The 115,343-nt window shown below is 48.4% G+C and carries 101 protein-coding genes (2 of these 101 running past the window's edge); 66 read left to right on the top strand and 35 right to left on the bottom strand.

The window, feature by feature from the left end:
* Positions 1-799, bottom strand: partial view of a [protein-PII] uridylyltransferase gene (glnD, locus tag LAT77_RS01005; protein WP_290562671.1) — the beginning only. The gene continues 1,859 nt to the left of window position 1, outside the view; the window shows 799 of its 2,658 coding nt (coding positions 1-799); the start codon lies at positions 797-799; its stop codon lies beyond the left edge, outside the window.
* On the bottom strand, positions 796-1,581 hold the full coding sequence (gene map, locus LAT77_RS01000; protein ID WP_290562670.1) for a type I methionyl aminopeptidase: 786 nt from the start codon (positions 1,579-1,581) through the stop codon (positions 796-798). Before map ends, glnD begins: the two co-directional genes overlap by 4 nt.
* Before the next feature lie 430 nt (positions 1,582-2,011).
* Here map and rpsB point away from each other — a divergent pair, with 430 nt between their 5' ends.
* The 20 genes from rpsB to lysS all read left to right on the top strand — a co-directional run bounded on the left by rpsB (position 2,012) and on the right by lysS (position 23,596).
* A complete protein-coding gene (rpsB, locus tag LAT77_RS00995) occupies positions 2,012-2,755 on the top strand; it encodes a 30S ribosomal protein S2 (protein WP_290562669.1) in 744 nt (247 codons plus the stop codon).
* Positions 2,756-2,868: 113 nt separating this feature from the next.
* Positions 2,869-3,747, top strand: coding sequence for a translation elongation factor Ts (gene tsf, locus LAT77_RS00990; RefSeq protein ID WP_290562668.1), 879 nt, complete (start codon positions 2,869-2,871; stop codon positions 3,745-3,747).
* A gap of 104 nt (positions 3,748-3,851) precedes the next feature.
* Positions 3,852-4,595: a UMP kinase gene (gene pyrH / locus LAT77_RS00985; RefSeq protein ID WP_290562667.1), complete on the top strand. Its 744-nt coding sequence runs from the start codon at positions 3,852-3,854 to the stop codon at positions 4,593-4,595.
* Between the two features lie 30 nt (positions 4,596-4,625).
* Positions 4,626-5,183 carry a ribosome recycling factor gene (frr, locus tag LAT77_RS00980; RefSeq protein ID WP_290562666.1) on the top strand — a complete coding sequence of 186 codons (558 nt, stop codon included), beginning with the start codon at positions 4,626-4,628 and terminating at the stop codon, positions 5,181-5,183.
* Between the two features lie 79 nt (positions 5,184-5,262).
* Positions 5,263-6,039, top strand: a complete 777-nt coding sequence (gene uppS / locus LAT77_RS00975) for a polyprenyl diphosphate synthase (protein ID WP_290562665.1) — start codon at positions 5,263-5,265, stop codon at positions 6,037-6,039.
* Between the two features lie 2 nt (positions 6,040-6,041).
* Positions 6,042-6,905, top strand: coding sequence for a phosphatidate cytidylyltransferase (locus LAT77_RS00970; RefSeq protein WP_290562664.1), 864 nt, complete (start codon positions 6,042-6,044; stop codon positions 6,903-6,905).
* A 23-nt stretch (positions 6,906-6,928) separates the two neighbouring features.
* On the top strand, positions 6,929-8,119 hold the full coding sequence (ispC, locus tag LAT77_RS00965; protein WP_290562833.1) for a 1-deoxy-D-xylulose-5-phosphate reductoisomerase: 1,191 nt from the start codon (positions 6,929-6,931) through the stop codon (positions 8,117-8,119).
* Entirely contained in the window at positions 8,119-9,465 is a 1,347-nt protein-coding gene (rseP, locus tag LAT77_RS00960) for a sigma E protease regulator RseP (RefSeq protein WP_290562663.1), read from the top strand. Before ispC ends, rseP begins: the two co-directional genes overlap by 1 nt.
* 29 nt (positions 9,466-9,494) lie before the next feature.
* Positions 9,495-11,972, top strand: a complete 2,478-nt coding sequence (bamA, locus tag LAT77_RS00955) for an outer membrane protein assembly factor BamA (RefSeq protein WP_290562662.1) — start codon at positions 9,495-9,497, stop codon at positions 11,970-11,972.
* Between the two features lie 115 nt (positions 11,973-12,087).
* Entirely contained in the window at positions 12,088-12,600 is a 513-nt protein-coding gene (locus tag LAT77_RS00950) for an OmpH family outer membrane protein (protein WP_290562661.1), read from the top strand.
* 45 nt (positions 12,601-12,645) lie between these two features.
* Positions 12,646-13,665 carry a UDP-3-O-(3-hydroxymyristoyl)glucosamine N-acyltransferase gene (lpxD, locus tag LAT77_RS00945; protein ID WP_290562660.1) on the top strand — a complete coding sequence of 340 codons (1,020 nt, stop codon included), beginning with the start codon at positions 12,646-12,648 and terminating at the stop codon, positions 13,663-13,665.
* A gap of 51 nt (positions 13,666-13,716) precedes the next feature.
* The gene (gene fabZ / locus LAT77_RS00940) at positions 13,717-14,157 is read left to right on the top strand and encodes a 3-hydroxyacyl-ACP dehydratase FabZ (RefSeq protein ID WP_290562832.1); all 441 of its coding nucleotides are present in this window, start codon (positions 13,717-13,719) and stop codon (positions 14,155-14,157) included.
* Positions 14,158-14,925, top strand: coding sequence for an acyl-ACP--UDP-N-acetylglucosamine O-acyltransferase (gene lpxA, locus LAT77_RS00935; protein WP_290562659.1), 768 nt, complete (start codon positions 14,158-14,160; stop codon positions 14,923-14,925).
* Positions 14,922-16,121, top strand: coding sequence for a lipid-A-disaccharide synthase (gene lpxB / locus LAT77_RS00930; protein ID WP_290562658.1), 1,200 nt, complete (start codon positions 14,922-14,924; stop codon positions 16,119-16,121). Before lpxA ends, lpxB begins: the two co-directional genes overlap by 4 nt.
* A 125-nt stretch (positions 16,122-16,246) precedes the next feature.
* Entirely contained in the window at positions 16,247-17,236 is a 990-nt protein-coding gene (locus LAT77_RS00925; RefSeq protein WP_290562657.1) for a glutathione S-transferase family protein, read from the top strand.
* Between the two features lie 10 nt (positions 17,237-17,246).
* Positions 17,247-18,077 carry a pirin family protein gene (locus tag LAT77_RS00920; protein ID WP_290562656.1) on the top strand — a complete coding sequence of 277 codons (831 nt, stop codon included), beginning with the start codon at positions 17,247-17,249 and terminating at the stop codon, positions 18,075-18,077.
* A gap of 81 nt (positions 18,078-18,158) precedes the next feature.
* Positions 18,159-19,037: a site-specific tyrosine recombinase XerD gene (gene xerD, locus LAT77_RS00915; RefSeq protein ID WP_290562655.1), complete on the top strand. Its 879-nt coding sequence runs from the start codon at positions 18,159-18,161 to the stop codon at positions 19,035-19,037.
* A gap of 24 nt (positions 19,038-19,061) precedes the next feature.
* A complete protein-coding gene (gene recJ / locus LAT77_RS00910; RefSeq protein ID WP_290562654.1) occupies positions 19,062-20,789 on the top strand; it encodes a single-stranded-DNA-specific exonuclease RecJ in 1,728 nt (575 codons plus the stop codon).
* 153 nt (positions 20,790-20,942) lie between these two features.
* A protein-coding gene (gene prfB, locus LAT77_RS00905) for a peptide chain release factor 2 (RefSeq protein ID WP_290562653.1) occupies positions 20,943-22,041 on the top strand; the annotation gives its coding sequence in 2 pieces (ribosomal slippage) (positions 20,943-21,017 and positions 21,019-22,041; 1,098 coding nt in all).
* A 37-nt stretch (positions 22,042-22,078) separates the two neighbouring features.
* Positions 22,079-23,596, top strand: coding sequence for a lysine--tRNA ligase (gene lysS, locus LAT77_RS00900; RefSeq protein ID WP_290562652.1), 1,518 nt, complete (start codon positions 22,079-22,081; stop codon positions 23,594-23,596).
* A 59-nt stretch (positions 23,597-23,655) separates the two neighbouring features.
* On the opposite strand, the gene LAT77_RS00895 is transcribed toward lysS, so the two are convergent.
* From LAT77_RS00895 to ygfZ, 3 genes are all read right to left on the bottom strand, one after another.
* Entirely contained in the window at positions 23,656-24,480 is an 825-nt protein-coding gene (locus LAT77_RS00895; RefSeq protein WP_290562651.1) for an EAL domain-containing protein, read from the bottom strand.
* A gap of 337 nt (positions 24,481-24,817) precedes the next feature.
* On the bottom strand, positions 24,818-25,303 hold the full coding sequence (locus tag LAT77_RS00890; RefSeq protein WP_290562650.1) for a peptidylprolyl isomerase: 486 nt from the start codon (positions 25,301-25,303) through the stop codon (positions 24,818-24,820).
* Positions 25,303-26,244: a tRNA-modifying protein YgfZ gene (ygfZ, locus tag LAT77_RS00885; protein ID WP_290562649.1), complete on the bottom strand. Its 942-nt coding sequence runs from the start codon at positions 26,242-26,244 to the stop codon at positions 25,303-25,305. The genes LAT77_RS00890 and ygfZ overlap by 1 nt, the downstream gene beginning before the upstream one ends.
* 143 nt (positions 26,245-26,387) lie before the next feature.
* Between ygfZ and LAT77_RS00880 the strand changes: the two genes are divergently transcribed.
* From LAT77_RS00880 to LAT77_RS00860, 5 genes are read left to right on the top strand one after another with little or no spacing between them, the layout of a single operon-like run.
* Positions 26,388-26,660 carry a succinate dehydrogenase assembly factor 2 gene (locus tag LAT77_RS00880; RefSeq protein WP_290562648.1) on the top strand — a complete coding sequence of 91 codons (273 nt, stop codon included), beginning with the start codon at positions 26,388-26,390 and terminating at the stop codon, positions 26,658-26,660.
* A 19-nt stretch (positions 26,661-26,679) separates the two neighbouring features.
* Positions 26,680-27,075, top strand: a complete 396-nt coding sequence (locus LAT77_RS00875) for a hypothetical protein (protein WP_290562647.1) — start codon at positions 26,680-26,682, stop codon at positions 27,073-27,075.
* 17 nt (positions 27,076-27,092) lie between these two features.
* Complete coding sequence (locus LAT77_RS00870; protein ID WP_290562646.1) at positions 27,093-27,287, top strand: hypothetical protein; 195 nt, start codon at positions 27,093-27,095, stop codon at positions 27,285-27,287.
* 30 nt (positions 27,288-27,317) lie between these two features.
* On the top strand, positions 27,318-27,815 hold the full coding sequence (locus LAT77_RS00865; RefSeq protein WP_290562645.1) for a DUF2569 domain-containing protein: 498 nt from the start codon (positions 27,318-27,320) through the stop codon (positions 27,813-27,815).
* A gap of 11 nt (positions 27,816-27,826) precedes the next feature.
* The gene (locus LAT77_RS00860) at positions 27,827-28,297 is read left to right on the top strand and encodes a VOC family protein (RefSeq protein WP_290562644.1); all 471 of its coding nucleotides are present in this window, start codon (positions 27,827-27,829) and stop codon (positions 28,295-28,297) included.
* Here LAT77_RS00860 and LAT77_RS00855 read toward each other — a convergent pair whose 3' ends face one another.
* From LAT77_RS00855 to LAT77_RS00845, 3 genes are read right to left on the bottom strand one after another with little or no spacing between them, the layout of a single operon-like run.
* Positions 28,298-30,754 carry an SbcC/MukB-like Walker B domain-containing protein gene (locus LAT77_RS00855; protein WP_290562643.1) on the bottom strand — a complete coding sequence of 819 codons (2,457 nt, stop codon included), beginning with the start codon at positions 30,752-30,754 and terminating at the stop codon, positions 28,298-28,300.
* Between the two features lie 12 nt (positions 30,755-30,766).
* Complete coding sequence (locus tag LAT77_RS00850; protein WP_290562642.1) at positions 30,767-31,372, bottom strand: SMC family ATPase; 606 nt, start codon at positions 31,370-31,372, stop codon at positions 30,767-30,769.
* Positions 31,369-32,538: an exonuclease SbcCD subunit D gene (locus tag LAT77_RS00845; protein WP_290562641.1), complete on the bottom strand. Its 1,170-nt coding sequence runs from the start codon at positions 32,536-32,538 to the stop codon at positions 31,369-31,371. Before LAT77_RS00845 ends, LAT77_RS00850 begins: the two co-directional genes overlap by 4 nt.
* 179 nt (positions 32,539-32,717) lie before the next feature.
* Here LAT77_RS00845 and LAT77_RS00840 point away from each other — a divergent pair, with 179 nt between their 5' ends.
* The 6 genes from LAT77_RS00840 to LAT77_RS00815 all read left to right on the top strand — a co-directional run bounded on the left by LAT77_RS00840 (position 32,718) and on the right by LAT77_RS00815 (position 42,307).
* Complete coding sequence (locus LAT77_RS00840; RefSeq protein WP_290562640.1) at positions 32,718-34,124, top strand: cytochrome ubiquinol oxidase subunit I; 1,407 nt, start codon at positions 32,718-32,720, stop codon at positions 34,122-34,124.
* Positions 34,121-35,128: a cytochrome d ubiquinol oxidase subunit II gene (gene cydB / locus LAT77_RS00835; RefSeq protein ID WP_290562639.1), complete on the top strand. Its 1,008-nt coding sequence runs from the start codon at positions 34,121-34,123 to the stop codon at positions 35,126-35,128. Before LAT77_RS00840 ends, cydB begins: the two co-directional genes overlap by 4 nt.
* Positions 35,129-35,148: 20 nt before the next feature.
* Complete coding sequence (locus LAT77_RS00830; protein WP_290562638.1) at positions 35,149-36,864, top strand: ABC transporter transmembrane domain-containing protein; 1,716 nt, start codon at positions 35,149-35,151, stop codon at positions 36,862-36,864.
* On the top strand, positions 36,855-38,456 hold the full coding sequence (locus tag LAT77_RS00825) for an amino acid ABC transporter ATP-binding/permease protein (protein WP_290562637.1): 1,602 nt from the start codon (positions 36,855-36,857) through the stop codon (positions 38,454-38,456). The genes LAT77_RS00830 and LAT77_RS00825 overlap by 10 nt, the downstream gene beginning before the upstream one ends.
* A gap of 170 nt (positions 38,457-38,626) precedes the next feature.
* Positions 38,627-41,632, top strand: coding sequence for a hypothetical protein (locus LAT77_RS00820; RefSeq protein WP_290562636.1), 3,006 nt, complete (start codon positions 38,627-38,629; stop codon positions 41,630-41,632).
* Positions 41,633-41,641: 9 nt separating this feature from the next.
* The gene (locus LAT77_RS00815) at positions 41,642-42,307 is read left to right on the top strand and encodes a hypothetical protein (protein WP_290562635.1); all 666 of its coding nucleotides are present in this window, start codon (positions 41,642-41,644) and stop codon (positions 42,305-42,307) included.
* Here LAT77_RS00815 and LAT77_RS00810 read toward each other — a convergent pair.
* Positions 42,241-42,408, bottom strand: a complete 168-nt coding sequence (locus tag LAT77_RS00810; RefSeq protein WP_290562634.1) for a DUF2256 domain-containing protein — start codon at positions 42,406-42,408, stop codon at positions 42,241-42,243. The genes LAT77_RS00815 and LAT77_RS00810 overlap by 67 nt on opposite strands.
* Positions 42,395-43,696: a DASH family cryptochrome gene (locus LAT77_RS00805; protein WP_290562633.1), complete on the bottom strand. Its 1,302-nt coding sequence runs from the start codon at positions 43,694-43,696 to the stop codon at positions 42,395-42,397. Before LAT77_RS00805 ends, LAT77_RS00810 begins: the two co-directional genes overlap by 14 nt.
* A gap of 334 nt (positions 43,697-44,030) precedes the next feature.
* Here LAT77_RS00805 and LAT77_RS00800 point away from each other — a divergent pair, with 334 nt between their 5' ends.
* Positions 44,031-46,121, top strand: coding sequence for a TonB-dependent receptor (locus tag LAT77_RS00800; RefSeq protein WP_290562632.1), 2,091 nt, complete (start codon positions 44,031-44,033; stop codon positions 46,119-46,121).
* Positions 46,122-46,192: 71 nt separating this feature from the next.
* Here the strand turns inward: LAT77_RS00800 and bcsG are convergent, their stop codons facing one another.
* Positions 46,193-47,800, bottom strand: a complete 1,608-nt coding sequence (bcsG, locus tag LAT77_RS00795; protein ID WP_290562631.1) for a cellulose biosynthesis protein BcsG — start codon at positions 47,798-47,800, stop codon at positions 46,193-46,195.
* 190 nt (positions 47,801-47,990) lie between these two features.
* Entirely contained in the window at positions 47,991-49,607 is a 1,617-nt protein-coding gene (locus LAT77_RS00790) for a BcsE family c-di-GMP-binding protein (RefSeq protein WP_290562630.1), read from the bottom strand.
* A gap of 118 nt (positions 49,608-49,725) precedes the next feature.
* On the opposite strand from LAT77_RS00790, the gene LAT77_RS00785 reads away from it, so the two are divergent.
* The 6 genes from LAT77_RS00785 to LAT77_RS00760 all read left to right on the top strand — a co-directional run bounded on the left by LAT77_RS00785 (position 49,726) and on the right by LAT77_RS00760 (position 59,950).
* Entirely contained in the window at positions 49,726-49,911 is a 186-nt protein-coding gene (locus tag LAT77_RS00785; protein ID WP_290562629.1) for a hypothetical protein, read from the top strand.
* Positions 49,912-49,965: 54 nt separating this feature from the next.
* A complete protein-coding gene (locus LAT77_RS00780) occupies positions 49,966-50,772 on the top strand; it encodes a cellulose synthase operon protein YhjQ/BcsQ (RefSeq protein ID WP_290562628.1) in 807 nt (268 codons plus the stop codon).
* A 3-nt stretch (positions 50,773-50,775) separates the two neighbouring features.
* Entirely contained in the window at positions 50,776-53,385 is a 2,610-nt protein-coding gene (gene bcsA, locus LAT77_RS00775) for a UDP-forming cellulose synthase catalytic subunit (RefSeq protein ID WP_290562627.1), read from the top strand.
* A 70-nt stretch (positions 53,386-53,455) separates the two neighbouring features.
* Entirely contained in the window at positions 53,456-55,621 is a 2,166-nt protein-coding gene (locus LAT77_RS00770) for a cellulose biosynthesis cyclic di-GMP-binding regulatory protein BcsB (RefSeq protein WP_290562626.1), read from the top strand.
* 1 nt (position 55,622) lies between these two features.
* On the top strand, positions 55,623-56,879 hold the full coding sequence (bcsZ, locus tag LAT77_RS00765) for a cellulose synthase complex periplasmic endoglucanase BcsZ (RefSeq protein WP_290562625.1): 1,257 nt from the start codon (positions 55,623-55,625) through the stop codon (positions 56,877-56,879).
* A 53-nt stretch (positions 56,880-56,932) separates the two neighbouring features.
* The gene (locus LAT77_RS00760) at positions 56,933-59,950 is read left to right on the top strand and encodes a cellulose synthase subunit BcsC-related outer membrane protein (protein WP_290562624.1); all 3,018 of its coding nucleotides are present in this window, start codon (positions 56,933-56,935) and stop codon (positions 59,948-59,950) included.
* Between the two features lie 241 nt (positions 59,951-60,191).
* Here LAT77_RS00760 and LAT77_RS00755 read toward each other — a convergent pair whose 3' ends face one another.
* The 3 genes from LAT77_RS00755 to LAT77_RS00745 all read right to left on the bottom strand — a co-directional run bounded on the left by LAT77_RS00755 (position 60,192) and on the right by LAT77_RS00745 (position 62,930).
* The gene (locus tag LAT77_RS00755; protein WP_290562623.1) at positions 60,192-60,509 is read right to left on the bottom strand and encodes a GreA/GreB family elongation factor; all 318 of its coding nucleotides are present in this window, start codon (positions 60,507-60,509) and stop codon (positions 60,192-60,194) included.
* A gap of 369 nt (positions 60,510-60,878) precedes the next feature.
* Complete coding sequence (locus tag LAT77_RS00750) at positions 60,879-62,336, bottom strand: NADPH cytochrome P450 oxidoreductase family protein (RefSeq protein WP_290562622.1); 1,458 nt, start codon at positions 62,334-62,336, stop codon at positions 60,879-60,881.
* Between the two features lie 15 nt (positions 62,337-62,351).
* Positions 62,352-62,930, bottom strand: a complete 579-nt coding sequence (locus LAT77_RS00745; protein WP_290562621.1) for a PepSY-associated TM helix domain-containing protein — start codon at positions 62,928-62,930, stop codon at positions 62,352-62,354.
* A 139-nt stretch (positions 62,931-63,069) separates the two neighbouring features.
* Here LAT77_RS00745 and LAT77_RS00740 point away from each other — a divergent pair, with 139 nt between their 5' ends.
* The gene (locus LAT77_RS00740; RefSeq protein WP_290562620.1) at positions 63,070-64,887 is read left to right on the top strand and encodes a long-chain-acyl-CoA synthetase; all 1,818 of its coding nucleotides are present in this window, start codon (positions 63,070-63,072) and stop codon (positions 64,885-64,887) included.
* Here LAT77_RS00740 and LAT77_RS00735 read toward each other — a convergent pair.
* On the bottom strand, positions 64,884-65,375 hold the full coding sequence (locus LAT77_RS00735) for a hypothetical protein (protein ID WP_290562619.1): 492 nt from the start codon (positions 65,373-65,375) through the stop codon (positions 64,884-64,886). The two genes, LAT77_RS00740 and LAT77_RS00735, sit on opposite strands and share 4 nt — an antisense overlap.
* A gap of 230 nt (positions 65,376-65,605) precedes the next feature.
* Here LAT77_RS00735 and LAT77_RS00730 point away from each other — a divergent pair, with 230 nt between their 5' ends.
* The 6 genes from LAT77_RS00730 to LAT77_RS00705 all read left to right on the top strand — a co-directional run bounded on the left by LAT77_RS00730 (position 65,606) and on the right by LAT77_RS00705 (position 70,716).
* Positions 65,606-65,965, top strand: a complete 360-nt coding sequence (locus LAT77_RS00730; RefSeq protein ID WP_290562618.1) for a DUF6627 family protein — start codon at positions 65,606-65,608, stop codon at positions 65,963-65,965.
* Positions 65,966-66,034: 69 nt separating this feature from the next.
* Positions 66,035-66,982 (top strand): PA2778 family cysteine peptidase, encoded by a 948-nt coding sequence (locus LAT77_RS00725; protein WP_290562617.1) that lies wholly within the window; start codon positions 66,035-66,037, stop codon positions 66,980-66,982.
* A 131-nt stretch (positions 66,983-67,113) separates the two neighbouring features.
* Positions 67,114-67,542: a hypothetical protein gene (locus tag LAT77_RS00720; RefSeq protein WP_290562616.1), complete on the top strand. Its 429-nt coding sequence runs from the start codon at positions 67,114-67,116 to the stop codon at positions 67,540-67,542.
* 110 nt (positions 67,543-67,652) lie between these two features.
* Positions 67,653-68,831 (top strand): murein transglycosylase domain-containing protein, encoded by a 1,179-nt coding sequence (locus LAT77_RS00715; protein WP_290562615.1) that lies wholly within the window; start codon positions 67,653-67,655, stop codon positions 68,829-68,831.
* A gap of 142 nt (positions 68,832-68,973) precedes the next feature.
* Entirely contained in the window at positions 68,974-70,281 is a 1,308-nt protein-coding gene (gene guaD, locus LAT77_RS00710; RefSeq protein ID WP_290562614.1) for a guanine deaminase, read from the top strand.
* A 9-nt stretch (positions 70,282-70,290) separates the two neighbouring features.
* Positions 70,291-70,716, top strand: coding sequence for a DUF3010 family protein (locus tag LAT77_RS00705; RefSeq protein ID WP_290562613.1), 426 nt, complete (start codon positions 70,291-70,293; stop codon positions 70,714-70,716).
* Here LAT77_RS00705 and LAT77_RS00700 read toward each other — a convergent pair.
* The 6 genes from LAT77_RS00700 to LAT77_RS00675 form a co-directional block, all read right to left on the bottom strand.
* On the bottom strand, positions 70,713-71,312 hold the full coding sequence (locus LAT77_RS00700) for an ABC-type transport auxiliary lipoprotein family protein (protein WP_290562612.1): 600 nt from the start codon (positions 71,310-71,312) through the stop codon (positions 70,713-70,715). The two genes, LAT77_RS00705 and LAT77_RS00700, sit on opposite strands and share 4 nt — an antisense overlap.
* On the bottom strand, positions 71,309-72,238 hold the full coding sequence (locus LAT77_RS00695) for an MlaD family protein (protein ID WP_290562611.1): 930 nt from the start codon (positions 72,236-72,238) through the stop codon (positions 71,309-71,311). Before LAT77_RS00695 ends, LAT77_RS00700 begins: the two co-directional genes overlap by 4 nt.
* 1 nt (position 72,239) lies before the next feature.
* The gene (locus LAT77_RS00690) at positions 72,240-73,016 is read right to left on the bottom strand and encodes an ABC transporter ATP-binding protein (RefSeq protein ID WP_290562610.1); all 777 of its coding nucleotides are present in this window, start codon (positions 73,014-73,016) and stop codon (positions 72,240-72,242) included.
* Between the two features lie 3 nt (positions 73,017-73,019).
* Positions 73,020-74,159, bottom strand: a complete 1,140-nt coding sequence (locus LAT77_RS00685) for an ABC transporter permease (RefSeq protein ID WP_290562609.1) — start codon at positions 74,157-74,159, stop codon at positions 73,020-73,022.
* A 2-nt stretch (positions 74,160-74,161) separates the two neighbouring features.
* Positions 74,162-75,106 (bottom strand): 1-phosphofructokinase family hexose kinase, encoded by a 945-nt coding sequence (locus LAT77_RS00680; protein WP_290562831.1) that lies wholly within the window; start codon positions 75,104-75,106, stop codon positions 74,162-74,164.
* 173 nt (positions 75,107-75,279) lie between these two features.
* Positions 75,280-77,310 (bottom strand): S9 family peptidase, encoded by a 2,031-nt coding sequence (locus LAT77_RS00675; RefSeq protein ID WP_290562608.1) that lies wholly within the window; start codon positions 77,308-77,310, stop codon positions 75,280-75,282.
* Positions 77,311-77,619: 309 nt separating this feature from the next.
* Between LAT77_RS00675 and LAT77_RS00670 the strand changes: the two genes are divergently transcribed.
* Complete coding sequence (locus LAT77_RS00670) at positions 77,620-77,829, top strand: cold-shock protein (protein ID WP_126775947.1); 210 nt, start codon at positions 77,620-77,622, stop codon at positions 77,827-77,829.
* 190 nt (positions 77,830-78,019) lie between these two features.
* Here the strand turns inward: LAT77_RS00670 and LAT77_RS00665 are convergent, their stop codons facing one another.
* On the bottom strand, positions 78,020-79,930 hold the full coding sequence (locus tag LAT77_RS00665) for a propionyl-CoA synthetase (RefSeq protein ID WP_290562607.1): 1,911 nt from the start codon (positions 79,928-79,930) through the stop codon (positions 78,020-78,022).
* A 168-nt stretch (positions 79,931-80,098) separates the two neighbouring features.
* Complete coding sequence (locus tag LAT77_RS00660; protein ID WP_290562606.1) at positions 80,099-82,324, bottom strand: NADP-dependent isocitrate dehydrogenase; 2,226 nt, start codon at positions 82,322-82,324, stop codon at positions 80,099-80,101.
* Between the two features lie 116 nt (positions 82,325-82,440).
* On the opposite strand from LAT77_RS00660, the gene LAT77_RS00655 reads away from it, so the two are divergent.
* Complete coding sequence (locus tag LAT77_RS00655; protein ID WP_290562605.1) at positions 82,441-83,619, top strand: cation diffusion facilitator family transporter; 1,179 nt, start codon at positions 82,441-82,443, stop codon at positions 83,617-83,619.
* A gap of 26 nt (positions 83,620-83,645) precedes the next feature.
* Here LAT77_RS00655 and LAT77_RS00650 read toward each other — a convergent pair whose 3' ends face one another.
* The 4 genes from LAT77_RS00650 to LAT77_RS00635 are packed head-to-tail and all read right to left on the bottom strand — an operon-like array spanning position 83,646 to position 90,139.
* Complete coding sequence (locus tag LAT77_RS00650; protein WP_290562604.1) at positions 83,646-85,082, bottom strand: efflux transporter outer membrane subunit; 1,437 nt, start codon at positions 85,080-85,082, stop codon at positions 83,646-83,648.
* A 15-nt stretch (positions 85,083-85,097) separates the two neighbouring features.
* The gene (locus LAT77_RS00645) at positions 85,098-88,244 is read right to left on the bottom strand and encodes an efflux RND transporter permease subunit (RefSeq protein ID WP_290562603.1); all 3,147 of its coding nucleotides are present in this window, start codon (positions 88,242-88,244) and stop codon (positions 85,098-85,100) included.
* Between the two features lie 18 nt (positions 88,245-88,262).
* Positions 88,263-89,423: an efflux RND transporter periplasmic adaptor subunit gene (locus tag LAT77_RS00640; protein WP_290562602.1), complete on the bottom strand. Its 1,161-nt coding sequence runs from the start codon at positions 89,421-89,423 to the stop codon at positions 88,263-88,265.
* Positions 89,423-90,139: a TetR/AcrR family transcriptional regulator gene (locus LAT77_RS00635; protein ID WP_290562601.1), complete on the bottom strand. Its 717-nt coding sequence runs from the start codon at positions 90,137-90,139 to the stop codon at positions 89,423-89,425. The genes LAT77_RS00640 and LAT77_RS00635 overlap by 1 nt, the downstream gene beginning before the upstream one ends.
* Before the next feature lie 286 nt (positions 90,140-90,425).
* Between LAT77_RS00635 and LAT77_RS00630 the strand changes: the two genes are divergently transcribed.
* From LAT77_RS00630 to LAT77_RS00610, 5 genes are all read left to right on the top strand, one after another.
* Positions 90,426-92,198, top strand: a complete 1,773-nt coding sequence (locus LAT77_RS00630) for a hypothetical protein (protein ID WP_290562600.1) — start codon at positions 90,426-90,428, stop codon at positions 92,196-92,198.
* The gene (locus LAT77_RS00625; protein WP_290562599.1) at positions 92,191-93,549 is read left to right on the top strand and encodes a DUF2868 domain-containing protein; all 1,359 of its coding nucleotides are present in this window, start codon (positions 92,191-92,193) and stop codon (positions 93,547-93,549) included. The genes LAT77_RS00630 and LAT77_RS00625 overlap by 8 nt, the downstream gene beginning before the upstream one ends.
* A complete protein-coding gene (locus LAT77_RS00620; protein ID WP_290562598.1) occupies positions 93,550-94,920 on the top strand; it encodes a GTPase/DUF3482 domain-containing protein in 1,371 nt (456 codons plus the stop codon).
* Positions 94,921-95,091: 171 nt separating this feature from the next.
* Positions 95,092-95,793 (top strand): hypothetical protein, encoded by a 702-nt coding sequence (locus LAT77_RS00615; RefSeq protein ID WP_290562597.1) that lies wholly within the window; start codon positions 95,092-95,094, stop codon positions 95,791-95,793.
* A gap of 13 nt (positions 95,794-95,806) precedes the next feature.
* A complete protein-coding gene (locus LAT77_RS00610; RefSeq protein WP_290562596.1) occupies positions 95,807-96,970 on the top strand; it encodes a hypothetical protein in 1,164 nt (387 codons plus the stop codon).
* 83 nt (positions 96,971-97,053) lie between these two features.
* On the opposite strand, the gene LAT77_RS00605 is transcribed toward LAT77_RS00610, so the two are convergent.
* Positions 97,054-97,614: an outer membrane beta-barrel protein gene (locus LAT77_RS00605; RefSeq protein WP_290562595.1), complete on the bottom strand. Its 561-nt coding sequence runs from the start codon at positions 97,612-97,614 to the stop codon at positions 97,054-97,056.
* 221 nt (positions 97,615-97,835) lie between these two features.
* Between LAT77_RS00605 and LAT77_RS00600 the strand changes: the two genes are divergently transcribed.
* The gene (locus tag LAT77_RS00600; protein WP_290562594.1) at positions 97,836-99,017 is read left to right on the top strand and encodes an amino acid ABC transporter substrate-binding protein; all 1,182 of its coding nucleotides are present in this window, start codon (positions 97,836-97,838) and stop codon (positions 99,015-99,017) included.
* Positions 99,018-99,049: 32 nt separating this feature from the next.
* On the opposite strand, the gene LAT77_RS00595 is transcribed toward LAT77_RS00600, so the two are convergent.
* Positions 99,050-100,402 carry an amidohydrolase gene (locus tag LAT77_RS00595; protein ID WP_290562593.1) on the bottom strand — a complete coding sequence of 451 codons (1,353 nt, stop codon included), beginning with the start codon at positions 100,400-100,402 and terminating at the stop codon, positions 99,050-99,052.
* A gap of 180 nt (positions 100,403-100,582) precedes the next feature.
* On the opposite strand from LAT77_RS00595, the gene LAT77_RS00590 reads away from it, so the two are divergent.
* The 3 genes from LAT77_RS00590 to LAT77_RS00580 are packed head-to-tail and all read left to right on the top strand — an operon-like array spanning position 100,583 to position 102,559.
* On the top strand, positions 100,583-101,092 hold the full coding sequence (locus LAT77_RS00590) for a M48 family metallopeptidase (protein ID WP_290562592.1): 510 nt from the start codon (positions 100,583-100,585) through the stop codon (positions 101,090-101,092).
* Between the two features lie 37 nt (positions 101,093-101,129).
* On the top strand, positions 101,130-101,606 hold the full coding sequence (locus LAT77_RS00585; RefSeq protein WP_290562591.1) for a hypothetical protein: 477 nt from the start codon (positions 101,130-101,132) through the stop codon (positions 101,604-101,606).
* Positions 101,607-101,638: 32 nt separating this feature from the next.
* Positions 101,639-102,559 carry a diacylglycerol kinase family protein gene (locus tag LAT77_RS00580; protein WP_290562590.1) on the top strand — a complete coding sequence of 307 codons (921 nt, stop codon included), beginning with the start codon at positions 101,639-101,641 and terminating at the stop codon, positions 102,557-102,559.
* On the opposite strand, the gene LAT77_RS00575 is transcribed toward LAT77_RS00580, so the two are convergent.
* Positions 102,526-103,629 (bottom strand): DUF3080 family protein, encoded by a 1,104-nt coding sequence (locus LAT77_RS00575; RefSeq protein WP_290562589.1) that lies wholly within the window; start codon positions 103,627-103,629, stop codon positions 102,526-102,528. The two genes, LAT77_RS00580 and LAT77_RS00575, sit on opposite strands and share 34 nt — an antisense overlap.
* A 27-nt stretch (positions 103,630-103,656) precedes the next feature.
* On the opposite strand from LAT77_RS00575, the gene LAT77_RS00570 reads away from it, so the two are divergent.
* Positions 103,657-104,289 carry a riboflavin synthase subunit alpha gene (locus LAT77_RS00570; protein WP_290562588.1) on the top strand — a complete coding sequence of 211 codons (633 nt, stop codon included), beginning with the start codon at positions 103,657-103,659 and terminating at the stop codon, positions 104,287-104,289.
* A 7-nt stretch (positions 104,290-104,296) separates the two neighbouring features.
* Here LAT77_RS00570 and LAT77_RS00565 read toward each other — a convergent pair whose 3' ends face one another.
* Complete coding sequence (locus LAT77_RS00565; RefSeq protein ID WP_290562587.1) at positions 104,297-104,509, bottom strand: CPXCG motif-containing cysteine-rich protein; 213 nt, start codon at positions 104,507-104,509, stop codon at positions 104,297-104,299.
* 138 nt (positions 104,510-104,647) lie between these two features.
* On the opposite strand from LAT77_RS00565, the gene LAT77_RS00560 reads away from it, so the two are divergent.
* From LAT77_RS00560 to ihfA, 8 genes are all read left to right on the top strand, one after another.
* Positions 104,648-105,538, top strand: a complete 891-nt coding sequence (locus LAT77_RS00560) for a DMT family transporter (protein WP_290562586.1) — start codon at positions 104,648-104,650, stop codon at positions 105,536-105,538.
* A 132-nt stretch (positions 105,539-105,670) separates the two neighbouring features.
* Positions 105,671-107,587, top strand: a complete 1,917-nt coding sequence (gene thrS / locus LAT77_RS00555; RefSeq protein WP_290562585.1) for a threonine--tRNA ligase — start codon at positions 105,671-105,673, stop codon at positions 107,585-107,587.
* A gap of 6 nt (positions 107,588-107,593) precedes the next feature.
* On the top strand, positions 107,594-108,151 hold the full coding sequence (infC, locus tag LAT77_RS00550; protein WP_290562584.1) for a translation initiation factor IF-3: 558 nt from the start codon (positions 107,594-107,596) through the stop codon (positions 108,149-108,151).
* 79 nt (positions 108,152-108,230) lie between these two features.
* The gene (rpmI, locus tag LAT77_RS00545; RefSeq protein WP_126790895.1) at positions 108,231-108,428 is read left to right on the top strand and encodes a 50S ribosomal protein L35; all 198 of its coding nucleotides are present in this window, start codon (positions 108,231-108,233) and stop codon (positions 108,426-108,428) included.
* Positions 108,429-108,444: 16 nt separating this feature from the next.
* Positions 108,445-108,804 carry a 50S ribosomal protein L20 gene (gene rplT / locus LAT77_RS00540; protein ID WP_126790893.1) on the top strand — a complete coding sequence of 120 codons (360 nt, stop codon included), beginning with the start codon at positions 108,445-108,447 and terminating at the stop codon, positions 108,802-108,804.
* A gap of 155 nt (positions 108,805-108,959) precedes the next feature.
* The gene (gene pheS / locus LAT77_RS00535; RefSeq protein ID WP_290562830.1) at positions 108,960-109,940 is read left to right on the top strand and encodes a phenylalanine--tRNA ligase subunit alpha; all 981 of its coding nucleotides are present in this window, start codon (positions 108,960-108,962) and stop codon (positions 109,938-109,940) included.
* Between the two features lie 22 nt (positions 109,941-109,962).
* Positions 109,963-112,353, top strand: a complete 2,391-nt coding sequence (gene pheT, locus LAT77_RS00530; RefSeq protein ID WP_290562583.1) for a phenylalanine--tRNA ligase subunit beta — start codon at positions 109,963-109,965, stop codon at positions 112,351-112,353.
* A 1-nt stretch (position 112,354) separates the two neighbouring features.
* Entirely contained in the window at positions 112,355-112,651 is a 297-nt protein-coding gene (gene ihfA / locus LAT77_RS00525; RefSeq protein WP_290562582.1) for an integration host factor subunit alpha, read from the top strand.
* Positions 112,652-112,756: 105 nt separating this feature from the next.
* Here ihfA and LAT77_RS00520 read toward each other — a convergent pair whose 3' ends face one another.
* The 3 genes from LAT77_RS00520 to LAT77_RS00510 form a co-directional block, all read right to left on the bottom strand.
* The gene (locus LAT77_RS00520; RefSeq protein ID WP_290562581.1) at positions 112,757-113,419 is read right to left on the bottom strand and encodes a ChrR family anti-sigma-E factor; all 663 of its coding nucleotides are present in this window, start codon (positions 113,417-113,419) and stop codon (positions 112,757-112,759) included.
* The gene (locus LAT77_RS00515; RefSeq protein WP_290562829.1) at positions 113,412-114,044 is read right to left on the bottom strand and encodes a sigma-70 family RNA polymerase sigma factor; all 633 of its coding nucleotides are present in this window, start codon (positions 114,042-114,044) and stop codon (positions 113,412-113,414) included. Before LAT77_RS00515 ends, LAT77_RS00520 begins: the two co-directional genes overlap by 8 nt.
* Before the next feature lie 71 nt (positions 114,045-114,115).
* On the bottom strand, positions 114,116-114,736 hold the full coding sequence (locus LAT77_RS00510; protein ID WP_290562580.1) for an LON peptidase substrate-binding domain-containing protein: 621 nt from the start codon (positions 114,734-114,736) through the stop codon (positions 114,116-114,118).
* A 128-nt stretch (positions 114,737-114,864) separates the two neighbouring features.
* Between LAT77_RS00510 and LAT77_RS00505 the strand changes: the two genes are divergently transcribed.
* Positions 114,865-115,343, top strand: partial view of a DUF523 and DUF1722 domain-containing protein gene (locus tag LAT77_RS00505; RefSeq protein ID WP_290562579.1) — the 5' portion only. Its footprint extends 466 nt past the window's final position; 479 of the gene's 945 nt are visible here — the first part of the coding sequence; its start codon is at positions 114,865-114,867; its stop codon lies off the right edge, out of view.

Below are 115,343 nucleotides of genomic sequence, written 5' to 3'. Positions count from 1 at the left end.
GCAGCCGATCTTCGCTTTTCCCAGCAACAAGATGCAAGGCAAACCGAATACGCCAGAGAAATTCAGTGCATTCTTTTAATTCGATAAATTCTTCGGCAGTGATGAAGTTAAACTCAACTAAGCTCTCGTCATTCTGCGTATTGAAATGCTGTTTGGCGATCCAGCTAATGGTTTGAATGTCACGCAATCCGCCCGGTGAAGCTTTGATATTGGGCTCAAGATTATAAGCGGTACCGTGGTAATGCAGGTGGCGCTCTACCTGTTCCGCTTTTTTTGCTTGATAAAAATCACGACTTGACCATGGAAAATCATGATGAAGTCGCAACTCGAGCTGTTCAGTTAAAACTGGGCTACCAGCGAGTAATCGATGTTCGATTAAACTTGTGGCAATGGTGATATCGTCGGCTGCATGTGAAAAGCACTCGTCGAGAGAGCGCACCGAATGACCAATTTGAATACGTAAGTCCCAAAGCAGGGTGATAAATCGAGAGATTTGCTCTTGCAGGTCGGGCTTGATGTCCTCATGAACAAGGAATAAAAGATCGATATCCGAGTGCGGATGCAGAACACCGCGGCCATAGCCTCCGACGGCGATCAACGCGCAGGCGTTAGCGTCAAATGAAAAACGTTGCCACAGCGCTTTGAGTAGTTGGTCAAAAAAGTCAGCACGAGCAGCAACGAGTGATTCGATATCAGCATGGAGAAATTGCTCTTTTGACCATTCGTCAAACGCATGAAGCTGCTGACGCCAGTCTGCAGCTTCATGGGCATGCACCGGCCACTGCGGAACGAAACTCATGAATGGCGAATGACCCTTGGTAATTCTTCATCAGCACGTAACGTGAGTACCTCAACGCCATCGTCAGTGACTAATAACGTGTGCTCCCACTGTGCGCTGAGACTGCGATCTTTAGTGAGCACAGTCCAACCGTCGCTTAAAATCTTGGTTTGTCGCTTGCCAGCGTTAATCATCGGCTCAATCGTCAAGCACATGCCTGCCTGCAAGGTTTCACCTGTGCCTTTGCGGCCGTAGTGAAGGACTTGTGGCTCTTCATGAAACTCGTCACCGATACCATGACCGCAAAACTCGCGGACAATGGAATAGCCAAAGCTTTCGCCGTATTGCTGTATTTCGGCACCGATATCACCGAGTCGCACACCGGGTTTGACCATTTTAATGGCTCGGTAGAGCGCTTCTTGTGTCACCTTGACTAATCGTTTGGCTAAAATTGACCCTTCACCAACGATAAACATCTTACTGGTGTCACCGTGATAACCGTCTTTGCGCACAGTCACGTCGATATTAATAATGTCACCGTCCTTTAACGGCTTGTCGTTCGGAATACCATGACAAACACAATGGTTGACCGACGTGCAGATGGATTTCGGGAAACCGTGATAATTTAGCGGGGCTGGGTAAGCATCATGAGCGACGATGTAATCGTGACAAATCGTATTCAGTTCGTCCGTGGTGATACCCGCTTTGACATGCGCTGTGATCATGTCGAGCACATCAGCTGCTAATTGGCCAGCAACGCGCATTTTTTCAATTTCTTCTGGGGTCTTTATCTTAATCGCCATTCAAATTCACCAAGCTTGTCGTTTTGTCTTGCATAGTCTACTGCAGGAAAGAGTCACTAGTTTACCAGAAACTTTTGCCTTGTTGTAAGTTGTTGAATTGACGTGGCTCTACCTTGAAAATATGTTTTTTTATTGATGCCAACGTGATAGCGACAGGAATGTCGCCAAGGTGGCGATAACCGACAGTGAAAGCCCCCGAAAACATTGCATCGGTGGCTGGTTCTGTGGCATAATTCGCGCCGCTAATGCTGCATGTAAGCTTGTAAACTCCAATGTTTCGTTGGTTTTAGTAAGCTAATATGCTGAAAATTAAGCGAAATTATCTTAAATAACACACACATATCGACACATGAGTGCGGGGTGCTTGGGTTTTGCCCGGGTCGCAACATGGGATATGTGGAGGCCTAACCCCTTATAAAGGAAATTTATCATGGCAAACGTGTCAATGCGTGACATGCTCAAAGCTGGTGTCCACTTCGGTCACCAAACTCGCTTCTGGAACCCTAAGATGAAGCCATTCATCTTCGGTGCTCGCAACAAGATTCATATCATTAACTTGGAAACCACAGTGCCAATGTTTAACAAAGCGTTGGACTTTTTGCAGCACACAGCTGCAAATGGCGGGAAAATCCTCTTTGTTGGTACGAAACGCGCTGCTTCTGAGCAAGTAAAAACCGCTGCTGTTGCTTCTAACCAATTCTACGTTAACCACCGTTGGTTAGGTGGTATGTTGACGAACTGGAAAACCGTACGTCAATCAATCAAGCGTCTGAAAGACTTAGAAGTACAAAGCCAAGACGGTACCTTCGAAAAGCTCACCAAGAAAGAAGCGCTCATGAACACGCGCGAAATGGAAAAGCTTGAGAAGAGCCTTGGCGGTATCAAGAACATGGGCGGCTTGCCTGACGCAATCTTCGTTATCGACGCTGATCACGAACACATTGCTATCAAAGAAGCGAACAACCTAGGAATTCCTGTTGTTGCTGTTGTTGATACAAACTCTTCACCTGACGGTGTTGATTATGTAATTCCAGGTAACGATGACGCCATCCGTGCGATTCAGTGCTACCTGAATGCAGCAGTAGCTGCAATCAACGAAGGCCGTCAAAAGGGTGGTGCAGAAATCACCCCAGCTGACGATTTTGTTGAAGCTGCGGAAGAAAGCGCAGAGTAAGACCCAACAAAAACGGCCTGACAACAGGCCGTTTTTGAAGAGCTTAATAAAAGTTTCGCGGGGTCCGGTAATGACCGGGCCAGACATGAATCCTGAACACAGAGGATAGTATCATGGCAATTACAGCCGCAATGGTTAAAGAACTGCGTGAGCGTACTGGCGCAGGTATGATGGATTGTAAAAAAGCACTTGAAGAAGCGAACGGTGACATTGAGTTAGCGATCGAGAACATGCGTAAAAGCGGTCAAGCGAAAGCAGCGAAAAAAGCTGGCCGTATCGCAGCTGAAGGTGTGATTTTAGTTAAAACTGAAGGTAACGTTGCAACTGCAGTTGAACTTAACTGTGAAACTGACTTCGTTGCTCGTGACGCAAGCTTCTTAGCGATGGGTGATCAGATCATCAATGCTGCGTTTGCAAACAAAGACAACAGCGTTGAAGCACTGAACGATCGTCAAATCGACGGTGGTACAGTTGAAGAAGTGCGCTCAACTTTAGTTGCTAAGATTGGTGAAAACATGACGGTTCGTCGTGTTGTGACCATCGAAGGTGGCGACGTTGCTGCTTCTTACGTTCACAGTGGCCGCATTGGTGTGTTAGTGCTGTTGAATGGCGGTAACGAAGAGCTAGGTAAAGACGTTGCGATGCACGTTGCAGCGAGTAACCCACAGTTCGTGAAGCCAGAAGACGTGGCTGAAGAAGTGATTGCAAAAGAGCGTGAGATTCAAATCGACATCGCTATGCAGTCTGGTAAGCCAAAAGAAATCGCTGAGAAAATGGTTGAAGGCCGGATGAAGAAATTCACTGGTGAAATCAGCTTAACGGGTCAACCATTTGTTAAAGATCCTTCAAAGTCAGTGGGCGAGCTTTTAAAAGAAGCTGGTGCTGACGTGATTACTTTTGTCCGTTTCGAAGTGGGTGAAGGTATTGAGAAGAAGTCTGAAGACTTTGCAGCAGAAGTGCAGGCTCAGGTAGCAGCGGCGAAGAAAGGTTAATTCGCTGTGGCTCTTATGCCTTTGCCTAGTGCATGCTAGAATCGACCGCGCTATGCTGTTGCAGCAGGCGCGGTTTTTTTTGACCTCAGAACGGAAGCCAAACAATGAGTACAAATCCTAAACCTAGTTATCGACGCATTCTATTGAAACTCAGCGGTGAAGCACTCATGGGTGATGAGCCTTTTGGGATTGACGCCAAAGTTCTTGATCGTATGGCCCAAGAAATTAAAGAAATTCTTGAACTTGGTGTGCAAGTAGGCCTTGTGATTGGTGGTGGTAATTTATTCCGCGGTGAGGGGTTAGCGAAAGCGGGCATGAACCGTGTGGTCGGCGATCATATGGGCATGTTAGCGACGGTGATGAATGGTTTGGCCATGCGTGACGCATTGCACCGTACTTATGTTAACGCCAGACTAATGTCAGCCATTGAGCTCGCTGGTGTTTGCGATAGTTATAACTGGGCAGAAGCAATTAGCTTGCTAAAATCTGGCCGGGTGGTTATTTTCTCAGCCGGTACAGGTAATCCGTTTTTTACTACGGACTCAGCTGCCTGCCTACGCGGTATCGAAATTGAAGCTGAAGTCGTTCTGAAAGCAACCAAGGTCGATGGTGTTTATAGTGATGATCCGGTCAAAAATCCGGAAGCGACTAAATATGACCAACTCGACTACTCCGACGTTTTAAGAAAAGAATTAAAGGTCATGGATTTAGCTGCATTTACCTTGGCTCGCGATCATGGATTGCCTATTCGCGTATTTAACATGAATAAGCCAGGTGCATTGAAAGCCGTGATTATGGGCGAAGATGAAGGTACACTGATTACCCATCTCGACAAAGTAAACGAATAAGCAAACGATTAATTGAATGAGGATCAGCACGTGATCAATGAAATTATTGCCGACGCGAAAGCACGAATGAACAAAAGTGTTGAAGCTTTAGCGACGCAAATGTCGAAAATTCGCACAGGTCGTGCACATCCAAGTATTTTAGACGGGATTATGGTGCCTTATTATGGCGCTGACACACCGCTCAAGCAGCTTGCTAACATTACGATTGAAGACTCACGCACGTTAGCGGTTACGGTTTTCGACAAAAGTTCGTCAGGCGCAGTTGAAAAAGCCATTTTAACCTCTGACTTAGGCTTAAACCCAGCTGGCGCTGGCTCAGTCATTCGCGTGCCATTGCCACCATTAACGGAAGAACGTCGCCGTGACCTCGTTAAAGTGGTTCGCCATGAAGCGGAGCAAGGACGTGTGGCGATTCGTAATATTCGTCGTGACGCCAATAGCGATATCAAAGAATTGTTGAAAGAAAAGGAAATCACCGAGGACGACGATCGTCGTGCGCAAGAAGGGATCCAGAAACTTACCGATGAATTTGTGAAGAAAGTTGATGAACTTTTAGCGGCAAAAGAAGCCGAATTGATGGAAGTTTAATCACTCATCGTTCACCCTCATTGGAGGATAACGCCGTGTTGGGTATACTTGCGCGGCGTTAATTTTTTCGGGACCTATCATGACAGGGAATGCTGCAGACATTCAATCGATTCAATTACCGCGCCATGTAGCCATTATCATGGATGGAAATGGCCGCTGGGCTACCCAACGAGGTAAACGGCGCACGTACGGTCATCGAGCCGGGGCTCAGGCTGTCCGCAGTGCAATTGCTTTTGCTCGCCGTAACGGCATAGAGGCATTGACGTTATTTGCTTTTAGCAGTGAGAATTGGGGCAGACCGGCTCATGAAGTATCTGTACTGATGGAACTCTTCATGGGCGTACTAAAACGCGAAGTGCCTGATTTGTTGGCGAATGATATTCGCTTACGAGTGATTGGGGACACGTCAAGATTCAGCAAGCGTTTGCAAAAGAATATCGAAATAGCTGAGCAACACACGGCAGAGTGTCGAACGTTATCGTTAAATATTGCCGCAAATTACGGTGGTCGGTGGGATATTACCCAAGCTGCAAAGCAGGTGTTTAAAGAGATGCAAGCAGGACGCTTGACACTCGATGAGGTTGCTGAAGATGATTTAGCGCGACATTTACAACTTGCCGATGGTCCTGCGCCGGACCTCTTGATTCGAACAGGCGGAGACCTCAGAATAAGTAACTTTCTGCTTTGGCAATTAGCCTACGCAGAATTATATTTTACCGAAGTATTGTGGCCTGATTTTACTGAGCTCACATTTGCTGACGCGATTAATTCTTTTGTTAAACGCGAACGACGCTTCGGACTGACCAGCGCACAAATACAACAATTAGCTGGTTCAGGGGATTTGCAAGAGGATTGATTTTGCTGAAACAACGTATTCTAACTGCGATAGTGCTGATTCCATTGGCACTTGGTGTTATTTTTTTATTGCCGTTGCATTGGTTTGGGCTCGCCGTTTTATTGGTTATGGCACTCGCTGCATGGGAGTGGTGTCCGTTAATGGGGGTTTGTACTAACCGCGGTAAGTTAACCTACACCGTATTCATTATGGCACTGATTGGCCTGTCTTATTGGCTGACTCCGCTTGAATCAATTTGGCAATCGGATAGTCTGCACCCCTTCATTTATAGTTTAATTGCGATTGGCACACTGTGGTGGCTGATTGCAATCGTGTTGATTTTGAACTTCCCACGGAGCAAAGCTGTTTGGCAACGAAGTCGAATTTTTGTCGGACTCATTGGTGTTTTGATGCTGTTACCGGCATGGGCTGGTTTAATGGCTTTACGTGCGAAAGGGTATGACAGCGAACCACTGACGGGAGCGTTTTGGGTACTCTTTGTCTTTTGTCTGGTCTGGGCAGCCGATGTTGGCGCATATTTTAGTGGCAAACAATTCGGTAAACATAAACTAATGCCTAATGTGTCACCCGGGAAAACGCTGGAAGGCTTGGTCGGTGGCCTACTATTGTCACTGGTGGTGATGTTTTTGGTGGCTGAATATACCGACTTTATTGCAGTACACAGCCTTCCGTACTATTTGGTAGGTACGGTGACCGTTTTGGTTTCAGTGTTCGGTGATCTTAACGAAAGCATGTTTAAACGTTGCGTTGGCGTTAAAGATAGTGGTTCACTGCTGCCTGGACATGGCGGTATTTTGGATCGCATCGATTCGTTAACCTCTGCGTTACCCGTATTCCTGCTCGGCTATCTTTGGTTCGTGCACTGATGAGTGGAGAAAGAGACGCCCCAATGCAAGTCTGTGTTCTGGGAGCGACCGGCTCAATCGGAAAAAATACCCTTGCGGTCATGGCCCTGCATCCTGAGCGCTTTCAATTGTTTGCCGTGTCGGCGTTTCAAAACATCGATGGGTTGGCGGAAATTTGTCGAGAGCACCAGCCGAATTATGCGGTTGTGCCGACGGATGCAGCAGCTGATGCGCTCAAGTCGCAGCTGCCGATTAGCGTTAAGACTGAGGTTTTGGTTGGCGAAGAGCATCTATCAACCGTAAGCTCGGCGCCGGAAGTGGATGTCGTCATGGCTGCGATCGTTGGCGCTGCTGGCTTATTGCCAACATTGGCGGCGGTACAGGCGGGTAAACGGGTTTTATTGGCGAACAAAGAAGCATTGGTCATGAGTGGCCAACTCTTTATTGACGCGGTGCGCAAGTCTGGTGCCGAATTATTGCCGGTTGATAGCGAGCATAATGCAATCTTCCAAGCCCTACCGAGTGCAGCGCAGCAGCACTGTCACAGTATGGATGCCGCTGAACATGGCATCGAGAAAATTTTATTGACGGGCTCCGGTGGACCGTTTCGCGATTTACCGTTAGCAACGTTAGCGACACAAAGCCCGGAAGCGGCTTGTCGCCATCCGAACTGGTCAATGGGCCGAAAGATATCGGTCGATTCAGCGACCATGCTGAACAAAGGTCTCGAATATATCGAAGCGCGCTGGTTATTTAATTGCAGTCGTGATCAGCTCGACGTCGTGGTGCACCCGCAAAGTGTGATTCATTCCATGGTTCAGTATGTCGATGGGTCGGTGATCGCACAACTTGGCCAGCCCGATATGCGCACGCCAATAGCCTACGCACTTGGCTATCCATTGCGTTTTGACAGTGGTGTTGCGAGCCTTGATTTTAGTCAAATGATGGATCTAACCTTTCGACCTGCGGAAGCGGAACGCTATCCCTGTTTGCAACTTGCGATTGATGCGTGTTGGTCAGGGCAGGCGGCGACAACAACATTGAACGCAGCCAATGAAATAGCGGTAGACGCGTTTTTGGATAAACGTATTACCTTTGCCATGATCAGTGAAGTCTGCGCAGCTACGCTCGATAATGCGCAACTTTCTGAATTAACAACACTCGAAGCCATATTAGCGTGCGATCACGCTGCGCGTGATTTCGCGTCCCGTTGGATCGAGAGGAGAGGACACTAGTGGAACAGTTGTTATGGTCGATTGGCGGCTTTATTGTTGCGCTTGGGTTGGTCGTTACATTCCATGAATTTGGACACTTTTGGGTTGCGCGTCGTTGCGGCGTTAAAGTACTCACTTTTTCCATTGGCTTCGGTAAACCGATTTATCAATGGCGCGGGAAAGACGGCACGGACTATCAAGTTGCTGCTATTCCGCTCGGTGGCTATGTGCGGATGTTGGATCACGACGTTGATCCGGTGAACACAGCTGATGAAATGCAACAGAGTTTTCGCGCGAAGTCGGTGGGGCAGCGATTTGCCATTGTTTTGGCAGGCCCTGTAGCAAACTTTATTTTTGCCATTGTCGCCTTGTGGTTCATGTTGATGATTGGCATGCCCGCGGTGAAACCTATTGTCGGCGCGGTCACTCCCGAGTCTATTGCGGGCGAGGCCGGCGTCCCCGTGGGAAGTGAGATTATTGCGGTGGATCAACGCCGTGTTCGCGACTGGCAAGATGTTAATTTGGCCCTTGTACGGCGCATTGGTGATGCAGAAACTGTACTGACTGTGCGCGACAGCGCTGGGATGACAAGCGATATTACGTTACCCTTAGGGCAGTGGCAGTTTAACCCCGACCGCGACTCGACTATTGCGAGTTTAGGAATGGATGTCTATCGCCCTGAAATTACAAATGAAATCGCATGGATCGAAGATTCTAGCCCCGCTGCAGAGGCTGATTTACGGCTCGGTGATAAAATTGTTGGAATCGACGGAACTCATGGGGCGAATTGGGAACAAATAAGAAGCTTTATTGCCGAGCGCCCGCAACAAGACCTGCAATTGACAGTGTTACGCGAAGGACGCGAACTAGAACTCTTAGTTCGAACAGGTACTCGGGATGGCATCGGTTATTTAGGTATTTCAACGTACCAAGAGCCGTATCCAGAAGAATATCGATTTACCTTACAGTATGGACCAATAGCGGCCTTCACTGGTGGTGTAGATCGAACGTGGCAGCTCATGGGTTTAACCATGAGTATGCTGAAAAAATTAGTGACCGGGGACGTCTCGGTAAGTAACTTAAGTGGCCCAGTTGGTATCGCACAAGGTGCCGGAGCGCACGCAAGCTATGGCCTTGTCTACTTTTTAAGCTTTATGGCTTTAATTAGTGTCAGTTTGGGCATTCTTAACTTGCTACCGATTCCGATGCTCGATGGCGGTCACTTATTATTTTATATTGTGGAGTGGGTGCGCGGTAAGCCTGTTCCAGAGCAAGTACAAGAATTAAGTTTTCGGGCAGGGCTACTCATTTTGATGACGTTGCTGGTGATTACGCTATTCAACGACATCGGCAGGCTCTTTGCTTAATGAAATTTTCTAACAATAAGACGTGTTGCATGACATTTAAAAAGCTGTTTTTCGGAGCTGTACTGGCAGGGACTGGTCTAACTGTTCAAGCCACAGAAACATTTGTTGTCGATGATATTCAAATTCGTGGGCTTCAGCGGGTTGGTCTAGGTGCCGCATTAACCTACGTTCCTTTGCGAGCCGGGGATGAAGCGAATCCTCAGCGAATTCGTCAAATAATTCACGAGTTATATTCTTCGGCTCATTTTGATGATATTCGTGTTTATCGTGATGGCGACTCTTTAGTGATTCGCGTGACTGAACGCCCAACTATTAGTGAAATTCGACTCGACGGCAATAAGGATCTAAAAGACGATCAACTGCTGGATAGTTTACGTACGAGCGGAATTGCGGTAGGTGAGTCGCTCGACCGTACGATGATCAAGCAACTTGAAAAGAATCTCGAAGATTTTTATCACAGTGTCGGTAAATACAATGCCCGCGTTCGTATTCGTGTCGTAAATTTGCCACGAAATCGAGTCGAGTTGCGTTTCAACTTTACGGAAGGTAGCGCTGCTCAGATTGAACAAATTAACGTGGTGGGTTCGGAAGCCTTTGGCCGCGAAGATATTGTTGATTTGATGGACTTGCGCGATTCATTGCCGTGGTGGAATCTATTTGGTAAACGTAATTACCAGCAACAACAGTTGCAAGGTGATCTCGAAAATATTGAGTCCTTCTACCGCAACCAAGGCTATCTGCGCTTTGACATCGAGTCAGTGCAAGTGGCGATTACACCTGAGTTGGAAGGTATTTATATTACCTTGAACTTCCAAGAAGGTGCGCAGTACAACATCGAAGACACCGGCGTTATTGCTGAAATACGCGATGACGAGGAATTTCTTGCTGAGTTCGTTCGAGCACTTGACGGACGTCGTTATAGCCAAGCGGAAATTACCAGCATCGAAGAAGGGATCAAACGTTACTATGCGCGTTTAGGTTATGCCTACACCGAAGTACGAACGATTCCGGAAATCAATGACGATGATTTGATGGTTAAACTGACTTTCGCCGTTGACCCAGGTCAGCGTGTCTATGTGCGTCGAGTCATGTTCGAAGGTAACGATGCAACCCGCGACGAAGTATTGCGTCGGGAGATGCGTCAGATCGAAGGTGCTTGGTTGAATGAACAAGCGGTGGAGAACTCGAAAGTTCGCTTAGAACGTTTAGGTTATTTTGAGACCGTCGACGTTGATACTGTGCGTGTGCCGGGACAAGAAGATCAAGTTGACCTGGTGTTCCGAGTGAAAGAACAACCGTCAGGACAAATTAGTGCGGGTATTGGTTACGGTGACTTTGCCGGACTGAGCTTGAACGCCTCAATTTCACAAGACAACTTCCTTGGTAGCGGTAACCGTGTTTCCTTTGGTGTCGATACCAACAAATATTCACGTAACGTTCAGCTGCAATATATCGACAATTACTTTACTGACGATGGTGTCAGTTTGGGTGGATCGGTTTTCTATCAAGATTTCGATGCTCGCCAAGCGAACTTGCAACAATACAACCAGCGTTCTTGGGGAGTTGCGGGAGATATCGGCTTCCCAGTCAACGAATATAACCGCTTAAACTTTGGTGGTGGCTATACGAGTACGGGTATCACGCAGTTGAATCCATACGAGCAGGTGCGCACCTTCTATGAAAAATATAGTGATCCGAATAACCCGGGTTCGGCACTGAATTTTGAAACCTATAATCTGTCAGCGGCATGGTCGCGAGTAACGCTCAACCGAGGCATGTTCCCGACTGCGGGCTCAACCAATCAGTTGTCAGGAAAAATTACTATTCCTGGAAGCGATTTACAGTACTTCCGTTTGGATTACCGGTTCCGTCACTATAAACCGTTAGATCGCGATCACAACTTCGTGTTTCTCACGCGTTTTAATGCGGGATACGGGAATGGTTATGGGAGTGACGACGGCGTTGATTACACTTTGCCGTTTTGGGAAAACTTCTATGGCGGTGGTGCAGATAACTTGCGTGGTTTTGAAACCAACCGTTCGGGACCACGCGGAATTATTCGTCGACCGACCGTCATTTCTGGTCCACCGGATGCAAGCGGTAACCCGACTCAAATCACACTAGGGCCAGAGTACGATCAAATCGAAGTGGCGCGTTTTGCCTCTGTAGGTGGTAACGCATCGATGACGGGCGGCATTGAATTGATTGTACCAACACCTTTGTTGGGTGAAGAAGCAACACGTTCGGTCCGTACCAGTCTGTTCGTCGATGTGGGTGTTGTGTGGGATACCGAGTTTAATTACAACGCCTATAGTCAGTTGACCAAAGTCGGTGATACACCGTTTTGGGATTACAGCAGTCCGAAGAACTATCAGGCGTCTTACGGTGTCTCAGTGCAGTGGTTATCGCCTATGGGTGTGTTAACCTTCAGCTTGGGTTTCCCATTGAAGTCGTTGGATAACTCGTTAGAAGACCGTTTTACCTTTAATATTGGTACATCTTTCTAAAATGCCGTTGCGCGGCATGGAGGGTGTAAAGTAGAGTAGTACCTGCATGTTTTGCAGTTGCAATTTATGCGTTAAACTGACCGGAAACCGGTTTTAAACAAGAGAGGAAAGTACTTTGAGAGCAGTAGCTATTAGTTTCGCAGCAGTGATTGCATTAGCCGCGAGTGTATTTTCAGTCAGTGCTGAAGCCAATTCTCCGAAGATTGCTGTGATCGACGTCCAGCGAGTCTTCCAAGCAATGCCTGAGCGTGAAGATGTATCTCAACGTTTAGAAGCTGAGTTTGCGGAGCCAATTCAAGAACTTGAGCAACTTGAAGCACAATTCGAAGAATTGCGTGAGCGTTTCCAACGTGACGAAGCGATCATGAGCGATGACGAGAAAATGCAAGCGCAGGAAGAGTTGCGTCAACGTGCAATGATCTTACAACGCGGTGGTGAGCAATTGAATCAATACATGCAGCAGCGTGAAAACGAAGAGCGTAATCAACTTCTGCAAAAGATGTTTGAAGTCGTTGACGCCTATGCTGCAGCGGAAGGCATTGACCTCATCATGGACAAGGGTCGGATGTTGTATGCAAGTGATGCATTAGATATTTCTGATGCGATCATCACTCGTTTAACACGTTAATTGGCGTGACGCTAGATATCGCGGAATAACAAAAAAGGACAGATGATGACGCTGAGTGAATTAGCGGAAAAAATCGGTGCCACCGTCCGCGGGGACGGTGCACTGGAAATCACAGGACTTGCGACTCTAGCAAATGCCGGCCTTCATCAGGTCGGCTTTCTTGCAAATGAGAAGTACCAATCGCAGTTGAAGACGACAAAAGCGGGAGCGGTTATACTCCGTGCAGAGCATGACGATGAGACCCTTTTGGCGAACGCTTTAATTAGCGAGAATCCTTATTTATCCTACGCCTATGCGGCGCAAGCGTTTGACAAAGCGCCGACCCAAGCAGCTGAAATCCATCCAAGTGCGGTTGTCGACCCAACTGCCGTGATCGGCGTTGGCGTAGCGATTGGACCACAAAGCGTGGTTGAAGCGGGGGCAATGATTGCAGACCATGCAGTGATTGGGGCGCAATGCTATGTCGGTCAAAACGCTCGTATTGGTCAGGGTACACGCCTATGGCCGGGCGTTAAAATCTACTATGATGTTGTTGTCGGAGAACGCTGTACCTTGCATGCAGGGGCCGTGATCGGTGCTGATGGCTTTGGTTGGGCCAGTGATCGCGGAAAATGGGTTAAAATCCCTCAGCTTGGTCGGGTAGTAATTGGCGATGATGTTGAAATCGGTGCCAATACCACGATCGACAGGGGAGCTCTCGACGACACGATAATTGGTTCGAACTGTATTATCGATAATCTATGTATGGTTGCACACAATGTCCAGATTGGTGATGGCACCGCGATTGCGGGCCAAACCGGCATCGCCGGCAGTGCTCACATTGGTAAACACTGTTTGATTGGCGGTGCAACCGGCATTAACGGCCATATTACGATTGCAGACGGTGTCCAAGTTCATGGCATGACCATGGTGACAAAGAACCTTGAGAAAGGGGTGTATGCGTCATCCTTACCGGTCGTTGACCAGACGACGTGGGCAAAGTCAGGTGCACGTGTGCGCCAATTACCGGAACTGTTTATGCGGGTCCGAGCTTTAGAAAAAAAATTAAATGACCCGAATGGGTGAAATGGAGGTTCCGGTTTGAACGAGCACAAAGAAAGTAATGCAGTTGAGGCTTTGCCAGGGTTTAATATCGACAAGATTCAAGAGATCCTGCCGCATCGTTATCCTTTTGCCTTAATTGACCGGGTGGTCGCCTATGTGCCAAATACGTCCCTGCATGCCTATAAAAATATCACCATGAATGAACCTGTTTTTATGGGACACTTCCCCGGTAATCCAATATTTCCAGGTGTGCTATTATTAGAAGCTATGGCGCAAGCGACAGGCCTGCTCGGTTTTAAAATGATGGAAAATGTCGCCGAAAATGAGATTTATTTGTTCGCTGGCATCGATAATGCACGTTTCAAACGTCAAGTCATACCCGGTGATCGAGTCGACTTCCATGTGAACTTCGTTAAAGAACGTCGTGGTATTTGGAAGTTTACTGGCGAGGCCTTAGTTGATGGCCAGCTGGCCTGTACAGCTGAAATTATGTGTGCAAGAAGGAACAGTTAATTGATTCACAAAACCGCGATTGTTGATCCAACGGCTCGTCTCGGTGCCAATGTTCGCATTGGCCCATATTCGGTCATTGGTGCAGATGTACAAATCGGCGATAACTGCGTCATCGAATCGCATGTGGTTATCAAAGGGCCTACCCGTATTGGTGAAGGGAATCGATTTTTTCAGTTTTGCTCTATCGGCGAAGAGTGTCAGGACAAGAAGTATCGAGGTGAACCCACTGAGTTACATATTGGTGACCGCAATGTCTTCCGTGAAGGTTGCACCATCCATCGTGGCACAATTCAAGATAACGGATTAACGCAGATCGGTAGCGATAATTTATTCATGGCTTATGTCCATGTCGCTCACGATTGTGTTCTTGGCAATCAGAATATTCTTGCCAACAATGCAACGTTAGCGGGCCACGTCCATGTCGGCGATTATGTGATTCTTGGTGGTTTCACTGGCGTGCATCAATTTTGTAAGATTGGTTCGCATGCGTTTGCAGCAGTTAACTCTGTCGTGGTTCAAGATATTCCGCCGTTTGTCATGGCGCAGGGCCATAATGCGGTGCCACGAACCATTAACAGTGAAGGACTGCGTCGGCGTGGGTTTACTGCTGATGAAATTACCAATATAAAGCGCGCGTATAAGTTATTGTACCGCTCGGGTAATACTGTTGCTGAAGCCGCGGCACAAATCGAAGCACTTAATGAACCTAAACTCGCGGATTTTGTTGAGTTTATCAGTCAATCTGAACGTGGCATTATTCGACCATGAATCGTCGTTCCAATTCAACAATAACCACAACGGGCGCTCACGAGCGCCCGTTACGTATTGGCATTGTCGCGGGTGAAGCCTCGGGTGACATTTTAGGTGCCAGTCTGATGGCCAGTTTGCGTGCCGAACATGAGACGGTCGAGTTTATTGGTGTGGGTGGTGCTTTGATGGCGGAGCAGGGCCTAAAATCACTTTTCCCGATGGAAACCTTATCGGTTATGGGGGTCTGGGACGTTCTCAAGAATCTTCCAACGTTACTGCGAGCAAGGAAAACGGTCGTGTCGACAATGTTGACCCTGCAACCCGATGTTTTTGTTGGTATTGACGCGCCGGATTTCAATTTACCGATTGAACGCAAGCTTAAAGAAAGCGGGATGAAGACGGTGCATTATGTCAGTCCGTCAGTTTGGGCTTGGCGCCCGAAGCGAATTTTCAGTATTGCCAAAGCCACCGATATGGTGTTGGGAATTTTACCATTTGAAGCCGAATTTTATGCACAATATCAAGTGCCGTACACCTTCGTAGGCCATCCGCTTGCCGATCGCTTTCCTTTGCAAACTGAGCATACACAGGCACGCGAGCAACTAGGTCTTGACCCAGAGGGACAGTACATCGGTTTATTGCCTGGTAGCCGAAGGAGTGAAGTCGGTTATCTGGCTGCACCATTCATCGATGCCGCGTATGCCTTAAAAAGTCGCCATCCGCATCTGCAGTTTCTCGTACCACTCTTCAATGCAGGTCGTCGCCAGCAGTTTGAACAAGCGTTGGCTGCCGCCAAAAAACGCCATCAACGCGCTTTGGCGGTTCATCTTTTTGACGGCCAGAGTCAAACGGTGATCGCAGCAAGTGATGCGACTATTTTAGCGTCTGGTACTGTCTCATTGGAAACCATGCTGATTAAGCGTCCGATGGTGGTCTGCTATCGTTTTGGCTGGTTTAACTACCATGTACTTCGTCACTTTGTGACTCTGCAGCACTTCTCGTTACCGAATTTGTTGCACGGTGGGGAATTGGTCAAAGAGTTGCTGCAAGACGATGTCAACGCTGCGCAAATCGCCGCTGAAATTGAGCGGTTGCTGGTTGCTGATAACCAATCATTGCAGCAACGGTACTGTGAGCTACATCAACAACTTCGCCAAAATGCCGGTGAAAAGTCTGCTCGTACAGTGCTCGCCGTCGCGCAGCAATCCGATTAATTATGCGCCTAGCGCATGATCTTTTATTTTGCTATTCACTTGGTGCATAGTTGCTTTTCGTCTGCTGATTTGTCCTTCCGACTGACCATCCTTATACTAGACCCACATTCAAATTGGAGAAGACGATGGGATTATTAGTTGACGGTGAGTGGCAAGATCAATGGTATGACACCAGTAAATCAGGTGGCCGTTTCGAGCGTTCTAAATCGCAATTCCGTAACTGGGTGACTGCGGACGGCTCGGCTGGAGCAACCGGGAAAGCGGGGTTCAAAGCCGAATCAGGTCGTTATCATCTCTATGTCTCATTTGCCTGCCCATGGGCGCACCGAACGCTTATCTTTCGGAAACTGAAAGGGCTCGAAGAGCATATTAGTGTGTCTGCTGTTGCACCGGAAATGTTAAGTAATGGCTGGGAATTCCGCCACGGTAGCGATCTTGCTGATCCTCTGTACGATAAGGACTTTCTACACCAGATTTATACCACAGCGGATGCGGAATATAGCGGCCGTGTGACGGTCCCTGTGTTGTGGGACAAGCAGCAACAAACGATCGTGTCAAATGAGTCAGCTGACATCATTCGGATGTTTAATGAAGCGTTTAACGACATCACTGGCGACAGCCAAGACTTTTACCCGCAGTCATTGCGAGAGACCATTGATGAAGTGAACGCATTTGTCTATGACAACGTGAATAACGGTGTCTACAAAGCTGGCTTTGCGACATCCCAGTCTGCTTATGAAGAAGCGTTTGACGCCTTATTCGATGCGCTCGCAACACTTGAACAAAAACTCGCGGGACAACGTTATCTTGCTGGCAGCGATTTAACCGAAGCTGACTGGCGCTTGTTCACGACCTTAGTTCGCTTTGACGCGGTTTATGTTGGACACTTTAAATGCAACCAAAAACGCATTGTTGACTACCCGAACTTATGGAATTTCGTTCGTGAGTTGTATCAAGTCGAGGGTGTGGCGGAGACGGTGCGCATGGATCATATCAAAACCCATTACTATGTTAGCCATGACATGATCAACCCGACCGGTGTTGTACCGAAAGGCCCTGAATTAGATTTTACCGCACCACACGACCGCCGTAAGCTGGCGGCGAGTCAAGCGTAGGAGGAAGTGTATGAGCCAAACTATTATTAAACATCGAGTTCGTGGTATGCCTGCGCAAGATGGTGCCGGCGTTAAATTGAGTCGGGTCATTAATCAACCCGCATCTCGTCACCGCGATCCAATCTTAATGCTCGATGAATTTAAGTCGGATAATCCGAACGATTATATTGCTGGTTTCCCACCGCATCCGCATCGCGGCTTTTGCACCTTAACCTATATGTTAGCGGGTAACATGGCGCATGAAGATTCGAAGGGAAATAAAGGCGAAATCACCAGTGGTGGTTTACAATGGATGAAGGCCGCACGCGGAATGATTCACTCAGAGATGCCAAAACAGAAGGACGGTCTGATGTGGGGCTTTCAACTTTGGTTGAATTTGCCTGCGGCCGAGAAGATGAGCGAACCGGAATATGCGGATATTCCTGCTGCGCAAGTACCGGAAGTGGCTGTCGATGGTGGCTACGTACGTGTGCTTTCCGGACAGTTTCAGGGTGAGACTGGGCCGGTGAATGCACCTGGTCGAGAGTTTTTGTATTTAGATTTTCGAATCGAGAATCCAGCTCAGTTTAACCTACCGCAGCAAGGTCAGCAGACGCGCTTGCTCTACGTGTACAAAGGTGCGGTCACAATCGCGGGAATTACTGCACAAGCAGGGGAGTTACTCGAGTTAGCCGACGATGCGGATGTTTCCGTTGAAGTGGCAAATGCCGGCGAGTTTTTATTAATTGCGGCGAAACCGATCGGTGAACCGATCGCACAGTACGGTCCGTTTGTAATGAACACCGAAGCCGAGTTACGGCAAGCGTTCATGGATTACCAAAACGGCACCTTGCATCAATAGTCAATTCCATAACTTTTCCCTACCAATCGGAAGCGTGTCTGGCATACTAATGGCCAGACACGTTTTTTTGGTGTGGCATTGATGACCGATATTGACCAGTTTCTTGACAAGTTGTGGCTGCAACAAGGGGTAAGCCAACATACGTTGTCGGCGTATCGCAGCGACCTCCAGCATTTTCAGAGCTGGCTTGAGAAACAGTCTCGTAGCTTAATGCAGGCGAGCAGCGAGGATATTGTGACCTACTTAGGCGTCCGCCGGGAACGAGGCTTAAAAGCGCGCTCACAGGCTCGTCTCTTAAGTAGCTTACGGAAGTATTACGGCTATTTGCTGCGCACTGAGCAGCGTACCGATGATCCAACGGCACATTTAAATAGCCCGAAACTTCCAGCGTCTTTACCCAAATCCATTAGTGAACAAGAAGTGAGTGACTTACTTCAAGCACCGACAACCAATGCTCCATTAGGTTTGCGTGACAAAGCAATGTTGGAGTTGTTGTATGCCACAGGCTTGCGTGTCAGTGAACTGGTAGCGTTAAAGTTAAGTGAAGTGAGCCTTCGTCAAGGTGTTGTTCGTGTTGTTGGTAAAGGCAATAAAGAGCGCTTAGTACCGATGGGCGAAGAAGCTTTGCATTGGCTGGAACAGTACTTGCGGTATGGCCGCCCTGAGTTGATGACGGCGAGTACGGATGTGGTTTTTTTGTCGCAACGCGGCCAACAAATGACGCGGCAGACATTTTGGCATCGCATTCGTCGTTATGCACTGCAAGCTGGGTTGCCAGAATCGATTTCACCACACCGACTCCGTCATGCGTTTGCGACGCATTTACTCAACCATGGCGCTGACTTACGCGCCTTGCAAATGCTGCTGGGGCATGCTGATATAGCGACCACACAAATCTATACGCAGGTGGCCAAAGCACGGTTGAAACAACTTCACGAAACCCACCATCCACGTGGTTGATCGTTTATAACGAGAAGCAGAAATATGTCGAGTTCTCCATTAACACCACAACTTCAACGCCGCAGCGGGTCAATCTCCGAACACTTAGACCCGTCCTTGCCTTCGATACTGCGCCGGATTTATGCCAATCGTGGTGTGACAACGATGCAAGAACTTGACCTGTCTGCGCGCGGTCTGGTTCATTTTCAGCAGTTAAAGGACTGTGAACGCGCTGCAGAAATTGTCGCGGCCGCCATCGAACAGCAGCGCAAGATTTGTATTTGTGGCGATTTTGATGCAGATGGAGCCACCAGTGTAGCATTACTCATGTCAGCATTACGCGCCATGGGTGCAACCCAGCTCATGTACTTGGTACCCAATCGATTCGCAGATGGTTATGGTTTGTCACCGGGGTTAGTCGACTATGCCCAACAACAAGGGGCTGAGCTGCTAATTACCGTCGACAATGGCATCAGCAGCTTCGCTGGCGTGGAGCGAGCGAATCAGTTAGGTTTGCAAGTGATCATTACCGATCACCATCTACAAGGTGCGCAGTTGCCGGCTGCTGCTGCAATCGTCAATCCCAACCGTTTGGATTGCGCATTTCCGAGTAAGAGTTTGGCCGGTGTTGGTGTCGCCTTTTACTTGCTTCTGGCCGTTCGAGCTTGGTTTCGGCAGCATCGACCTGAACATCCTGCTGCGAACATAAATATTGCTGATTTTCTTGACCTTGTTGCTGTCGGCTCGGTCGCTGATGTCGTGCCTCTGGACTACAATAACCGGATTCTGGTCCAGCAAGGACTCGGGCGTATTCGTGAAGGCCGCTGTCGCCCAGGGATTTTAGCCTTACTGGAAGTCGCGGGACGTGACTATCGACAAATCAGTGCAGCCGATTTGGGTTTCGCTGTCGGTCCTCGAATTAATGCTGCCGGCCGTTTAGATGATATTCAAATGGGCATTGAGTGTCTCTTGGCGCCTGATCTCCAGCAAGCACGGATGATTGCATTGCGACTGGATGAGTTGAATCGTCAGCGTCGCCAAATTGAGGTGGATATGCAGGCAGACGCAGAGCGGTGTTTGGCTCAGTTGCGCCTGCAAGATCAACTGCCACCGATTTTGACCGTGCAAGACGAAAGCTTTCATCAAGGGGTTATCGGCATCCTCGCGGGGCGACTGAAAGAGCAATACTATCGTCCTGTCATGGTTTTTGCCCCGACTGACGGCGACGAACTCAAAGGTTCCTGCCGTTCAGTTACTGGTGTTCATATTCGTGATCTATTAGCACAAGTCGCCAGCGAAGCTCCGGGTGTGATCTCACGCTTTGGCGGTCATGCCATGGCCGCTGGCTTGTCGGTTCCGCGCGCTGCGTGGACAGAATTTAATGCGGTGTTGCAACGGGTTGCTGCCGATTGGATTGACGCAAGTGACTTGTCGCGGGTGATTTGGTCCGATGGTGAACTCGACAGTCACGAGCTTTCGCTGCAATCCGCACAAGCTCTGCATAGAGCAGGGCCATTCGGGCAAGACTTTCCGGCGCCAGTGTTTGATGGTCAATTCCGTGTTGTCGATAGACGCTGGCTAAAAGATGTGCACTTAAAACTACAGATTCAGCCAATTGCTGGTGGGCCAACGCTTGACGCGATTGCGTTCAACGTTCCGCGGGCGGCGTGGGAATGGCGTGAACAACGAGAAATACATTTGGTTTACCGGCTTGATGTGAATGAGTTTCGCGGCAATCAATCAGTGCAACTAATGGTTGAACACATCTTTTGATTTTCCTCAGAACCTCTGTTGTTTAGGCGCGAAATCAGCTAGAATACGCGGCTATTTTCGCCTTTGTAGTGGTTCAAATTCGATGATTATGTCATTCATATATCGAATATAAAAAGCCGCTACGCCAAAGTCAGACATTCAGGACTAAATACGATGCTGGAAAGCAACGCAATTGCAAATCAAATTGAAGACCTCAAGCAGCGCATGGCGCAGCTTAGGGGGTATCTTTGACTTAGAGACGAAAACTGAACGTCTCGAAGAAGTTGAACGTGAGCTCGAAGACCCAAAGGTCTGGAACGAGCCAGAAAAAGCCCAAGCACTTGGTAAAGAGCGTGCGACCTTAGAACAAATCGTCCATACCTTCCGTGACCTCAGTCAAGGCTTGGAAGACGCTGCAGGCTTTCTCGAGTTAGCAAGCGAAGAAGACGATGAAGACATGTTGGTTGAAGCAGACCAAGAAGTGGCTAAGTGGCGCAAAGCGTTAGAGCTCCTTGAGTTTCGTCGGATGTTTTCAGGGCCGAATGACGCCAATGACTGTTATCTCGACTTACAAGCAGGCTCTGGGGGCACAGAAGCGCAGGACTGGTGCAGCATGTTATTGCGCATGTATTTGCGTTGGGGTGAAGCCCATGGCATGAAAACCGAAATCACCGAGTTGTCCGAAGGCGAAGTCGCTGGCATCAAATCCGCAACCATCCGCTTTGCGGGTGATCACGCATTCGGTTGGTTACGCACGGAAACGGGTGTTCACCGTTTAGTTCGCAAGTCACCATTTGACTCCGGCAACCGTCGACATACATCGTTTGCTTCGGCATTTGCCTATCCAGAAATCGATGACGATATCGAAATCGACATCAATCCAGCAGATTTACGTATTGATACGTATCGTGCATCGGGAGCTGGTGGACAGCACGTTAACCGGACCGACTCCGCCGTACGGATTACGCATGAGCCATCTGGCATTGTTGTTCAATGCCAAAGCGATCGTTCACAGCATAAGAACAAAGATGCAGCCATGAAACAACTTCGTGCCAAGTTGTATGAAATGGAAATTCAAAAGCAAAATGAAGCGAAGCAAGCACTCGAAGACACGAAGTCTGACATTGGTTGGGGCAGTCAGATTCGCTCCTACGTGCTCGATGATTCGCGCATTAAAGATTTACGCACAGGGGTAGAAACACGTAATACCCAAGCGGTTCTCGACGGTGATTTAGACCGTTTTATTCAAGCTAGTTTAAAATCTGGCTTGTAAACATACGCCACGAAGCAAAGACGATTGAGGAATATCTATGACGGATAAACAGCAGCCAGAAGCCCAAGATTTAAATCAACAAATCCGTGAGCGTAAACAAAAATTAAAACAGTTGCGGGAAGCAGGAAATCCGTTTCCTAACGATTTTCGCCGTGATAGTTTAGCCGCAGACCTGCACGAAGCACATGGTGACAAAGACGGTGAAGTCATTATTGCTGAAGGAATTCGCGTGCACATCGCTGGTCGCATGATGCTCCGTCGCATCATGGGTAAAGCAAGTTTTGCCACCCTGCAAGACATGAGTGGCCAGATTCAAGTGTATGTGGCTCGTGATAATCTGCCTGAAGGTGTTTACAACGAGGGCTTTAAAAAGTGGGACTTGGGCGACATTATTGCCGCGAGCGGAACCCTATTTAAAACGAAAACAGGCGAACTTACCGTACAAGTTGACGACATACGTCTACTGACGAAAGCCTTACGACCGTTACCGGATAAGTTTCACGGTTTGGCCGATCAAGAAATCCGATATCGCCAGCGTTATCTCGACTTGATTGTGAACCAGCAATCACGTGATACCTTTGTGATGCGCAGTAAAGCAATTGATTATATTCGTCGCTTTTTGACTGAACGTGAATTCTTAGAAGTTGAAACGCCGATGATGCAGACGATTCCTGGCGGCGCGTCAGCACGTCCATTCGTTACCCATCATAATGCCTTAGATATGGACTTATATTTGCGTATCGCTCCAGAGCTATATTTGAAGCGGTTAGTGGTCGGTGGTTTTGAGAAAGTCTTTGAAATCAATCGTAACTTCCGCAATGAAGGGTTGTCGACTCGCCACAACCCTGAGTTCACCATGCTGGAGTTCTACTGGGGTTATGCTGATTATCATGACCTGATGGATCTGACTGAAACCATGGTACGTGGCTTGTGCATGGCACTGCTTGGTACAACGGATGTTCAGTATCAAGGTGAAACGTTCCACTTCGGCGAAGCGTTTGCTCGGTTAACCGTGGTTGATGCTATTCTGCAGTACAACCCTGAGCTCAGTCGCGAAGCATTGCAAGATATTCAGCAAGCGACAGCATACGCTGAAAAATTAGGCATTAAAGTTCAGAAGAGTTGGGGATTGGGTAAGATTCAAATTGAAATCTTCGAAGAAACGGCTGAGCATCAATTATCGCAGCCAACCTTCATTACTGCCTACCCAGCCGAAGTGTCGCCACTCGCACGTCGTAATGATGACGACCCGTTCGTGACGGACCGCTTTGAATTTTTTGTCGGTGGTCGCGAGATTGCCAATGGTTTTTCAGAGTTAAATGATGCTGAAGATCAGGCACAACGATTCAAAGATCAGGTAGAACAAAAAGAGGCCGGTGATGCAGAAGCCATGTTCTATGATGCCGACTATGTCACCGCTTTAGAGCACGGCTTACCGCCGACGGCGGGTGAGGGTATTGGTATTGACCGACTGGTGATGTTGTTGACCGATTCGCCTTCGATTCGGGACGTCTTGTTATTTCCACACATGCGACCAAGCGGTAAACAGGACTAGTGATTTAGGTAAGTTTTGTTAGAGCAAGCCCTTACAGTGCTTACTGTAGGGGCTTTTTCTTAATAATTACACAGGGTTTTTTGATACGCTTGCCACCAATTCGCTAATTCCTCTTTGAACATCGGCTTACCAATAAAGTACCCTTGAACGATATCAACACCGAGACGCGTGGCGAGATCGAGCGTGTCTTGATCTTCGATACATTCTGCAGTGATTAAAACATTGCTGTGACGGGCAACGGTTATCGCTGATTGCGCGAGAAAGCGAGATTCCTTGTCTTTTACCATGTTCTTCGTAATGGTGTAATCGAGTTTTAATTCATGTAAGTGCATGCGATCGATATTCAACGCAGTTGCATCAGAGGTGCCAAAATCGTCCAGCGCAACTAAGAACCCAGCCTCACGAAATTGATCCAGCAACAAAGAAAATGTCTGAAAATCGTCGGTGACAACCGATTCGGGGAAGTCGAGGATTAACTGTTTAGGTTTTAAGCCAGACTGCTCGCAGATACGCAACAACTCGTCGAGGAAATCCGGGTGATAAAACGATAATGGACTAATATTGATTGAAAGCTTCAGAGCATGATTTTGATTGTACTGTTTGAAAATCGGTGCAGCTTGCTCTATGACGAAAAAAGTCAGTTGATCGATGAGCTCCTGACTTTCAGCTATGTGGATAAACTGAGCTGGTGCGATATAACCACGCTGTGGATGCTGCCAACGGGCGAAAACCTCGAAACCGTGTAGCAGTTGAGTATGCACGTTCACACGCGGCTGCAATGCAACCGAGAATTGCTCATGGAGTAAATGCTCAGACAACCGAGAAATGGGTTGTGGCATCGACAGGACATTCATCTCGAGTTCCTGTTTAAATGCTTTACTCATACGACACTACCCCTAAAATCCTTATCCTTGGGACGAACGATTGTAAGATATGAAAAACTTTTGATGGTGGATATTTATACGCAGTGTAGTTTGAAATGGCCTATAAGTGCAATCTGAAGTGGAAAAAACAAGTATTAATTCATAAAAGTCTGGCTGAGAAGCCCAGTCTGATGGCAGTTGGTCTATCGGTAAGCGTCTGGTAAAGGTGAGGTTTTGTTAACTTTAAGATAATAAAATTTAAATAAAGAAGGGTTATGTGCGGCAAATTGTCACAGCCAAAGAAAATAGCCGGCAATGTCAGTCGATTACCGGCCGTTTTTACTTGAACTGCACAAGATTAATGCTCGACGCCACCTGGGCCGTGAACATGACCATGAGACAGTTCTTCTGCCGTCGCTTCACGAACGTCGACGACCGTCACTTCAAAGCTCAAATCAACACCGGCTAGTGGATGATTACCATCGACAGTAACTTCAGTGTCGGTGACTTCAATAATCATCACTGACTGCTCGCCATTGTCCGTACTCGCGCGGAACTGCATACCTGGGTTAACTTCTTGGTCACCAAATAGGTTACGCGGAACCGTTTGTACCAAACCGTCGTGACGCTCGCCATAAGCGTCGGCAGCAGGAATTTCTGCGCTCAACTCTTCGCCTGCAGTTTTACCTTCCAAGGCTTTTTCTAACCCAGGAATTAACATACCGCGGCCGAAAATAAACGCTAGTGGACGCTCTTCAGCAGACTGATCTAAGGTTACGCCGTCACCATTTTTAACAACGTAATGGATCGTGACTGCTTTATCTTGACTAATGGTATCACTCATTATTTAGTTCCGTTTTCAACTGTAGATGGGCAGGGGGTGAATGAACTGGAATCCTGCCCTTTAATTCGCAATCGAGCGCCTGCTTCGAGATCGTCAGGAAGCACAGCTTGGATTGCTACGACTTCGTTATCATAACGCACTGCGCTGATAACTGCACCCGCGCGACGCCAATTGTCACCAACCTGCATTTCAAGTTGGTCGTTTGGCGTCGGCAACGAATCTGCTTGCCCCTCAAGTGCTGTGAGGCGGCGTTTGTTTTGACCTTTATAGTGCATACGCGCAACAGTTTCCTGACCAATGTAGCAGCCTTTTTTGAAGCTGATACCACCGATACGGTCAAGATTGACCATTTGCGGAATAAACTCACTAGCATGTTCATGACTTAACCAGGGCCAGCCTTTTTCAATGTGAAGCGCATGCCACCACTCAGGACCGACTAAATTTACGTGAATTTTAAAACTTGCAGGGAGCACGAGTAAGTATACATTGTCGGTCATTGTGAGTACGTGCAAGTCATTGACGTGGTCATGACGTTGTTGTGATTCAATGCCGGTTAATTCGGTTACGCGTGTTGCAGCATCGGCACCAACGACGAGAATGCAACGATGTGTATCACTTGCATCAGTAATTTCAACTTTGCTAAAGACACCAAATTTCTTGAGCTGCGCTAAACTAGCAGCGATCGTTGCTTTCGGCTGGAGTAAGTAAATACCTTGCTCACTACGAATGGCACGGAAAATACTCCATAACTTACCTTTTGCATCGCAATGTCCACCAAAGAGCCAGTTAGAATCAGAGAGTTCATTGACGTCGCAGGTCAGCTGACCCTGAAGAAATTTGTCGGCATCGGGGCCTGCGACATGGATCAAGCCGTAGTCATTCAGATCGGCGACGACGCTAGGTTCGGCTTGTTCAAGAACTTGGGACTGGAATATTGACACAAAAGACCTCTTTAATGGCACGAACATACGATTAATTTAAAGGTGGGGTCAGCCACTAACTTTTTCAAGGTTTTAAGCTTATCATGGCCTCAGACTCTGATAAAATGGCGGCTATCGCAAAAAATACCCTGAGAGGATGAATCATGCAGTTTTTAAAACAATCTGAAGACGCGTTGAAGGATAAACGCCGGATGCGTTGGGCCTGTCGCCGGGGAATGCTGGAACTGGACGTGCTTTTTGCGCCTTTTGTGGAAGAAGCTTATGATGAACTTAATGATCAGCAACAGGCCGTATTCAGACGTTTATTGACATGCGACGATCCGGATTTATTCGCTTGGTTTATGGGCCATAAACCGTGCCCAGATCCTGAGTTGTCGGCGATGGTCGAGCTGATGCTCAAGCGCGTTAAAGTTTAACGTCAGTGAAGCAGACAACATGGATGTGTTTCAGTTTAGGCAAGGCCGCTCAGAATCGCGGTCACACGTTAGCCACGGACTAGCCATACTCGCTCTGGTGAGCGTTCTGTTGACCCTTTTCATTGGTTTTGCTGGCGTCGTTTGGTCGCTCGCTTTCCTTGTTGTGCGTTGGTTATTATTGCGCCCGCAGCCGGAACTCGTGACCTGCGATGAGTTAGGTGCAGCGTGTTTGCAGCTTCCCTCTGGCCAACAGGTGCGTGGTCAATTTGATCAAGCACAGCGAGGTTTTGGCTACATTCGCTTGCGGTTTCGCGAAAGTGCACACGAACAGGCCAGCTATGTGTGTATTTGGTTTGATTCGTTGAGTCGCGAAGAGCAGTCGCGTTTAGCCCGAATCAGTGAGAATATTCGTTAATTTGAGTGGAGTCACCTATGCGAGTTATGTTCTTCGTCGGTCTTATTGTTATATTATCTGGGTGTAGTGGTCGACAACTCTTCGATGTGACCCAAGAAAGTAAACGCAATGAATGCCGTCATTTACCACCCGCACAACAAGCTGAATGCTTTCGCGAAGTTGAACCGTCCTATGAAGACTATCAGCGGCGACGCCGTGAAGTTATTGAATAATCGATAGCGAACCAACAAGGAATTGCCGGCATGGCCGATGAAAAAGAAGTAAAGGGACTTGGTGGATGGCTGCTGTTGCTGGCATTGGGTTTGTTCTTAACACCCATACGTTTGCTCTCGGTCGACTTGCCGATGTTCAACGCGTTGTTATCGAGTATCGATGTTGAACAGTTCACGACACCTGGCTCTGAGTTTTATCATCCGTGGTGGCTGACTATTGTGCGTTTTGAAATGTTTTATCATTTCGCCATGTTAATTGCTTCGCTGTATTTAATTTATCTATTTTTCAGTAAGCATCATTGGTTTCCTCGGGTCTACATCACGGTTTTAAGTGTTTCGATTGTTTATGTGTTAGTCGATAGTTGGATGGTTAGCCTTTTGTTTGGTGAACAACCGTTAGTCGAAAGGGCAACATGGATTGATTTAGTCCGGTTACTCATCACGGCATGTATTTGGATTCCCTATTTATTGCTGTCGAAAAGGGTACAGAATACGTTTGTGGAAGGTAAAAAATCCTCTGTTGAGTGAAGGATAATTGCATGATGAAAACTTTATTGGGTTTGTTGCTATGTTTGCTAGCAAGTACACCGTCACTCGCTGCTGAACGCGAGCACGTTCTGGGTTTTGGTGGCTTTTTCTTTAAAGCAAATGACCAGCAAGCTTTGATTGCATGGTATGAGGAACATCTCGGCGTGAAGCGTACGCCAAGTACTTATGAGGAAGAGCCTTGGCAACAACAAGGCGGCACGACCATATTTGGCGTCTTTGCTCAGAGTTCTACCTATTTTGGCGATCCGGAACAACAGTGGATGATTAATTTTCGGGTACGTGATTTAGATGCGATGGTCGCTCAATTGCAGGCCGCTGGTATTGAGGTTGATGTTGATCCGAATACTTACCCTAACGGTCGCTTTGCACGGCTAGAGGACCCAGAGGGTAATCCAATCCAGTTGTGGCAGGAATATAAGATTACACCCCCTGAGCACGAACAGGTTTCACCGAGCTCGTAGTTACCTCATTTTGAGATAGCTACCGTTTGCTTCACGGACGACGTCAATCCGCTTGTGAATACGCTGTTTAAGTTCATGCACATGCGAAATAATACCAATCGTGCGTCCGCTGGCACGTAGGCTTGCCAAGACGTCAATTGCTAAGTCCAGTGCCTCACTGTCGAGGCTACCGAAGCCTTCGTCAATGAAGAGTGTTTCAATGCGAATACCACCCGCATAGCTTTGCACCACGTCGGAAAGACCGAGCGCTAACGCCAATGCAGCCATGAAACTTTCACCTCCCGATAGGGTGTTGACCTCACGTTCTTGGCCGGTATAACTGTCGTTGATCATGAGGTCAAGTCCACTATGTTTACGGCGATCCCCGACATCCTGGCCACGAATCAGACTGAATCGATTGGCCGTCATTTGTTGTAGGCGCGCCGATGCCTCATGCAGAACATCATCTAACAGCACGGCGAGAACAAAGCGCTGTAAGCTAATTCGAGATTCGTTGTCGCCGCTCAAGGTTTGAGCGAGTTCGCCGATTACTTTGTATTCCTCGACGAGGGTCTGAGCCGCTCGCTCGCGTTTACGGAAGCTCTGTTGAGCGTGTTCGAGAATGCTCATCCGTTTCGTCAGCGTATTGAATGCAGCTTGTTGTTCCCTTTCTTGCTGTGCGACTGTTTCTTGTTGTAATTGCAATTGCTCGAGATCGGGCTGGACCTGTGTTCCTATTGCTTTCTGCTCTTGTTCAATCTGACTTTCTGTGGTTATTCTCCGACGTTGATAATCGCTCACAGTCATTGCGATACGCTCGACCTCAGCCTGCGTTAGTAAGGCTTTTTTAAACGCTGCGACATCCGTAAATGTCGAATGATTGAGCTCACTTTGCCAGTGCATTTGAGCTTGGCTAAATTGCTGTTCAGCTGTGATGAGTTCGCGTTTGGCAATATCAGCGCTGTTCACTGCATTGGCATAGTGCTGCTCTCGCTCTCGGACTTGCTGCTCGGTACTCTTATATTCGTGTTGCAGTTTCTCTCGCTTATTCTGCTGTTGGTCGATTTGTTGTTGTAACGAGTCAAGGGACGCTGAGGCAAGAGTTTGATTGGGATCAAGCACACGGATTTGACCATCAAATCCAGCAATTTGGCTCTCATATTGCTGTAACGATTGTTGCAGTTGTTCGTCGCCTTGCTGTAGCGTTGACAATTCATTTTGTAACGCTCGGATTCGTTTCGCCAACTTGATGTGCCGTTCGCGTTCGAGTACTTGCTGACGCTCAGTGTTCTCCAATTGCTCGAGCTCGGACATTAAGGTTGGTAAAGGTCGATCAGCTGCTGTACCAAGCTCGTCGATAAGCTCTCCACTGCGGGCATCGAGTTCGTCCAATTGCTGTACTTTGCTGGCTCGTTGTTGCTCGATCTGGTACACCTGCTTGCGCCGTGATTGCACGGTTATCTCTGCTTGTTCTAATTGTGCTTGGCTAACAAGTTGATTCACATCCTGCGCAAGGGCAGGATGCGGATGGTCCTTGCTACCACAGACCATACAGGGTTGCCCCGGTTGTAATTCATGGGCGAGGACACTGGCTTGTTCTGTGTACCACTGTAACTGCAAGGTTTTACTTTGTTGTATGGCAGCGTTAAGTTCTTTCTCTGCCGTCTGCAAATCGACTGTGATTTTTTCTATGTCCTGAGTAGTACTTTTGCGACGTTCACTGAGGGTTTGAACACTTTTTGCCAGTTTTATTTGTTGGGCGAGCTTGGTTCGCATGGCATCGATATTAACGTGTTGGTCAACCGTTTGTTGGAGGCGCTCGAGCTCTTTTTCAGCGCTATCGTAGGCGTCGCGTAGCTGGGCTTTCTGCTGGTTTGATTGCGTGAGTTGCGCAGCAATCTGCTGGCGCGCAGCACTGGTATTGGCTCGTTGCTGCTGTAATAAGTGCAGCTGCTCAAGCTGCTTTAGATGTGTGTTCAATTGGCTAATTTCAGCAGCCAGCTGCTCAATATGGTGCGGATGCTCGACAACGTCAAGAGCACGGGCGCGAGCGTCCTCGAGTAATTGCAACGATTGCTGACGCGCATGGACTGCTTCATTGTCGGCGAGTTTTCGCGTGTTCAACTGTTGCTCTGCTTTCTCCAAATCGTTCCACGCTTGTCGTAATTTGTTTGCTTTCTCATATTCAGCGAGTTGTCGTTCGAACTCGGCAATCTGTTCGCGTTGTTGGTCGAGTTCCGTCAACTGTTGCTGACTCGCCCGTAAATTCAAGAAACGTTTTTGTAATTCTTCTGCGCGAGTTAACGCCGATTTTGCTTGGTCATGGGCGCTCTTTACTGCCTTTAGCTCTTCGTTCGCCTGTTTCAGCGGGACTTTTTCCTCAACGATAGCAGCGTCAAGCTGTTCGATGGTCTCATAACCGATTTCAGTAATCAGGCTGGTTAGATTTTGCTTGAGGCGCTGGTAATCGTTGTTCACTGATTTGGCGCGTTAAGTCACAGCCTCTTCGATTCGTTTAAAGGTTTCGGTTTGGAAAAGACTCGCAAGTATGGTCTCACGGCTTTGCGAGTTCGCAACCAGGAGCTCGCGGAATTGCCCCTGCGGTAACACTACAACTTGGCGAAATTGACTGTCGTTAAGTCCAATAAGTTGTTCGACTTTGGCGTTGGCTTGCGTCACCGAACTCGAGCTCAATAGTGTGGTCGGCCAGCTTAAAGGGGAGTGGCCGGACTCTGCTGTAACTTGATATAAGTTCGCACTCGCTTGTCGCGTGGTTAGACCATCGCCACGTTTTGCTTTGGTGGTTTGAGTTGGTTTGCGATCGACGCGATAAATTTTATCAGCGAGTGCGAAAATAAATATCACTTCTGTTTCTACATCATTCGCCGCATGGTGACAACGCATCGCATCAGCACTGCGATCGCCGGTGGTTTTTCCATATAATGCAAAAGCGATTGCGTCGAGAATGCTTGTTTTTCCTGCACCCGTTGGACCATTGATGAGGAACAGTGGGTTGTCACCGAGATCGGTGAAATGGATGGACTGAGTCGCGGCAAAAGGCCCGAACGCGGTCATCTGCAAAAAAAGTGACTTCATCGCGTGCCCCTCATCTCTGGCTCGGCCTTATTCATTTCATCCAAGAGGTCTGCGAGTAGCTGGCGCTGCTCGTTATTGAGTGTTTCACCTTTCATGTTTTTGTAAAAGTCGGCGATGATGTCCAAATGAGGGCGGGCTAACTGTTCACGGGTTTGCCGATGGTTATTGTGGCCACGCTCGAGCGTGGCTTTACTAAAGCCCAAGATATTCGGATAGGCATTCCGTAGGCGTGCGAGCGGATCAAGAATTGCTTCTTTGTCGGTGATGGTAATGTGCACATAATCGTGCCGATGCGGATCTTCTGCACCAGCGGCGAGAATGTCGTCAAATGCCCCTTCAATAACTCGGACATCACGGCGAGGCTGGAGTGGCAATAGGGTACACTTACAACTTTGGTCGGCTTGAAAAGACACTAACGTTGTCGATTTCTTCTGATTGACTTCGGAAAAGCTGTATTTCAGCGGCGAGCCACTATAACGAACATGTGCATAGCCCTTGAACTGAGCTTGATGCAGGTGACCCAGCGCAGTGTAGGCGAAGTCTTTGAATAAATCGGCGTCGACACATTCGGCGCCTCCAATACTTAATGGCCGTTCCGATTCGCTGGTACTCGCACCGGCTATAAAGCTGTGACTAACCACCACGTGGGCACAGTTATCGCCATAGTTCTCAGTGATATGTTGTTTGAGCAAACTGGTCACGAGTTCTTGAGCACCTTGATGATCGACGACCTTAACGTCAAAGTAATCATTGACGGACTCTGGATCACAATATGGAATGCCCCAAATGACCAGTTGGCCAAATGCGGCGGGAAGCACCACAGGGTTGAGTAAATCGTCAAATGAGGTAAATAGGTGTAAGCCACTTTGTTTTAAAAGGTTCGCGGCAAACCCTAATCGTTGCGCGCCGTCGTGGTTACCGGAAATCATAATCACCGGAATCCTTAATTCATGAATAAACGTGTTTAAGGTCTGGTCGAGTAACTTGACTGCATCCGTGGGTGGAAGGGCGCGATCATAAATATCACCGGCGACGATGACCGCATCCACTTGGTGTTCCCGTGCTTGCTCAATAATCTGAGACAAAACATAAGCTTGATCGTCAAGCAAAGAATGTTGGTTAAAAATGCGACCGAGATGCCAATCAGACGTGTGCAATAATTTCATCGAAACATTCCTTGTGCGTGATACGCTAAATGAGTAGCACGATTCTAGCAAAAGTGGCTGATTAAACCATGCGCATTGAGTTAATTTGTCACATCAAGAACCTATTTGTTTCTCTCTAAATGGGCGTATAGTATGAAGATACCTAATTAGCGATAGTTCTCTGTTCATAGGAGTTAACGATGGATCTTGATCCGCTCATTCTCTCACGAATTCAGTTTGCGTTTGTCGTGTCCTTTCATGCGATATTTCCTGTATTTACTATTGGTTTAGCCTCATTTATCGCGCTCTTGGAAGGCCTGTCATGGCGCACGCAAAACCCGGTTTGGGAACGTCTATCGCGGTTCTGGATTCAGGTCTTTGCCGTGGTCTTTGGCATGGGCGTGGTGTCAGGCATTGTGATGGCCTTTCAGTTCGGTACGAACTGGAGTAATTTTGCCTACGCTGGCGCCAACTTCCTTGGACCGGTGCTTAGTTATGAGGTGATTACAGCATTTTTCCTCGAAGCAGCGTTTTTAGGCGTGTTGCTTTTTGGCCGTGGCAAGGTACCCCAGGGTATTCACTTTTTCTCCGCAGTCATGGTGGCAACAGGTACCTTTATTTCTTCGTTTTGGATTTTATCAGCGAACAGTTGGATGCAGACACCCGCGGGTTTCGAGATCCGCGATGGTTTGGTCTATGTAACCAGCTGGAGCGAGGCCATATTTAATGCAAGCTTAGCCCCGCGTTTCTTCCATATGGGCTTAGCCTCATTTTTAACCGGTGCCTTTGTGGTCGCCGGTGTGAGTGCTTGGTACCTGCTTCGCAATAAAGACGCCGATGTCCATAAACGGGCATTGTCGATGTCGCTTTGGTTAATTTTGTTTGCTGCTCCCGCACAAGTTATCGTTGGTGATATTCACGGGCTGAATACTTTTGCGCACCAACCCACTAAAGTTGCGGCTATGGAAGGTGTCTGGGAAACGCAACGTGGGGCACCACTGTTGCTATTCGCGTGGCCGGATCAAGAGGCACAAACCAATCATTTCGAGGTCGGTATTCCGCGGCTTGCCAGCTATATCCTGACCCATGACTGGGACGGTGAAGTGCAGGGTCTAAATGAAGTTCCACGGGAGGAGCAACCACCCGTTGCGATTGTTTTTTGGGCATTCCGTATTATGGTCGGCATTGGTGTATTGATGTTAGTTTTTGCTATCGCTGGCTTAGTCTTACGCCGCCGACAAGCCTACACAAGAACTCGCTGGTTCTTGCAAGGATTGCGCTTAATGGCGGTGACGCCGTTCATTGCTGTATTGGCTGGCTGGTTTGTCACTGAAGTCGGTCGTGCACCGTGGTTAATTTATGAAGTGATGACCCATGCAGAAGGACTCACACCATCACTGACCGGTGGTATGGCGTTGTTTACTTTGATTGGCTATATCATCGTTTACTCAATTGTATTTGCCGCGGGTTTGTATTACCTCATGCGGGTCTTACGTGTTGGCCTCGCCCCTGAGCATGAAATGACCACAGCAAGCCCGTCACAACGTGCGAAGCGGCCATTTTCTGCAGCTAGTGCGTCTTGGGAAGAAGAGGAGCAACAGTCATGAGTGAACCAGTTTTTGATTTAACCATTATTTGGGCCGCTATCATCGCGTTCGGCGTCATTATGTATGTACTCATGGACGGTTTCGACTTAGGTCTTGGTGTATTGTTTCCATTCGCACCAAGTGAAGAGGCTCGGGATGTTATGATGAACTCAGTTGCGCCAGTATGGGACGGTAACGAGACTTGGCTCATTCTTGGCGGCGCAGGTTTACTGGCGGCATTTCCACTGGTCTATGCGGTGTTTTTGCCAGCGCTCTATATTGGTGTGTTTCTGATGCTTGCGGGTTTGATCTTCCGTGGCATTGCCTTTGAGTTTCGCTTTAAGGCGAAGCGCTCGCGCTATTTATGGAATTGGTCATTTGCCATTGGCTCAACCGTCGCCGCTTTTGCTCAAGGTGCAGTGGTTGGTGCTTATATTCAGGGTTTTCGAGTTGAAAACATGGCCTATGTTGGCGGCGCATTCGACTGGCTGACGCCTTTTACCTTGTTAACTGGTTTTGGTTTAGTGGCGGGATACGCGTTACTTGGTGCGACTTGGTTGATTATGAAGTCGGAGGGAAGTATTCAACAGTGGGCATTCAAAATTACGCCACTGTTGCTGATTGTCGTGTTGCTCGTGTTTTCACTGGTCAGTGTGTGGACACCGTTTGTCGACCCGTTCGTCAAAGAACGTTGGTTTAATGGCATCAGTGCGATTTGGCTATTGCCATTATTTGCTGTGCTATGTGCAGGTTGGATATTACGCTCGGTCAAACAGCGTCGTGATGGCTCTCCCTTTGTTGCGACGATGGGCATGTTTTTGTTTACTTACTTGGGACTACTGGCGAGTAAATTCCCTTACGTTGTGCCGCCTAACTATACATTGTGGGATGCGGCTTCGGCGCACTCGTCACAGTTATTCTTGTTGCTTGGCTTGTTATTTGTTATCCCGATTGTACTCGTTTACACCGCTTGGACCTATTGGGTTTTCCGCGGCAAAGTTAAAGCAGGCGTTGGCTATCATTAATTGCAGGCAGCAGTAATTCGGTGAGTGTGAAGTTTGCTCAAGAAAAACGTTATTTACAACAGCTAAGAGCGACGACAGGTCGCTCTTTGTTGTGGTCGTGTTTGTTTGGGAGCGTTCAGTCGCTTACGCTTGTGGTTCAGTTTGCGCTCAGCGCTTGGTTAATCGAGGCTTTTTTTCAAGAACAGCTGGCGAACACAAAGTGGTTATGGTGGACGTTATTGCTGACCATTGTTATTCGCGTCGTATCTGGATTTTTCTATAAATCGTTTTCACTCAGCACAGCGACTAAAGCGAAAACGAGGGCTCAGCAGCAAGTATTGGACTATTGGCAGTGGCAACTTCATCAGGGGGATTGGCAGTCGAACAAGAATACTAATGCCGCCAATGACTTGATAGAGCCGATTGAACATCTATCCGGCTACTTCGGACGTTATTTGCCGCAGTTGTGGCTTGGGTTTTGGCAGCCCTTCGTCATTCTCATCGTCGTCTTCTATTTAAACTGGCTAGCCGGGTTATTCTTGTTGGTGACCGCTCCACTTATACCGCTTTTCATGGCGTTGATCGGCATGGGGGCAGAGCGTGTGCATCAGCAGCATCTCGTCTCGATTCAACGCTTATCGGGCATATTTATTGATCGAATTCGCAATTTAACGTTGTTGTTTTTGTTGCAAAAACTGCCCATGGCCCGACGCCACATCGATGCGGCAAATGACGAATACCGAGAGCTCAATATGAAGACCTTGCGGATTGCGTTCTTATCGTCAGCGGTTCTTGAGTTTTTTGCTGCGATTGCGATTGCCGCGATAGCTATTTATATCGGTTTCTCATTACTTGGTTATTATGCGTTTCCAGCAGCAGAAAGTCTGACCTTGTTCTCTGGGCTACTCATCTTACTTTTGGCACCTGAATTCTTTCAACCCTTGCGCCAGCTATCGCAGTATTATCATGATCGCGCTGCAGCACTGGGCGCAGCTTCGATATTGTCTCGGCAAATAGCACCTGCGGCGGTTAAGACCGCTGGCGAGCCATGTGTTTTTCCGCTGCAATCAAAGCCTTTGATCTATTCGTATGCGGATCGGGGGGTGCCGATTCACTATCCAGCATTGACCCTTGAGGCTGGACAACTGACGTTACTGACAGGCCCATCCGGCAGCGGCAAAAGTACCTTACTTCAGCTACTCGCGGGATTGCTTCCGGGCTTACAGTTTTATGACGCTACTACAAACAAGTATCGACCGCATGGGCTGCGCAACATCGCCTACTTACCGCAAACCCCCTGGCTTAGAAACGCGAGTGTGTTAACGAATTTAGCGACGCTCTTGCCGCCTGAACAACAACCTGAGCAACTATCGCCGAGCGCAACAGCTGCTTTGACGGAGCAAGCGTTGGAGATATGCCGTCAACTTGGTTTAGAACCGATGCTGAAACGCTTTCCATTGGGACTGAACACCAACATGTCGGAGTTTGGCGCGGGAGTCTCTGGCGGTGAAGCAAAACGTATTGCGTTAGGACGTTGGCTACTCGCTATTCACCTAGGTTTTAAACCGGACCTGATGTTACTCGATGAACCAACAGCTGAACTCGACAAGGTCAGTACCGAGTTTGTCTGCAGCGCATTGCGAGAAGTCAAGCAACGGGGAGTGTGTTTGGTGGTTGCGAGCCACAGCCGCGATTTTGTGCCGTTTGCTGATCAAGTTATTGCACTCGGTAATAGCGAGGAGCACCCATGCGATTAATGCCAGGCTTTTTTCGCCGAGGATTCCGGCAACAACGGAAACGACTGCTACTTGGCTTCATTCTTCTAAGTTTAACCGCATTGGCCGGAATAGGCTTGCTGGCACTGTCAGGCTGGTTTATCACTGCAACAGCGCTCGCAGGTTTGGCAACCACAGTCGTTTTGATTGATGTTTTCACGCCCGGCACCGGTATCCGCCTTTTTGCGCTATTGCGCACAGTCGCTCGTTATTTTGAGCGCTTAATTCACCATGACACGGTTTTACGCATCCAAAGTTGGTGGCGAAGCCAATTGTTCCGGCAGGTGAGTCAGTTCTCGCCAGCTCGATTTGTCCAGTTAAATACAGCGACCATGCTGCAGCGTTTGACGCAAGACTTAAATACGCTGGACGCTTGGTATCTTCGTATTATCGCGCCGCCACTTGCAGCCGCCTTGGCTTTACTGGTGGTTTGGTTACTGATTGTCTTGACCAGTTTGTCGGGCCATTTCTGGTTACATATTATTACCGCCTGTGGATTTATTTTAATCTGGCTGCTGGCGGTTCCGATTAGTCAGCGTTTAAGTCATCAGCGTGGACGCGCAGAAGTACGGCAGCAACAGTTAGTCCGTGAACAGAGTATTGAGCTATACGATGGCGCTGCAGAACTGATGACGGCTGGACGTTGGCGAGCAAGAGCTGATGCTCTCGCTGAAGTCGCTGCATTACAGAACAAGTGGCAAGAGCAACGCTTACGACGACTGACCATCATTGAAATGATGGTCACTGCAATGCTGCAGATTCTCGTTGCAGTTATCTTGCTTTATGGGCTCATTGCTTATCACAGTGGTGATTTAAGTTTACCTGTGGTGGTGTTACAGGTGTTTGCTGTTTTAGCGCTATCAGAGGTGCTCTTGCCGGTGGTTGAACAGGGAGGGCAGGTGGGACTTGTCAATGAAGCTCGTTCACGCATCCACGAAACGTTTGCTATGCCTGTTTTTGCGGTACGACGTATTATCGGTTTACGACTCCACGACGACGTTTTGATCCGACGCGGCGAAATCACTGCAGTTACTGGTGCTTCAGGACTTGGCAAGTCGACGATTGCAAATATGGCGGCTGGTCTAATACCAAATCAGGGCCGTGTGGTTTTTGCTGACGACGATCTGCGTTCACTGTATCAAAGTGAAAACTGGTTAACTGTCATGGGTTACATCCCGCAAGCGAACCAAGTTTTAGCTGGAACAATTGCGACAAATCTACGGATAGCGGCGCCGCAGTCTTCCGATGAGCAATTATGGCAGGCTTTAGTCTTCGCCTCGTTAGACTCGGAGGTCAAGGCTATGCCGATGCAGCTAGAAACTTGGCTCGGTACCGGCGGTACGGCAATCTCAGGCGGGCAAGCTCGACGACTCATGTTAGCGCGTTTGTATTTGCAGAATCCTGAATTTGTAATTTTGGATGAACCGTTCACAGGCATTGATTCTGACCACCAGGTGGTCCTCAAAAAGCACGTTGAGGATTGGCTGGCGAATAAAACCGCACTCGTTCTTGGACATGATTTAGACAGTCTGCCAAAAGCTGACATTACGATTCACCTCAGTGCTAACGAGTAAGTCACTTCTTTATAAAACAATGGTTTATAATTATGGCTCGGAGCCGGAAAGGCATCTTCCGGTTCGCGAGAACACGCTGCGGTTAATTTTTGTTACATATATGTGGGTGTAGTTGTTGTATTTTTGTGTGATGATAAAAACTGATATTGAATTTAAGTAGGTTTCATCGCATGCAGATCAACAGCCGTATTTTATTCGGAACACTTATCACCTTGTCTTTAACAGCCTGTGGCGGCGGCGGAAGCGGAGGAAATGGCTCTGGTGGCTCGACGCCGCAGAACTTTTTGGTGTCGACCAGTGTGAGCGATGAAATTACCATTTCACCGACTTCACGAAGTGTACAAAGTGGCGCAACAACGACATTTTCATTGTCTTTCGCTGAAGGTTACGAATTACAGTCAGCTAGCGGCTGCGGCGGGTCTTATAGTAATGGCACCTATACTACGGGAACAATTACATCGGCCTGTACAGTTTCTGCAGTTGCACAGAAAATTGAATTAGCGGTAACCGCGACTATCCCAGAAGGTGGCTCAATTTCCCCGCAACAGGCGAACGTCAGCTATGGTGAGGAACTTACCTTTGAAATCGAACTTGAACCTTTTTATCAAATTGAAGAAGTTTCTGGCTGTCCAGTGAGAGAGCCTCAGGCCATCGGCGAGAATCAATTTAGTTTACAAACCCGGCCGTTAACTGAGTCCTGTGATCTTGTCGTAACGGCAACCCTGCCCGATGAAAATGAATTATTTGATGTCAGCGTGTTCGTTCTCGGCCAAGGGCAAGTTGATCCGCCGGCAGCACAAGTAAGTTTTGGCGAGTTCGTCACTTTTACCTTGATGCCCGATGAACAACATGAAATCTATGAAGTGTCAGGGTGTCGAGGGCAGCTTGATGGTCTGCACTACAACACGGGTGTCATCGGAGAGGACTGCCAGGTTGTAGTTCGATTTGTCCATGAGGAAAGTATTGAAATCCCTGATCCGGTCTTGGAGTCTGAGCTGCGTTTTTATCTTAGTCTCAACGACGATGAACCGATTACGGCCGAGAAAATGGCGGATCTAGTGGATGTGTCCATCGCTAACCGCGGTGTGCGTGATTTAACCGGATTAGAATATGCTGTGAACTTAGTTCGTTTAAATGTTTCGAGTAATCGTAACTTACGTCGTTTGGCACCGATTTCAGGATTACCGCTCACGCAGCTGGATATTTCTGAGACGGGGATTGATAGCCTTTCCGAAGTAAGGGATTTACCACTTGAAAATTTAACGCTGAATTTCACGTCGATTACAACACTCGAACCATTCCCAGAATTGCGGCAGTTAAGCTTTAATAGTTCGCCTATTACCGATTTGACTCCGCTGCAAGCGAGTGAGCAATTAAATACCTTAATCTTCCGTGATACACCGATACTGGATATTCGCCCTTTGCTGCAATTGCCTTTGTGGGGGGCTTATATTCTCGGAGATGGTTGCTTGGATTCTCGTCATCGAGTGACGGAAAGCGCGATAATGAGCATATTTTACGACGGCAATTCCATCAGTGTTCCGCGCTTGCCGTATCGAACGGATTGTGCAGAGCAGCGTGGTCCACTAACCGCTGCGGTGAGTGCTGACCTAACGGAAGAAGCGCTGTCAGTCGCATGGGAAGTTGACTCAACTGCTGATTTAAACGATCTAAACTGTGAAATTCACTTCGATTTATACAATCAAACGCCACGCGTCCCTGCGTATCTGATCGAGAACTGCGCCGCCCGAGGCTCAACAGAGCTGCCCGCGAATCAGGGCGCATATCAAGTGTCAGTTATTTTTGATGATGGTTTTGGTGAACGTAAACTTGAAACGCTAGAGCGCGTTTTGGCGGCTTCTGCGGAAGATCGAGTGCGCTTGGAAACGGTGGATTGGGGGCAAGTCGTGGTGAAGACTTCACCGAAACTTGTGCCCAATCGAGCGGCTTTGTTCCGTGTATTTATGACTGGGCCAGCGGGCTCGCCTGTACCATCGGGTGAAATAGAATTGTACTTAGATGGCGAAGTCGCCCGATTGCCATTGCATTCACCGACCTCCTTAGCAGAGGAAAAGCAGCATGATAGCTTGGAATATGCGCATTACACTGAAATTCCGAGCGAATGGATGCAAACAGGTTTGCGTGTGAGTGTCTACATGGACGACACCTTGATTCACCAGCAAACTCCGAACTTTTCTGCTGAGATTCCTTTGTACATAACCATCGTGCCCATGGTCGTGAATGATGTCGTGCCGACCATTCAATCGGAAGAAGTGTTACGCCAGAAGATCCAACAACATTGGCCATTTAGTCGTATTGAGTTACGTTTTCGCGAGCCGTATGTCGTGCAAAACCAAGATGAAGTGACCGAAGCTGCAGATTTGTTGTATCAGTTACTTGATTTACGCATAGCCGAAGGTGAGAACTCAGGAAGTCATTATCATGGATTCTTCCGCTTTGAAGAAGTGGGGGGCAGTGCCGCGGGCGTTGCCTTTGTGCCTGGGCGCGTCGGTGTGACTTATGACCGTGCCAATGATCTTGACACGTTTAGTCATGAACTCGGCCATAATTTTTCGGTTCGACACATTGACTGTGGTAATCCTGTAAACATTGAAAATGAGTTTCCTTATAACCCAAGCTCAATTGGCAGCGTTGGTGTCAGTCGCGATAATACGCAATTACGTCTTCCACATACGCTTGCTGACGTAATGAGCTATTGTAATCCGGTGCATGTTTCTGACTGGGTGTACGAGAAAGCGCAGGATTATCAATTACGTTCGCCGTCACAGCCCTTTGTCGCCGATGCTGCAATTGCCGCTTCAGATGCACCATTGGTCACTCGAATTAGCGGCGTTGTGCATCCATTTTTAGGCACCCAAGTTCGCAGTATTATGGAAGTTGCCGCACCACAGAACACGCTCGGTACTAGCCCTTATACGCTATTGGCTACGGACACTTCGGGCAAGCAATTTGTTGGGCGTTTGACGATTCATGAAGATAGTCAAACACAGGGGAGTGGCGCCGGCTATTTTGAAGTCTACTTGGATGTGCCAGCAGCACAGCTGAGCCAGCTCGAAATCGTGCGTGGCGAACAAACCATGTTACGCCTAGATCTGCCGCAAGCTGATGTGATTTATTGGGACACCGAAGCGGCACGAACGCTATCAAGACGTTAGGAGGCACGCATGCAGCGAATGATCGCACGTATAAGTTTAGCCGCACTGTTTCTTAGCGGGTGTAATGCTGTCGTTAATGACGAGGGAGCCGCGTCTGCGACCTGGTTACCGGACAGTACTGCATTAGTGATTGTCGGGCGTATTGATGGGAATCAAGCGGAACTGATGCGACTCCTGCCAGAGTCCGGCAATGTGACCAACGATACAGGCGAGTACCGCATGGTTAGCCAAAGTCGTGATGGTATCGTTCTTGAATACCCGTTTGCAACGCAAAGCAATGCGAAGTCGAAAACGGAGGTGTTCACCGTTACGATTATCAATGACGACTTGGTATCGCTCACGGTTTACCGCGCGGATACGCAATTGCTTCACGTTGACACCAGGGAAAGGCCGCAGATAACGGAGCAACGACTCCAACAGATTCAGGTGTGGCGGTCGGATTCACAAGTTTGCTTAGAATGGCCGCGTGATGCCTTCCCTCATGCGGCATTGGCGTGGCGAGAAAATGACCGACAACGTCATTTGTTCTTTACGGAAGCGACTGACGAACAATCATGTACTGCAGCGCTTGGCGTTCCTGACGCCGTCGAATACGTGGTCACGCTGCGTCACGATTTATTTGTTAAACAAGCTTTGGTGTCAGCTCGGGAGCGACGACAACGTTCAGAGCAATAAACGACGTTAGGCCAGTTTCGTTGCCATTTCTTACGCCATGCAAATGGTCGGTGGCAGATTGGGCAGGTCTTTTCCGGCAGATTCACTTTACGGTGTGTCATTCGTCACCACGTCGGCTCGCCAAAATTGTCGATAAGCATGGGTTGGATCATAGTGCTCAGCTTGCTTGTTTAGGTTAAACCAACTGCCTCCGCGCGAATTGCCATGTATGCCTGCGATATATTGCCAATTGCCGTAATTGCTGGCGGGATCGTAGTCAATCAGTCGATTCTCGAACCACATTGCGCCGAGTCGCCAGTCGATGGCTAAATCGTGAATGAGAGCCGATGCTGCATTTTGCCGGGCACGATTGCTCATAAATCCCGTGACCTCGAGTTCGCGCATCGCCGCATCTAAAAATTCGTGACCGGTTTGGCCGTGTTGCCAGTGTTCAAATCGACTCGTCGCCCAAACTGGCTTTTCACCATTTGACAGCTGATTTGAATCACCGCGAAATAGCTCAGTACCGCGTTCACGCGAACAATGCTGAAAAAAGTCACGCCAGAGTAACTCCACCACAAACCATTCGGTTGAAGGATTGGCATTGCGCTGTTGTTCTGCGGCCATTACTGCCGTGTACACTTGCCGCACAGAGATACAGCCGAGATTAAGCCAAGGTGATAACTTGCCGGAATAATCGCGGCCGAGCAGACCATTACGGGTTTCTTTATAATGGAAAAGCGCTTCACTGCAATAGTCGCTGAGACGTTGCTGGGCGTGCGTTTCGCCGCCGACGAATGGGAAACAATCGGGAATTTCATTCGTTGCAACGAGCGGTAGCGGTGATGCGGTTAAACCTTGAGGTAACACATGAAGATCATGCGCTTGCTTGCGCGTAACAGCAGACGGTGAGAAGGACTCCGTTTTTAATACGGGCGCCAACTTCTTACGAAAACGACTAAACGAGTCCAAGGCGGTTGGATGACGCTCTTTAACCTGCGCATAGGTCAATAAGGTGTAATCCTCATGAACGATGGTTTGTATATTGAGTGCTTGCAGCCTGCTAGTTAATTGCGCGAGTTGAAACTGTTCGTCTGCGCCGGGCAGGGATTGGGTGTGCACATGGGTGACGCCGTATAGCGCGCAAAGCTCTGGCAACAGATCTTCCGGTTGTCCACGATAGATTTCTAAGGGCACGGAGAGCGCACAGAGTTGTTGTTTTAAGTCCGTCAACGACTCCCATAGGAAGCGAGCGCGGTGGACACCACATCGAGGTATTCCAAGCCAACTTCCCGTTAGCTGTTCGTCATAAAAGAAAACGCCATAGGTCGAGCCCGCTGCAAGCGCGGCCGTAAGTGCTGGATTATCGTGTCGCCGAAGATTGCGCCTAAACCAAACAAGTTGCGCCATAAGACCTCAATATAGTCATAAACTCTCATCGAATATTTACGTGGCTGCGGTGTAGAAAGACCAGTTGGATATTGAAGAAACTAAATAGCCATTTTAACAAATAGCATACCTTCGAAATTCACTAGATCTGAGAAATACATAGCAATCAATGCGATACCATTCCGGCTCGGAGCCGGAACGTGCATTTCGGCTCCGAGCCGGAATATTGGTGATGTGATACTGCATCTCAAAGGAGGTACCTAAATATAAATGAAAATCTAATTGACAACCATTCTCATTTGCATTTAGTATGCGCCCAGTTGATAAATACAATGACTCATTTAGGGGAGCATTTATGCAGTTTTCTTCATCACCACGAGTTTCTAAGCTAGCACTGGCAATCGCTGTCGTTTTTACACCTGCTTTGGCCCATGGTCAAACGCAAGCCACAGAGAATGAGGAGGCTGAGGCCCGCAAATCGCGGATGCCAAGTATCGAAGTGATTCGCGTCCGCGGTGAGCGTCGCGCCCACAGTTACGACGAAACCGGTACCGTTAATTTGATTAGCCGCGAGCAAATCGAGCGCGTTCAGCCCTTGTCAAATGAGGATGTGTTGCGTCGTATCGCGGGTATTAATGTTAAAGGTGAAGAAGAGTCTTCAATTGTGACTAACTTCGGTATTCGGGGTTTGTCGGCCAGTGAGTCGAAATCACTGGTTCTTGAGGATGGTGTTCCTATTGCTCCAGGGCTATTTATTGGTAATGACCGCTACTACAACCCACGCATTCAGCGAGTCGAACGTGTTGAGATTCTAAAAGGCTCATCGTCGTTGCGTTATGGTCCGTCGACAATAGGCGGCGTTGTCAACTATCAAACCAAGACACCTGATGACGGTGTGATGTTGTCGTCACGTGTGGGCTCGCACAACCTGAGGGAGGTCAATCTCGAGGCTGGTAATCACAATGCGTCTGGCGATGCCTTTGCCGGAGTGGTGTTTACCCATGCAGAAAGTGACGGTTTCATGGATAAGGGCTACGACATGACGGATGTCATGGTTAAAGCCGGCATGGAACTGAATGGCCAGCAGCGCCTTGGTTTTAAGTTTTCCTATCACCAAAACGATGCAAATATTTCTTATCGCGGCCTTTTGCTTGACGATTATGTCAATGGTCAGCGCTATAACCCCGCACCTGATGACTGGTATTTGCAAGATCGATTGGCGTTTGATGTCAATCATGAGTGGTTGATCAGTCCGGATGTGACTTTAAATACATTGGTGTATTGGAGTGACGTGTCGCGTGACTATTGGCGTTATGGTGTTGACACTGCGGCCTCAAATGCAGCTGGACGTTGGGTCTACACCGATGAATTAACCGGTAATAACCGTAGCTTTGAGCGTTTCGGGGTGGAAACACGTTTGGCTTATCGACACTCGATTGCAGACATGGATGCAAACAGTGAATTCGGCTTACGTTTTATGACCGAAGAGTCGGATGATACTCGCATCCGAGCATCGCGAGCAAATGACCGCACAGGTATCAATGACCGCCATATTCAGGATAGTGCAGACAGTGTCGCCGCTTACGCACAGACCCAATTACGTGTCAGCGACCGTCTTGCGGTCACACCGGGCTTGCGCGTTGAGTCTTATGAGCAAGTGCGCACCATTTTGAGCCAAGGCAATGCGACTGCGAAAACCTCAAACACCGAAGTACTTCCGGGCTTTGGTGCCACGTTTGAATTGACCGCGAGCGCTGAGATATATGGGGGTGTTTATCGAGCATTTTCACCAGCAGCGAATGGTGTAGCGCTTGATGGTTTACAAGATCAAAATCTTGACGGTGAACGCTCGACGAATTTTGAAATCGGTGTGCGCGGTGCAGTTGAGCGAATCAGTTATGAAGTGGCTGCATTCATGATGGACTTCGATAATCAGGTCGTTACTGGCAATAGCGATCCAAATTTATCGCAGTCGAATGCCGGCAAGACCGAGCACTATGGTGTGGAGCTGCAATTTGCGGTTGATTTGGGCGCAGGCTTGCAACTGGATACCAATGCAACATGGATTCCAAAGTCTGAATTTATGACGGGTGAATTCCGCGGTAACCGAATTCCTTATGCACCGGAATACATGGCTAACCTAGGCTTGTCGTACCGTTATGAAGGCTTTAGTGCGGCTCTTATGGCTAATTACCAAGGTGAGCAATTTGGTGATCCAAGTAATCGTGTGGAAATCCCAAGTAACGCCGCAGGTGGTATCTGGGGAGGACTATTACCTTCGTACACTGTTTATGACTTGTTTGCTCAATATCAATTGAATCAAAGTTTAACTCTTTTCGGTTCAATCAAGAACCTAACTGACAAGCAATACATTTCGGGTCTGCGGCAGGGTATCTATGTCGGTCCTGAGCGCGCTTTTGAAATTGGTTTCCGTTACCAATTCTAACCGAGCGTTACAGCCCCGAAATCATTCTGAAGTGCCCCCAGTCGTTGGATATTCAATGATTGGGGTTTTCTCTACCCGCGATACTCACGCCACTCGCCATTGTTTATTTGTAGATAAAACACGCCATCTACTTCAATCATGATGACGCGGTCATTTTCAAGAACCGCACGCGTCTCAGGTAAACCGTTCACAACATCTTGCGGGTTATAACGCCCGCCCGAAAACGGTCGTTGCTCGATAATTTGATAAATGGCACTGGTAATGGCAAGCGGGCCGGTTGGACGACTTGCGTTGATCAATTGAACGTCGACATCGTCAACACCGAATAGCTTAAACATGACGGGTACGTGAGTCAGGGCTGGTGTTGGAATTTCGCGCATGCCAGGCAATTGCATCCGATCTCCCTGTAATCCTGCACCATGCTCGGGAACAATCACCACTAATGTTTGTGCACCACTCGCTTCGATATCATCGAACAATTGATTCAAGTCGTCGAGTAAGGTCAATAAGCGCGTTCGATAACTCGCAATACTATTGCCCCGAAAACCTGGAAGTCGGTTGCCGTCATGCAAGCTCGTGGAGTTATAAAAAGTAAACCGCGGTTGCTCATCAATGGTTTCTAACCAGTCACTAAGTACTGCAAGGTCGGATTGAATAGGGGATTGATCAAATCCCACCATGCTCTCAGGAAATTGCGAGGGCTCGACGAAATTTGCGTTAGCAAGGCCGCCTATCGTTCTAATCTGACTGAGGAAATTATCAAATGCTCCAGTGTGGTTTAAGCGGATTTCACTACGAAAGCCTAATTGCTCCAATTGGTTGCCGACTAAGCAGGCATTGTCCGGATTGAAAATCTGACTGTGCGGGCGATGACCGCAGTTTGCCTGCAGAAGTCGCAACGTCGCTGGACCAGAATAAGAACTACCGGTATAAAAATTATTGAGAATGATATCAGCACGCTGGAAAAATGCATGTTCGGTTAGCTCAAACTGCTCAATGTCCTGCCAAGACAACGAACATATATTGATCAGGAGAATGTCAAAATCAGCAGCGACAGGCGGCGGGGTTAATTGGATTTGTTGCTGCGCGTTATAGAATTGCCGAAGCATCGAATCCGGCGATTGCTCGATGGGTTGAACCGAGGATGTTTCGATTGCTCTTGGCGCTGGTCCAACAGCTGCGAACTGTGGCCCAGTGGTCATGGTTGGTTGTGGCCAAAAAGGAAATGTCAGCAATGCAGCGAGTGAAATCGCGGTCATTCGCAAGACCTTTGCCAAATACATGTAAAGAATCCAAGCCACTAAAAAAATAGCGACCATCTCGATTGCGATTAATCGGCCCAGAAGCTCTAAGATATACCAAGTACTAAAATTGGAAACCAGCTCCCATTGCGATAACAGCCTTTCGAAGGGGGGAAGGTGACTCTCGACATACAGCAGAACGACAGCAGCGATAACGGCCAGAATTTGTCGGATAACTTTAACCGCTCGGTAGGGAAGCGGAATGACGAGAAATGCAAAAAGGGCATAGTTCCATAGCAAGAGAAGTTCAATCTGGTCGGTAAATGCAAGTCCGACTTTAACAAGGAAATAAAAGCTCCATGCGCCAAGTCCCGGCCAACTAAATAATGGGTGGTGTAGTAGCGCGTTTCGTTGCTGAATATAGAGTTGTTCAGACATTAAGACTTCCTAACTCGCCGACTTAGCTGGCTTGACGTGCGTTTCCTGAGGTAACGATTGCCAAATAAAGCTGTGATATGCAGGCTGATGAAACGGCGAAATACATAAGCTAAAACTAGCCCCGAAATTATACCGAGCAGAAACACAGTAATTACGAGTAACGTTAAGTCTTGCTCTGTCATTCAGAACCTCACAAATATTCGGCTTTCTTCACGCCGCGGTGAACGTCCACATCATTTTTGCGTTCAGCGTCGCTGCTTGTTTTCGTTGTTAATTGATTTAACTCTAAGGTTAAATCTGCAGCTTGTGAATGATCGCTATTCAGCTTTAACTCTTCGACAAGGTAAATGATTTTACTATGACTCGAGCTTCTAACTTCCTGTTTAAAAATACTTTTAATGGGCAACCCAAAGTTGATTGAGACCACATTATTGGCGTCAGACTCACGACATGCGTGTAAGTAGAGATACATTTTCTTGTCTGCGAAAGTAAGTAAATCGCCAAAGCGACGGCTGCTGAAACGCCGTATCAGAGCGACGGGGTTCAAGCCGGTGGCGAGGTTGGCTTCGATCAATAAGCTATCGATTTGGTATTTTTTAGCTCGCTTCTCATATTCAAGGACGGCATTGCAGAAATCTAAGGGTGGTAAATAGCCTTTGACATCGAGAGTCGCTTCTTTGACCTGAATATCATTAAAACTTTCCGGCAAGGTATGTGTATACACGAAACCGGTTGTCGTTTCAGCGAGATTTAAAAGACTGCGAGTACTGATCTCCGACGGTAAAATGAGAGTCGCTCCGCAGCTAATTAAAAATCGTTCATCTTGAATTCGTAGAGATTCGTCAAATGCACGAACTAAAATGCGTAAGTATTTACCAGCAAATTTTCTCAAATGAAACACAAGTTCGGCAATGTTGAAGAGTTGTTCACGTGAACGTAATCCAATAATAACGATCGCATCACTACCTGGCTGCAAGGCGGATTTCAGATCAAAGTCGCTTCCAAACCGTTGCCAAATTGACGGAGTAAAGTCATTACTAGATAAAGCATTTTCACAAATGAACTTTGCCGCATGCTCACCGAGGCGAGTTGCCATGGATAAATCACTTTGCCTGTCTTGAACAAGAAAACTACTGTGGCCTAATTGATTTGTCGTCTCTAACAGATCCCATTGCCAGCGGGATAGGCTATAGCCACTAAACCAGAACTGTACATTCCAGCGCCAGTAAGAATGGCTTTTATAAATAAAATGAAGGCTCTGCAAAAAACGGCTGTTGAGTGTAAGATAGGCTTGAACTTTAGTGTCGGAAATGTCGCCTTCGATTAAAATAAACAAAATTTTCCCGCGACTTGCAGCCCAAAAACTTAACTCACGATTAAACTCATTTTTGAGAACGTCTTTTGAGTAAGAGTCGATATCATTAAAGTTCAAATGCAGAAAAATAACCGGGGTTTGTTTGGCCATGCGTTCCAGCGCGGCGACTGCGTGTTTGAGCTTAAAATGTTTTGTATGTTTCCACTCAGCAAAGTGCAGGTGCTCTTGCTGCAGAACACCTTTCATACGCTTGTATGTGCGTTCAAGGCTTGTAGCGGGAGCAACAAGGAGTGCAGGTTGTTGCATACTAATATGCTCAACAAGATAACTTGTCCACAGTGAATTTTGAATGACAAATGTATGGACTTCGCCAGTTTTGAATAATGGCGTGGTTTCTGGGATTCCGGTAATGATGCTGCTAAGTGATAGCAATACTAATTTCCTTATCCTAGCGTCATGAGGTGACGAAATTAAGCCAGCGAATTTCGTCAATGCGTACTACACTTTATAGTTCAAATTCACGCTAAGCTCTAGAGATTATAGTGTTTTTATTTTTAGGCAATCTAATATTTAGCGTATTCCATAATGTATCCAAGCAAGGTAAAACAGAATGAGGGTCGAAAATAAGAAGAATGTAGCAAGTGATATTGCGCGCTTGAAAGAGTATGTTGAAGGCTTCAACACGGACTTCATTGAGGTTCGATTTCACCAAAGGCTAGATGAAATTGCCCGCCGTTGGCCTCTCTATCGACAGTCACTTGCAGACTTAGTGGAAGCGCGCCGCAAGCAGAGTTAAAGGGACAAGCTTGGCTCCGAATGATAATGAGAGCCTGCGTAATGAGGTAATCGAATGACAGCGTCAAAGAAGAGTAAAGCAGCAACCGTTGTTGGGGTACAGAATGTCTTCGGTGGTGCAGGCGCGACGTCAATTGTCGCTGGCCTTGCTGTTGCGCTCTGTGCAATCGAGCATCGAGCGATTGCAATCGATTTGAATCGTGACAATAGTTTGTGTTTGCACTTTGGCATGGAGCCGACCGAGAACCAAGGCATTATAAGCGCGTTACACAACGGCAGCGCTTTACTCGATATCACGTTTGAGAGTCGTTCAGGTTATCCCTTTATTCCTATGGGTATGACTTCAGAGGAGCGTCATATCAGCGAAACTGCTGAAGATGATATGGACAAGCTTGCGGATTTGTTTGCGCCACTATTCGCTAAGCAGGAACGGTTTTTGATTATTGATTTACCGACTGAGCCGAGTGCTCTGCAACGTTGGGCATATCGTCAATGTGATCTCGTGCTCAACATCGTGCGACCAGAACCACGATTAATCCGAGGCCTCTCTCGCTATTTAGTGGATACGGCACCTCGGCAAGTGGATGCAGAGGCTCATAGCTATTTGTTACTTAATGGTGTCGCACCACAAGTTGTGTTGCAACGCGACAGTATGGATTTTATTCGTGGTCAAATTGCGGACGGACGATTAGTCCCGTTAATGGTAAATAGTGATCAACACGTACCCGAAGCTTTTGCTCAGCGTTGTCCAGTGAGAACGTATCAACCCAAAGCCCAGGCAGCTCGAGATTTTGATGCCCTAGCGTTATGGGTCGTTCATGAAGTTGCCGAGCGGTCGGTTGCGATTGTGGAGGATGCCTAAGGGATGAGTCTGATTGTTGAACAATGGCGTCAAGCACGCCGAACACTGACTCGTACTCGAGCATGTATGCACTTGCTGGTGCTTTACCTTGAAGCCATTTTTGTTCATCCCGGAATGCAGGGTAAAGCACGTGCAGGTAAAGTTGGCGAATCTGATTTTACCTTGCGATTCTGGTTTCCCCATGTTGACTTCACAAGACTACGTTTCTTCGATCCGATTCGGATTATCTTACAGGCATTGTGGTTGATCTTTTTTCAACAAGAGAAACAAACCGAACAATCATTGCGCGAAGCTCGAGCGGCAAAAGCAGCTGCAAAGAAACATCGCCGACAACAGTTAGTCAAAGCGAGTAAACGTTGGGTTTCGGGTCAATTTAATCGTTTTGCGACGTCCAAGGCGACTCGGGTCATTAATCAGTTTGGTGATATCACCGGATACGCATGGCTCGATACTGCCTCGATTCGAATTTCCTTAACGGTTATCGCGGCGCTTGTGGTTGCTTTTACAATTACCTTGCCGATGGATGCAAACTCTCAAGCAGTCATGCTATTAATCTTTTGGGCAACCGCATTATGGGTGCGCGATGTGCAGAAACGCGGCGCACTGATTCTTATGGTTGTCTTGTCGGTATTAGTGAGTTCAAGATATTTATACTGGCGGGTGACCCAAACCATCAATTGGGATGTGCCAACCGACACGGCATTAAGTCTACTGTTACTAAGCGCGGAAATTTATGCCTGGACGATTTTAGTGCTTGGTTATATCCAAACCATTTGGCCGTTAAAACGGAAAGTAGCGCAGTTACCCGAAGATACTCGTCAGTGGCCAAGTGTTGATATATTTATCCCTTCCTATAACGAACCGTTAAGTGTTGTCCGACCTACCGTTCTTGCTGCCTTAGCTATGGACTGGCCAGTCGATAAACTTAATATTTACTTACTTGACGATGGCCGCCGCTCGGACTTTGCTGAATTTGCTAAGAGTGTTAACGTCGGATATATGGTCAGGCCCGATAATTCGCATGCGAAAGCGGGCAACCTAAATCACGCGTTGAAGAAAACAACGGGCGATTTCATTACCATTTTTGATTGCGACCATATACCGACGCGTTCATTTTTACAGTTGTCGATGGGATGGTTCTACGCGGATAAAGATTTAGCTTTATTACAAACGCCTCATCACTTCTTCTCGCCTGATCCTTTCGAAAAAAACCTGACCATTTTTCGCAATAAACCCAATGAAGGCGAATTGTTTTATGGTCTGATTCAAGACGGAAATGACATGTGGAATGCATCCTTTTTTTGCGGTTCATGTGCAGTATTAAAGCGTGGGCCGCTTGAAAAGGTTGGTGGCATTGCAGTTGAAACCGTTACCGAGGATGCTCATACAGCCTTAAAACTCCATCGTTTAGGGTACAGCTCGGCCTATTTGAATATTCCGCAAGCAGCCGGTCTAGCAACGGAGAGTTTATCTGCACATATTGGTCAGCGCATTCGTTGGGCTCGCGGTATGGCGCAAATTTTCCGTCTGGATAACCCATTAGTAGGCCGTGGACTCAATTTAGGTCAGCGGATTTGTTATGCGAATGCCATGCTTTATTTCTTAAACGGTTTACCGCGTATTATCTTTATGATGGCTCCGTTGGCATTTCTCTTACTGCACAGTTACATCGTTTTTGCGCCTGCTATTATGATTGCGCTTTATGCGTTACCGCATATTGTCCATTCGTATCTAACCAATTCAAAATCACAAGGTCGTTACCGTCATTCATTTTGGGCAGAAATGTATGAAACCGTATTAGCATGGTACATCATGCGGCCAACGTTAGTTGCTCTATTTGCCCCTAAACATGGTAAGTTCAATGTAACGGCCAAAGGAGGACAAACGCCAACAAGTTATTTTGATTGGGAAGTCTCCAAGCCTTACATTATTTTGGTCTTGCTCTGTTTAATTGGTTTTTTATTCGGCATTTGGCGTTTATTGACGGGCCCTTCTGATGAATATCTAACGGTTGCACTCAATCTTTTATGGGTCAGCTATAATCTAATCATTCTTGGCGGGGCAGTTGCGGTTGCTGAGGAATCAAAACAAGTTCGAACGTCTAATCGTGTTAATGTTGAGCGGCCTATTTCGGTCGTGAATGCGACCGGACATTCATTTGCGGCAGAATTAGTTGATTATTCTGATCGTGGCGCAGGGATTCGATTACCGCTTGAGTGCGCGGTCTCGGAAGGTGAGGAACTTCATCTGATTATGGCTGAAGGCCCTTCAATGAACGCATTTTCAGTCACAGTGGTAAGCCGACGTGGTGACTTAGTGGGTACCTTGTTTACCTCTGATTCGCATGAAGCACAGATGGCATTGATGCGCGCGACGTTCTCGCGAGCAGACGCATGGGTAGGTTGGCGTGACGAGACTGTGGTCGATAGACCCATTTCGAGTTTCCGAGAAGTGATCGCCATCGGTGCTCGTGGCTACTATCGAATGGCTAGTAATTTGATGCCAAAACTACAACCTATCTTTGATGTCATTTACCGAATGGGTCGGGGAGTTCGTTCACTGTTACCCTATTTCCCAGGAGAAAAAGTAGATAATGAATTCTTACGCTTTTAGTTCAACGATGCGCTCGTTTTGTTGCACTCTGACAATCGTGTTTTCATCTTTTCTTCTGATGACGTCGGGGGTGGCTCAAGTTGTCGATGAGCCACCGGTTATAGCTAATCCTTATTTTGACTTACCAACCTATGAACAACGTTGGACATTCCGTGAATTGGCCGGAGAGCGAGTGCTCCGAGTTGACGGTATGGCGGATCAAATGTCGTTAGGGTTTGGTAGTCGCATGGATCAAATTCCACAGGGTGGCACATTATATTTAAATTACGCATATTCACCGACGTTAGTCGGAAGAACATCACAGCTACGCATTCGCTTTAATGGTGAACTGATACGAGCGATTACAATACCTGCTGATGCGTCTGATCGGCGCCACGAGCTTGAATTGAATCTGCCGGCAAATTACTTTGCTCGCTATAATGAGCTGACTTTTGAGCTTTTAGCGGAAGCAGAGGGCTTGGAATGTGCTGTATTATCTCCCGCAGCTTGGCTTGAGTTTGCAAGCCAGAGCTATATAGAAATAGCAACGCAACAACTTGTGGTTGCAGATGAACTCAGCTGGTTTCCAGAGCCGTTTTTTGACCAGCGTGATTTTACCCGGCCATCCTTTCACTATGTGCTCCCCCAACAGACCACCCATAATCATTTAATTGCAACGGGTATCTTACATAGCTACTTTGCCAAACAAGCTGCTTGGCGCGGAACTGAAGCAACGGTTTACCGGTATAGACAGGTGCTTCAACGCGAGAGTGAAGTTGAAGATTGGCCGACGTCTCACGCGATCGTTTTTATGACAAATGACGAACGTCCTTGGTTATTCCGTGACTATCCAGACGTCAATGAGCCGACGGTGCGGATTATTACGAACCCACTGAATGACATTTTTAAAGTTCTATTAATTCAAGCTCCGGACACAAACGGATTGGTCTCTGCGGTGCATGGGTTAGTTGAGCATCGTGCGGGTTTAAGCGGTGACAGAGCAATCGTTTATGCTGCGGCACCTGAACCGCGGCCCGCTTATTCAGCGCCGCGTTGGGTACGCACGGATCGGCCGGTCACGTTCAGTGAACTGGTTGATTTTCCTGGTGATTTACAGCGAAATGGTTATGCAAATGCGCCAATCGCAGTCAATCTCATGCTTCCGCCTGATTTATTTACTTGGCAACGTCACGGCATCCCAATTGACTTGAAGTTTCGCCATACCCCTCCCATCGAGAAAGACGAGAGCCGGTTGCGTGTATTTATTAATAATGAATTTATTAAAGGTTACACATTGACAGAATCTGGTATCGGCGGCGCTGCGGACCGGATTCGGGTGCCATTGCTTGAGTTTAATCCGTTTACTCAGCCAGCCTTACAGATCCCAGCATTTAAACTGGGTGCGGTTAATCGACTTGACTTTGAATTTACATTCAGTGCTCGTTCAGAAGAGTGCCGAGTACGGCCACTTGGAAACACCACAGGTGCAATTGATGGTGACTCGTCCATCGATTTGCGCGGTTATGAGCACTATGTTGAGATGCCTAATTTGCATCTTTTCGCAAAAACAGGGTACCCATTTTCACGTTACGACGACCTCTATCAAACGCATGTAGTAATTGATGTTGAGCCGAGCAATACGGAAATCGAGGTGATGTTAAGCGCCGTTGCACTGATTGCTGGCGCAACAGGACATCATACGAGTGGCGTAAACATTGTTGCGGTCGATGCAATTGACCAGAATAGTACCAAGGATTTTTTGATTGTTGGTCGCGCCGCTCTGCAAGCCTTTCTGCAACGATTTGGCCGCGCTACACTGGATCAACAGTTGGCCCATCATGGTTTGTCGGGTCGACAACAATTGTTGTTTAGTAGCAATGAGCAAGTAGCTGTATCCGGCCCAAGTGCGGCAATGGTCAGCTTTCAATCGCCACTTCACTCGCGTAGCACCGTGGTAGCACTCACCGCCACGGACAGTGACTATTTAGGACAAATCAGCGCCTTGTTGCGATCGTCGGAACGCAGCTCAGCAGTCACTGGATTCATGACGATTCTAACACCGGGCCATGAACAAAACTTACAGAGCTTTTCTCGCTATTATGTTGGCGAATTGAGCTTCTGGAAGCGGCTTTATTTCCACCTGTCACGCTATCCAGTTTTGGTTTCCGTCATTACCTTACTGGCGCTGATTACACTCGTCTTGGTGATCTATTGGTTGTTTGCACGCAAAGCACGGCGTCGGGTAGGGGGGCAATAGCATGAACCGACAGCCAACGATGCTCGTCTTGATGACGATTTTTGTGGTGCTGTTGAGTAGTTGTAATCGTAGTGATCAAGCTGATGTGTTAAGCCGCGACGTGTTTCCACCATTAGAGCTCGGCGTCACAGAGCGTTTGTCATTTCAATGGCACTATCAACGCTTCATTGAGCAGTTTATCAGTGCCGACGGTCGTGTTATTGATCTCGGCTCTGAGCGCTCAATCACGACATCGGAAGGTCAATCCTATGGGCTTTGGTTTAGCTTGTTAGCCGATGATCAGGAGACCTTTACCGCACTGTTAAAATGGACAGTGAATAATTTAGCGGACGGCGATATTCGGAAAAACCTTCCGGCTTGGTTGTGGGGCCAGCGTGAGGATGAGTCTTGGGGAGTTATCGATGCGAATTCAGCAAGCGATTCGGATATCTGGATCGCCTATGCTTTGCTCGCTGCAGCTGAACTTTGGCAGAATGCAAGCTATCAGGAACTTGGTGAAGAATTGGCGAAATTGATTCTTGCGCAAGAAACGGTTGCATTAAATGGTGAGCGGCTATTATTACCAGCTCCGGTTGGATTTCAGCATCACGATCAGTCGACAATGCAAGATTATTGGATTGTTAATCCAAGTTATTTAACGATTACCCTATTTCATGGATTAGCAGCCTATACACAGGACGAGCGTTGGCATGAAGTGATTCGCTGGAGTGAAAGGTTATTCAGTGAACTTGCCAGCGAATCACATCGAATGATCCCAAACTGGGTTGCTGTTGACAGCAATGGACGCCTTCTTGCGCTTGAGCAGACCGCACAAGAACACCAACAACAGGTAAGCGTGGGTAGTTATGACGCGATCCGCACGTACCTTTGGTTAAGTTGGGATTTCCAGCAGGGATATCACCACTATCTCAGTAAATTTGATGCTTTCTATACTGCGACTGCTGCGACCGATCATCCGCCAACTGAACTTGAGCATCAGGGGGATTTCCGTGGTCAAGGCCCCGTAGGTTTTTCCGCCGTCGCATTGCTCTACTTTCATCTCCACGATACGAACTTTCGGGATCAGGCAGAGTTTGAAGAGCGTGTGTATACCACGCAACTTGCTCGTCTCGCCGCCCGAAGCCCCGCTCGTTACGCACAGCGCTATTATGACACTATGTTGGTGTTATTTGGGTTAAGCGCACTGGAATGTGTTGCTTTCACAGCCGACGGTAAACTCAATGTAACGTCTAGCTGCAATCGTGAGAGGAGCTCTTAATGGTTCGACGGTGGTTCAACGGTTTAATTCTCCTTCTCCTGATGATAGTTAGCGTGGCAGCAAATGAACGCCCACTTGATGGTCAGGCGCAATCGATTCAGTCTGTCGAAGCTCAAATCGTCTATTGGTATGAACGGGGTCGAATGGACCGGGTTGAAGACTTGATTCAACAACTTGAACGAGTGCAACCGAACCACCCGCGCGTGCTTGAGTTGCGCGCGATGATTGCATGGCAGCAGCGTCAAACGGAACAAGCGCGACGGTATTACAATCAATTAGTTGAAAACGCACCAGAGCATCCGGCAACGCGCCGTTTACGCGAGATTGTCGCGCTTGATAGTGAGGCGCAGCAGGCAGTTGGTAATGCTGAACTATTGTATCTTGCCGGCCGTTATGAAGAAGCTGTGGTCGAGTGGCGACTGGCATTTCCACGTGCGCCAGAGAACCTTGATTTGGCTATTCAATATTGGTTTGCACATGCTCGTGCGGGACAAGCCGATGAAGCTGTTGCCGGTTTGACTCAATTACGCCGCGAGCAGCCAAACTCAGTGCGTTTGCAATTGGCCTTAATCGAAGTGCGATTCTTGCAGAATCAACTGACTTCTGATGATTATCAAAACTTAGCCCGCTTGAGTGAAGACGCTGTCTTTGGCGCACAGGCGCGAGCGTTAAGTTTACGAATTATTAATTTTTTTGGAGTCGAAACTGCGTCGGTCAACGATTTCATTGCGGTGCTCGAAGAAAAACATCCGGACCATTTGGAAATCAGCGAAGTGGCGGAACGGTCGCGTCAAGTCGTCGCTGCAACTGCAGAACTGGAATCGGACCCTGCATTTCAGAAGTTACAGCGTGGTTTGACCTACCTTGCTAATGAACAGCCTCTGATGGCTGAACGATGGCTACGCGAGTCTTATCAAGAGCGCCCAGACTCCGTTGCCGCAGTTAGTGGGCTCGGTTATGCGACGATGCGTCAAGGTCGGCATGCTGAGGCACTTGCTTGGTTTCGTCGAGCAGCCAGCATGGAGCCAGAGGTTGAACAGTGGCAACAAATGATTGAAGTGACCACGTTTTGGCGAGACTTTGGTTTGTTCGGTCAACATCTCAATGAAGGTGAATTGCGCCGAGCGCAAATTATGTTTGATCGGCTGCAATCTCACCCCGATGCCGAGAACCAAGTCGATTTAATTGCAAATCTGGACGCACGTTTGCTGCGAGCGCGTGCAATGGCGGCAACCGAACAGGGCGATAACGACAGCGGACATGAATTGTTGCTCGAAGCTTATCGTCGAGAGCCAAGCGACCCCTGGTTGGTTGCGACCTTAGTTCAAAGTCATGAACAGCGGGAAGAGCTGGAATTGGCTGCCCAAAGGTTCGCTGAATTAATTCAACATTATCCCAGTGATGATGCATGGTTTGCCTATAGTTTATATCTTGCCCGCAACGAACGTGATGACGATGCACTTGCGGCTATTTTGCGGGTCTCCGAGAACGCTCGTTCAGAGGCAATGTTAGCCCATCAAGAACGAATACAATCGCGGATTGACGTGCGTGATTTTCGCCAAGATTGGCGTAGATTTTTAGCCAGCAATCCGAATACGCTGGATGACGCTGATACGAGTACTTTAGCGACATATATCTCGACAATGGCGGCCGATGCGCGTGCGTCTGATCGGCAATACTTGCGTGCGATTGAGCAAAATATGACGCGTCTAGATACTGAAAATCAAGCCGAAGGCTATGCCGAGGCGAGTCGCTTCGCCGAAGCTGTTGGTGATCGCAGCTTGGCATACCAATGGGCTGTTCGCGGTATTGAAGTTCAACGTGGAGACAGCGAGTCGACTAGCATATGGGTGAGTCAAGAAAGTGATGACTGGCGCGTACCCGGCTTACAAAGTCGTGCGCGCAATTTAATCTCGAGCTCCGAAAAAGTTTTGTATTTGGGTTATGAGCAACGCCAAAAAAGTGGCACACCAGGTATTACCGAATTAAATTCAAAATCAGTAATGATTGACCTACGGGTTCCTTTCGATAGCCGATCTGGGTATTGGTTCGCAAGGGTTGATCCGATTTGGCTAGACGCGGGGGCTGCGGATCTCGATAACACGTTTTGGCGCAACCGTTTTGGTACAGGGCTTTTGTGTGAAGAGGATTGTCCTGAAGGCATTCAGCCAGTGCGGAAGGATTTCGGTGTCGCAATGGGAGTTGGGGCAGATTACGGCGATTGGTGGTTTGATATTGGTCGCAGCCCCGTCGGCTTCAACCGTAGTGATTGGATCGGTGGGGTTGGCATGCGTCGCAGTCTTGGTGAATTTGGTGTGCGTTTGACTGCTAGTCGGCGTATTCAAACAGCAACACTGATTAGTTTTGCGAGTATTGAGGACCCATTCTCAGACCGCAACTGGGGGGCAGTAACGAAAAATGGTATCGATCTCGGCGCAAGTTGGGACCAAGGCGGCCGTTTTGGTTGGTGGGGAAATACTGGGCTCGACTACTACATGGGCCATCAGGTGGAAGAAAATTGGCGCTGGTATGCCTTTACTGGTGGTTATGTCCGAGCTTACTCGAGTGAACCCTTTGCCGTAACCGTTGGCTTAACGACGCTGTTTTGGGGATTTGATGAAGATTTAAGTGAAACAACCTATGGGCATGGACATTATTATAGTCCCGAGCAATACCGTTCGATCAGTGTGCCAATCACTGTTTTTGGGCGTATTAATCGCTTTTCTTATCTCGTACGTGGATCGCTTGGATATTCATCAACGCGCTTGGGAGAGCAAATATTTTTCCCTACGGATGCGACGCTGCAAGAGATTGCGCAACAGAATCAAGAGGTGACTGGGGTGAGTCCATTTTTCACTGCAGGAACAGGTGGGGGCCGCAGTCACAGTTTAACCGGGGTTTTTGAGTACCAAATCAATCGCCATTGGTATGTTGGCCTGAGAACCGAGTTGATTCGTTCGGATACGTTCGCTCCAAATCAAGGACTCATCTATCTACGTTACCATTTTGGCGGTTATAACCTGCCAGTTGCTCGTCCGCCTGACCCACCGAGCCGATACGTCGATCGATAGCAAGAAGGGCTCCCGACATGGGAGCCCAGTTAGATTTAGTCGCTTTGTTGTTTTTGTTTCTTTTCGCGACGTTTTTCTTTTAAGGTTTTTGTTGCGGGTTTTTTCGCTTTTTCTTTACTCATGATGTTCACCTTTCTAAGTTAAATGCCTTTCTGCGTGGGTTGCGCAGATCGAATTAAACCCAGTGGTTACTTCATGGCGATGGTCCTCCATTGTTATTCGGTTGATTGTGGCAAGATACTTAAAAGTCGCCTCGATGCTGGCGAACACAGGTGATGATCCAATCAAAGTCGCCGTAACTCGTCTTGACACGGACTTCACTGCCTCTGCGTTTACCAAGAATAGCCGCGCCAACAGGCGATAAAAATGAGACACGATTACGTGCAGGCATGCTTTCGTTTGGCTCGACAACTTGAATTTCTAGCGACTCGCTGTAGTCTGTTGCGGTCAGAGTGACAAAGCTCCCTACGGTGACACGAGCATGCAAACGTGACGTCGGTCGGGTTGATGCTTCCAATCGATTTAAAATTGAGGCCAATTGAACCGGATCAAGCAACATACGTTGGCTTGAGTCCTGTAACATTGGATGGGTGTAGCAAATTGAGGTTTTGCAAAACCTGAACATACGTTTCCACGAATGTGACAGCACGGCTTTATCTCCAACCGAACCAAACAAACAAAATGAACAGGGTTTATCGCCGAGCGCAGAATGCGCGCGGCCTTAGACTGGAAAGGTGAGGGCAGTACTCAGAATTGAATAATCGTATTTAAACATGGCTTCCTCAGTGTTGATGAGGACCTATCATAGCCCTTATAAAATAAAAGGCAAGGCCGTAAGACAAAACGAAAATTAAGTAATATCAGTAAGTTATATTATCGGCTCGGAGCCGGAATTATTTTCCTTCCGGCTCCGACCCCGAATGGTGGTTTAGTACAGTTCGCAGCGGATGCGGTTCTGTTGCTTTAAGAGCGCCAAGGTGGCTGAACCAGTGGCTGCTTTGATTTGCTCGAGCACTGCCGCTCCCATAGATTGACCGCCACAAATGTAGATTGTAGCGCCGGCCATTAACCATTGTTGCAAACGTGGGCGGTGGGTTTTCAGGATGTCTTGAACATAACAGCTATGCGGCAGGAGCTCGGTGCAGTCGTTCGCGTCTGGACGGGAAAACACGCGATGTTCATGAACTAACAATCCTTGCTCGCGCAGCACTCTGGTTTCATTGCTGAAAATACTGTCGAACCGGCGCGAGCGCTCGCCAAAAATAAGCCAATTCTGCCCAGCTGAGTGTTGTGCGCGATACTGTAAATGCGCGCGAATACCGGCATAGCCACTGCCAGCGGCAATAAAAATGGCAGGCTTTTCGAGCTCGGACGGGTGAAACGCGATGTTCCTACGAATTTTCAGGTCAATTTGACTGCCCGCATCGATACGCTCAGTCAACCAGCCTGAACCTGCTCCGAGACTTCCATCGGGACCACGCACTTGACGGACAATCAGATCGAGTTGCCCACTTTCTGGAATTGAAGCAATCGAGTAAGTACGAACGCTTCCATCGTTAAGGCCGATATCGACAAGATCGCCAGGCGACCAGTCGAAGGCCTGATCCGATGGTCGATCAAGCGGTTTAAAGCCAAGATGAAAAAGCGGTCGATTATGCATCACTCCCGAATCATTTTCATTCAACCATTGCCGATGCGTTAACCGCCATAAGCATGGCGTTGCTGTTTCCATCAGGCGATTTATTGAGCTGCCAAAATTTTGGCTAAGTTTGCTGCTGAGTCGCCACTGCCAATCAATAATTGTGCTTTGCTGTAACTTGTCGACGCAGGTCAAAGGTAAAATAAACTCGGCACCACTATGGTGTAAGTGATTTTGTAGTGCATGACCAAAAGCGCAAAACTTTGGATAGTTTCGATCACCTAAAGCCAAAACGCAGACTGACAGATTGCGCGGCCAACTTGTGATTGTCTGCAAGCGTTGCCATCCAGCATGAGCCATTGCTGGGGGAGCACCGTCACCGGCGGTGCTGACAATGAAAATCACATCTTGATGCGCAGAGTCTTCTGAAGCAAGGTCAAGTGTAAAAACAAATTCAGTAAAGGAACATAGGCGAGAAAACCCGTCTTTCTGTTGCTGAAGTCCGCAGTGAAGTTGTTCAGCAAGTTGCTGCGCTTGACCACCTTCACTGGCATAGACAATTGAACACGCTGCGGCATTGTTACTGATAACAGAATGGTGTGAGGTATCGATTACGGATAAACGATTGGATGACGGTTGGTTAACCGATCGAACATGATTCATACGTCGATACTGCCACCAAGTAAATGCAAACCAAGTCAATCCTAAGGTCACAAGAATGGCGTGGGTAACGGCAAAATCATGCATAGCAAGTCTCTGAATTTAATGGACGAACAGAAGTAGAATAGCGATGGGGAGCAAAGCGCCTGCGGTAACGAGCGGCCATGTCGACCAGCGTCGTTTGGCGAAGCGATGGAGAAGTAGTAGTCCGGTGACGGTAAAAACGATACAAGCGACTGCGAATAGGTCTAGGAACCATTGCCATGCAATGCCGGTATGCCTCCCTTTGTGTAAATCATTCAAGTAGGCAATCGCTCCGCGTTTTGTGTGTTCATAGTGAATTTCCGCAGTCTCGAAATCAATACTAAGCCAAGCATCACCACCAGGACGCGGTAGACTCACATAAACATCAAAATCACTCCATTCCGCAGATTTTCCGGCTAAGTTGACACCAATGTGTTGGCGAACCCAAATAATAAATTCGGGTGAAAACCGTTGTTCATCGATTTCTGTGAGGAAATAGTCAGGCACGCTCTCGGTGACCACCTCGGTGATGGGCTGTGCTGAAATACGTTGTGCATGATTCAACGTAATACCTGTAATCGCAAACATCAGCATGCCGATTAAACAAAGTGCTGAACTTACCCAATGCCACTGCGCCAGCGTACCGAATTTTCTCACGTGATCGTCTCCAGCTGAATTAGATCCAAATCTTAATCAGAATCATTCTCATTTGCAACAGTGATAGGGAAATTTTGGCTAGCACGGTAAGAAAGTGTTCGCTATGATGTTGGTTACTCAGAGTTTCGATTAGCTTACTATGAACACAAATAATAAGAATATTCATACGCTTGCGGATATTGTTGCTGCTATTTTTAGGTTTCTACCGCGATTGCCACAGTTTCTGTGGTCGAATTTGAAGTTAGCCATGGCGAAAAAGTCAGATATTGGCTCGACCGGCTATTACCTTCAGCAAGCTGCTCGTCTGCGTCCGAGTCAGACCTTCATCGAGTTTGAAGGACGCTCCTATTCGTATGCTGATTTTAATGCGTGGGCGAATCAGTTAGCTCACGCTCTGAAGAGCGCGGGGGTAGGCCAGGGCGACTGCGTTGCTTTAATGTTTGAGAATCGACCGGAATTGCTCGCGTGCGTGTTTGCAGTAAATAAGTTGGGCGCGGTCGCTGGCATGATCAACTACAAGCAGAAAGCAGAAGTTCTTGCGCATAGTTTTGCCACCATTCAACCGAGAGTGCTCATCGTTGGTGAAGAGTGCATTGAGACATTAAAAACGGCGGAGGAGCTGCCGGCGACCATGCAACGGTTTTGCATGCCGGAAAGCAGCTCACAATTGAACACGCCCGAATACCAAGATTTACAGCGAATTAGTGAGCAGTGCAGCAATGAAAATCTTGCCGAAACGAATTCCATCACGCTCAGTGAACAGAGTTTCTTTGTCTTTACATCGGGAACCACGGGTTTGCCGAAAGCGGCGCCGATGACCCATTTGCGTTGGGTTAAGGCAGGTATAGGTTTTGGTCGCATGGCGCTCGGTCTAAAATCGAGCGATAAACTGTATAGTTGCTCACCGCTCTATCACAATACAGCCTTGTCGATTGCCTTGAGTGCTGTTGTGTTAACACGGTCGACCTTAGTTTTAGCACGGAAATTTAGCGCGACACATTTCTGGCAGGAGATCCGCGACAGCGAGAGTACAGCCTTTGTTTATATCGGCGAGATTTGTCGTTATTTATTAAATCAGCCAACAAACCAACGTGATCGTCAGCACAAAGTTCGGGCTGTCCTTGGCAATGGTTTACGTGCCGAAATTTGGGACGCCTTCCAGCAACGTTTTCAAATTGAGCATATTTGCGAACTCTATGGTGCGAGTGAAGGAAATATTGGTTTTGTGAATGCTTTTAACCTTAAACGTACGGTTGGCTTTTCGCCAATGACCTTTGCTATCGTTCAGTTTGATGTTGAGCAGGAGCAACCCATTGTTAACCAACAGGGGGGCTTACAACGCGTTAAAAAGGGAGATGTTGGGCTGTTACTTGCAGAAGTTTCGGAGAAAACGCCTTTCGATGGCTACGCCAATAACCGCGCAGCAAACGAAGCGAAGTTGCTTCGCAATGTATTTAAACCCGGGGATTGCTGGTTCAATACCGGTGATATTGTACGTGATCAAGGCTACCGGCATATTGCTTTCATTGATCGCGTTGGTGATACATTTCGATGGAAGTCAGAGAATGTAGCCACTACTGAAGTAGAGGCGCAATTACAAACGTTCAGCGACATTGTTGAAGCTGTGGTGTATGGAGTTCAGGTTCCGCATGCCGACGGACGGGCGGGTATGGCGTCTTTAGTTGTTGCTCACGCTCAGCGTTTTAATCCAGTCGAGTTTTATCAGCATATTCAGCGAAAACTCCCGGATTATGCAGTCCCACTGTTTGTTCGCTTGCGTGAGTTTCATGAGGTGACCGGTACCTTTAAAATAAAGAAAACTGAGTTAAAACAGCAAGGTTTCCGACCATCGACAGGGAATGAGCAAGTCTATGTGTTGCTCGACCGAGAAAAGGGATACCAACGTTTATCGGCAGACCTTTATCAAGCGATCGAGCAAGGGCGAATTCGTTTTTAAATAATTTCTACACGATAGCTATTTACAGGGCTCGATACCCCAGGCAAAGAGCGCTCTCCTGCTGCGATGATTTTGACGTGGGGGAGGCTGCTCAATTCATTCTTCAATGCCTCGGAAATCACAATGTGATCAGGACTGGCAAGTTCCGCAAGCTCGGATGCAATGACCACGCCTGAGCCGGAAAGGCTTTGTCCCGATCCTTGTGTGTCGCCGAAATGCAAACCAATGCGGACATAAAACGGTTCGTCATCGATCGCTTTCAAGAGACTGACGGCACTCGCCATTGCTGAATCTGGATTTTTAAACGTGGCCATGATTCGTCCGCCAACTTTTTCAACCAATTGCCCCTCAAACTTTTTCGCCAGTTCTGCAACTGTATGTTCTTGGAAAGAAACAGCAGCTTGGGCTTGCGCTTTACTGAGTTCCAACAATCGTTCGTAACGGACAATATTGGTGCAAAGTATCACTTTTCTATGTTCACTGCTCATGAGTTTCTCCTCGGGTATAGCAAATGGATGCATTGACGTATTAAAGCATAGTCAAAATAGTCATATAGGTAAAATTAAGTTGATTGAAAGTATGTTCTAGATCATAGAGTTATCTGCAAAGATTTGACGGACAAGCGGGCGAAACTTGGCGAAAGAATTTCGCAAAGTTTACAGACCTTTCTGCAATTATGGTCTATGTTTATAAGTGACAACCAACATGGAGATTTGTCATGAAAAAAACACTGTTAATTGGAACGACCTTTTTATTGTCTAGTTTTGCGTTTTCAGCAGCTGTTTTACCAACCGCCCAGGCGGATATAGTTTCGACCGCTGACGTTGTTGCTGAGCAACAGTCAGGTTGGAACCGTGCTCAACTAGTTGAGCAATTACATCGTGATGAAGTTCGTGAGCAATTGGTTCGCTATGGCGTTAATCCTGACGATGCAGTCGCACGCGTCGCGGCAATGACAGATGCAGAAGTTATGGAACTCACCGCACATTTGGATGAGTTACCGGCAGGTGCTGGAATTAGCGTCAGTACCACAGTGATTTTAGTCGCTATTATTATCTGGCTCGTATTTTTTAGATAAGCAATGACGGTGATGAACGCTTGTTAAGCGCGAGCTTAGCAAGCGTTTTTCTTTGCTTTAAGGGTTATCATGTTAGCTCATCAACGCTTTTTGTTTTTGTTCTTGACCGTTTATCTAGTCGGTTGCAGTGCTGCTCCTTTTCAATATAAGTCGCTTGATACTGACGCTTGGACGGCAGTTGAATTAAGTGAAACACCGTTTTATCCGCAAGAAGACTATCAATGTGGTCCTGCTGCCTTAGCGACTGTGTTACAAGTTGCCGGCGTTGCAGATGCTACGCCGGAAAGTTTGGTTTCGCAGGTCTACTTACCGGATCGAGAAGGGAGTTTGCAAGCCGAGCTACTGGCAGCAACCCGCCGCGCTGACCGTATTCCGTTTGTGATTCCACGTCGAATGGATGCGTTATTTGCGGAAGTTGCTGCCGGTTATCCGGTGTTGGTTTTGCAGAACCTCGGTTTAGAACGTTGGCCAATCTGGCATTATGCGGTCGTGATTGGATTTGAGCCGGGAAAACAGCAGCTGATCTTGCGCTCTGGAACCACAGAACGTGAAGTGGTTTCGTTACGTGCTTTTGAACGCAGTTGGCGACTTGGCAACTATTGGGCCATGGTTGTGCCACCGATCGGATTCATGCCAGAGTCAGTGCCATCGCTGCACTATTTTGAGGCAGTCGCTGCGGTTGAACAACAAGGCCGCTTGTTGCTGGCTTCCATGGCCTATGCTGCTGGTACTGAACGCTGGCCTGAGGATGCAACCGGGTACATGGGGTTAGGGAGTATTGCTTATCAGCAACACGACTATGCCAATGCTGAAGCGTATTTCTATCGAGCAACTGAATTAAGTCCTTTACAGCCTGCCGGTTTTTTCAATTTAGCGTGGTCGCTGCTCCGTCAAGAGCGAGACATCGAGGCGCTAGCCGCGGCTCAAGTCGCGCAGGAATTAGCTCCTGAACATCCTCGTTATGGTCAGGCTGTTGTATTAATTCGACAGGCCAGCGCCGAGAATCAGGTCAATTAATATGAATGACTAAATGTAATTCTCAGAATGATAAAAGATATTGCAAAGGTGATTAATTTTGCTACACTACGCCCGCAAGCATTGTAGTGACATTCGAGTGTATTCACGAGAACCTGAAGGATTAGTTCATCATGAGCAACCACCATCGACCTATCTTTTTAGTTGCATCAAGTATTTTACTGGTGGCTTGCGGCGCCGGTGATTTTCAGTGTGATAGTGTTGCGGTCGTCAATGACGTAAAACAACAAAGTAAAGCTTTCTTCACAACGCGCCTCATTGCGGAATATCAATCGGGCGTGCAAGCTTGGCCGGTTCGGGACGAGCAAGGAAACATCGACGAGTCCATTGATCTATCAGCGCCGAATGCGCTTGAGCGCTATGCTGCTCAACAAGCTGATTTATTAAAATTTATCTACGGTCGTCAAGCCCATAAAAATTATCTCGACAAAGAGCTCACCTGCATTGGCCGCCTTGAGACACCTGTCGGTGCTCAAGTTCCGCTCAGTTATTTGGTCAAACAAAATGCGTCGGGCTCAATTGCGGTCGAAATACGTCCTTAAAAGCTCAGTAAACGTGTAAGCTAGACTCTTGAATTGCCCTAGAAAATGCGTATGTTAAAGACTTAACTTACGCATATTTGCCTAGACGGAAGCAGTTTGAAGAGGACCACATGACCATTCAACCAAATGCTTTGTCTCGCCTTCTCCGTAGCTGCCTAATGGCTGGACTTGCGCTAACGCTAATGAGTTGCAGTTTATCGCGCAAGGAGTGGCGCTCTATCGTCGAACAGACCGGCGCCCGTGATTACGCCCGAATTATTATTAATGACCGCCTTGAGCCCTATGGCGGCATTGAAGGCTTGAAAAATATCTCGTCAATTCGTGAAATTCTTGAGGTCATTGCAATTATTCTCGAAGATGTCTGGGGCAAAGACAACGAAGAACTGCCGTCAGAAAAGCGTTATGTGAAGTACAGTAATGATTATCTCGCTCGCGCCATTATTGATTTTGAGCAGGGCTATTTGCAGGTTGAGACTATCGACGAAGACGCTCCACGCACCATGTTGCAACAGGCGCTTATCTTAACCTTATTGACGCCAAAAGATCTCACCGTTGAAGACATCTTTACCGACCAGCAGCCGCAACTGGGCGATGAACCGTTCTTGTATCAACAAATTCTCGACCACGATGGCGAACCGATTCGCTACGAGTGGCGTGCTGAACGTTTTGCGCAGTTCTTGATTAACAACCAGTTCCGTCAACGCCGCAGTGATGGTCGGCTGATTAGCTCAGTTCGCGTCAGTTTAGTCGATAATCATTTGCATCTCAGGCAACTCCAGTACTCCGATTCCGTCCTACGTTACGCTAATCAATATCGCATTCCGCCGACACTGGTGTACGCAGTGATCGAGGTGGAAAGTAGCTTTAATCCCTACGCGGTGAGCCATGCCAATGCGCTTGGCTTAATGCAAATTGTGCAAGCGACGGCGGGCCGAGATGTCTATGAGCGAGTGAAAGGTTTACCGGGGGAGCCAACTCGGGAAAACTTATTTAAACCGGATTACAACATTGATATCGGCAGTGCCTATCTGTACTTGCTTGATGATGTGTATCTGAACCAAATAGCCGATCCACTCAGTCGTCAATATGCCAAAATTGCTGGCTACAATGGTGGATCGGGTAACGTGTTTCGGGCATTTTCAAGCAATCGTGACGAAGCTTTGCGACGAATTAATAGTATGACGCCAGAGCAGGTCTATCAGCATTTACTGCGCTATCATCCGTTTGCAGAAACGCGAAATTATTTGCAGAAAGTTCGCGAAGCAGAGTTGCGCTATCGTTCAGCATAGTGAGACAAGGCAATAGAGCCGGTTATCCTGCCTTGCGCGAAAAGGACACAGTGATCGCTATGAAACAGGCATGCTTCCGAGCTTTTCATGTATAATGCGCGGTTCGTTTTGAATTCAAGCTCAATACAGGATTGTTGTTGATATGGGAAAGCGTGGTTTTCGTGCGGCTATTTTGCATTGCTTAGCAGACCCCGCAGTTGCTGGTGACGCGGCGTGGGAATATTTTGCCGATGGTTTACTCGTGGTCGCAGACGGTAAGGTTATTGCCGTGGGTGATTATACCGACTACATGGATTCGAAGCGCATAAACAATAGCGCTGATTTTGAAGTGGTTGACTATCGCGATAAACTGATTGTTCCGGGTTTTATCGACACTCATATTCATTATCCACAAACGGACATGATCGGCGCCTACGGTGCACAATTGCTTGACTGGCTTGAAACCTATACTTTCCCAGAAGAAGCTAAGTTTGCCGACGAAAGCCATGCCCGCGACGTTGCGGAACGCTTTTTAAACGAACTACTACGCAACGGCACGACGACCGCGTTGGTCTTTGGCACTGTCCATCCACAATCGGTTGACGCATTTTTTCAAGCCGCGCAACAACGGCAACTGCGGATGATTGCAGGTAAAGTGTTGATGGATCGTAACGCGCCTGAGAATTTGCGTGATACTGCGGAACAGGGTTACACGGAGAGTAAGGCACTGATTCAACGCTGGCATGGCAAAGACCGTTTATTGTATGCGGTTACGCCGCGCTTTGCACCGACCAGCAGTCGCGAGCAATTGGACAAAGCAGGGGAGTTACTGCAAGAATTCCCAGACGTGTATCTTCATACTCATTTGGCCGAAAACGAAGCGGAAATTGCCTGGGTCGCTGACTTGTTCCCAGAAAGTGAAAATTATTTAGACGTTTACGAGCATTCAGGGTTACTTGGCCAGCGCAGCGTGTTTGCCCATGGCGTCCATCTGTGTGAGACCAGTTGTGAACGATTAGCCGCGACCGACTCGGTGGTTGCTCATTGTCCGACCTCGAATCTATTTTTAGGCTCGGGATTGTTTCCTTTGCGGCGATTGCAAGCGCATGGCATTCGCGTGGGTTTAGGCACAGACGTCGGTGCGGGTACGAGTTTTTCGATGCTGCAAACTATGGGTGAAGCCTATAAAGTGCAACAGCTTCAAGGACAAAGTTTACCAGCGCTCGAGGCGCTTTATTTAGCCACATTAGGTGGTGCTAAGGCGCTTTCGCTTGATCACTGTATTGGTAATTTCGATCTTGGTAAAGAAGCTGATTTTGTCGTCCTCGACTTAGCGGCCACACCATTATTGGCAAGCCGGACAGCACAGTGCAAAACGATACAGGAAACACTTTTCGTATTAAACACATTGGCCGATGATCGCGCCGTCGCCGCCACCTATATTCTTGGTGAGCAGGCCCAATTTAATTAAGGAGCAAGCATGCGTGTGTGTGGTGTAGAAATTAAAAGTAATGAAGCGATTTTTGTTCTCATGGACATGGACGACGGACTAGTTGGTCTGCCAGATTGCCGTACCGTGCGCTTACAGTTGACGAAAGATAACGTGCAAGAGCAGATACAGAAGTTTCATTTTACGCTGCAAAAACTTATGACCGATTACAAGGTGCAGCATATCGTCATTAAAGAGCGCCCGCAGAAAGGTAAATTTGCCGGCGCTGCGGTGGGCTTTAAAATCGAAACCGTATTGCAGTTGCTCGACAACGTCCAGACTCACATTTTAAATGGCACGGAACAGAAGGAAATCCTCAAGCGTAATCCACTTGCAGTAGACTACGCTGACACTGGACTAAAAGGCTTTCAACAAAATGCTTTTATGACCGCTTATGCATTTGTGATGAAACGCTAACCGTTCTCATAGGTGAGCAGCCAAGCAACCAGATCGGTATAGACGGATTGGGTGGCTTGGCTGAGCGCCGCAACTGCCGCCGCGCTTGAATTGCCAGTGACGGCTACGCGGGCATCAAAGCGTTGTTGTGCGCTGACACTCCGACCGGTCAAATTGATGAGCCGTGCATCAAATTGAACCACTGCATAAGCGCGCCCTTCATGGCTTTCAATGTGGAAGTTACGCAAAGTACCCGTAAGCTCGACATCGGCAGCGACATTGTCGACATCACTACTGAGCTGAGCAAAGCCTGGATGTTGCGACAAAGCGTCGGTCAGCCAATCGCGCCAGAGTATCGGTATCGCAGAACTCCAACGTGTGCCTGAATAAGTAGAGAAACTTTGATCCGCATGGAGCCGTAACACGCGATTACCCGCCAATAAATCGGTGACTAACGGGCGGCTCACACGCAATGCTGCGGGGAATTCCTGAGGACTATCGATGGCAGCGGTTGCCACGGGATGGAGACGGTACACCTCAACGGTTTCGGCTTCGGGCAGCACAGTACAGGCACTCAGCCAGCTAACACTTAGTAGCGCAATTAGAGCGAGTCTCATGGCTTATACTCCTTTAGTTGTTCGCGGCCTAACAGATAACCTGCCGGATCTTGGTCAATTTGTAACAAAATCATATTCACCGTGTGAATGGTATTGCGCAATTCCCGAATGACAGGACCAATTTCCGCGACGCCATCGAGTCCGGAGGCGACGGACTCTTCATGCTTAGCAACGAGCGTTTCGACGCGCTGACTCATCTCGGCGAGGCTTTGCATTGCCGCAGCAGCATTCGCCATGATTGGCTCACTTTGGCCGAGAATATTGTCATCAAAACGCTGCAGCGTTTGGGTGAGTTGTGCGCTCGTGGTGTTCAAATTAGCCATTAAGGCACTCAAGTCTGCACCTAAGCTATCGCTCTGTTGTGCCAACGAACCACTCAGTTGATCGAGATTGGATAAAATATTGGCAATGCGTTCACTGTTCTCTTCGGAGACAATATTCGCTGCGTTATTGAGGAAACTGTTTAGGTTTACCAGTAGCTCCTCACTACTAACCCTAAGTCGGGTAAATGGACTAGGCTCGGCGACAAGAACGGCAATCCCTCGGCTGTTATACACGTGTTCATGCACACGCTCGTCATTCACATAAAGGTCGATTGCAGTGGCACCAGTCACATTGAGTAATGCTAATCGTGCCGAGGTGCTCGGTGCAATAGGTACCTGATTATCCACAAAAATGCGCACCCGAACTTGATTCGGATCGCTTGGATCAAGCTGTAAGCTTGCCACTTCGCCAATTCGAATGCCATTAAACTGCACTGGGCTGCCAACGGACAGCCCAGAGACGCCATCGTTAAATACGACTTCATACTCGACGACAGCACGCTCGCTGCCAGCCTTGGTGAGCCACAGTGTGAAAAACACGGCAGCAACAAGGGCAACGACAGTAAATAAGCCAACAAAGAGATGGTGCGCACGGGTTTCCATGTTAATCCTCCTGGTGCAAACGAGTTTGCGCCTGTATTGCTGCACGACCGCGAGGGCCGTGGAAATAGTCTTGAATCCACGGGTGATCATAGTCCACCACATTCGCCAAGGGTTCGGCGATAATCACACGTTTCTCAGCGAGCACGGCAACACGGTCACAACTGCTATAAAGAGTGTCGAGGTCGTGGGTGACGAGAAAAACCGTGAGGTCAAGTGCGTCACGCAAAGTAACCAATAATTTATCAAAGGCTGCAGCGCCTATGGGATCTAACCCAGCTGTGGGCTCATCGAGGAAAAGTACTGCCGGGTCGAGCGCTAATGCTCGTGCTAACGCGGCACGTTTAATCATACCGCCTGAAAGTTCAGCTGGATATAGGTCAGCTGCGTGCGCTGGTAATCCTGTTAAGGCAATTTTCATGCGCGCTAACAAAGCGGCGTCGCGACGGCTAAACTTTGCATGCTCGATCAAGGGCACGCTAATATTTTCAGCGACTGTCATGGAAGAGTACAAGGCGCCCGACTGAAACAATACCCCAGTTTGCTTTTCCAATTGCGACTTTTTGATGTCACGGACATTATTACCGAGTAGTTCGACAGTCCCAGCTGCTGGGGTTTGTAAACCAATGATACTGCGCAGTAGAACGGACTTGCCAGAACCGGAACCACCGACGACACCAAGAATTTCGCCCCGGTAAACCTCCAGATCAAGGTTGTCATGCACGACGTGGATGCCAAATTGATTGCGTAAACCCTGAATACGAATGATCGGCTGTGTCATGATCTACCACCCCATTTCCATAAAGAAGAGAGCAGCGAGGGCGTCAAATAAAATCACGATGAAGATCGTTTGCACCACACTCGAGGTCGTATGAATACCAACAGACGTGGCACTTTTCCCGACTTTAAAACCCTCTAGACAACCGATAATAGCAATGACAGCAGCAAAGATCGGTGCTTTACTCATACCGACCCAAAAGTGTTTGGCGGGAATCTCTTGAATAATATAAAGAAACTGTGTGCTACTAATGTCGAGAGAGAAGAGGGCGACGCTGGCACCTCCAAGAATACCGAAAATTATGGCAACAAAGGTCAATATCGGTAACATGATCAACAACGCAATGAGACGCGGGATAACGAGCAATTCAATCGGATTTAAACCCTGAACACGCATCGCATCAATTTCCTGATTTACTTTCATGGAGCCAATTTGCGCGGTGTAAGCACTAGCTGTGCGCCCAGCAAGAAGGATTGCCGTCAACAAAACACCGAGCTCGCGCATGAAGCCATACGCCACAAGGTCAACGGTATAAATAGTGGCACCAAAATCTTGTAAAACCGTTGCGCCAAGAAAAGCCACCACTGCACCCACCAAGAAGGTCAGTAAGGCAATTATCGGTACAGCGTGAACGCCGGAGTGCTGCATGTGATACACCAAGGATGTAACACGCCAACGCCATGGCCGCAGCAATACACTGAGGAAAGTAATCAGAGTTAATCCAATAAAGCCGAATAAACTATTGCTGTGTTCGACTTGGCGCAGAACTTGCTCGCCTAATTTCGCAATGCCATCACCGAGGCGATACGGCTTGGGCTGCGGCGGTGCGTCTTTGGTTAGTGACGCACTAACAGTGAGCATCAGCGCCTGTTGTTGTGGGGATAAATTGGCGTTCGCTTGAATTGCAGTGCTGAGTTGGTCGTGGTCGAAAAAATAATGCAGCAGGCTGGCACCACTGCTGTCGATAACGTCGAGTTCACTGGTGTCCAGCTTCTGCAGTGGTTGCTGTTTGGCACTGTCGGCGTTTTTGGCGTGAAAGAACTGCAACATGGCCTTCAATAATTGTGGATACGCCTCGACCGTCCATTTACCACGCAAGCACAAGACCTGGTCTTCATAATGGTAAGTGAAAGACGCCATCGTCATGATTATGACTCCACCTGTGGCGTATCGGTTTGCGCATAAACCTCAGCAAGTTTGGCAAAATCAGTAAGTTGGTTGCCTTCAGTTTGTACCTTTGTACTTGCGGCCGCAACGCCATAACGGAAGGCTTCACGTAATGAAGTGCCGCGCTGTAAATGAAAAACCAGTGCGGACACAAAACTGTCACCGGCGCCAACATGGCTAACGATCGGGCTCGGTGGCGGCATAAAATAATAATGCTCGCCTTGCTTACTGCAGAGCAGCGCACCACCGCGAGCGAGAGTCACGATTAACACATCGACTGCGCCCTTAGTCACTTCGTCTTGCATTTGCTGTCTTAACGCTTCAATTGGCGCATCGGTAGGGTAGCCAAGTTCGGCAAATTCATAACGGTTTAATTTAGCTAAATAAGCGCCACGGTATAAAGCGCCACGGAGCGCGCGGCCTGAGCTATCAAGCACCACTTTCGTGCCTTGTGCGTTGGCCGCTTGTGTTAAATCGCCATAAAAATCATCCGGAACTGATGCCGGAATACTGCCGCTTAACACTAAGTATTCTGGCGTCGGCTTTTGCTCAAGAATGGCTTGTTGGCAGGCAGATAACTCTGCAGCGGATAAATCGGGGCCAGGAAAGACGAAATGATGCATCGCCCCCGTACTGCGTTCGGTAATGGCAAAATTTTGCCGAGTTTCACTGGCTACGGGAACGGCTTGAAATCGGCAGCCGTCTTGCTGGAGTAGCTGTTTAAGACGCTCACCATTGAGGCCTCCAGCAGGAAACACAACTAAGGTGTTGGTTCCTAAACGTTGTATATTCCGAGCAACGTTAATGCCACCACCACCGGGCTCTTCGAGCGCTTTGTCACAGCGACTTTTACTGTCAGCGTGGATCGTTTCCGTGACCGCGAAAAGATCGACTGCCGGATTCATCGTCACACTCACAATTGGCACATCCAGCAAAGCGAGCTCCTTGATTTCAGTAAGATTCTGATAAATATACTAGCTTGCTTTGGCGCCAGAGTGTAGTCATCTGAGCGTATAGATTGGATAAAGAAAAAGCGCCGCGAGTTTAGCCGCGGCGCTTGGTTCGATTTAATTCTTGGCTATCAGCGGCCAAATATGGCTTAGCGAGCACCGGGTTGAGCAAATTTGCCCATCCAATCCTTCACTTCGTTGTACCAGTAAATCGAGTTATTTGGCTTTAAGATCCAGTGGTTTTCGTCGGGGAAATAGATCATCCGAGACTCGATACCACGGCTGCGTAGGGTGCGGAAAATCTCGAATCCCTGACCGACAGGGACACGGTAATCGAGTTGACCATGGCTGACCAGTGCTGGGGTATTAAAGTTTTCCGCGTAATAGTGTGGAGAAATCTTTTTGTAGATTTCTGGGTTCTCCCAATAGCCACCGAAGCGATCTGCGTGAACAGCAAAGTCGGCCGACATTTGAGAGTACATGTTGTAAACCGGCGCATGGATCAACAAGGCATTAAACGGATGATCATGGCTGAGCAAAATAGAACTTAAATAACCACCGTAACTCGCACCACCAGCGACCATGCGGTCATTATCAATCCAGTCCTTCTCCATGAACCATTCCGCTGCCGCAATTGTGTCAGCGTAAGGTGCAGTTAACCAGTCTGGGTTGATATAGTCGGTAAACTCTTGACCAAAGCCGCTTGAGCCGTGGAAATTATGCCACGCCGTGACATATCCCCAAGAGGCGAACGTTTGCGCATTCCAACGATAATGAAAACCGTCGGTGATAGCGCTGTGGGGACCACCGTGAATAAGTAAGAACAATGGATATTGTTTACTGTCGTCAAATCCAGGAGGGTAGTGCACCCACATCTGGATTTCTTGCCCGTTATAGCCCTCGTAGGTGACTGACTCATAGTGGCCTAAATCGACATCAGCGAGCAATTCGTCATTGCGCGTATCTAAGCGCGTAACATCGCCGCTCTCTGCATCGATGCGAACCAGCTGCGCAGGGTATAAGAAACTCTCATTCGTGCCCACCAAGGTACCGTTATTGGCAATACTAAGCCCACCAAAGTTGGTGGCGCCGGTAATTGCGCGCGTCGCGCCGGAATTGGCATCGATATGGTAAACCCGAACTGTACCTGCGTCATCAATTGAACCGAAAAAGCCCTGGCTATCAGGAGTCCAGACGAGACCGCTCACTGAGCGGTCAAAATCTGCGGTAATTTCCCGCTCATGACCTGTTTCGAGGTCATGTAATATCAAGTTAGTTTGGTCAGCATAAAATCCAACGATACGTTGACGGGTAAATGCCAATGTGTTTCCGTCAGGGCTAAACATGGGGTTGGCATCAGGCGCGGCATTGTCGACGGTAAGGTTGCGCGCTTGGTCACTACCAACTTCAGCGAGGAACAAGTCAATTTTAGGTACGACACCGTCCGCTGTATCACTGGTAAATGCAATCCAATTACCATCCGGATGAACGTGAAAAGCACCGATACCTTTCATCGGATTGGCGAGCAATTTTGCCGTAACCGCCTCGACTTCGCCGCCTTTAGCTGGAATCCGGAAGACGTGAGTCGCTCGCTCCTCGTCTAACCAACGGTCAAATGACGCGTACGGCAGATCGGTCCACTTGTGCGCGGATACTTTACGATTCTTTTGTGCGGTCAATTGTTCTGACATTTGCTCCCAAGTCTTCTCCGGCCAGACGCTGCTCATGAAATAAATGTAGTCGCCAGCCCACTGAATATTGCTCACTCCGGTCGGAACAGAGGTAAGCCGAGTCGCTTCACCGGGACCGTCCATGGGTAAGAGGTAGACTTGACCGGCGTCGTCTTTATCCCGCTGTGAAATGAACGCAAGCGTTTCTCCATTGGGGGAAAATGTAGCATTACTGGCGCGCAATCCAGCAGCAGTTAACGCGCGTTGCTCGCCGTGCTCAGGGTGATACAACCATAATTGCGACTGACCGCGGTCGGTGTCGAGATCATAGCGTGTAATAGGTACGACAATTTGCTGGCCATTCGGACTAATGACCGGACTCCCAATCCGTTCAATCTCCCAAATCAGCTCAGCAGATAACAGTTTCTGCTCCGTTTGTGCTTGAATCGCCGGTGCCACGAATAAGCTCGCAGCGACCAAGCACAAGGCTAGTCCAGCGTATTTTCGCATGGTGTTCTCCTCGTTATATCAATGAAGTGGCATTATCATGTTCATTCGTTGCCAAAAAAGCAAAGTTTTTTCATGGATTACAAAAGTTTCGGTATCTTTTCTGTGCAGTTGCTGTATAGTGTTGGTCAATGCACGAAAAGTACAATTTAATGCTCCACACGTTGTATTAAGCCATAAGCTCAACATCGTCCTGTAGTTTTTAAGTTTCAGTTTATTTTTCCAGCATGCCCCGCGTTTGGTCTTTATCAGCACCCTTCGGTGCCGAAAAGTAAAGCGCACATTTATTTTTTAAAATTTCAGGATAAGATTATGTCTAATACAATTACTGGTACTGTTAAGTGGTTCAACGAGTCTAAAGGCTTTGGTTTCATCGAGCGCGAAGGCGGTCCAGATGTATTCGCTCACTTCAGTGCTATTCAAGGCAACGGTTTCAAAACCTTAGCTGAAGGCCAAAAAGTTTCTTTCACTGTTACCCAGGGCCAAAAAGGTCCTCAAGCTGAGAACATCGTAGCTTTATAAGTGCTTATGCAGCCAGCTGAGAAGCAGCGCTGATAAACATTTTAACTACGTAGCTCTGCTACAGTGATTCGGAAAAGGCAACTTTTTATAAAGTTGCCTTTTTTTAATGGCTAAATTTAATCAGTCGATTTGCTGCGAGCGTTATGCAGGACAGCAAAGCAGCTAGATATTAAACCCAACTGCCCAAGGATTACTTCGAGCGCTTCGCTAGTGCTTCCGCGATTTCGTTGAGGCTGTCTGGATCATCGATCGTCGACGGCGTTTGGTAGGGTTGGTCGTCTGCAATTTGCCGAACTATTTTACGTAGTATCTTTCCAGAACGGGTTTTGGGTAAACGTTTAACAACCACGACCGTTTTAAAACATGCCAACGCACCGATTTCTTCGCGCACGACAGCGACCAGCTCCTTTTCAAGTTGCTCTGCACTGAGTTCCACGCCATTTTTCATGATGACCAGCCCAAGTGGCTGCTGACCTTTCAAGCTATCTTGCGCGCCAATGACGCAACATTCAGCAACGGCAGGGTGGCTGGCAACGACCTCTTCCATTTCGCCCGTCGACAAGCGATGGCCAGCGACATTGATCACGTCATCCGTGCGCCCCATAATGAACACGTAGCCATCTTCGTCAATATAACCGCCATCGCCACTACTGTAATAGCCAGGGAATTGCTGTAAATAACTGCTACGAAAGCGCTCTGAGCTTTGCCAGATGCCGGCCAGGCAGCCGGGAGGTAAGGGCAGCTGAATGACAATATTACCTTGTTGGTTTGCCAATACGGGCTCGCCTAGGTCATCAAGTACCTGCACTTGATAGCCCGGCACCGGCACAGAGGACGAGCCGACTTTTGTCGTTAGTGCTTCAATTCCAGTCGGGTTAGCACAGATCGGCCAGCCGCTTTCAGTTTGCCACCAGTGATCGACGACCGGCTTGCCACTGACAGCCTGCGCCCATTCATAGGTAGCAGGATCAAGACGTTCGCCCGCCATGAATATAGTCTCGACACTGCTCAAGTCATAGTGCTTGAGAAACTCACCATTCGGATCTTCTTTGCGGATTGCTCGGAATGCGGTGGGTGCGGCAAAAATCACCTTGGCTTGGTATTGTTCGGCAATGCGCCAAAACGCGCCAGCGTCCGGCGTAAATACCGGTTTTCCTTCGTATAGAACGGTACTACATCCGAGCAGCAGTGGGCCGTAGACGATATAACTATGACCCACAACCCAACCGACGTCGGATGCGGTAAACATGGTATCACCAGGCTTTAAGTTATAGACAGCTTGCATACTGAAGTGTAGGGCGGTTGCATAACCACCGCTATCGCGGACGACGCCCTTTGGCTTACCTGTGGTGCCAGATGTATATAAAATGTACAGCGGATCGGTGCTCTTAACCGCGACCGGTGCGACCGGCTGCGCTGAGCGCATTTCGGTTTGCCAATCAAAATCAAAGCCTGCTTGCAGTTCAAGTGTTACTTGCTTGTCAGCCGGCACGTGTTGCCGCTGATAAATAATACTCGCTTGTGGTTTGAATTCGGCTTTTTCAATGGCTTTGTCGAGCAGGGGTTTATACGGCACCAAGCGATGAGGCTCAATACCGTGCGACGCAGAGACCACGACTTTCGGCTGCGCGTCGTCAATGCGCACTGCCAGTTCATGAGCGGCAAAGCCACCAAACACCACCGAATGAATTGCGCCTAAACGCGCCACTGCCAGCATAGCAATTGCGGCTTGGGGAATCATCGGCATATAAATGACCACGCGATCACCTTTGCTGACGCCGTGTTTCTGCAATACACCGGCAAAACGAGCGACTTCATCACGCAGCTGCGTATAGGTATAAGCAGTTTGTGTTCCAGTTACCGGTGAGTCGTAATAAATGGCGACTTGATCACCGCGACCGTGCTCAATATGGTAATCAAGGGTCAGGTAGCTCAAATTCAGCTCGCCATCAGCAAACCATTGATAGCTTGCTAGGTCGTCACTATCGGTGTAAGTGAGAATCTGACTTGGCTGTTGATACCAAGCGAGCTTACTGGCTTGCCGACGCCAGTACTGCTCAGGATTCCCAATCGACTCTTGATGCTGCAGTTGGTAACTCATAATCGTCCTCGTTGTCGCCTATTTTCGTTGTTATAGGCATACTTTAGTCGGATTCTCCGGGAATACTATTCGACTTTAGGCGAGGACAGTAGCCATTAAAAAAGCCCAATGTTGCAACATTGGGCTTTGAGGTTGTTTGTAACGATCTATTGACCGCTAAACCGACACTTATAAGCTGGCGAGTGTGTCGTTAAGTAACTGACACGGACGCATCGCTTTGCTGACTAGCTCTGGATTTGGCTGGTAATAACCACCGATTTCTACCGCCACGCCTTGAACGTCGTTCAGCTCTTTAACAATCGCTTCTTCATTGGCAGTTAAGGCTTCTGCAAGTTTGGCAAAACGCTGCTGCAATTCAGCATCATCGGTTTGCGCTGCAAGCGCTTCTGCCCAGTACATACCGAGATAGAAGTGGCTGCCGCGGTTGTCAATTTCACCGGCTTTACGCGACGGTGACTTATTCGTCTCAAGGAACTTCGCTGTTGCACTGTCGAGGGTATTGGCTAAAACCTGTGCACGCACGTTGCCAGTGACTTGGCTCAGGTGCTCAAGAGATGCAGCTAACGCTAAGAACTCACCGAGGGAATCCCAGCGTAAGTGGTTTTCTTCAACAAACTGCTGTACGTGTTTCGGTGCTGAACCACCTGCGCCGGTTTCGAATAAACCACCACCATTCATGAGTGGCACGATAGACAGCATTTTCGCTGAGGTACCAAGCTCTAAAATTGGGAACAAGTCGGTGAGGTAGTCACGCAAAACGTTACCGGTAACAGAAATGGTGTCTTCGCCATTTTTCATACGCGCTAACGAGAAACGTGTCGCATCAACGGGCGCCATGATGTGCAGCTCGATACCGCTGGTGTCATGCTCTTTTAAGTACGTTTCAACTTTCTTAATGAGTTCGGCGTCGTGAGCACGGTTCTTGTCTAACCAGAACACCGCTGGCATGCCGCTCAACGTGGCGCGGTTGACTGCCAGTTTGACCCAGTCGCGAATGGGTGCGTCTTTCACTTGGCACATGCGCCAAATATCACCTTTCTCGACAGCGTGTTCGAAGATAACTTCATTGTTGCTGTTCAGAACCTTAACGGTACCATTCGCAGGAATCTCGAAAGTCTTGTCGTGCGAACCATATTCTTCAGCTTTCTGTGCCATCAGACCAACGTTTGGAATAGTGCCCATGGTCGACGGATCAAAGGCGCCGTGCTCTTTACAGAAGTTGATGGTTTCTTGGTACACGCCTGCGTAGCAACGATCTGGAATCATCGCCAGGGTATCTTGTTGACCACCAGCTGGATCCCACATCTTGCCGCCGTCACGAATCATTGCTGGCATGGAAGCATCAATGATGATGTCGCTAGGAACATGCAGGTTTGTAATTCCTTTGTCTGAGTTCACCATAGCGAGCTCAGCTTGTTTTTTGTATGTCGCTTCAATATCCGCTTCAACAGCAGCGCGTTGGTCGGCTGGTAGTTCGGCGATTTTAGCCAACACATCACCAAAACCATTGGTTGCATCGACACCAAGTTCACGGAACAGGTCTGCATGCTTGGCAAAGACATCTTTGAAGAACACTTTGACGGCATGGCCAAATAGAATTGGGTCAGAGACCTTCATCATGGTCGCTTTCAAATGCAGCGACAATAATACGCCTTCTTCTTTTGCCTTTGCTGTTTCGGCAGCGAAGAACGCTTGTAATTTAGCTGCGCTCATAGTCGCCGCGTCAACAACTTCACCCGCTAAAACTTTAATGCCGTCTTTCAGAACGGTTTGGTCTGCCGGTGTATTTAAAACGATTTTTAAGGTGTCGGCTGCTGCAAACGTGGTTGATTGCTCAGAGCCATAGAAGTCACCGTCCTGCATGTGAGCAACACGGGTTTTTGAATCAGCAGACCACTTACCCATGCGGTGTGGGTGCTTTTTCGCATAGTTCTTCACTGATGTTGGCGCACGACGGTCAGAGTTACCTTCACGCAGAACCGGGTTTACGGCACTGCCTTTGATCTTGTCGTAACGCGCTTTCACGTCTTTCTCTTCGTCGTTCTTTGGTTCGTATGGATAATCTGGCAGCGCGTAACCTTGGGCTTGCAATTCTTTGATTGCTGCCACAAGCTGAGGAATAGAAGCACTGATATTTGGCAGCTTAATAATATTCGCTTCTGGCGTTTTCGCCATTTCGCCAAGCTCAGCTAATGCGTCGCTAATCCGTTGTTCTTCCTTTAGGTATTCTGGGAAGTTAGCAATAATACGACCAGCAAGAGAAATATCACGGGTTTCAACCGAAATACCGGCGGCTTTAGTAAAGGCCTGAATAATTGGCAGTAAAGAATAGGTGGCCAAACGTGGCGCTTCGTCGGTTTCGGTATAAATAATCGTTGATTTATCAGTCGACATTGTCATTCCTATTGGTTAGATCACCGTTGCAAATGTGCTGCAATGTGCTGGAAAAGTTCGCGCGATAGTATGTCACTGAACGTGCTTTTATTCAATCTTACAAGGGTTTTCAGGCGATGGAAGGTGTAAAAGAAGGTAAACGGGTCACCCTGATTGGGGCGATGGTCAACGCCGTCCTCAGTGCTATGAAAATGTTCGTGGGATGGTTTGGCGGCTCGGCTGCATTAGTTGCGGATGGATTGCACTCATTCTCCGACCTCGTTACCGATGTGTTAGTTTACTGGGTGTTCGGTGTCGCGCATCGTGCACCGGATGCGTCGCATCCGTGGGGACATAAACGCATTGAAACCTTAGCGACAATTGCACTCGCGGTCGTACTCGCTGTGGTTGCGGTACTGATGGCGTGGGATAGCATGCAAGTGCTGCTGGCAGGGGAGCCGCTTAACGCGCCGAGTCGGTGGACGTTAATCGTCGCAGCGGTGTCGATCATTGCCAACGAAGGACTGTATTGGCTTACCCTACGCGCGGGCAAAAAAGCGAATTCGCAGCTCTTGATCGCAAATGCATGGCATCATCGCACCGACAGCCTGTCGTCTATTGTGGTACTCATCGCGATTGCGGGTGCTATCGCTGGAGTTTGGTGGCTCGATGCTTTAGCCGCGGTCTTAGTTGCGTTATTAATCGGCAAAATTGCTCTCGATATGCTCCTGACGAATGCGAAAGAGCTGGTCGACACTGCGGTCCCCACTGAACAACTTGAGAAAATAAAAGCCGCCGCGCGGGAAGTTGACGGTGTCCTCGATGTTCATAGTGCCAAGAGCCGCTTGAGTGGCGGCAATATCTTGTTGGAGCTCCATATCCAAGTTGGTCCTGAGTTAACGGTCACGGAAGGGCACTTTATTGGTGAGCGAGTCGTTGAACGCTTGTTGACGACGTTTACTGAAGTGACCTATGTGATCTACCACATTGATACGCGCAACGATCATGCCAGTCCACGAGCGGAGTTGAGCCTTCCTAAGCGTCATGAGATTGAGCGATTATTTGGCCAGTTTCATGCGCGTTTACCCGCGAACCTAAAAGATTTAGTCAGTGGTGCACAGCTTAACCTGCATTATTTTCCGAATGGTGTTGTGATTGATGTCAAACTCGATGTGCCGATGAGTGCAAATGAAACACAGGACAAACTGCAACGGGATGATCGCCAGTTACGAACCTTGGCGCAGTTTTATCGCACGCAATTTGCAGATGTCGATGGCATTGACAAGGTTCGAGTTTGGTATGGCATTGAGGAATAGGGCGCTCATTAGAACGCCCCATTGGGTCATTCGTTGATTTGCCAGCCACCGCCGAATGCTTTGAACACATTCGTGTAGGCGGTGAAATGATCACGCTTAGCATTCGTCAAAGCAAGTTCAGCATTGATCAGCTCGCGTTGGCTTGCCAATAGCTCATAAAAACCAATCGCACCGCGATCATATTGCATTTCAGCGAGGCGATACGTATCGGCAATTGCGTCATATTGTGCTTGCACAGCGCTACTGCGCTCTTCGGCAATGTTTAACAAGGCAATGGCGTCACTGGCATCGCGTACGGCCGCCAGAATGGCTTGCTGATAGGCAATGTCCGCTTGTTCACGCATGGCTGTGGCAGACTCGACGCGTCGCGCTAAGCGACCAAAATCAAAGAGTGGCGCAGCGAGGTCAGCACCAACACTCCAAGTTTGGCTGGCCGAGCTGAATAAGTCACTCGTATCGGTGGCAGCGCTGCCGCCCAATGCACTCAGATTTAGGCTTGGGAACCGAGCCGCTTGCGCGCCCCCAATTTGAGCATTGGCTGCAATTAAGCTTGCTTCGGCGGCGCGCACATCGGGTCGACGTTGCAATAACTCTGACGGCGTGTAAGCCGGCAATTGTTGCGGCGCGCGCAAATCGGTCAGTTTACTTTGCTCGAAAGCAATACCACGGGCAAGTTCATCGGGACTGGCACCGACTAAAATTGCTAAGGCACTGCGGGTGACCTGCTGGGCTTCGCGCAAATCAGGCAAGCTCGCTTTTGCGGCAGCCACGGCTGCTTCGGCTCGACGTAAGTTCAAAACGTTGCTCGAACCACTGTCATAGCGCAATTGCTCAAGTGCCAACGTTTGCTCAAGAGAGTCGATGTTAGCTGTTAGCGCTGCGTATTGCTGTTCAATCGCGAGCAGATTGAAGTAGCCGGTGATCACATCACTAATTAAGTTCAGTGTGACCGCTTCTGCGCCATAGGCTGATTGCGCTAATAGCGCACTGGCTGCTTCGCGTTGGCGTGACAAACGCCCCCACAAATCGACCTCATAGGACAACACCCCAGCTACACTAAACTGATTACGCGGGCTGCCGCCGCCGAGAGCGGTAGGCATCAGTGTTTCTGGCTGCTGCTCGCGCGCAGCGGATGCTTGCGCGCTGAGCAGTGGCCAGCGATTGGCTTGGGCAAAGCCGAGTTCGGCGCGAGCTTGCTCTATTCGAGCAAGCTGTGCTTGTAAACCGAGGCTGTCGCTGAGCGCGCGCTCGACAAGTGCATCCAAGTTTGGATCTTGGTACTGTTGCCACCATTTTTGCCAGTCACTGCTGAGCTCTGCGGTCGAGGGCATGTCGGCGAACCATTCTTGTGGTAGTTCGGTCTCCCGTACTTCATAGTCTGGACCCATGGTGCAACCACTCAAAAATAGAGTGGTGGCGACACCGAAGGACACGAGCGCTAATTTTGAAAAATGCTTGTTCATGTTACGGTCCTTTCGTTAGCTGCTGTGGGCAGTGGTGTTGTGGTCTTGCGGCTGCTTGCGTGTTTTACGCCACGTACTCAGATCGTCTAAGAGTTTGTACGCGAGCGGCACGAAAATCAGCGCTAAGCTACTCGCCGCTAACATACCACCGACCACAACCGTGCCGATTTCTTGGCGACTAACCGCACCAGCGCCAGAGGCAATCACCAGCGGGAAGCTGCCGACAATGAAGGTTGCCGCAGTCATAATAATTGCGCGGAAGCGTTGCCGTGCAGCAGTGATTGCCGCGTCGGCTGAGCTCATCCCTTCTTTACGGTTTTGTGCCGCGAACTCAACAATCAAAATTGCGTTTTTAGCGGCCAGACCAATCAATACCAACAAGCCGACTTGGAAGTAAACGTCATTTGGGAACCCGCGTAGCATCGATGATAGCGCCGCGCCAAAAACTGCGAATGGTACTGCGGTGGCGACTGCAAATGGCAAAGTGAGACGCTCATATTGTGCAATTAGGATCAGAATAACCATCAGTAAGCCCAGGCCGAATGCCGCTGATGCAGCACCCGAAGCAGCCTCCAGCTGATAAGCCTCGCCGACCCAGCCCATTTGAATATTCTCTTCCGAGCGTAGCTCATTAATCACCGCATCAAGGGCGTCTTTCGCTTGGCCGGTAGTGTAACCGGGTGCCGGATCGGCCATGATTTTCGCTGACGCATAAAGGTTGAAGCGGTTAAGAATATCGGCACCAGCAACCCGTTCAGCGGTGACTAAACTGCTGACTGGTATCATGGCGCCCGAATTTGCCCGCACAAACACATCACGCAAGTTTTCTGGCGACAGACGATATTCGCCTTCCGCTTGCAAATTAACCTGCCATAAGCGGCCTTGGAAGGTGAAGTCATTCACATAGGTAGAGCCAAACGTCGCTTGCATGGTACTGAACAAGCTGTTCAAAGGCACACCCATGGCTTGCGCTTTTTCGCGGTCAACGTGAATCATGTAACGGGGAATATTGGTCTCTAAAGTACTCCGTACACCCATCAGTTCGGGGCGCTCATTGGCCGCAGCGACTGCGCGCTGAGCGATATTATTGAGACGAATTGGGTCTGAGTCACCACGTAATTGCAGATAGCCTTCGACACCACCAGTCAATGACAAACCTTGAATTGGCGGCGGTACAAACACGAAGACGTTCGCTTCTTGCATGCCAAAACCCATGCCCATAACTTGCTGGGCGATTTCTTGGGCGCTAGTACCGGGAGCGGTTCGTTCACTCCAGTCGGTTAAGTTAATAAATCCAGCGAGCGCGTTGGTGCGCAGCGCACTGGCAATAATGTCGAAACCGGCAAAGGTGGTGAAATCTTGTACGGTGTCGAGTTCTCGAATTTGCCGTGATAACTCATTGCGGAACTCCTCAGCACGTTCAAGTGATGCCGTAGCGGGCAACTGGGCTACCGCTAAAGCCACACCTTGGTCTTCGCCTGGAACTAGGCTAGTCGGCATGCGACTCATGAGGACACCTGTACCAACGACAAAGGCGAGGAATAAAATAACGCCAAATACAGAACGACGGATAAAGAACGCGACGGTATTCACAAAACCATTCGTCACTTTGTCGAAACCGGCATTGAAGAGTGCGAATGGCTTCGATACATGGTGACTTTGTTTATCGAGTAGGAGGGCACACATTGCCGGTGTTAGGGTTAAGGCAACCACACCGGAAACAACAACGGAAACGGCAATGGTCACAGCGAATTGCTGGTAGAGCTCGCCGCTTAACCCGCCTAAAAATGCGACAGGGGCAAAAACTGCAACCAGAACCAAGGTCGATGAAACAACCGCGCCGGAAACCTGTTTCATGGTTTCAATCGAGGCCTCTTTCGCTTTCATGCCTTTTTCGGAGATGAGGCGCTCGACGTTTTCCATGACGATAATTGCATTGTCGACCACAATACCGATGGCAAGAACTAAGCCAAAAAGGGTCAGCATGTTAATTGAGAAGCCAAATGCCTGCATACCCGCAAAGGTACCAATCAACGACACTGGAATTGCTGCTACGGGAATTAATGTGGCACGAATATGTTGCAAGAATAAGAAGGTGACAAGTACGACCAACACGACCGCAATTAATAAGGTTACGATTACTTCATTCACGGAGATCTGAATAAACTCTGTGGTGTCGTAGGGCACGTAGTATGACAGGCCTGCGGGGAACTGTTCAGCTAGTTCTTGCAGTTTGGCATGAACGTTTTCAGCCGTTTGTAACGCGTTTGCGCCTGGCTGTAGGAAGACCCCAAACGGCACGGCGTCTTGGTTGTTATAAATAGCTGAGAAACCGTAGGTTTGCGCGCCTAGTTCAATACGAGCAACATCGCCAACGCGAATACTGTTGCCATTTTCGTCGGAACGAATAATAACCTCGGCAAACTCGTCAGGAGTGCTTAGCTGTGTATTCGTCGTTGCGGCAAAGGTAAAGGCGTTCCCCTTAGGAGCAGGGTCGGCACCGAAGCGGCCAGCAGCATATTGGGCGCTTTGGTCACGAATGGCGTTGCTGACGTCCGCAGGAATTAAGCCATACTCCGCAAGCTTGGTTGGGTCAGTCCAAATCCGCATCGAGTAGTCTTGCGCGCCAAATAAGGATGCGTCACCCACGCCTTCAACACGAACTAATTCGTCGAGGATATTGAGCAAAGTGTAGTTACTAATATCCAATGTACTCATGCTGCCGTCGTTAGAAAATAGGGTGGCGACCATGAGAATATTGGTTGAGCGTGACTCCACGCGAACACCAAGATCGCGAACGGTTTGTGGCAATCGTGCCGAGGCTGCTTGCACACGGTTATTGACGTTGATGGTGTTCTGATCCGGATCTGAACCCATGGCAAAGGAAATGGTAATTTGCAGCATCCCGGAGTCTGTAGTGGTCGTCTCCATGTATAACATGTCGTCGACCCCGTTAATTTCTTGCTCCAGCGGCGCAGCAACCGAGCTAGCGAGTACGTCCGCACTGGCGCCCGGATAAATTGTACTAATCACCACTTGTGGCGGCACAACGTTCGGGTACTGTTCGACGGGTAGGGCTCGAATTGAAACAATCCCAGCAATCACAATAATAATCGAGATGACCGATGCAAACAGAGGACGATCAATAAAAAAACGTAACATAAATTTTCCTTTACTCGCTTATTGACCGTTGGTAATCATGACCGGCGCGCCGTCACGAACTGCAACATGACCATTGACGATTAATTTATCGCCCGCAGATAAGCCGTTCAGAATAACTTGTTTGCCGTTCACTTTTGGGCCTAGAGTCACAGGTCGTGCTTGTGCTTGCTCAGTACCATTGACGACGTACACTTGTGGCCCATCTTGGCCTTGGCTGACTGTCGTCGGGTCAATGAGGACGATGTTATCGAAGGTTTGCAATGCCAGCTCGACGCGAACAAATTGTCCAGGGAGCAGAATCTTTTCGCGATTATCGACTTCGGCACGCATGACAATCCGGCCAGTCTGCGCATCGATACTCGGCGCAGTGTAGTTAATTTGAGCTCGAATGCCGTAGCTCTGGCCTTGGCTATTATAAACCTCAGCATAGTTGTCTTGGCTCTCGCTTTGTTGTAAGCGGGCTCGGTACAGTTGTGCGTCGTTTTCTGGAATCGCAAAGTGCAAGTGCAGCGTATCGGTTTGGACGATGTGGGTTAAATACGCGCCAGCGCTGATTAGATTCCCCTCGGTGACCGACTCGACGCCAGCAAGACCATTGATTGGGGCTTCAACACGGGTGTAACGTAAGTTCCGGCGGGCGTCAGCAAGGCCGGATTCAGCACGAGCTAAACGTGCTTTTGCTGCTTCGATCGCTGAGCGAGCTTGGTCAAACTCACGCTCACTCGCGGCATTGCTTTCGTATAAGCCCGATACACGTTGCCATTCACGCTCAGCTTGCTGGTGCATTGCGGTTGCATCGGCAAGTTCAGCTTGTGCTGAATTCACCGCTAGCTGATAAGGCTCAGGGTCGATTTGGAACAACGTCTCACCTTGCTGCACAGCGTGACCTTCTTGGAAATTACGTTGTTGCAAAATACCACTCACTTGAGCTCGCACTTCGACTTCTCGGGCACCGCGCACGCGCGCAGGGTACTGGACCGTATGGACGGCAGACTCTGTTTGCACTTCAGCGATGGTCACTGGCGAAGGCGGCATGCCTTGTTGTCCATTTCCTTGGCCATTCCCAGCATCACCGCTGCAGGCGCTTAAAACTGCAAGTGCACCGATGCTCAAGACGAATTTAGTTGTTGCCAATACGTGGCGACGAGGTTGAGAGTGAGCGCGAAACGATGCGTTCATTAATTGTTCTCCAATTCTTGGGTCTGCTGAGTAATAGAATGTGTTAAGCAGTCATTAAACTGCTCGACAAAGCTGAGGGGGTTCTGCACGTGCATAATGCCGTGCAAGTAAAACGAAAAAACTTGTTCGAGACGTGCCAGTGAAGTGCGTTTCGGAACACTAGCCATACTCAAATACACAGCGCCGTGAAGTAACTCACCGCACAATGAAGACATTTCTTCAGCGCTTAAAAACTCGCGTACAGGATAACTGTTTTTGATGTCTTCAAAGACAAAAAGCCAGTCAGATTTATTTTCATGCATGCGCTGAAAATAGAGTGGGGTGATCTCACGACCAAACTCAGCGCGCTCTTGAATGAATAACTCGACCGTATCTGGGTGCGTGTCAAAGTACTCGAGATAGGCATGCATCATGGCGTATAGCCGGCACAATGGGTTGCTATAGCTGTCTCGTGCTAGCATCATGCGTTCACGCAAAATATCTAATTGATGGGTGAGCGCTGATTTGAATAATTCTTCTTTATTCGGGAAATGGCGATAGAGAGTCCCTTTGCCCACACCAGCAAATTCCGCAATCGTTTGCATGTCGGTAACCTGATAGCCGCGATCGGCAAATGCCCGAACCGCTGCGGCAATAATCTCTTGCTGCCGCTGTTCAGCAGGTTTGTGCACCCGCTTGGCAGGTTTTTCATTGGTGTCTATAGCTGGATCAGTCATTGTTTGAAACCATAATTAAAAGACATAAAAAGCGACCAATCTGTGGTTAATATTTGAGTTAATAAACCAAAGGACGGACTGGTCAGTCCGTAAATTATCACTTAAAACCGACTGGATTGTCAATAAACTAAAAAAGAATCGGTGAACGAGCTGAATAGCTCGTTATATTTCATTACGTTGTAAGGTATTCTAATTCCCAGCGAAAGACGCTTTGTGATACCTTGTAGGCCTATTTTTAACGCTGAGGTCAGAGCCTAAGCCGGCAATTCAACAGAGGGAACTTTGCGTGAGTCAGCAATTGCAGAGTCAACAAATCAGCGAAGAACAGCATTTTCATCAGGGATTAACCGAATCGCTCATTGACGATCTAGCGATTTGGCTTGCACAACAACTGTACTGGCAGCCACCAAGCTCAAATAACCGACTAGCAGCGGATTGCGCGCATCCACGGGTCGTTTATCTAACGTTGGCGGATGATTGCGGCGACTATGTGACAGCAGCCGGAATGGGGTTGGGTCTGCAAGCAGCCGCCAAAGTCGCCTGCAAAAAAGCCATGGGACAAGCCCGACAACTGCGTTTATCTGTTAATCAGGCGAAAATTGATGTGGTGATGCGAGCTGCAGTGTATTCGCCGAAGCGAGTGGCATTGAATCAAGGATTAACCACAGATGAGTCAATTCTGGGCTTTGCTTGTAACAGCTTAGATAATGGTTGGTTGCCAGAAGAAACGCTCAGGTACCGGCTGTTAAAGAAGAATGGCGGCATTCATTACAAGCGCACGCGGCTGGCGATCGGTTCTCGCTTGGGCGTGAAGAATCTGAAAGCAAAAAAGCATCGTTTATATGGCTTCACCACAGCAAGCCGATATGTGACGAAATCAGCAATCGCCCAAGAATGGGGGCATCAAACTGAAGTCAAGCCCAATGTGTTGCGATTGTATCGCGGGCATAACACGCAATTTCAGGTCACGGCGGACGTGTGTTTTGCGCGAGCGCGGGCGGGTGCTGATTATTTGGCTCGACAAATTCGTGAGGACGGCTCTTTTCGCTATATGTATCAAGCTGGACCGGACGACGTCACAGACGAATACAACTTACTCCGTCACATCGGCTCGCTGTGGTCGTTACTTGATTTCTATCGCGAAGAGCCGACTGCTGAGGTGAAAGCAGCCAGCTACCGTGCACTTGATTATGTGTACCAGCATATTGATGAAGTTGCGCCCGGCGTGTTGGCAACCAACGAAAATAACTTTGTCAAACTTGGCGGGAATGGTCTTGGTTTACTAACCTTAAGTTTATTTCATGAATTATTTGCGGATAAACAAGCGCTTGAAACCGCCCAAGGCCTAGCGCGTTGGATAGTGAATAGCCAAAATGAACAGGGTGAATTTACCATCCACAAACAAGGCCTGAAAACTGGAAAAGTACAACCTTTCATTTCTGACTATTATCCCGGCGAGGCTATCTTTGGTTTGATGCGATTGTTTCACCAAGACGGCAATAACGAATGGCGTGATGCCGCAGTTGCAGCGTCTCAATGGTTGATTAACGTTCGAGATAAGGGTAAGGCACTTGTCGAATTGGAGCACGATCATTGGTTGCTTTATGGCTTGAATGAAGTTTATCGAGTTTCTCCGCAACCACTGTTTATTGAGCATGTAGGAAAGTTGATCAAAGCTATGCGTGACACGCAACACGGTGCGGACAGCCCACACATGGATTGGCGCGGAGGTTGGTATAATCCGCCGCGGACGACGCCTGCGGCGACGCGATGCGAAGGCTTGTTGGCGAGTTGGCACTTGCTCAATAATCATCCTGACCTTACTACTCGTGAAGAACTGGCAGATTTACAACAGATGATTATCCGTAGCCTACATTTTCAATTTCAGAATCAGTTTGTCGGCGAGAAATTAATGTACTTGACGAATCCACAGCAGGCCTTTGGAGGATTTCACAGTAACTTGACCAATTGGCATATTCGCATCGACTATGTGCAGCATAGTCTAAGTGCGATGTTGGCCTATTGGCGACTGTTTCGCGAGCAGGGCAAGTATGACTAAAGCATCGTCACTAAGGCAGTCATTACTGCACAAACTGTGGTTAATTGAGCATATTCGACGTCAGGATGTGCATCAACAAGCAGATGACGATCACATGATCGTTACAGAATTGCGCGAACAAAAGTTGACTATGCCGGAAAAAATTGCAGTCCGCGCAGAATCGCTTGCAGAGTCCCGCGGTGTTGCGAGTCGCATTCAGCGCACCGCAGGCGTGTTTCGGGTTATACCTGAGATATTAGTGATATTGGCCTATTTCAGTGCGGTCGCATTGATTCATGGTGCGACGTATTTCGCTGGCGTCGAAATTAATATTTTAAGTCTCTTACTGTCGTTACTGTTGTTAAATTTTTTGATGTTAGCGATTTGGTTGGTCAGTGCCGTAGCTCGTCCTGCGGAAGCACGCGGCATTGGTCAGCGAGGTTTGGCGATACTGCATTGGATTCAGCAGTTTCGTGAACAAAAGTCGGTACGCGATAGCACGCTCCAAAGTCGATTCGCGGTTTTGCAGCAGCAACGCTTATTAACACCATACTTTAGTATGTTGACCCATTGGTTTTGGTCCATGACATTAATTTTGGCATGGGTTTTACTATGGTTACGGCTGGCTTTTGAAAGTCATCAGTTTGTCTGGGCAACGACTATTTTAAGTGACGATACGGTCTTGTCGGTTTTGCGTGTATTTACTTGGGCGACCGATTTGATTGGCATGCAAGCTCCCATGTTTAGCGCTGAAAGTGAGGGCACCTTGTTCATGCAACAGCAGACCGGTTGGTGGGTTTTGGCTGTATTGGCTTTATTTGGTGTAGTACCCCGCGTGGTCCTTTGGTTGGTCTTTTTAATTGTTTATCGGTTGCGTTTACGTGCTGCACAGGTTGATTTGAGTTTGCCCGGTATCAGTAGTTTAATCACCCGCTTAGAAAAACCGACGCAACACATTATTGATCCTGAGCCTGCTGAAATCAGTCGGCCGAATCGTCATAAGGCAGCGGTCATTGGCTTAGATTATCTCGTCTTTAGCCTCGACTATGAGCATGTTCCACAATGGAACGATGTGTTTTTATTGAATAACCGTGGTGTGATTGCCACCTACGAAGAGCGGCAAACATTAATTTCCGAGCTAGAACAGAAGCCAGCGCGGAAAATTCTTGTTCGAGTCGACTCAGAAATAACGCCCGATCGCGGCAGTTTACGCTTTTTGGCAGAACTACAGAATTACTGTAATGACATCGCTGTGTGGACAGTGCGCAACGGAAAATATCAAACCCAATGGCAAGAGTTGCTTGCGGAGTATCATATCATTGGTTTTTCATTCAGCGACGAAGCAATTCGTTGGTTGGGAGAGGCTGCCTAGATGAGTCACACGTCACCTTTGCGGATTGCTGTCGTTGGGCACACGAATACCGGTAAAACGTCATTTGTGCGCACTTTATTGCAAAATACGAGTTTTGGCGATGTGTCTGACCGGCCAAGCACAACGCGAGATGTTCGCAAAGCTGAGCTTAAACTTGATGATCAAGTCGTCATGGAGATTTTTGACACGCCGGGACTTGAAGATGGGTTAGGCCTATATCATTTTATTCAGACCAGTGCAGAGCAATCGACGTCGATGCGCCATAATGGTCCGGCGCAAATAAATGGGTTCTTGGAGAGTCAAGCTGCTGCCGAGCAGTTTGAGCAGGAAGCGAAAGTTCTGCGGCAGCTCTTGAATTCGGATGCTGCGTTTTATCTCATTGACTGCCGCGATCCCGTGTTGCCCAAGTATCAAGATGAATTGGATATTCTGCGGCGATGTGGCAAACCCATACTGCCTGTGCTTAATTTTACCACTCACGCTGAAAATCACGTGGAGGATTGGAAGCAAGCGCTGGCGCAAGTAAATTTGCATGGCTGGGTTGAGTTTGACACGGTGAGCTTGCCGGAAGAGGGGGATCAGCAATTATTTCAGCATTTAGCAACCTTACTGCCGGGACAACGTCAACAGCTGGAGAGTGTTCGCCAGCAAAGGCTTGCTCACGCGCAGCAGCGTCTCCACGCTACTCGACAAGAAATTGCCGAGTTGCTACTCGATACAGCAGCTTATTGCGTCCGTGTTGAGAATAGTGACAAGGATGCATTAGCGCAGACCCTAGCACAGATGCAACGCCGAGTTGTCGCGCGCGAACAACGTTGTGTGCAGGCTATTCTTACCATTTTTGCTTTTCCAACCGATAGCGCGTCATTGCAAACACTTGCGGTACAAAGTGATGCATGGCAAGCGCCGCTTTTTGCTAGCGAAACTTTAAAACAGTTCGGTATTCAAGCCAGTAAGGGGATAGCCGCTGGTGGTGCTGCTGGGGCGGGTTTTGACTTAATGTTGGGTGGCTTAAGTCTTGGTGCAGGAACCTTACTCGGTGCAGCAGCGGGCGGGCTATGGCAGGGATGGCAGCAGTATGGTCGTCGCCTAAAGCATGCAGTTCAAGGTTACTCAGATGTCTATATCCGTCCTGAAATCATTCGTTTACTTGCTGCACGACAGCAACATTTAGTCCAGCTGCTGACGCGCAGGGGGCATGCAGCGGTAACACCGCTGCGACTTGTGGACGAACAAGCTGAATTTCATGAACCGCAGCGTTTTCGCGAGTTTATGCAACGTGCACACCAGCATTCTGAATGGTCTTCATTACATGAAGGTAAATTCGCGGACACTATAGAACGCAGTCAGTGTCTCCGTTTGCTTGAGTAATGGCCTTTCCAGTTTAAACAAACTTTGACAGTTTCTCGCGCTGACATCGGGTATGTTGCCAGTTAGGGACACGGTCAGAGTATGCTGTTGAATAACAGTCAATTCGTCGACTAGCCGAGTGTCAGCATTCATCGCGATGAAACCAAAGCGTTGGGAATTAATCAAACGACTATGCAGAAATGGAAATGTCTTTACGGCTTGCTTTTCATCGCGTTACTGAGCGGATGTGCCAGTCGTTTACCAGATAATGCAGCGCAAATGGATCGTGAACAAGCGATTGCGGAACTGAGTGCTCGCATTGACCGAGTCGGCTATCAGCGCGTCAGAATATCGCCGGGGATTGATGAGTTTTTAAATATAGCGGCTGCTATTCTTGAACAACAAGCAGCCTTGATGTCTGAATATCGGACGCAAGCAGAGTTTCATCGCGACGTTCAGGCCTTTTTAACCGCCTATCAAGGAGCTGAACCAGAGGTCTTCCGCCAAGCTGTCGCAGACTTTGACAGTATGGCGACGACTGAGCAAGAGAAGATTGGGCCAAAATTAACCGCCTATGAACGTTCCACACGAATCATTCAGCAGCGTAATCGTCAGTTAGCTGTGGAGATATCAGCGCAGTTGCTGGTTGGTGGATACCTGTTGAAAGAGCACCGCGAGGCAGTCGTTGCCTTTGCGCTGGCGAATGTTTTAGGTGGTTTAACCGGCGGACATGGGCGCAGAACAGCAGATAACGATCTTGTTTTAGCCATTTTGCGTGCGCGTGACCAGTTACAATTAGCCCGTCGGGCTAACACTTTGATTCAAATAGAACAAGCAACAATCGCAGCAATTGACAGTTTACAACGAGATTTAGAAGCGCTGAATCAGCGATAAATGAGGTGAACCGATGAGTAATCACAACCTAAAACCTGCAACGTGGCGTCGAGCCAGCGCACCGCTTAGTCTAGCGTTCGTGGTAGGGGCTTTAACATTATCCGGTTGCAGTACGCAGCCAGCGGAACAAACTCGCCGTGTGGATGCGACATCGGATCCGTCGTCCGCATCGATTGCTCGACGTGCATTTGATTTTCGTGACGCGGATATTCGTGTTCCCAACTACTTTAATACACAGGGCTTAGACTTCTGTACCTTTGACGTGCAGAACGAACACCCGAATTGTCCGCTGTATCGTCCTATCGTCCGTATGTACTTTGATTCAGCCATGGTCGAAGGCGAAGGCTTTGGCGTTGATGCGGTTCGTGAGTTCGACACCCGAAACTTATTGAACATGCTCGAGAATCAGTTTGCCGGGATTAATCGTTTTCGCATTGTGACGCGCGATGACCAAGTGGTAAGCGAGGAATTTGAAACCTTCCGTCAACAACAAGGCGAAGAGGCACTGCGTCAACGCCAAAATGAGCAACGCATCTTGGCACCTGATTTTGTCGTTAAGCTTGATACCTTACGGTCGGTTAAAAACCAAGGAAGTATAACGGGTTGGATGGATTATGGACTCGAAATTACTGCATCTGTATTAAACCCATTTACCCGCGAACTTATGGCTTATCCGAATTTAGGTAAGGTGCGGGTTGAGTCTGCAGATGTGCGTGATCGGCGCCGTCTCGAATATGTGACTGCTAACGATCGTTATGTCAGCGGCTTTCGTTATTTCGATAGTGCGCATGTCAACTCGATACTGAATGATATGGCGTCACGCGGTATTGATATCTTACTCACACGGATGTTGGCAGAAATGCCGGCGACCGCGCAAGTTGTAGGTATTCGTGGTGACCAAATTAGTTTGGATCGTGGTCAGAATGCAGGTGTTTTGCCTAATGAAACCATGATTATTTTCGAATATGAAGCAGGATTCGTTACACCACTTGGTGTTGCGGAAGTCACGCCGTCAATGACGACAGCTGCAGGCGAAATTGTACGTTGGAAAAACTCAGCAGATGCACGCCGAGTGCGGGCAGCAGCGAGCAACGGTATTTATCGTCCTGATGCTGAACGACGCGTATTTGCTGTGAGTGTTGGAGCACCATACACCTTCTTGCGTGACCGCACTTAGTGAGTTAGCGATTATGTAAGGTAAAAAATAACCCTGCACATGCAGGGTTATTTTATTTGAGCGAGCTGCACACTGTCTTTGCTTTAGAAATGGAAAGCGACACCGAACGACCAGCGGTCGTCATTGGCAAAAGCATAGCCACCGACCAAGCTGAAATTCGGTGCGACCCAATAGCGACCTTGTAAATGGATGACAAAGTCATCGTCATCACCGACATCGATATACTCGGCCTCGATACCGAGCTCGAGGTTGTGGCTCATTTTATGCCGCGCGCCAACGAAGACGTTGAACCCAGAGTCGGAGTTCGACAGACTGTTGAATTTAGCGCGGGAGCGCACCAGCCCAGCACCGCCATAGGCGACTGTATCAAGCTGTACATAATGCTTGTAACCAAAACCGAGTTTAGTTAGATCAAAGTCAAATTGATTCGCCGACTGGTTCGAATGACTGAGGCGAAAGAAATAGTCCTCGGTGATCGACGTTGAGAGATTAAGCTCGTAGCCGTCAAGATCAACCTGACTTACACGCGTTTCTTGATATTGCGCCGAAATGAAATCAAAAGCGGGCTCATTCGCTACGGCAGGTGTCATTGCTAACACGGCCGCTAACGCGGAACTCGCAAGGAACGTAGATTGGTGTTTCATTGTGGTACTCCTTTTCAATGCAGCGGTTTCACACGAGGTGTGGTTCGACTGCAGGACAACAGTAGTGTAGAACGATGAAGACGGATTTTCGTTATGAAGAATCGTCAATAATTGTCAAATTCGCGTCATCTAAAGGTAAAAATGACTTACATCGGGGGACAATTTCACCTATGGTTATAGCTACAAAAGCAAAAATAAAAACAAAAATAAAAGGAAGGCTCGTGAAAACTTCAATTCATCGATTCAGTGTTGTCTTTGCTGCCGCATCGTTAACAACGTTGGCCGGATGTGATGATGGTATAACGGAACCACTGCGCATCGGCGCAACCATGTCGCAAACAGGTGCGTATGTTACCCAAGGAAGCGCCGCTCGAAATGGGTATCTGCTCTGTGCGGAAGATCTCAATCGAAGTGGCGGGCTGTTAGGACGCCCAGTTGAATTTGTGATTTATGATGACGAGTCGAGTCAAACAAAAGCTCAGGCCTTGTATGAGCAGCTAATTACAGAGGACCGAGTCGATGCAATTATGGGGCCATATGGCTCCACGCTCACCGAGGCCGTTGCCCCGATTACCGAGAAACACCGTTTTGTTCACATAACGCCGTTAGCAGCCACGTCGTCAATTTGGGAACAAGGGCGTCATCATCTATTTATGGTGTTGCCACCAGCAGATGTCTTTTTGGCAGGCTTGATTACCTTAGCCGAAGAGCATGGTTATCAGCGCGTGGCGGTCTTGCATGAAGATGCTCTATTTCCGCATGCAGCAGGTCAAGGTGCAGCACGATTAGCCAACGAAAAGGGGATGGAGGTTGTTTTTAATCAGGCTTACCCCAGTGGTACGTCCGATTTCTCTCACTTTTTACAGGAAATCGCAGCTGCTGAAACAGAAGTGTTGGCCCTTGCGGCGTCGGCACTCGACAATTTCGTGACCATTACTGAGCAATTAAAAGCGCTTGATATCGATGTGAAAATGGTCGGAAATTCGGGTGCAGTCGACGAATTTCAGCAAGCATTAGGTGCTGATGCGGATTATATGTTCGGGTTGTCAGCGTGGGAGGCGTCGGTTCCTTTACCTGGCTCTCATGCGTTTGTTGCCGCTTATCAAGAGCGTTTTCAACGGGCACCGAGTTTTCATGCTGCGGGTGCCTATGGCAGTTGCCAGCTGCTTGCACATGCGATTACGAGCGCCGGCAGCCTCAATAGCGATGCGATCAGGGATGTGCTTTTAAATACTGAAATCACAACCGTGTTTGGTCCGTTTAAAGTCGACAAGCGCGGCTATCAAATCGCTCACCAAGGCGTGTTCATTCAATGGCAAGACGGTGAAAAGCGGGTGGTTTGGCCGCCGCAACAAGCAGTAGCAGAACCGCGAATACCGATGCCGGCTTGGCAGGATAGATAAACGAAAGGCCACGATGACGTGGCCTTTATTGTTTAGCGGGAAAGAAAATCGTGAGGGAAATGCATCACCCAGTTGATAAAGAGCTCTGTGCCAGTGCGCAGTGCATCTTCGTCAGCATAGAAGTAAGGTGAATGATTACTAGGTGCTGTCGCTGGGTCTTGGTCGTGAGGTGTAATACCTAAGAAAACGAACATCCCCGGAACTTCTTGAGCATAGAATGAAAAGTCTTCGGCTCCAGTAACCAGTTCGTTTTCACGGACATTTTGCTCGCCAGCAACGACCTGGGTTAATGGCAGCAAGTGGGCAACCAATTCCGGATCGTTATAAGTCACCGGGTAGCCTTCATGAATATGAATATGTGCTTCAGCACCAGCAGCTTTTGCCGTGTGGGTCGCCGTACGTTCTAGAAGTTGGAAGATGTCAGCGCGAATGCCCATGTCAAAATTGCGGATGGTGCCTTCTAAATAGACTTCATCAGGAATGATATTGTTACGCACACCACCTTCGACAATACCAAAGCTAACCACAGCAGGTGCTTTGGTGACGTCTACTTGTCGGCTAACGATGGTTTGCACGTTATTGATTACCTGTGCTGCGGTGACAATCGGGTCAATTCCTCCCCACGGCCGCGAACCATGCGTTTGCTCGCCCTTAATGGTAATTTCAAAACGATCAGAGGATGCCATTAGCGGACCTTTGCGGTAGCCAATAACGCCAGTATTGCCGGCAGACCAAACATGAATACCGAGCACGACGTCGGGCTTGTGTTCAGCGAAAAGTCCTTCCTTTAACATCAGTTCAGCACCGCCTTCTTCGCCCTCGGGAGCGCCTTCTTCGGCAGGTTGAAAGATAAACATGACGTTGCCTTCGATCTCGTCGCGATGAGCGGCAAGGTGGGTCGCAGCGCCGAGTAACATAGCGACGTGCAAATCATGGCCGCAGGCGTGCATGACGGGCACTTCGCGGCCACGATATTCGCCCATTGCTTGCGAAGCAAAGGGGACGTCGGTAAGTTCTTTCACCGGTAAAGCGTCCATATCCGCGCGCAGCGCAATCGTTGGGCCGGGCTTACCGCCGCGGAGAAAACCAACCACGCCGGTGTGCGCAATTTCGGTTTGCACCTCCATGTCGAGCGAACGAAGATGCTCAGCAACGAGCGCTGCGGTGCGAAACTCGCGGTTACTTAACTCGGGGTGCTGATGAATGTCGCGTCGCCACGCAATCACTTGTTGTTCAAGTTGCTCACTAATGCTATGCAATGAGCGTTGCTCTTTGGCCTGACTTGTTGGGCTAAACCAGAGTGGTACTGTGAGCAGGAGACCCGCGAATAGTGTTGGCCAAGTTTTGGAAGAATTGGTGTGCGGCAAAGTCGGATTGGACTGCATAGCTTAACTCCTTAATGAGGAAATTTTTATTCTGATTTGAGTATGGCAGGCTGCACTCTATTCGACAACTTGTGCTATGGTGGTCGAGAAACCTCGCCTGCTGAAGCAATGTAGAAAATTTCAAGGTATTCAATGTGGTATGAACACGCCGGGGTGCGGTTTAAGCTGACCCGAAAAGTAATGAAAACGATACGAATCCGTATTCGCAGTGATAGTGGCGAAGTCCGTGTGTCGGCACCACCATGGGCAAGCGATCGCGACGTATTGCGGTTTGTCGCCGAAAAAAGCACTTGGATCCGTCATCATGTTGAGCGCATTTCGGGATCGGAGCAAGCTCCAAAATTGGTGAATTGGGACGCACTTGAAGGAAAGCGGCAACAGCTTCAAGACTATGCATCGGCACGCGTGATTAGTTTAGCGACGCAGGTTGGCGTTACGATAACCGATGTACGTGTGAAAAAAATGCATACTCGCTGGGGAAGCTGTAATGTGCGCACTGGCAGGGTTTGGCTGAGTTTGATGTTAGCCGATAAAGCGCCAGAGTTAATTGATTATGTTCTCGTTCACGAGTTAGTGCATTTGCATGAAGCAAGCCATAGTCCACGGTTCTATCGCTTAATGGACCAGTATTTACCAAATTGGCAAAGATTTGATAAAGAGCTGAACCCAAACCGCCGCCGCCGACTATAATAAATAACGCGAATGCACAGAAACCAAGAGGTGTTGTATGCTTAGATTCATGGGATTGATGATCACCACAGTGCTGTTTTTAAGTGCCTGTGCTGGGCAACCGGCTTACCGTGAAGCGCAACGTGGCGGCTTTGGCTATTCCGAACGGCAAATTACCGATGAGCAATATCGAGTCAATTTTAAAGCGCGCGGTGATAACATTGGCATGGCTGTCGATTACGCCATGTTACGAGCGAGCGAGTTGACGCTCGAGCGCGGCTATGATTGGTTTCGTGTAACTAATCGTGAAACGTTTGTTGACCGTGAGCGAGTGAGTACTAGTCATGTTGGCTTTGGCATGGGATATCCTGGTCCATTCACGCGTTATCACATGGGATTAACCTTGGGCGACGGTCGCAGTGAAGTGGAAGTGAATTTAGAGATTCGTCTAGGTCGTGGTCCTTTACCTGATGAAGAGAATGTTTACAAAGCGAGTGAAGTGTTTGAAAACCTACGTCCACGCGATGAAAGCTAAATGAGCTCTAAACTCAAGGAGGAGTCTCAGCATTGACGACGGTTCTTTTTCTTAATCCGTTAGCGAATCGTCGCAAAGACCGTTTTGTGACCTTGCTTGAGCGCCATTTGCAAGCTGTAGGCGAGCGTTGCTGTCGGTTTGAAACGTACCCTCAGGTGGCGCAAACAGTCGCCGCGTTTGAGCGTTTGCAAGCGACCACAGCGATCGAGCGTGTGGTCGTACTCGGCGGTGATGGCACTTTGCATCAAGCGGCTAATGCTATCGTTGGAAGCCAGTTGCCCGTGGGTTATATACCCTGCGGCACAGGAAATGACTTTGCCCGTAGCTGGTTCCAAGCGCAAGTAGGCAGCAAATCCAAATTACACAGCGACCAGTTCTGGCTTGAACAGGCGTTAACAGCGCCCATCCAGACCATTGACCTTGGCCAGGTAGGTTCGCGGTATTTTATTAATGTTGCCGGTGTTGGCTTTGACGCGGAAATTGTGCAGCGTTTGGGTCATAAAAAGTACCTATGGCCGCGACTGAGTTACCTCGCGTGTGCATTGCTGAGTCTAATCAATTACCGCGAACAACCCTTACATTTTCGTGGTACGCAGCAGAAATTGCTGGCATTAGGGCAGCGAAAAACCTTACTTCTCACTGCTGCCAATGGCAATTATTTTGGTGCCGGCATGCACATAGCACCACACGCCGTGTTGAATGATGGTTACTTGGCCTATAGCTTAATTGAGGCGATGCCGCTGTGGCGCAAATTAGTCAGCCTACCGAAGCTCTATCAAGGGCGACATTTAGGTCTTAAGCAAGTGCACAGCGGGCAATTTTCGGCACTGGAAATTACCACACCGAATTTACCCGTCGAAGCTGATGGTGAATGGATTGGCACGACACCAATCCGAATCCGTACCATTCCTGCGGCATTTCAATTACGTCGGCCAGAGACCGGATCGAGCTGACAAGACGCGAGCAGGCTCTGCCAATGTTCCGCATGTATTCGAACTTCCCGTTGCAATTGTGCCGCATAACTCTGCTCGCCGATTAAATGCTCAAAATAATCGAGCCATGCCGACGATTCATAAAAGCTTTGGAGCTGTTGCAAACGCACGGTTAACTGCTGCTGTAAGCTGTTCCAGTGCGCGAACATGGGTTGCAACTCAGCAATCCAGAAATTCAACATCACCGTGTGTAGATATTCTGCTTCAACAGGTGTTCGAGTAGCCGAGCATCGTAGCGCCTGTTCAGCTCCTGCTAATTGTAGATTTAGTGCGCGCATTGCACCCAAAGCATGTTGTTGCGAGCGCCAGTAGCGCGGTAGAAAATCACTTTGGCCAAGTGCTTGCCAACTGGGTTGCCAGTATTCTGCCAAATTCAAATCATCCAATACATCAGTTTGGCTCGGTTCATCGAGGTACTCGTCGATAGCAGCGAGTACATAAAGAATGTTGTCCAGTGCCGCTAAGGTTTCTTGAGCACCGGCCATTTCCTCTGGTCCGAGAACCTTGCGGCCGGGGCGCAAAGCGTCGCGCAAAATGGGTTCCGTGGTCAGCAAACGCTGCGTCCAAAGCGGCAGTGTCTCTTGTTTGTGGGTGATTGCTGTCGCCAGTTCAGCGGCGATAGATTGACTCGCGACGTCAGCATCAGCCAGACATTCTGGCAGGGCGATCAGCATCTCAATTTCATGCCGCAAACGTAAATGAGGGGGTTGCACGCGTCCTAAGGAACTATTGCGATCCGCTATCAATTGACCAGCTCGACAGCGATTTAAACGTTGGCTTGCAACCAAGCTAATGGTGTATTCAGGAATTTCACTGCGACTTTCTTGCACACGCGGCAAACGTTCGAAATTAGGGCGTTGAACGGGAACAGTTTCACTGTCGGTCAAGCGCGCAATTCGCGCTTGATATTCGCTCAGTGCCGACGAGCTGCTGCGACTACAGCCGCCTACGAGGAGAACAGTAAAGCAGAGCAGTAGAGCCGTGCGCAAACTCAACTTTTGCGTTACACTAGCGGCGATTTTTGCGGGCATGGTCGCAGTCCAAGATAAGAGGTCTCTATGTTTACCGGTATTGTTCAAACTAAGGCTCAGGTTAACTCGATTCGAGACCAAGGGCAATTTCGTCAACTTGAAATCGCGGTTGCGCCAGAGCATCTTTTAGCGGTTGAAACCGGCGCTAGTATTGCGATCAATGGTTGCTGCTTAACGGTTACAGGTTTTGACCACCACGCGGCACCAGAGCGTTCGTTGGTTCGGTTTGATGTTATTGATGAAACCCTTCGTTTGACCAATTTGGGTGATCTTCGTGTAGGCAGTACGGTGAACTTCGAGCGCTCTTTAACCCTCGGACGTGAGCTGGGTGGGCATATTGTTTCCGGGCATATTCAAACCACCGCTGTATTGGCTGAGCGTATTGACAGTGAAAACAACTGCCGTATGTATTTAAAGCTGGCGCCGAAGTGGCTTGAGTATATTTTACCTAAAGGTTTTGTGGCGGTGGACGGTGCAAGTTTAACCGTTGGCGAAGTCTCCGACGAGGGGTTTTGGCTGCATTTAATTCCAGAGACCCTGGATTTGACCATTCTTGGCGATGCTACACCGGGACAAAAATTAAATATTGAAGCGGATCAGCAAACGGTGACCATTGTCGAAACGGTAAAACGTGTTTTGCAGCGAACCATTGCCGATTAAATGCCGATTAATAATATTGTTCATCGTCCGCTTTAATGCGGACATGAAACTTGTCGTCGCCGACATCACGGAACAGTTCGACATATAAAATATCGCCGCAAACCGGGCACTCTTCTTCATAGTTTTGCGGATCGTCAGCGGATAAGTCGACGTAAAAATGAATGGTGTGCCCGCAATGTGGGCAATGTGCTGCTGCATCGTGCAATTTTTCTTGGTCCATAACGATGTCCTCGAACAGTCGCAAAAAAGTACCTCTGTCTTCAACTATAGCAACGCCAACCGCTTACTGCTGTGGATTCTGCTTGGGAGTGTGTAACGTGACGTCATTTCGACAAATTTTCTTACCTTTGAGGCATCAATGAGTGCTTATTTAGGGCAGGGTGCAGCCTTACTTGCGGCGTTTTGCTGGGCGTTAGCGACGTTAATGTATGCGCGCAGTAGTCACCATTTGAGTTCAGCGCAGCTGAATTTGGTAAAAGGCCTGATTGCAACCCCTTTGCTTGCCATTGGTCTTCTGATCTTTAGTAATCTCGAGCAGTTGAGTTGGGCGAGCACGCCAATTTGGTTACTGTTATTGAGCGGCGTCATTGGCATCACAATTGGCGATACCTGTTACTTTTCCGCACTTCGTCGACTTGGCGCTGGACATACTATCCTGCTGGAATATCTTGCGCCGCCGTTTGCCGCGCTGATTGCATGGTTGTTTATCAGTGAAACCCTAAGTTGGCGTGAGCTTGTCGCTGCCATCGTGGTAATTAGTGGTGTCCTTTTGGTGTTGACTGAACGACAGCCTGTTGCCGGGGTGCCATTGTCGCGCAGTGGTATACTATTTGGTGTTGCTGCCGCAGTCTGTCAAGCTGTGGGTTTAGTGATGGCTTTTTATGCGTTTCAACACTTCTCGATTAACGCGCTACAAGCTGCCATGTTGCGTCTCGCGGCGGGCACTATCGTGTTAACACTGGCGCTGTTGATGATGCGGCCGCAGATGCTCAAACAAACCGTGAGCGCGGTTCGTCAAACGAATTTACCGACCTTGTTAACAGCGATTTTCCTCGGAACTTTTTTGGCGATTTGGCTACAACAGACGGCGATTGCTTATGTTACGCCGGGGATTGCACAAACACTCTTGTCCACAGCGCCATTGTTTATGCTCGGTATCAACTTTATCCGTGGCCGTCGTATTAGTTTTCGAGCGCTTGCTGGTACCGTCATCGCCATGCTCGGAATCAGTGCCTTGTTCCTGCTGTAAGTCAGACTGTTAGCGTGATTCTTGATTGCGTCGAAGGCTATGCTTCGGTATAGTTGCCCGGTTCATTTTTCGACGTATTTAATTCATACAAGTGGCACTTGGTAGGTGTCACCACTGTAAAAAGGAAAGATCATGCCGGTAATTACTCTCCCTGATGGTAGCAAACGCGAATTCGACCGCCCCGTTTCAGTTCTTGATGTGGCCAATGACATTGGCCCTGGTTTAGCCAAGGCAACGGTAGCTGGTCGCATAAATGGTGAACTCGTTGACGCTTGTGAAGTCATCGAAAATGACGCGACGCTCGCCATAATCACACCGAAAAACCCGGAAGGGGTTGAGATCATCCGTCACTCCTGCGCGCATTTGCTCGGGCATGCTATCAAGCAGTTGTGGCCAAATACGAAAATGGCGATAGGCCCAACTATTGATAACGGGTTTTATTACGATGTCGATATCGACCGGCCATTGTCACAAGATGACCTTGATGCGTTGGAAAAGCGCATGCAGGAATTACAAAAAACCAATTATGACGTCATTAAGAAGCGCGTAAGCTGGGACGAGGCTCGTGAAGTATTCGTGCAGCGCGGTGAAAGCTACAAAGTTGAAATTCTTGATGAAAATATTGCTCGTGATGATCGTCCGGGTTTGTACCACCACGAAGAATATATCGACATGTGTCGCGGCCCACACGTGCCCAATATGCGTTTTTGTCAACATTTTAAAATCATGAAAGTGGCTGGTGCTTATTGGCGCGGCAATTCCGATAATAAAATGTTGCAACGGATTTACGGCACCGCATGGGCGGATAAGAAAGAATTAAAAGCTTATTTGCAGCGTTTAGAAGAAGCAGAAAAGCGTGACCATCGCAAAATTGGTAAAACCCAAGATCTATTCCATTGGCAAGAAGAAGCGCCGGGCATGGTGTTTTGGCATCACAATGGCTGGACTATCTTCCAAGAGTTAGAAAAATTTGTGCGCGAAAAGCTGCATGACTATGACTATCAGGAAGTCAAAGGCCCGTTAATGATGGACCGCGTGCTGTGGGAGAAATCGGGTCACTGGGAGAAATTCTCAGAGCTGATGTTTACCACATCGTCGGAAAATCGTGAATATGCGGTGAAGCCAATGAACTGTCCGGGCCACGTGCAGATTTTTAATCAGGGCTTAAAATCCTATCGTGACTTGCCGTTGCGGATGGCTGAATTCGGCTGCTGCCATCGTAATGAGCCAAGTGGTGCATTGCATGGCTTGATGCGCGTGCGCGGTTTTACCCAAGACGACGCCCATATCTTCTGTACCCAAGAGCAAGTCCAAGACGAAGTCGCTGGCTGTATTCGGATGGTTTATGAAACCTATCAAGCCTTTGGTTTCGACAACATTGTCGTCAAACTTTCAACGCGTCCTGCTAAGCGTTTAGGTGACGATGCAATGTGGGATCGTGCCGAAGCTGCGTTAGCTGACGCATTAAAGAGCCACGACATCGAATTTGAGTACTTGCCGGGTGAGGGAGCCTTCTACGGACCAAAGATCGAATTTACTTTGCATGATTGTCTCGGTCGCGCATGGCAGTGTGGTACAATACAGCTAGACTTTGCGTTACCAGACCGTTTGGGCGCAACTTATGTCGGCGAAGACAACGAACGCCATGTGCCGGTGATGATTCACCGCGCAATTTTAGGTTCGCTGGAACGCTTCATGGGTATTTTAATCGAAGAGTACGCCGGTTATTTCCCGCTTTGGTTAGCGCCAATGCAGGTGGTGGTGATGAATATTACCGATAATCAGGCGGAATATGTCGAAAATTTAGTCTCAGAATTGAAAAAACAGGGTTTTAGAGCAAAAGCTGACTTGAGAAATGAGAAAATAGGCTTTAAAATTCGCGAGCACACGCTCAAGCGCGTGCCGTATTTATTGGTGGTAGGAGATCGCGAGGTAGAAGAAGGACAAGTCGCGGTTCGTACCCGGCGAGGTGAAGACCTCGGCAAGTTTGCCGTGGCCGACTTCATGGCTCGCATACGCGAAGAAGTATCTAGCCGCGTAATTTCTTAGAACTGATTGGAGGAAGACACAATTAAAGGCGGAAAAAAAGGCCAAAAGGTCGACAAAACACGTATTAATGAAGACATCACTGCTGCAGAAGTCCGTTTAATCGACGGCGAAGGAGAGCAGCGGGGTGTTGTAAGCTTAACCGAAGCACTTGAAGTTGCGACAGAAGCTGGGCTCGATCTGGTTGAGATCAGCCCGAATGCTGAGCCGCCTGTGTGTCGCGTAATGGACTATGGTAAGTTCCTTTACGAGAAAAGTAAGCAGCAGAAAGAGCAGAAGAAGAAGCAGAAACAGATTCAGGTCAAGGAAGTTAAATTCCGACCTGGTACAGACGAAGGCGATTACCAGGTAAAACTGCGCAACCTGCGTCGCTTTCTTGAGGGTGGTGACAAAGCGAAAGTCACTATTCGTTTCCGTGGCCGGGAAATGGCACATCAGGAGATTGGTATTGAACTTCTAGAGCGGATTAAAACCGATTTAGACGAAGTATCAACTTGTGAATCGTTCCCTCGTCGGGCCGAAGGGCGTCAGATGATTATGGTTCTGGCCCCAATTAGTAACAAGTAACGTGGGTTTACAAGTAAGTTTTCAACCGGAAAACTTCACCCCGGCTACTTAATGGCAATCTCAATGCGGAGTTTTTGCAATGCCAAAAATGAAAAGTGTAAAAAGCGCTACTAAGCGTTTTAAGAAAACTGCTTCAGGCGGTTACAAGTGCAAACAGTCTCACTTGCGTCACATTTTGACCAAGAAGAGCTCGAAGCGTAAACGTCACTTGCGGGCAAAGAGCATGGTTCATAAGAGCGATGTTGCTTTAGTCGATCGCATGTTACCGTACGCATAAGAGAGGAGACTGACACATGGCACGAGTAAAACGTGGTGTGATGGCGCGTGCGCGTCACAAGAAAATCATGAAGCAGGCGAAAGGTTACTACGGTGCTCGCAGTCGCGTATTCCGCGTTGCAAAGCAAGCTGTAACCAAAGCAGGTCAATACGCATACCGTGACCGTCGCGTGAAGAAACGTACGTTCCGTCAATTATGGATCGTTCGTATCAACGCAGCGGCTCGTCAAGGTGGCCTCTCTTACAGCCGTTTTATTAACGGTTTGAAGAAAGCATCTGTTGAGATCGACCGTAAGATTTTGGCTGATATCGCTGTTCACGACCAAGCAGGTTTTGCTGCATTGGTTGAGAAAGCGAAAGAAGGTCTGTCTGCGTAAGCATACAGCTTCAAGCTAGAATAGAGAAGGGAGCCATTGGCTCCCTTTTTGTTGTATTTTTTATATGCACGTAAGGGCTTGATTCTGCTATCATACGCCCTTTCGTATTGGTCCCGGAAGCAAAGCGGTTTCGGTTTAGGTATTTGAGGACGATGATGGATTTACAAGCAATTCTAGCAGCGGGTAAAGCGGCTGCAGCCGGTGCAATGACGCCAGCGCAACTCGAAGATGTTCGGGTTGAGTATATGGGTAAAAAAGGGCATTTAACCGAGCAGTTAAAAAGCCTGGGTAAGCTAAGTCCGGAAGAACGTCCGCAGGCTGGCCAGCTCATCAACCAAGCGAAACAAGAATTGCAAGATATACTCAATGCCCGTCGTGACGAACTTAAAGACGCGGAAATGAACCAGCGTTTAGAAGCTGAGCGCATTGACGTCACGTTAGCAGGGCGCATGAATCAGCTCGGTGGCTTGCACCCTGTGACACGTACGATTCAGCGTATCGAAGATTACTTCGGTCAGCTTGGCTTTGGTGTCAAACAGGGCCCTGAAGTGGAAGATGCGTTTCATAATTTCGATGCCTTGAATATTCCTCCTCAGCATCCAGCGCGTGCCGATCACGATACCTTTTATTTTAATGCTGACGCCATGTTGCGTACGCATACCTCAGGCGTGCAAATTCGCACCATGGAAAAACAACAGCCACCACTACGCATTATTGCGCCTGGCCGTGTTTATCGGAATGACTACGACCAAACTCACACACCGATGTTCCATCAGGTCGAAGGCTTAATGGTCGACAAGAATGTCAGCTTTGCTGAACTGAAAGGTATTTTGCATGATTTCCTGCACCACTTTTTTGAAGAAGATCTGGAAATTCGTTTCCGTCCTTCTTTCTTCCCGTTTACTGAGCCTTCAGCAGAGGTTGATGTGCGCCGTAAAGATGGTCAATGGTTGGAAGTATTAGGTTGTGGCATGGTGCATCCAAACGTGTTGAAAGCAGTGAATATTGACCCAGAGGAATATACCGGTTTTGCGTTTGGTATGGGCGTTGAACGGTTAACTATGATCCGTTACGGCGTTAATGACTTACGTGCATTCTTTGAAAATGACTTACGTTTCTTAAAACAGTTCGGCTAAGCGGTAGAGGGAAGAAGAGATTATGAAATTCAGTGAACAGTGGTTACGAGAGTGGGTCAACCCAGAGCTGAGCACCGAGCAATTAGCCGAACAATTAAGCATGGCTGGTTTAGAAGTTGATGGCATCGAGCCAGTTGCAGGTGTTTTCCATGGTGTTGTTGTTGGCGAAGTGAAAGCCTGTGAGCAACACCCGAACGCAGACAAACTGCGCGTAACGAAAGTGGATGTGGGTGGTGATGAACTGCTTGATATCGTCTGTGGCGCTTCGAACTGCCGCACCGGTATTAAAGTTGCAGTAGCGACGGTCGGCGCAGAATTGCCGGGCGACTTTAAGATCAAGAAAAGCAAGCTTCGTGGTGAGCCTTCACATGGTATGTTGTGTTCAGCGTCGGAACTTGAATTGAGTGATGATCACGACGGTATTATGGAATTACCTGCGGACGCACCAGTTGGCAAAGACTTCCGTGAATGGCTCGGTTTAAATGATCATGCGATTGAGATTGATTTAACGCCAAACCGCGCTGACTGCCTTGGTATCCGCGGTTTAGCTCGCGAAGTTGGGGTGTTGAACCGGATTGACGTCCACGAACCTCAATTCCCAGCGGTAGCGCCAAGCATCGAAGAAACTCGCGCTATTCGCTTAGATGCTCCCGCAGCCTGTCCACGTTATTTAGGTCGCGTGATTCGCAATGTTAATGCGAATACCCAAGCACCGCTGTGGCTGCAGGAACGCTTGCGTCGTGCGGGCGTGCGCTCAATTGATGCCGTCGTTGATATTACTAACTATGTTCTGCTTGAGCTGGGTCACCCGATGCATGCATTCGATTTGCAGCAGTTAAGCGGCGATATTCATGTTCGTATGGCGAATAACGGTGAGAAGCTAACGCTTCTTGATGGTCAAGAAGTTACCTTGCAAGACGATGTATTGGTGATTGCCGATGAACAGAAAGCTTTGGCCATGGCCGGTATTTTCGGTGGCGAAGAGAGTGGCGTGACTACCGAGTCGCGCGATATTTTCCTCGAAAGTGCGTTTTTTGCGCCGGATGCGATTATGGGTCGGGCTCGTCGCTTTGGTTTACATACCGACGCGTCGCATCGCTATGAGCGTGGCGTTGATCCAGAGCTACAACGTACAGCAATGGAACGTGCAACCGCATTGATTCTTGAAATTTGTGGTGGCGAAGCAGGTCCTGTGGTGGAAGCGGTGAGCCAAGATCATTTGCCGAAAGCTGCCGAAATTAGTTTACGAGCCGATCGCTTAACGCGCGTTTTGGGTACTGAAATTGCGGTTACGGATGTCGAAACGATTTTGACTCGGTTAGGGTTTGCTGTTGAGAAATCAACAACGGGCTGGCACGTACAAGTACCAACTTACCGTTTTGACATCACGATTGAAGAAGATTTAATTGAAGAAGTGGCGCGGGTGTTTGGCTACAACCAAATTCCAGCCGTCGCACCGACCGCTGAATTGCGCATGACGCGAAATGATGAGCGTCTTTTAAGTCTTCGTAATCTGCAACAAACGTTGCTGGCTCAAGGTTATCAAGAAGCGATCACCTATAGCTTTGTTGATCCAAAGCAGCAAGCTCAGCTCTATCCAGAATTGGCGGCACTGACATTGCCGCACCCGATTTCTATCGAAATGTCATCAATGCGGTTAGGGTTGTGGCCAGGCTTACTTTCAGCAGCAGGCTACAATCAAAAACGCCAGCAGCAGAATATTCGCTTGTTTGAATCTGGCTTGCGGTTTATCCCCAATGTGGATGCCGAAAACGGTATCCAGCAACAACCCATGTTGGCGGGTGTTTTAATGGGCACAACGCAAGGTGAACATTGGAGTGACGGTGTTCGTCCAGTTGATTTTTACGATCTCAAAGGTCAGGTCGAAACCTTGTTGCGCGCAACCGGACGATTTGAACAGTTCCGCTTTGTTGCGTCGGCGCATACCGCGTTGCATCCGGGACAGAGTGCAGCGATTTATCGTGGTGAAACTTTGATCGGCTATGCCGGTGCATTGCATCCGCAGTTTGAAAAGCTATTCGGCTTAAAAGGGCGTGCTTTTGTCTTTGAATTGGCTTTAAATCTGCTGCAAGAGCGCACAATTCCCGTTGCTGGAGTGATTTCTAAGTTCCCGTCAATTCGTCGTGATATCGCGGTTTTAGTTGATCGTCAGGTCGCTGCCGGTGAAATTCTTGAAACTATTAAAAATATTGGCGCAAATCAGTTAGTTGACCTAAACTTATTTGACGTGTATACCGGAGACAATGTGCCAGAGTCACAAAAGAGTTTGGCAATTGCTCTAACCTTGCAGGCGGCAGATCGAACCTTGGAAGATCAGGAAGTCAATTCTCTGATGGAACAGGTCATAAATGCGCTGCGAACTGAATTCAATGCGGTGTTGAGGGACAGTTAATATGGCACTGACCAAAGCTGAAATTGCCGAACATTTGTACGAAAAGTTAGGGATTAATCGTCGTGATGCCAAGGAATTGGTAGAGCGCTTCTTTGAAGAGATTCGTCAAGCATTAGAAAGTGGGGAACAAGTCAAAATCTCCGGATTTGGTAATTTCGATTTGCGTGACAAGTCGCAACGACCAGGCCGTAACCCAAAGACTGGTGAGGATATTCCAATTTCAGCGCGGCGTGTTGTCACATTCCGTCCAGGTCAGAAGTTTAAGGCTCGGGTAGAAGACGCGAACTTAGACGAATAAGGTCAAACCTAAAAAAGCGATTGCACTATGTGTAGTCGCTTTTTTCGTTATTTCTGAAATCAAAAAGAGCTACTTGCGTAGCTCTTTTTGATTTCAAAACATTGTCTACTTAAAAAACAGACTGCTAAACGGATTCAACAAGCGTGCCATGCCCGACGTGAACTGCAGTGGGGCGTCGAGCCAAGCCAACGTCAGGCAGTCCTCTTCTGCGGTTTGTGGTGAATGACGATGATCTGCGTTCAGAAACACGAAGTCGCCATCATGGTAACGGTCATGCTCATCAATAAAGGTACCATTTAGCACTAGCGTCGCTTCCTGACTACGATGCGTATGCTCAGGAACCGACGCACCGGCACCCATATAGATTAAGTTAATCGCGCTGTCGTTATCGATCTGCAACGGTGCACGCCAAACCGAACCGGGAACCTTACTCCACTCACCAAGTCGCTTTGAAACACGAGCCAATGATGGCGGCAGACGAAATTGCTTGCCTTCAACCACAACGTGTTTATTGACCTTATGCGGTACCTCGATCGCTGGTGCCGATGAATTCATGATTTCGTCGAGCATCGTCTGCATCGACAACTCATTAAAGTCGGTCGCGGCGCCGAACGCCTTGGCTGAAAGATGGTCTTCAATGTCTTTCTTCTGTTGTGCGCAGTGCTGACACATGTCTATATGAGTCCCAACCACAACGGCGAGGGCGCTGTCGAGATTTCCCTGGACGTACTGCACAAGCAGTTCTTCGTTTGGATGGAATTTAATCATGATCAGTTATCAGCTCTCTTAGTTTTTGTAACGCCAAGCGGGTGCGAGATTTAACCGTACCCAATGGTATACCTAACTCGTCGGAAACCTCTTGTTGCGATTTTCCTTCGATGTAAATATGTTCAATGACCACGCGCTGAGCGTCTGGAAGTTGACTGTAGTAGCTGGTGATTTCTTGCAGCAAAATGGTCTGATCAATTGCGAACTCATCATCGCTATCAGACATTTCCTCCGACAGTACAGGCCAGAGTTCGTCAGCGCTAATGTCATTTTGATTCTTTTTGTTCTTTCGTAAAATATCGAACCGAATGTTCCGCGCAATGGTAAAAATCCAAGTTGTTGGCGAACCTTTGTCTGGGCTAAATAAATGCGCTTTGTGCCAGACGTTGGTCATTGTCTCTTGCACCAAATCCATTGCGGTCTGCTCGTTGCCAAACTGGCGCGTCGCAAAACTCTGCAACCTCGGTGCGAAATGTTTAAATAATTCGGAGAATGCTCGCCGAGAACGAGACAAAGCGACCTCGCCGAGTAAACCGGCGAGATACTCGGGAGTGATCTCTTGCGGACTTGCGCTGTTCGATTTCATGTGGTGTCGATTGACCCGCTTTTCTGGCATGACCTGCATCATAGTGTACGCCTTTATTGAACCCGCTCCAAACTTACTTAATGAGATAACGCAATGCACTCTGAAAAAGATCAGTTTGGTTCATTCTGTTGTTCATTTTCTGCAAACAGCTGCGCAAGGTAGCTTTGCATTTGGTAAAAATCATTACCACTCAGAAGCTCTTGTTTGACGTCGCTTGGTAACGGTAGAATTTCAAGCCAACGATTACAGACCCAGAGCGGGTCGTCAAAATTATGCTCTGGATAGAGTCTTGCAAACTCAGGATAGTTAGTAAAAACCTCTTGCAGACGCTGCTGCAACTCAAGTGGCCATGCCTGCTCCTGCAGGCAAGTGTCACTCGCATCCATCGACTTGAACTGGACTTTGGCTCGACGTAAACCGTCTGATTCGGTCGCCAATGTCTCAATTTCAAATAAACGCTCACCAATAATGGTGATACCCAAATAACCGTCGGGCAAGCTTTCGAAGTCAACAATTCGAACTAAAGTGCCAATTTTGTGGATGTGCGTATTTTTGTCACAGTCACCGTCTGGATTGAGCATGCACAATCCGAAACCTGACTGTTCGCGTAAGGACTCGCGAACTAAGCGCAAGTACCGCGGTTCAAAAACACGCAACTGCATTCGTCCACCCGGTAACACGGTCGACGTTAGCGGAAACAATCCAAGTTGCTGTGTACTCGGCATGGACATAACGAATTTCCTGTGAAGACGGCTTAAAGAAAACTAATTTTGCGCCGGTAGTTGGCGTTTGCAGAAATTTACGTCAGGATGGGGAAAGTGGATCTATCTTCGATAAAACAAATTTAAAAGGAATAGGAATGCTTCAAGAGCCTGTGTATGTTGGAATTAGCGCATGTCTCACTGGGCAGAATGTCCGCTATGATGGTGGCCATAAAGCCAACGACTTCTGCCAGAATCAATTAGCAAAACATGTCGAATACCTGCCTTTGTGCCCTGAAGTTGGGATTGGCATGACTGTGCCACGTCCAACCATTCGCTTGGTGGGTACCCCAGAAGATACGCGTGCGGTCGTGCAGAAGACGGGCGAGGATGTGACTGAACGTTTAGCCCATTTCGCATCCGTGCGAACAAGTCAATTGGATAAGCTCTCTGGTTATGTACTCTGTGCTAAATCGCCGAGTTGTGGCATGGAACGCGTGCGTTTATACAACGAAGAAAGCAATGCAAATCGCAAAGAAGGTATGGGTATTTTCGCTGCTCGTCTGCGTGAACTGTACCCAGCATTGCCAATGGAAGAGGATGGGCGTTTGAATGACCCTGCGTTACGGGAAAACTT

The organism is Aliidiomarina sp. (genome assembly GCF_022565475.1).
Lineage (GTDB): Bacteria > Pseudomonadota > Gammaproteobacteria > Enterobacterales > Alteromonadaceae > Aliidiomarina.
The sequence above is the reverse complement of the archived record's forward strand: the minus strand, read 5'-3'. Positions and strand labels throughout refer to the sequence as shown.

Coding starts and splice junctions, on each gene's coding strand:
- LAT77_RS00690 (WP_290562610.1), bottom strand. CDS start 73,016: ATGACACAGCCGATCATTCGTATTCAGGGTTTACGCAATCAATTTGGC.
- LAT77_RS00565 (WP_290562587.1), bottom strand. CDS start 104,509: ATGGACCAAGAAAAATTGCACGATGCAGCAGCACATTGCCCACATTGC.
- LAT77_RS00840 (WP_290562640.1), top strand. CDS start 32,718: ATGGATCTTGATCCGCTCATTCTCTCACGAATTCAGTTTGCGTTTGTC.
- rplT (WP_126790893.1), top strand. CDS start 108,445: ATGGCACGAGTAAAACGTGGTGTGATGGCGCGTGCGCGTCACAAGAAA.
- ispC (WP_290562833.1), top strand. CDS start 6,929: ATGCAAGTCTGTGTTCTGGGAGCGACCGGCTCAATCGGAAAAAATACC.
- LAT77_RS00860 (WP_290562644.1), top strand. CDS start 27,827: ATGATGAAAACTTTATTGGGTTTGTTGCTATGTTTGCTAGCAAGTACA.
- LAT77_RS00615 (WP_290562597.1), top strand. CDS start 95,092: ATGCAGAAATGGAAATGTCTTTACGGCTTGCTTTTCATCGCGTTACTG.
- uppS (WP_290562665.1), top strand. CDS start 5,263: ATGACAGGGAATGCTGCAGACATTCAATCGATTCAATTACCGCGCCAT.
- map (WP_290562670.1), bottom strand. CDS start 1,581: ATGGCGATTAAGATAAAGACCCCAGAAGAAATTGAAAAAATGCGCGTT.
- LAT77_RS00880 (WP_290562648.1), top strand. CDS start 26,388: ATGCAGTTTTTAAAACAATCTGAAGACGCGTTGAAGGATAAACGCCGG.
- LAT77_RS00820 (WP_290562636.1), top strand. CDS start 38,627: ATGCAGATCAACAGCCGTATTTTATTCGGAACACTTATCACCTTGTCT.
- LAT77_RS00800 (WP_290562632.1), top strand. CDS start 44,031: ATGCAGTTTTCTTCATCACCACGAGTTTCTAAGCTAGCACTGGCAATC.
- cydB (WP_290562639.1), top strand. CDS start 34,121: ATGAGTGAACCAGTTTTTGATTTAACCATTATTTGGGCCGCTATCATC.
- rpsB (WP_290562669.1), top strand. CDS start 2,012: ATGGCAAACGTGTCAATGCGTGACATGCTCAAAGCTGGTGTCCACTTC.
- bcsA (WP_290562627.1), top strand. CDS start 50,776: ATGAGTCTGATTGTTGAACAATGGCGTCAAGCACGCCGAACACTGACT.
- LAT77_RS00585 (WP_290562591.1), top strand. CDS start 101,130: ATGCTTAGATTCATGGGATTGATGATCACCACAGTGCTGTTTTTAAGT.
- LAT77_RS00610 (WP_290562596.1), top strand. CDS start 95,807: ATGAGTAATCACAACCTAAAACCTGCAACGTGGCGTCGAGCCAGCGCA.
- thrS (WP_290562585.1), top strand. CDS start 105,671: ATGCCGGTAATTACTCTCCCTGATGGTAGCAAACGCGAATTCGACCGC.
- xerD (WP_290562655.1), top strand. CDS start 18,159: ATGACCGATATTGACCAGTTTCTTGACAAGTTGTGGCTGCAACAAGGG.
- lpxB (WP_290562658.1), top strand. CDS start 14,922: ATGAATCGTCGTTCCAATTCAACAATAACCACAACGGGCGCTCACGAG.
- LAT77_RS00620 (WP_290562598.1), top strand. CDS start 93,550: ATGAGTCACACGTCACCTTTGCGGATTGCTGTCGTTGGGCACACGAAT.
- LAT77_RS00805 (WP_290562633.1), bottom strand. CDS start 43,696: ATGGCGCAACTTGTTTGGTTTAGGCGCAATCTTCGGCGACACGATAAT.
- lpxD (WP_290562660.1), top strand. CDS start 12,646: ATGACGCTGAGTGAATTAGCGGAAAAAATCGGTGCCACCGTCCGCGGG.
- LAT77_RS00925 (WP_290562657.1), top strand. CDS start 16,247: ATGGGATTATTAGTTGACGGTGAGTGGCAAGATCAATGGTATGACACC.
- LAT77_RS00825 (WP_290562637.1), top strand. CDS start 36,855: ATGCGATTAATGCCAGGCTTTTTTCGCCGAGGATTCCGGCAACAACGG.
- LAT77_RS00740 (WP_290562620.1), top strand. CDS start 63,070: ATGAACACAAATAATAAGAATATTCATACGCTTGCGGATATTGTTGCT.
- LAT77_RS00720 (WP_290562616.1), top strand. CDS start 67,114: ATGAGCAACCACCATCGACCTATCTTTTTAGTTGCATCAAGTATTTTA.
- LAT77_RS00850 (WP_290562642.1), bottom strand. CDS start 31,372: ATGAAGTCACTTTTTTTGCAGATGACCGCGTTCGGGCCTTTTGCCGCG.
- LAT77_RS00685 (WP_290562609.1), bottom strand. CDS start 74,159: ATGACGATGGCGTCTTTCACTTACCATTATGAAGACCAGGTCTTGTGC.
- LAT77_RS00845 (WP_290562641.1), bottom strand. CDS start 32,538: ATGAAATTATTGCACACGTCTGATTGGCATCTCGGTCGCATTTTTAAC.
- LAT77_RS00595 (WP_290562593.1), bottom strand. CDS start 100,402: ATGCAGTCCAATCCGACTTTGCCGCACACCAATTCTTCCAAAACTTGG.
- LAT77_RS00725 (WP_290562617.1), top strand. CDS start 66,035: ATGTTAGCTCATCAACGCTTTTTGTTTTTGTTCTTGACCGTTTATCTA.
- guaD (WP_290562614.1), top strand. CDS start 68,974: ATGGGAAAGCGTGGTTTTCGTGCGGCTATTTTGCATTGCTTAGCAGAC.
- LAT77_RS00735 (WP_290562619.1), bottom strand. CDS start 65,375: ATGAGCAGTGAACATAGAAAAGTGATACTTTGCACCAATATTGTCCGT.
- LAT77_RS00705 (WP_290562613.1), top strand. CDS start 70,291: ATGCGTGTGTGTGGTGTAGAAATTAAAAGTAATGAAGCGATTTTTGTT.
- LAT77_RS00695 (WP_290562611.1), bottom strand. CDS start 72,238: ATGGAAACCCGTGCGCACCATCTCTTTGTTGGCTTATTTACTGTCGTT.
- LAT77_RS00755 (WP_290562623.1), bottom strand. CDS start 60,509: ATGTTGCTTGATCCGGTTCAATTGGCCTCAATTTTAAATCGATTGGAA.
- LAT77_RS00560 (WP_290562586.1), top strand. CDS start 104,648: ATGAGTGCTTATTTAGGGCAGGGTGCAGCCTTACTTGCGGCGTTTTGC.
- LAT77_RS00570 (WP_290562588.1), top strand. CDS start 103,657: ATGTTTACCGGTATTGTTCAAACTAAGGCTCAGGTTAACTCGATTCGA.
- LAT77_RS00520 (WP_290562581.1), bottom strand. CDS start 113,419: ATGATTAAATTCCATCCAAACGAAGAACTGCTTGTGCAGTACGTCCAG.
- LAT77_RS00660 (WP_290562606.1), bottom strand. CDS start 82,324: ATGTCGACTGATAAATCAACGATTATTTATACCGAAACCGACGAAGCG.
- LAT77_RS00865 (WP_290562645.1), top strand. CDS start 27,318: ATGGCCGATGAAAAAGAAGTAAAGGGACTTGGTGGATGGCTGCTGTTG.
- LAT77_RS00875 (WP_290562647.1), top strand. CDS start 26,680: ATGGATGTGTTTCAGTTTAGGCAAGGCCGCTCAGAATCGCGGTCACAC.
- LAT77_RS00650 (WP_290562604.1), bottom strand. CDS start 85,082: ATGAACAAGCATTTTTCAAAATTAGCGCTCGTGTCCTTCGGTGTCGCC.
- recJ (WP_290562654.1), top strand. CDS start 19,062: ATGTCGAGTTCTCCATTAACACCACAACTTCAACGCCGCAGCGGGTCA.
- LAT77_RS00515 (WP_290562829.1), bottom strand. CDS start 114,044: ATGCAGGTCATGCCAGAAAAGCGGGTCAATCGACACCACATGAAATCG.
- LAT77_RS00510 (WP_290562580.1), bottom strand. CDS start 114,736: ATGTCCATGCCGAGTACACAGCAACTTGGATTGTTTCCGCTAACGTCG.
- LAT77_RS00785 (WP_290562629.1), top strand. CDS start 49,726: ATGAGGGTCGAAAATAAGAAGAATGTAGCAAGTGATATTGCGCGCTTG.
- LAT77_RS00655 (WP_290562605.1), top strand. CDS start 82,441: ATGGAAGGTGTAAAAGAAGGTAAACGGGTCACCCTGATTGGGGCGATG.
- pheT (WP_290562583.1), top strand. CDS start 109,963: ATGAAATTCAGTGAACAGTGGTTACGAGAGTGGGTCAACCCAGAGCTG.
- LAT77_RS00675 (WP_290562608.1), bottom strand. CDS start 77,310: ATGCGAAAATACGCTGGACTAGCCTTGTGCTTGGTCGCTGCGAGCTTA.
- LAT77_RS00890 (WP_290562650.1), bottom strand. CDS start 25,303: ATGAGTGATACCATTAGTCAAGATAAAGCAGTCACGATCCATTACGTT.
- pyrH (WP_290562667.1), top strand. CDS start 3,852: ATGAGTACAAATCCTAAACCTAGTTATCGACGCATTCTATTGAAACTC.
- LAT77_RS00640 (WP_290562602.1), bottom strand. CDS start 89,423: ATGAACGCATCGTTTCGCGCTCACTCTCAACCTCGTCGCCACGTATTG.
- LAT77_RS00665 (WP_290562607.1), bottom strand. CDS start 79,930: ATGAGTTACCAACTGCAGCATCAAGAGTCGATTGGGAATCCTGAGCAG.
- LAT77_RS00605 (WP_290562595.1), bottom strand. CDS start 97,614: ATGAAACACCAATCTACGTTCCTTGCGAGTTCCGCGTTAGCGGCCGTG.
- LAT77_RS00645 (WP_290562603.1), bottom strand. CDS start 88,244: ATGTTACGTTTTTTTATTGATCGTCCTCTGTTTGCATCGGTCATCTCG.
- LAT77_RS00575 (WP_290562589.1), bottom strand. CDS start 103,629: ATGCCCGCAAAAATCGCCGCTAGTGTAACGCAAAAGTTGAGTTTGCGC.
- LAT77_RS00895 (WP_290562651.1), bottom strand. CDS start 24,480: ATGAGTAAAGCATTTAAACAGGAACTCGAGATGAATGTCCTGTCGATG.
- LAT77_RS00810 (WP_290562634.1), bottom strand. CDS start 42,408: ATGACACACCGTAAAGTGAATCTGCCGGAAAAGACCTGCCCAATCTGC.
- LAT77_RS00780 (WP_290562628.1), top strand. CDS start 49,966: ATGACAGCGTCAAAGAAGAGTAAAGCAGCAACCGTTGTTGGGGTACAG.
- rpmI (WP_126790895.1), top strand. CDS start 108,231: ATGCCAAAAATGAAAAGTGTAAAAAGCGCTACTAAGCGTTTTAAGAAA.
- LAT77_RS00590 (WP_290562592.1), top strand. CDS start 100,583: ATGAAAACGATACGAATCCGTATTCGCAGTGATAGTGGCGAAGTCCGT.
- bamA (WP_290562662.1), top strand. CDS start 9,495: ATGACATTTAAAAAGCTGTTTTTCGGAGCTGTACTGGCAGGGACTGGT.
- LAT77_RS00715 (WP_290562615.1), top strand. CDS start 67,653: ATGACCATTCAACCAAATGCTTTGTCTCGCCTTCTCCGTAGCTGCCTA.
- ihfA (WP_290562582.1), top strand. CDS start 112,355: ATGGCACTGACCAAAGCTGAAATTGCCGAACATTTGTACGAAAAGTTA.
- LAT77_RS00730 (WP_290562618.1), top strand. CDS start 65,606: ATGAAAAAAACACTGTTAATTGGAACGACCTTTTTATTGTCTAGTTTT.
- LAT77_RS00670 (WP_126775947.1), top strand. CDS start 77,620: ATGTCTAATACAATTACTGGTACTGTTAAGTGGTTCAACGAGTCTAAA.
- LAT77_RS00635 (WP_290562601.1), bottom strand. CDS start 90,139: ATGACTGATCCAGCTATAGACACCAATGAAAAACCTGCCAAGCGGGTG.
- LAT77_RS00625 (WP_290562599.1), top strand. CDS start 92,191: ATGACTAAAGCATCGTCACTAAGGCAGTCATTACTGCACAAACTGTGG.
- lysS (WP_290562652.1), top strand. CDS start 22,079: ATGACGGATAAACAGCAGCCAGAAGCCCAAGATTTAAATCAACAAATC.
- LAT77_RS00815 (WP_290562635.1), top strand. CDS start 41,642: ATGCAGCGAATGATCGCACGTATAAGTTTAGCCGCACTGTTTCTTAGC.
- bcsG (WP_290562631.1), bottom strand. CDS start 47,800: ATGTCTGAACAACTCTATATTCAGCAACGAAACGCGCTACTACACCAC.
- LAT77_RS00870 (WP_290562646.1), top strand. CDS start 27,093: ATGCGAGTTATGTTCTTCGTCGGTCTTATTGTTATATTATCTGGGTGT.
- LAT77_RS00700 (WP_290562612.1), bottom strand. CDS start 71,312: ATGAGACTCGCTCTAATTGCGCTACTAAGTGTTAGCTGGCTGAGTGCC.
- pheS (WP_290562830.1), top strand. CDS start 108,960: ATGGATTTACAAGCAATTCTAGCAGCGGGTAAAGCGGCTGCAGCCGGT.
- tsf (WP_290562668.1), top strand. CDS start 2,869: ATGGCAATTACAGCCGCAATGGTTAAAGAACTGCGTGAGCGTACTGGC.
- bcsZ (WP_290562625.1), top strand. CDS start 55,623: ATGAACCGACAGCCAACGATGCTCGTCTTGATGACGATTTTTGTGGTG.
- LAT77_RS00750 (WP_290562622.1), bottom strand. CDS start 62,336: ATGCATGATTTTGCCGTTACCCACGCCATTCTTGTGACCTTAGGATTG.
- LAT77_RS00920 (WP_290562656.1), top strand. CDS start 17,247: ATGAGCCAAACTATTATTAAACATCGAGTTCGTGGTATGCCTGCGCAA.